Below are 115,343 nucleotides of genomic sequence, written 5' to 3'. Positions count from 1 at the left end.
AAGGTCACACCCCCACCGACTCCAACACCGATTAGCGCAACATCAGCCCCCGCGCTCAGCAACACTGCCGGCGCGACGCAGGAACGTCAGCTCAGGGACATAACAACGTAGTGGGCGGGCCCGGGTGTAACCGGGCCCGCCCACTACATGGTTGTCGATCAGTTGTTGCTCAACTGAACCTTGCTACCCTTCACAGTCGGTGCAATACAGCAGACCATTTTCTTCATAAGCCACCTGGGATCGATGTCGCACCAAAAAACAGGAGGCGCAGGTGAATTCATCAGATTGTGCCGGCAGCACAGTAACCTGCAGTTCTTCATTCGACAGGTCAGCGCCGGGCAGCTCAAACCCCTCAGCAGCTTCGGCCTCGTCTTCATCGACCGCGGCAGACTGCGTATCGGTCCGACGATTCTTCAACTCCTCAATGGAGTCTTCCCGGACCTCATCGTCGTTTTTGCGGGGCGCATCGTAATCAGTTGCCATATATTTGCTATCCACTCCACTAAGTCATCGACTGAACGCACAGGTGTCAGTGTCTGACAGGTTAATCTCGGTGATTGGTTCTTTTATTCCAGGCCCAAACCGATGGCTTACCGCGGTGCATGATCCCTGGAATGACCCTCGTGACAACGCGCTCACCGAGTATCATTTCGCAGAGAATCCTACTGTCCCCGACCAAAATTTCAAATCGCCAACAGTGAACACATCTTGAAGTGCCTTGAAGCGCCGTGTTGACCGCTTTATGGGATCGCTCACACTCGTCGATCCCCCTGCGATGTGTCGCCACACCGGGCGAGATTCTGGTGTAGTGGGGGCTGACGTGGCAGAGTTCAGCACAGAACTAGGACTATTCTGGAGGCAATTTATGGATTCACCGCAGTCACCAGACCATACCACCGCGTCCGGTGCACGTCGCGCCCAACCGTTGCGCCTCGTTGGTGTCGATGATGCCGGTGACCACCTGATTCTGTCCAATGATGCTGGCGAAGAGTTCTCCCTGCCGATCACCGATGCTTTACGTCATGCCACCACCCGCCCCATTGGCCGGCCCTCGGCGGCCGCAGCCGACGAGGCAGCAGCGGTGACGTTGTCTCCCCGAGATATTCAATCCAAGATCCGCGCCGGCTACTCTGTGGACGAGCTGGCTTCTCGGTACGACGTCAGCCTGGACCGGTTGAAGATCTACGAGGCCCCGGTGCTAGCCGAACGCCGCTGGATTGTTGATCAGGCCCGCGCGATCGAAGTCTCTTCTCCGCAATTAGGTCACGATATTTACCGGGCCGTTTTTGGTGAAGAACCGGCTCTGCTGGAACCCATGGTGCGACACCGGCTGGCGGCACTGGGCTTAGACACCTCCACCCTGGAATGGGACGCGTGGAAGGAAGAGGGCTCCAACCACTGGACCATCTCGGCCAGTTTCCAAGATAACGGCGCCCAAACCCAAATCGGCGACGAGCCGGTGGCCCGCTGGAGTTTCCGTCCCGCCGCCAAGCATGTCGATAATCTCAACCGGTGGGCCCAGGTGCTCTCCGAACTCGAACCACTCGATACTCCTACCGCGACACCCACCCGACGGCTGAGCGCAGTGTCATCAGCGGAACGTGTTTTTGACGTGGAATCCACCGAAAAGCCTGACCCGCGACCGCGACGGCATTTTGATTCCGATGCGCAAGAAGAGTTACTCGAGGTCCTGCACGCCCGACGCGGGCAACGGTTGGGCGTCGATGAAGACGCTGATGACGAGCTAGCGATGATGATCACTCGCGAGGAGCACCCCACCTCCTGGACTGGACCACGTCTGGTGGTCAGCGGGGAATCCGATTCCGCTAAACCTGCTGAGTCTGAGACAGCTGATCAGACCGATCCGGATACGGAACAACCGGGGCAGCAGGAGCCGGAGCCGTCCACGCGGGCAGGGGTCGAGGACGAGTCAAGCCAACCAGAGAAGTCTACATCATCACTGTCTTCTGTCTCATCCTCTGAATATGAGGGTCAAACCGATGCCTTTGACGGGATGGATGAGGCCTCTCGCGGTAACGCCTTGCACCAGCAATCCACCCAACACCACCAGGACGGCAAAGACGGGCGGAGCGGTAGCTCCGCGTCTAAGTCCACACGCAAGCGTCCCCGGGTGCCCAGCTGGGACGAGATTATGTTCGGCACCCGCAAAGACGACTGAGACGAAGCGCTACTCTACAGCCTCCGCTCGTTGTGAGATTTCTCAGTCGATCACCAGCAGTGGCACCAGGCGTTCATCGTCGGTGGTCGATCCGTGGTGGCCCCACATCTCCCAGGACATCGCTGAAGCCCGGAGTGAGTCGTAGAGTGCGATATCGCTCTGGGCTACCACCAGCAGGTCTCCAATACGGGGCACCACCCGGGGTTCTAAGGGCCCGAACCAGCCGTCGTGTTCTGCTCGGTCGCGACTAATGACGATGGCTACTTCGCCATAGATTTTCTCCCACCGTTGCTGGATCTCGCGCCGGTGACTGTCGTCGGCCTCGGGAGCGAAATACAACTGGAAAAAGCGAGGTTCCCCGGCCGTGTGCAGCACGCCGTCGTAGAGTTCGGAATGTTCTCGGGTGTCCAACCGGTCTGCCGGGGCAATGGTGACCATACCGTGGTCGGCCGTCAGGAGCACGTTCACCGGGTGGCCGATCGTCGATAGTTTTCTGCGTAGCCGACGCATGTGACTATCGATCGCTTCCAGTACCTCAATCCATTCGGCAGAACCGACCCCGTGACGGTGCCCTGCTTTATCCAGTTCCGGGATATACAGGTAGACAAGCGCGCCGGGTCGTTGCAACTCCGTCAACGCCTTATGAAAGCGGGCTCCCAGGGACCGTGCCCCCACAAAGCGCGGACCGCGCAAACCAGCCCGGGTCAGCCCGCTGTCAGCAAACTCCGGCAAGGAGACCGTGACGGCCTCCAGCGGTGCCTGCACACTCTCAAAAAGTGTGGGATGGGGTTGCCATTGTTCGGGATTAACCTCCGGGTCCCAGTTGCCCAGCTGGTTAATAACCTGGCCACGATCCGGGTCGAAACTGTCATAGCCCACTAGTCCGTGTCGGCCGGGTAACAACCCTGTGGCCATCGAAGTCAAAGCGCTCGCCGTGGTGGTGGGTAACACCGTAGAGATTTCGGTTGGGGCACCACCGGTAGCAGCAGCGTGATCTCCTTGGCGGGTGAGCATCTGGCGCAAGGTGGGAGCGTAGGAAGAGTAGGCCACCAGCTGGCGGATTCCTAGCCCGTCGACCAGAATCACCATGCCAGACCCAGCCTGGGGAAGCTGCAGGCTCGTCGTCGCGACCGGCTGGGCATCAGACGAGGGCCTCAGCGAATTCAGCAGGGCCGGAACAACGTCCCAGATCCCCGGAGACTGGGGGTAGTGCGTATGACGATCGATCATCAGCGATGCTGGTCCCGAGCGGTCAAAAAGGTGGTCCGCAGGGTGCGGGCAAAGGCCAGGGCCTGGTCCACAGCCTGTTGGCCCTCGGCTTCGGCAGCGACCCGCAGAGCAAGATCTTCTGGTGTACTGGTTCCGGTCACCCCGTGGTCGGCAGAACAGTCGGGATCCGGGCAGACTGCCGGGACCAGCTCCAGGCGCTGATTGCCACGCCACAACACGCTCAGGGTCACCTCAGCCACCGGCAGGTCCGGGGTCCACGTGGCCGGCTGGTCGTGGACGGTGGTGACCGAGACCGAGTCCAGCGCATCCAGCGGGACCATCTCGGTGGTCACTTGCGCCCGGGTGGCACCTGCGTATTCTTCGGCGACGAAGTCGGTCAGGTGCACGGCAGCCAGTGCGGTGTCGGTCAGTGCCAAGACCGTCAGGTGGCGGTGTAGGTCGTTGTAGTCCACGTGGGTCTCCACGTGGACTAGCGAAGCGAGGATCTCACGGGAATCGAGTTGATCGTACAGCGCACTGATCACCAGTTCGGGGTAGAACCCAGCGTGGTAAATGTCTGACCAGGGTGACAGCGAGGTATCGATGTCCGAGGAGAGGTCTGTCATGATCCCATCATAAAGCGTAACCGGTGGTCTGCTACTGGATATCTCATCATCCGCTCAAGGCCCGGCGGGCTGAGTCGGTCCGGCGAGCTGCGTTGGCCAGCTGGACTTCTGCTTGGAGCACGCTGACGTTGTCTTCGGAGGCCAATAGTGGCGAGAACCGCACCCGCACCACCTGGGGTAAGTCATGGGCCAAGATCGACAGCCGTCCGAGTACTTCTTTCACCCCGTGAATATCGGCCGGACGAAGCCCACCGTAGCCAAAGAGTTTGGCGGCCGCCCGCGGGGTGCGCACCATCCGTTCCAGATCTGCGCTGGTTAGCGGTGGCACCATATGCACCCAGTCGTGGAGGAGTTCTACGGCGTCACCGGAGATCCCGAAGGACACCACCGGTCCCAACAGCGGGTCTTCCACGGCCACAACCGTGCAACCTTGACCGGCCGGTGCCATCGATTGCACCTCGAGTTCAGGGCTACCGTAGCGGGTGAGCACCTCACGCATTTGGGCGACATTGCCTCGCAGTGATTCAGCATCGACAATATTCAGGCGCACCCCGCCAAGATCCAAGCGGTGGCGCAGATTGGCGTCCACGGCTTTTAGGGCGACCGGGAAGCCAAGTTCTTCAGCAGCGGCCACAGCTTCGTCTGCGGTACTAAATCCCCGGGATTCCAACACCGAGATCCCGTAGCACGCCAACAGCTCGGCGGTTTGGTGCTGATCCAGAGCCAGCAGGTCGGTGCCGACGGCTTCTTGGGCCCATTCGGTGACCAGATCAACGGCACGGTGCCGATCAAGATCAGAGTATTCGAGTTCTTTGCCCTGATCGGCGTCCCGCCAAGCCTGGTAGCGAGTCAGCTGGGCAATGACTTTCAGCGCGCTTTCCGGAGTACTGAAGACCGGTAGTCCGTGCTGGGCCGACAGTGTGATTTCTTCCGCGGCTTCAGCTTCGGTGCGTTCCCGGTAGGTGCCCGCACCGAAAACGCCGGTCGGGGTAAAGGCCTGGTCCAGCACCGCGGTAAAGCAGGCCAGCACGGTAACATCAGTGTCGGCAGCGATCTCACCGAGTTGATTGGCCAATTCTCGGGCATCGCCAGGCAACTGAGTCATGGCTGACTGCACGCAGACCAGTACGGTATCGACCTGTTGCGATTCCACGGCCTGTTCAATGGCCTCGGAGAAGGCACCGAAAGCCTGCTCGACGGTATGGTCTTCGGGCAGTCCCGACACCGCGTCCCGGCGAGTAACCTTCAGACCCTGCATTTCGGCCGATTCGGCAACTAGCTCATTGATAGCAACCGCATTGCCGATCACGCCGAGCCGGTCGCCACCAGGGACCGGCTGACAGGCCAGCACCTGGAGGACGTCCATCATGTGGGCGGTGGAGTTGGTCTGAATCACCCCGGCCTGGTCCAGCATCGATTCCACGGTGCCCAGCGGAGCCTGGGTGGTACGGGTGGAGTGACCGGGAGGCAACCGGCGTCCCATGGCCGGTGAACTGGCCAGCACCACCGGTTTCTTCCGCGAGAGACGCCGTCCGATACGGGAGAACTTCCGCGGATTACCGAAGGATTCCAGATAAATACCCACCGCTGAGGTGTAGGGATCGTCTTCGAAGTATTGCATCGCATCGTTACCGGACACATCGGCACGGTTCCCGGCCGAAATCACCGAGGAGACCCCGATGCCACGTCGGCTGGATTCGGTGTAGAGATTAGCGCTGAGCGCAGCCGATTGGGAGAACAGTCCGATGGAGCCACGTTTGGGCATCGCCGCAGCCACCGAGGCGTTGAGCGAAACCTCGGGGTCGGTGGAAATAATTCCGGCCGAGGCGGGCCCGATCAGACGCATCCCGTAGGAGCGAGCCAAGGAGACCAGCTGGCGCTGGCGGTCTAAGGCCGAAGTGTCCTGGGCACTCAGATCGGAGACCACCACCAGACCGCGCACACCTTTGGCCGCACAGTCACGAATGACCTTATCAAGCTGGTGATCCGGCACCGCGATCACCGCGACGTCCACATCGCCGGGAGCCTCAGCGATGGACCCCAACGAGATCATCCCGGCCAGCTCGAGTGCTTCGGGGTTGATGCCGTAGACCGGTCCGGTGAACTTGCCTTCAATGATATTTTCCATCAGCGCGTAACCGACCGACCCCCAGTCCCGCGAGGCACCGATCACCGCAATGGATTCGGCCCGTAGCAACTCACCCAAGGACTTAGCTTCGGCGCGGTGTTCGCGCGATTCCATGACCGCACGCGTTTTGGCGGTCTCGTCCAGCGGAAATTCCACAACAATGACACCGTCTTCAAAAGAGCGTTTGATATCGAAGCCGGCGGCCTGGAAAACGGAGAGCATCTTCTGGTTCTCCGGCAACACGTCGGCCACGAAACGTCGGATCCCGTTCTCGCGGGCGGCTTCGGCCAGGTGTTCCATCAGAATCGAGGCCAGTCCGCGACCGGAGTGCCGGTCGGCGATATTGAAGGCAACCTCGGCGTCATAGGAGTTGGGCAAGCGATCATATCGGCCAATGCCAAGCAGTTCGTCGCCGTGCAAGATCACGAACGCGACCCGGTCGCGATAGTCCACGACGGTAAAACGCTCGAGCTCTTTGGCTGACAGCGAGGACTTATACGTAAAATAGCGGAAGTAGATAGAGTCCTGGGACTGATGCTGGTGCATCTGTTGTAGCGCCTGCGCATCATGAGGTGACACCGGGCGCATCCGGGCAGTGGCACCATCGGCGAGTACGACATCTGCTTCCCAATGAGCTGGATATGCACGGTCTGTGGTGAGCTCTCCCATAGACTCAGCTTAGACTCTGGACCGATATCAGCGAAAGTATAGACCGAAGAGGACCATGGCGAAAAAGTCGACACCGCGTTCCACCGCTGACAGCAAGCTGGCGCCCCAAACCGTGCCGGACCAGGAACAGAAGATCATCGATATCGATGTGTCTGCCGAGATGGAACAGTCCTTTTTGGAATATGCCTATTCGGTTATTTATTCTCGCGCCCTGCCCGATGCCCGGGACGGACTAAAACCGGTGCAACGTCGCATCCTGTACATGATGAGCCAGATGGGGCTGACCCCAGAGAAAGGGCACGTGAAATCGGCGCGCGTGGTGGGCGAAGTGATGGGTAAGCTCCACCCGCACGGTGATGGGGCCATTTATGACGCAATGGTGCGGTTGGCTCAGGACTTTAATATGCGCCTGCCACTGGTGGATGGTCACGGGAACTTCGGCTCGGTCGATGACGGTCCAGCGGCCTCTCGGTACACCGAGGCGAAGATGACCCGGGCCGCGGTGGCGATGACCGCCGATATTGGTGAAGACACCGTAGAGTTTGAGCCCAACTACGATAATCAGATCTTCCAGCCCTCGGTGTTGCCAGCGGCCTTTCCGAACCTGTTGGTCAACGGCGCCTCCGGTATTGCGGTGGGGATGGCCACCAATATGCCACCCCACCACTTAGGTGAGGTTATTGCTGCCGCCCAACACCTGCTGGCCCACCCTGAGGCCGATACCGCCGCGTTGATGAAGTTTGTGCCCGGCCCGGACCTGCCCTCGGGTGGCAAGATCGTGGGGCTGGAGGGCATTAAAGAGGCCTATGAAACCGGCCGTGGCTCGTTCAAGATGCGGGCCAGCATCACCGTGGAGCAGGTCAGTGCTCGCCGGACCGGTTTGGTGATCACCGCCCTCCCCTACGGGGTGGGGCCGGAAAAGGTGATCGATAAGGTCAAGGACGCGGTCAATAACAAAAAAGTCACCGGCGTGGCCGACGTGGTGGATCTCACCGACCGGCATCACGGGCTACGGATGGTCATTGAGCTGAAGTCCGGGTTCAATCCGCAGGCAGTGTTGGCTCAGCTGTATAAGCACACTCCGTTGGAGGAATCCTTCGGGATCAATAACGTGGCCCTCGTCGATGGCCAGCCGCGCACGCTGGGACTAAAAGAACTGCTTCACGTCTATGTACACCACCGACTCACCGTGGTGCGTCGGCGCACCGAATACCGGTTAGGCAAACGCCGGGACCGGCTGCATTTGGTCCAGGGACTACTGTTGGCACTCGTCGATATTGACGAGGTTATTGAGATCATCCGCTCCTGCGATGACGCTGCAACGGCCCGGTCACGACTAATGATGGTCTTTGACCTCACCGAGGTACAAGCCGACCATATTCTGCAGTTGCGACTACGACAGCTGACAAAGTTCTCCCGGATCGAACTCGAATCTGAACAGGCAGAGCTTACGGCAGCGATCGCCGAACTGGAAGCGATTCTGGCTTCTGATGACAAGCTCCGCGAAACTGTCTCGGACGAGCTGGGGCAGATCGCAGAGAGTTTCTCCGACCCGCGCCGCACAACCTTGCTGAAGTCCGAGGAATTGGCGCCGGTCCCCTCGACCGCCCAGGCGAAGAAGTCCCCGGAGAAAGCTGCCTCGGCGATGATGATCGCCGATGACCCGTGCTGGGTAATTTTGTCGACCTCTGGTCAGCTGGTGCGCACTGTGGATCGAACCCCGCTCGTGGCCGCCGGGCGACGGAAACGCCATGATGTCTTCCAGTCGGTGGTCGCGACCACCGCCCGCGGCGAAGTGGGCGCGGTGACCTCCACGGGGCGGATTATTCGATTCAATACGGTCGATGTACCGGTGCTCAGTCAACCTACCGAATCGCCGACAATGACCGATGCGGTGAAGGTCTCGCAGTTCCTTCCCTTACCGGACCGAGAAGACCTCGTCGGCCTGGTGCCACTCAATAAGGTGCTGGCACTGGCGACCCGCCAGGGTGTCATCAAGCGGGTGCGGGATGAGTGGCCGTTGAACCAGGACGAATTTGATGCCATTAGCCTAAAGACCAACGATCAGGTGGTGGCAGTCGCCGTGGCCGACCGTGACGACGACACGATCGTGTTAATCACCGCCCAAGCACAGCTCTTGCGGTTTGAAGCCAGCAAGGTGCGCCCTCAAGGGCGCCACGCCGGTGGGGTGGCCGGCATCAAGCTCTCCGAGGAGGATGAGGTCATTGCCCTGGGCGTCATACCGGCTGTCGCAACCGAGCAGGCGGAGGTGGTGACCGTCACCGAGGCAGAGGAAGACCTGTTAGGCGCGGTGGGGTCAGCTAAGCGTAGCCTGCTCAGTCAGTTCCCGGCCAAAGGCCGGGCGACCAGGGGCGTGCGCGCTCACCGGATGCTACGTGGCGAGACCGGGCTGAAACTCGCCTGGGCCGGAAGCGATCCGCGCGGTAGTACCAGCGGTGGTACGGCTCGGAACCTGCCCACTGAGCACAGTGACCGGGATGCCTCCGGTGTGCTATTGGATTCGGCCGTAGAGACCGTGGGGACCGCCAGCTCACCGGTGACCGTAAACAGCGCGTCGGCACCGTCCGAACCATCCGACCAGCAACCGGAAGGATTGTTCTAGCCCCTGCCCACGCACCGGCTAACCCAGCGTCACCGCCTGGTTTCCAGCGGTGGCGAATCGGGAATCGTGGGTGACCATCACCACGGTTCGATCAGCCAAGGCCCTCTTGAGATCCGCTACGAGGTGCGCTGCTTCATCGGCACCTAGGTGTGCAGTGGGTTCATCCAAGAGCACGACGTCAGCACGAGCGATGAGAGCCCGGGCGACAGCGATGCGTTGACGTTGACCGCCGGAGACAAAATGTCCGGAGGGGCCCAGTCGAGTGTCGAGCCCGTTCGGGGCCACCTCGAGCCAGTCGGCCAGTCCCACGGTTTTCAGGGCACGGATGAGCTCGGCATCCTCGGGTCGGTCATCCGGGTCGCGGGCCAGAGCCAGGTTGGAGCGTAGCGTGGAGTCAAAAAGATACGCCTCCTGCGGGCACCAGGCGATCGCGCCCAGGGCAGATTCCGGGCCGATGATGCTGTCAGTACCGGACTCGGTGGCGTCTGTGCGCCGGGTGGCATGCAGGACCATGCGCCCGGATTGTGGTCGCAAGAAACCCAGCAGTACCGCCAACAGCGTGGACTTTCCAGACCCTGACGGTCCGGTAACCACACAAAAGTCACCGCGGGTGGCCTGCAAGCTCAAATCTGCCAGTACTAACGGTCCGTGTGGCGCATAAGCCACGTCAATCTGGTCAACCTCCACCGCGCTGACGACCACATCGCGATGGTGGGCGCGCTTCTGTTCAGCCACGTCGTCAGTCGCCGGTGGGGTGGGCACTGCCTCGACCTGCACCCAACCACCAGTGGCGGTCTGCGAGGTCTGCAGTAATGGACCGATCTTCTGCAGTTGCCGGCGGAGAATTGAGAACTCTTGAACCCCTTGGTTCAACAGTCCGAAGGGCTCGGCGAGGGCGAGCATCATCATCACCACCAGCGCGGTATGAGGGGCGTTGATGCCGTGTTGGACGCATTCCCACATGATCTGGATGGCGGCCCAGCCGGAGACCAATGAGGATAGCCCCTGGCCGAGGCCGGCAACCATCGAATGGCGTTTCAAGGGGCGCTGGTGGTGGAGATCCCAGCGGGCAAAGCGTTCCGAGGCCACCGTTGCGCCCCCATTGCCGGCCAAATCTGCGGCCGCTGTCAACAGTCGGGAGGTTTGCGACATCACCTGGGTGCGGTGATCGGCCAGGATCGCCGTCGACCGCGCATCGCTGAGAGCAACCAAGCCCGGGATGACGACGATGCCGAAAAGTCCGGCAACCAGGGCGGGCCACCAGGCTCCGGGGGCGAAGTACATGGTTATCCCCAGCGTCGCCAACCACGCGATCACAGCGGCAGGAATGGGGACGATAACGCGCGGAACTGCATCGCGCAGTTCGTCAACGTCAGAGATCAGCACCGACAGGGCGCCACCGGTGCGGGTCAGTCGGGTCCACTGTTGCGCCTGGGAGCCTAGAGCGTCCCAAATCTTCAGGCGCAAGTCATCAGCCCAGGACAGCACCGCGTCGTGGACCGCCAAGCGTTCGGCGTAACGAAACACGGCCCGGCCGATGCCAAAGAAGCGAACCGCGACAATGATGGCCAGCAAATAGAGGATCGGGGGCTGGTAAGAGGCCTGCACAATGAGCCATCCGGACAGGGCCGATAGGAGCGCGGCGGAAAGCACGGCAGCGGCCGACCAAAAGACTCCGGCCAGGAATTTTCCGCGGTTCAACGGCAAGAACCGGAACCACTGTCCCAGGTTGAGCCGGTGGTTCTCGGTGTCGTGTGGCTGGTGCGCCCTGTGGTGGTCTGGGGAAGACCTCTGGGGCGTGGTAGCGCTATGCTCCGCCTGGTCGGTGATTCGTGCACCGGCAGACACGGTATCTGCTACCGGTGTGGTCGCAGCGTGTGTCACGGTCTGAACGGTCGTGGCATCGGTCGTCACCCTGGCACCGTCCACCAAATGGTCGGCCAGGTGGTGCACTTCGGGATCGTGGGAGGCCACCACCATCGTGATCGGTGGAAGCAGTGGTGTCTCGCCGACGTGGTGCGTGCGATCGGTCGCTTTAGGGAGACGTCGTTGTCTCAGCGTGGCCAGCGTCTCCCGGACGGCGTCAGCGGAGGCTGGATCCAAGTGGGCGGTGGGCTCATCCAGTATCAGTAGCCAGCCACGGGCGTCGTCACCGGCGGCGAGTAACCGGATGACCACGCGGGCGAAGCCCAGGCGCCGGCGCTCCCCGGGGCTGAGATCGTTGACGATGCGGGATTGATAGTCGACCAGCCCGCTCGTAGCCAAGGCGTGAGCCACCAAGGACTCGACGGTATCGGCGGTGGCCTCAGGGCGGTCCAGTCGGACATAGAACTCCAATTCCTCGGCCACGGTGGGTTCACTGAAATTGGGGTGCTGGGCCAACCAGGCCACATGGAGCTCATCGAGGCCGCTCACCCTGCCACGGAATTCTGCTTCGGCCTCGGTGAGTACTCCGGCCAAGGCGTTGAGCACCGTAGATTTTCCGGTCCCCGAGGCCGAACCGAACACGGTGATTTCTCCCGGTGCCAAGCTCAAACTCAACCCGGTGACCACCGGGTCTAACACCTGCATCCGATGGGTCGGGCCCGCATGGTTCTTGTGGGCCAGCACTTTGGCCCGTCGTGGGTCATCGTGGTGGAGCGCCCGAATATCGGGGAGTTTTTCCGCTGTGATTTCGGTGAAGGAGCGGTAGGCAATGCTGAGGTTGTCGATGGAGACAGTGCCCGTTTCATAGGTTGACTCAGCCCGCAGGGATTCGGCGAGGGTTTTGGCTTCGGGCTGGTTGATCTGTTCGCGAGCGCGTCGCAGGGCGTCCACACCGTCTTCGGAAGAGTGGAAGGCAGAGCCAACATCACGGAAGGGCAAATATACTTCCGCGGCCAGGGTGAGCACCATCAGGCCCACGTTGAGTTCTAGTCCCCCGTAGACCAGACGCACCCCGATCAACACCGCGATCACCGCCACCGACAGGGTCGCGATGAGTTCCAGAGCCAGGCTGGACATAAACGCGGCTCGTAGGGTGGACATGGTGGTGCGTTGGTATTTTTCTGACACCGTCGCCAAGGACTTCCGCTGCACCCCAGCACGGCGCAACCCAACGAGCACGGGCAGACCGCGGGCGAGCTCTAATAAGTGATGCGAGAGCCGATTGAGCCCCGCGGTGGCGTCATCGACCCGGGATTCGGTATACCGACCGATCAGGATCATAAAGACCGGGATCAGGGGCACAGTGATGACCAAAATGAGTGCCGAAACCCAGTCGTGTAGCAGAATCCAGCCGCCAAGCAGAACGGGAATGACCAGGGCGGAAAGTAGGGCCGGCAGGAACTCGGTGTAGTACTTATCCAACCCATCGAGACCTTTGGAGGCCAGTACCGCGTCTTCGCCGGCTCGATCGGCGTGTTCGCCGGCGGCGTTGAGCCGATGAGTGACCAGCTGGGCGCGCAAATATTCTTTTTCGCCCAGCGCGGCCCGGGAGGCCAACACCTGTTGGCCCCAGACGGCGACACCGCGCAACACCGCTCCCCCGAAGCCAGTCACCACGGGAGCGAGGAATTCGGCTGTGAAGGCAGCTTGGGCTAGTGATTCGACGATGCCCGGTGAGGTGGCCGGAGGATTGAAGAAGAGGTCAATGAGTTGGGCTGCGTCCTGGGTGGGCAGTGAGGCAGCCAGCTGCGAGATGCCTCGGGCGATCCCGATGGCAATCAGGATCCATCCGAGAGCTTTCACCACGGCGAGGACGCCGAGCCCTATCAGAGCACGGCGTCCTGTCGCAGAGGTTGGTAGTTCTGGTTTCAGACCGGAGTCACGACCTTGGATTCAGGGATATGGGTTTCGGCGATCCGCTTGCGGAACACCCAGTAACTCCAGCTACTGTACGCCAAAACGATCGGCACGAAGATCGCTGCGACCACGGCCATCACGGTCAACGTGTAATCCGAGGAGGAGGCGTTGTTGACGGTAAGGTTCCACGCGTCGTTGAGCGTAGAGGGCAACACATTGGGGTACAGCGCCCAGAAGATCGCTGCCACACCGGCGGCAACGAAGACCGTCATCCCAAAGAAGGCCCAACCTTCACGTTCCTGGGCCGCAAAAACCAGTGCGGCAATCATGCCTGCCACGGCGACAACAAGCAGGATCCACGGCATCACCTTCGGGTAGAGGATCAGGACACCGACAGCCCAGCCGGCCATCGGTAACAGGTAGACCCACAGCCACCGGGACAGGTGGCGTTTGGCGGCTGCTCGTGGAGCGCCCATGGTCTTCAGGCCGAGGAAGGCCCATCCCTGAGCCAAGGCGAAACCAACCACGGCCAGTCCGCCGATCACAGCCCAAGAGTTCAGCCAGACGAAGGCGTGACCCACTCGGTCACCGTTCTCATTCAGTGGCAGACCGGTGGTGGTGATGGCCAGCATCGCCCCGACACAGAAGGCTGCCGTCAACGACCCGAGACACAGTGCCCAATCCCACAAGTTACGCACTCGTGTGGTGTGGGCTTTGCCCCGATACTCGATCGCGACCGCGCGGAAGATGAGCCCCAGCAGGGCCAGGGTCAGCGGGATGTAGAGGGTTGAGAACAACGAGGCGTACCACATTGGGAAAGCCGCGAAGGTGGCGCCACCGGCGGTGATCAACCACACTTCGTTGCCGTCCCACACGGGGCCAATCGTGTTCAGCAACACACGACGTTGGGACTCGTTGCGAGCCCAGAACTTCATGAGCATTCCGACACCGAGGTCGAAACCCTCAAGCACGAGGTATCCGGTCCAGAGCACTGCAATGAGGATGAACCACAGGGTGGGAAGAAATTCCATGATGGCGTGATTACCTTTCTCTACTGGGTTCTCTCATTTAGTACGCGAAGGACAGAACATCAGAGGAATCTTTGTTCTGGTCATCCCCGTCGTTTTCTTCATCTGCAGTCAGCTCCGGCATACCTGCCGGCACACCACCGCGGATGTAACGGACCAACAGAACCACTTCGACCACCAGCAACACCGCATAAACCAGAGTGAGGACGATCAGCGAGAACAAAATCTCACGCCCGTCGACTCCCGGTGACACCGCGGCAGCGGTAAACTGCCAGACCTGATCCACTCCGGTGGGGTCGGGGTTGGGGGCGACCGTGAAGGGTTGACGCCCCATTTCCGTGAAGATCCAACCGGCCGCGTTGGCGCCAAACGGTGCCAGGATCGACAGCCAGGCGGCGTGCATCAGCCACGGAGTTTGCGGCACGGTGCCCTTGCGCCCCAGGAAGAGTCCAATAGCGGCTGCCAAGGCCGCCAGACCACCAAAGGTGATCATCAGCCGGAAGCCCCAGTAGGTGACTTCCATGACCGGCAGGTACTCAATCTCTGACCCGGCACGTTCACCGTACATGGGGTCGTCGGGCAGGTGGGTACCGAAGTTTTCTTCATAAATCGGGATCAGGGTGTTCACACCGGGGACGTCGGTGTTGAAGTCGCCGTAGGCCAGGTAGGACAGCAGGCCCGGAATCTCAAAGACGCCCACCACGTCATCACAGGTGGTGGCTCCGTCGGTATTGGAAATATCTCCGACCGTCAGCACCGAGAAACCGGTCCCGTCGTGGCAGGCAGCTTCAGCGGCTGCCATTTTCATCGGTTGCTGTTCGATCATCATTTGAGCTTGAGCGTGACCGGTAAAGGCCGTGCCTAGGAAGGCACCCAGGGCGATCCAACCACCCCAGCGGAACGAGGTCCGCCACACGGTATGGTCAATACCGTCACGAGCTTTGGAGCCGGTGGCACCAATGATCACTTCGCCGTTGGTGTTGACGGAGTCGATACCGTCTTTGCGACGCTTCCACAGGTGGTACCAGGCCACACCGAAAAGCATGGAGCCGGCCACGGACAGGGCGCCGAAAATGGTATGGGGGAAGTGCACCAACAAGGTGGGGTTAGTTAGCACGGCCCAGATATCGATCATCTGAGCTCGACCATCGGCGTATTCAATGCCGACTGGGTGCTGCATGAAGGCGTTTGCGGCCAGAATGAAATAGGCCGACACCACCGAACCAATCACCGCGGCCCACAGAGTCGCTAAATGCAAACGAGGGGAAATTCTGCCCCAGCCGAAAATCCAGATACCGAGGAAGACCGATTCCAAGAAGAATGCGATCAGAGCTTCCATGGCCAGCGGGGCACCGAAAACGTCGCCAACGAACCGGGAGTATTCGCTCCAGGCCATTCCGAACTGGAACTCCTGGACAATACCGGTGGCTACACCCATGATGAAGTTGATCAAAAAGATCTTGCCCCAGAACTTCGTCATGCGTAAATAGTGTTCTTTACCGGTGCGATGCCACATGGTCTGCATTGACACCAGCACAATACCGAGGCCGATTGTCAATGGAACCATCAGGAAGTGGTAAACGGTCGTGATACCGAATTGCCACCGGGCTACCTCAAGTGGATCCATCAGGATTCCTTCCTCACGAGCGCCTAACGCGCCGACGAATGCAAGAGATGGGTCGAGTTCGGCTGTGGTCGACCTCGGTCAAAACCCTGTCGCCAAGGCCTCAAACTCGAGGCTCAAACGGTGATACGACACGATGCTCGCAGTGAGACTCACTCCGTACAACGCTTGATCGCCGGATAAGCTACCACCATCATAACCACTTTTCTACGCTGCGTAGAAAAGATTTCTACACGTTGTAGAAAATTCGCCTAGACTGAGGTCAACACACGGTGCCCCGGTAGCGTATGACGCAGATCAAGCAGGCGCGCCCCGTGAAAAGCACCCGAGAGCAACGGTCGTGGATATGGCATCAGGCCACTATGTCGTCATAGTGCACCGAAACTTCTACAATGCGTAGAATAAATCTACTACCGTGACCGTCAGCCCCAAGGAGTACAGAGTATGAACACTGGTTCATTAGGACAGCTGGAACAAGCCGTCATGAATCTGCTGTGGGATTCCTCTGCGCCGATGACCGCTAATGACTTACGCGAGCGATTAGAGCAGCGTACCGGCTCCACCAAGAATACTCCGGCGATCACCACGATCCTGACGGTGCTGACCCGGCTGACGAAAAAAGGTTTTGTGAATAAGGACCAGCAACAGCGTCCGCACACCTTCACCGCCCGAGCAACCCGGGAAGCCCACACCGCTGATGTTTTGCACGAGGTCCTCAACCAGGCGCCAGATCGTCAAGCGGTGCTTGCTCAATTTGTGGGCTCCATTAACTCTGAGGAACTCGCGACTCTTCGGAGCATCCTGAATGCTCGCGACGAATCACTCAGTCAGTAAACTAGAGGGGCTCAGTCCCTTAACCGCAACGCCGTCCGCCCATTCGTCGCATTCTCGACCCACGTTGTTATGGCCCCCATTCTTCTCGCCCTCGTGGCCGTGCTATTGGCCTGGCCCGTACCTGTGCTTCTGGGGCGCGCCCAGTGGCCTGCTCGCGCTCCCGTGGCAGCGATGATTTTATGGCAAGCGGTGGGGCTCGGTGGCGGTCTAGCCCTGATTTCAGCACCCTTGCTCTATGCAGTCCGCAAATTCGGCTCCGGGCTCATCCCTGCCGGGACAGAAATATTCGAGGCGATCACCAACCACGGTTTATTCGCTCTCCACCTCGACCCACGCTGGGGTGGGCTAGAGATCGTGGCTGGAACCCTGGCAGTCGCCATCGGCGTACATCTGGTGCTGAGCCTGGTGTACTCCGCATGGCGAACCACCCTGGAGCGTCGTCGCCACCGCGAGACGGTGCAGTTACTCTCCGAAGTCATCCACGACCCCACGGCCTCTGAGACCCTGACCCCATACCAACGCAATTCCGGTGGCGTCACCACTTTGTTGCTCCCCTCCGAGCACCCGCTGGCCTACTGCATTCCCGCACTGTCCGGCTCGTATACCGTGATCTCTCAGGGATTGATGGAGCGACTAACCGAGGCCGAATTGTCAGCGGTGATCGAACATGAAAAGGCCCATTTGCGTCAGCGTCACGACCTATTGCGGGTGGGGTTTGAGGCCTGGCACCGGGCGGCATCCTGGCTGGTCGCCACCGAGACCTCACGGATTGCGGTGACCACGCTCACCGAGATGCTTGCCGATGATGCAGCTCTGGCGCGCATCGATCGCGCGACCTTAATCCGGTCTATGGCCATGGTTGCCAGCCACGACTCCCCACATACCATCGCCAAACCCCTCTCCTCGGACCAGCCGGCCGACCGCACTACCTCGGTAACCGCGGTACGACTCAAACGGCTCCTCTCCAGCCGCCCCCCTCTACCCGGTTGGCAACAAGCCCTGATCATCACCCTGGCAGCCTGCCTGTTGATTGTCCCGGCAGCCCTGACGCTGTGCGGGGTGTAAGAAAACTAACAGGCTTTCATTAAGGCCAAATGCCGTCAACTTCTTCGTGACCGATAGAGTAAGAAGACATGGCTAGGCGAGCGGTCGTCGCGAACCCTATCATCGCGATTGCCCCAGACCTGGTTCCGCGAAACTGAAGTCTCCGCGTCATCGTGCCCTACCCCAGACCAGGTGGGGCTTTTGATCAACACCTCGGTCATCCGCACCCACCTGGAACCAGCGGTGTCCGTGGTGGTTCACGACAAAATGGGACTGCCGAGCTCGGCCATGAACTTTGACATCACCAACGCCTGCCTGGGATTTGTCAACGGGATGGGGTTGGCCGCGACCATGATTGATTCAGGACAAGTGGACTAGGTGGTGGTCGTTGCCGGAGAAGATGCTTCCAAGGTACACGAAGCCACCAACCGCGATGCCTTCCTCTCCCAATTCGCCACCCTGACCCTGGGATCAGGGGCCGCCGCTGCGGTTATTGGGCCGAGCGACCGTCACCCCGAGGGGCACCGCATCCTGCACAGCGTCACCCGGGCAGGTACCGAGTTCAACCATTTGTGCGCCGGAGACCATAAGGGCATGAGCACCGACTCCGCGGCTCTGCTAGCCAATGGTCTCGACCTGGTCATGGCTGCCTGGAACGACGCCGACCCGGCATGGAAGTGGTCCGAGGCCGACCGCTACATCACCCACCAGGTCTCCTCCCAGCACACCAACGCCATTATTCAGGCCGCCGGGATTGACCCAGACAAGATCCCGGTCACGTTCCCGGATTTGGGCAATATCGGACCCGCCGCGCTACCGGTGACCTTGGCCCGGGAAAAAGACATGCTGAGCCCCGGCGATTCTGTGTTGTGCATGGGTGTTGGCTCCGGACTCAACGTGGCCATGCTCGATCTGCAGTGGTAATAGCCCCACCCGGTCCACACCCTCGAGAAAGAAGAGTGTTGCTGTGATTGTGACTCGTGCCGCCCATCAACCCGACTCCGAGACCATGCAGACCGAGCTTCCCGGTTTCCGTCCAGAGTTTTCTCACCTGGTCACTCTCGCACGAGCAGAACATCCCGCCGGCTTCCACGTCATGGACACCGGCCCGGCTCTCGAAGCCCAGGGACTGACCCCCCACGCCACCATCGTGGCCGTACACGGCAACCCCACCTGGTCGTATCTGTGGCGCGCATTGCTCAACACCACCTACGACCGGGCCGTCTCCGACCCACAACGATACCCAGTCATCCGGGTGATCGCCCCCGACCAGCGGGACATGGGACTCTCCGACCGGTTAGCCCACCGGCGACTGCCTCGTCACAGCGGCAATGGTGGCGACTACCTGGCCCTGGAGGATCGGATCACCGATCTGCAGGAATTGCTCACAGTTCTCATCCCGGAAGCTGAGCACCCGGTCTTCACCCTCGGCCACGACTGGGGCGGGGTCATCTCCTTGGGCGCTGCTCTGCGAGCGCATCAGGCTGGATCCCATCACCTCGCCGGGCTGATGACACTGAACACGGCCGTGCACCAGTCCGAGGACGATCCCCTTCCTGCTCCCCTGCGGTGCGCGATCCACTGAACCTGCCTTACCGGCGCCAAGCCGACCGTGGCGGTGTGGGCGGGTTCGTCGCCGACATCCCCACTGATGCCACCCACCGCAGTGCTCCTGCGCTCCGCCGAGTGGCCACAGCACTCAGCGAGACCTCGTTACCGGCCCTGATCATCTGGGGTGCTACAGATCCGGTATTCCAGGATCGCTACCTCAACGATTTGCGCCAACGCCTGCCTCAAGCCGATGTGCACCGAGTGGAAACCGGCGGGCACCTGATCGTCGAAGACGTCGACTACGCCGCTATCGTCCTGGAATGGGTCTCCCAACAACTCTCCGCCGACGACAACTCTCCTACCGTCAACACCACCGCCACCATCACACACAGTGGTCACTCTGCCAACCAACCCCGCCCCGCCGGCTCAGCCCACGAGGTGCCCTACCAGCCACTGTGGGAGTTCCTGTACCGTGGCGAAGACTCCGCAGCTGCGGCCCTGGTGGATATGTCGGTCAGCGACCGCGGAAAACCCTTCACCGTTTCCTGGGCTCAGCTTTCCCAGCTCGTGGCCGCCATAGCCCAGGGGCTGTGGGATCTTGGACTGCGCCCCGGGGACCGGGTCTGCATCCTGGTTCCTCCCGGACGTGATCTGACCGCGGGACTTTACGCACTGTTGCGCATCGGCGGTGTCGCGGTAATTGCCGATCAAGGGCTGGGGATCACCGGTATGACCCGAGCTGTTCGTAGCGCCAACCCGGACTGGATTATTGGTGAAACCCCCGGACTGATCCTGGCTCGCGCCCAGGGATGGCCAGGCCGTCGCATCTCGGTGTCCACCCTGTCCACTCCGCTGGCTGGCGTACTGGGCGTCGAAGACTCGCTCTATGGTATGGCACTGCGCGAGAAAACCACTACCCGGCTTTCAGCCCTACAGGCTCCCACCCCGGACCCCGAGAGTCTGGCCGCCATCCTGTTCACCTCCGGCTCCACCGGGCCGGCCAAGGGTGTGCGCTACACCCACACCGGGCTCTCCCACCTCACCCAGCTGTTGCGCGATACCTTCGGCGTCACTCCCGGCGCCTCGCTTTTGGCTGGGTTCGCGCCCTTCGCGCTGCTGGGCCCGGCCATTGGTGCGACCTCGGTCACCCCGCGCATGTCGGTCACCAAACCGGCAACCCTGACCGCCTCTGCTCTGGCCGATGCGGCCATTGCCGGTCAGTCCACGATCGCCTTTGGTTCCCCGGCGGCATTGCGCAATGTGGCAGCAACCGCCCGGGAACTCTCCCGTGCCCAGCGCGAAGCACTGGCCGGGATTACCATGATGCTCTCGGCCGGGGCTCCGGTGTCCCAGGACCTAGTCAGAGATATTCAGGTGTTGATGCCACAAGCCGAGATCCACTCCCCGTATGGCATGACCGAGCCGCTGGCAACCCCGGTGTACTGGTGGGCACCCCGGCCGGTGAAGTCCGCCTTACCATGGCCCCGCTGGATGACCATGGTATCCCGGCCGAAACACTGTATAACCCCGAGGATTCGGTGGACCAGCTGGGCGAAATCGTGGTGTCGGCCTCCCATATGCGCCAAGGCTATGACGCACTGTGGTACATCACCGCTCAAGCCTCCCACGATCAGCTCGACGGGTTACGCTGGCACCGCACCGGCGATATCGGGCACCTGGATGCGCACGGCCGACTCTGGATCGAAGGACGCACCCACCACGTCATCTCCACCCCGGCTGGACCCCTGGGTCCGGTGCACATCGAAGAAAACGTCGCCGCATTACCAGAGGTATACCGGGCTGCAGCTGTCGGACACGGACCGGCCGGCACCCAAGCGCTGGTGGTCATTATCGAACCCGAGCGTGAGGTCACTGGCCCAATCAAGCCTGGACTGGCTCCCACCCAACTGACGGCAACCGTGCGCAGCGCGGTCACCACACCGGGAGATGTTCCGGTCGCCGCCGTATTGGTAGTCGACAGCATCCCGGTGGATACCCGCCATAACTCCAAGATTGACCGCTCCCGGTTGGCCCGCTGGGCCGATCGAGTCCTCACCGGAGGAAAGGTTGGCAAGCCATGAATCGTTTCGCCGTTGCTCTGCCCAATCTCAGCACGCGTCATGTCCTGGTCACCGGAGCCTCGGGACTGCTGGGTTCCGGTGTCGCATCCGCGCTGGTCGCTGCCGGCGCACAGCTAACCACGTTGCAGCGTCGCCGAAGCGGGATCGCCGGCGCTTACGACGTGCTGGGATCGATCACCGACCCGGAACTGGTTGCCCGCGCGGTCCAGGGTGTAGACACCATCATCCACGTAGCCGCCAAGGTTTCTGTTTCGGGTCCGGCCGAAGCGTACCGTAACGTCAACATTCAGGGCACGGGCAACCTGCTAGATGCTGCACACCGGGCGGGAACGGTGAACCGCTGGATTCACATATCCTCTCCCTCGGTCGCTCACGCCGGTCGCTCTCTGGTGGGTACCACCGCCCAACCGGCCGACCCCGACCAGGCACGCGGGCACTACGCCGCAACCAAAGCAGCCGGTGAGCGCCTGGTCCTTGCAGCTGACCGCGAAGACTTCCGTGTGCTGGTGCTTCGCCCCCATCTGATGTGGGGCCCTGGTGATACCCAGCTGACCGAACGCATCACCGATCGCGCCCGCAGCCACCGTATGCCCATCCTGGGTTCCGGTGCCCCACCGATCGACACGCTGTTTATCGACAACGCTATCTCGGCGGTGCTCGCAGCCGTGTCAGCTATCGAAAACCACCACGGTGAAGCCCTGGTCGTCACCAACGGGGAACCCCGTCCGGTCGGTGAACTGATTCGTCAGATTGCCATCGCCGGTGGCGCTGTAGAACCCACCTTGCGATTACCGGCCGGGCTGGCCACCGTCGCTGGAGCCGTGATTGAAAAGATCTGGGACCTCACCGGAGAACATGACGATGAGCCCCCACTGACCCGGTTTCTCGCCGAACAGCTCTCCACCGCCCACTGGTTCGACCAGCGTCGTACCCGTGAGGTTTTGGCCTGGAAACCCGAGATCAGCATTGACCGCGGGCTAGAACTCACCGCCGAGTATTACGGTAACCGCTAGGCATCAATCTGTTCCCGGTTGAGCTCTTGTGCCCCAGAGATAATGAAATCCTTGCGCGGGGCCACATGGGACCCCATCAGTAGCTCAAAGATCTCTTCGGCCGCCTCAAATTCGGAAATATTCACCCGCCGCAGCGTGCGGTAGCGCGGATCCATCGTGGTTTCTGAGAGCTGGTCGGCATCCATCTCGCCCAGACCCTTATACCGCTGAATTGGCTCCTTATACTTCCGGCCATCGGCTTCCAGCGAGCCCAGCAGGTTTTTGAGCTCTTGTTCGGAATAGGTGTACATGACCTCGTTCTCCTTCGAGCCAGAGTTGATAATTTCAACCCGGTGCAACGGTGGAACAGCGGCGTAAATCCGGCCGGCTTCCACCATCGGGCGCATGTAGCGGAAGAATAAGGTCAACAGCAAGGTGCGAATATGAGCCCCGTCCACGTCAGCATCGGTCATCAAAATCACCTTGCCGTAGCGGGCCGCGTTCAAATCAAAGGACCGCCCCGAGCCACCGCCGACCACTTGAATCAGCGCTGAACACTCAGCATTGGAGAGCATATCCCCCACTGAGGCCTTTTGAACATTGAGAATTTTGCCACGAATCGGAAACAGGGCCTGGAACTCCGAGGAACGAGCCATTTTCGCCGTCCCCAGCGCTGAGTCACCCTCAACAATGAACAATTCTGACCCGATGGCGTCATTGGTGCGGCAGTCGGCCAGCTTGGCCGGCATGGTCGAGGTTTCTAGTGCGTTCTTGCGCCGCTGATTTTCTTTATGAGTTCGGGCAGATACGCGAGATTTCATCTCCGCGACGATCTTTTCCAACAGCTGGGTGGTCTGTTGTTTGTCCTGGCGTTTCGTGGACTTCAGAATGGCACCCAGTTGCTCGGTGACCACCTTATTGACGATTTGTTTGGCAGCCGGAGTACCCAGCACCTCTTTGGTTTGACCTTCGAATTGCGGTTCGGCCAGACGCACGGTGAGCACCGCGGTGAGTCCCGCCAGGATATCGTCGCGCTCGATTTTGTCCTGACCGGGCTTCAGTTTCCGGGAATTGGCCTGAATCGCTTTCCGGAACACCTTCGTCATAGCTTGTTCAAAACCGGAGAGGTGAGTACCGCCCTTCGGGGTAGCAATGATATTCACGAAAGTTTTCACCCGAGTGTCGTACCCAATGTCCCAACGCAGAGCGACATCCACATCGCAATCACGGTCCACATCCTGCATTTGGGCATGTCCCTCCTCGTCGAGAACCGGCACGCGTTCGGTAAAGGACCCTGATCCCTGCAACCGCCAAATATCGGTAACCGGATTCAGTGTAGAGAGGTGGTCGACGAATTCCGAGATACCCCCGTCGTATTGGAAGACCTGTTCGTGGGGCCCCTCGGCTCCGGCAGTACCCGGCAACCGACGCAAATCTCGGATCGTAATCCTCAGGCCGGGCACCAGATATGCGGTCTGACGGGCACGGTCTTCAAGTTCTTGGTACTGGAAGGTGGCATCCGGGGTGAAAATCTGTTCATCGGCCCAATAGCGCACCTTCGTACCGGTGTGTCCGCGCTTCGCCTTGCCCACCACGGGGATATCTCCGGCTTCTGTTTTCGGACTAAACGGCGCCTCGGGGCTGGGAACCCGATGATCTTCAAAGGTCCCTGGCTTCCCGCGCTGGAACGACATCTGGTAAGTCTTGCCACCACGAAAAACGTGCACGTCCAGACGAGAGCTCAGCGCGTTAACGACTGACGCGCCCACACCGTGGAGGCCACCGGCGGCGTTATAGGAACCACTACCAAATTTTCCGCCGGCGTGGAGCTTTGTAAACACCACTTCGACACCAGACAAGCCGGTACGGGGCTCGAGGTCGACAGGAATACCGCGTCCGTGGTCTTCAACCTCCACACTGCCATCGGCATCCAACGTGATGGTGATGGACTGCCCGTAGCCGGCCAGAGCTTCGTCCACGGAGTTATCGATGATCTCCCAGAGACAGTGCATCAGCCCCCGGGAATCGGTAGAGCCAATATACATGCCCGGCCGCTTACGAACCGCCTCAAGTCCTTCGAGTACGGAAAGCTGATGGGCATTGTATTCACTGTTTCGAGACACGGAATCCGCTGACCTTTCATCTGCTGAGTGATGGGCGCTTAAGAGCTTGGATTTTCTCTCCTGTTGACACTAGCCGTTTTTTGTCTCGCCGGAAGTATTTTGGCGTTCCAGCACATGTTCTTGGTTCGCCTTTCGCTTAAGCTCTGACAGAAACGCGACCATGTCCGGAAATCAATGCAATCATTGGTCAGGTCCAGCACCCGTTCGATGGCGTTTCGCCCACGGCGTTGTCCACTCAGGGGTGTGCCGGGACTAAAAGGCGAGATGCTTGTGTTGAACTTGTCAAAGACAGCATGTACCTGCGAGGGTGGTACCAACCGCCCAACTTCGCTTGGACCACACAGAGGAGGCCCAATGTCCACAGCAACAACAGTTGAGTCACCGACCTTGACCGGTGCCGATCGTTGCGATCGGTGCGGCGCACAGGCCTACGTTCGGGCAGTTCTCGCCTCCGGTGGCGTGTTGTTGTTCTGCGCTCACCATGCGCGCCAGGTCGAGGACCAGTTGCGTCCTCAAACCAGCACCTGGCACGATGAGACCCAGCGTCTGCACGAAGGTGCCAGTAGCGAATAAGACTCCAACGCACAAACAGCAACAGCGGGGCGGTTCTCCCCAGATCATGAGAACCGCCCCGCTGTTATCTGCTCAGACCTGCTGTCTCAGGCGACGGCAGAGTTCTTACTCGAGATAATCGCGCAGAACCTGCGACCGAGATGGGTGGCGCAATTTCGACATCGTCTTGGATTCAATCTGGCGGATGCGTTCGCGGGTCACGCTGTAGACCCGACCGATCTCGTCCAACGTCTTGGGCTGTCCATCGGTGAGACCAAAGCGCATCGCCACCACGCCAGCTTCTCGCTCAGACAGGGTGTCCAACACCGAGTGCAGTTGTTCTTGCAACAACGTGAAAGACACCGCGTCAGAAGGAACAACTGCTTCGGAGTCCTCAATCAAGTCACCAAACTCAGAGTCTCCATCTTCGCCCAGTGGAGTGTGCAAGGAGATCGGTTCGCGACCGTACTTTTGAACCTCGACCACCTTTTCGGGCGTCATATCGAGCTCGGCGGCCAATTCTTCCGGTGTGGGCTCCCGACCCAGGTCCTGGAGCATCTGGCGCTGTACGCGAGCCAACTTGTTGATGACTTCGACCATGTGCACCGGAATACGAATCGTGCGGGCTTGATCTGCCATCGCGCGAGTGATCGCCTGGCGGATCCACCAGGTGGCGTATGTCGAGAACTTGAAGCCCTTGGTGTAGTCGAACTTCTCGACCGCACGGATCAGACCGAGGTTGCCTTCCTGAATCAGGTCCAGGAACAACATGCCACGACCGGTGTAGCGCTTAGCCAGCGACACCACCAAACGCAGGTTTGCTTCTAGCAGGTGGTTCTTCGCCCGACGTCCATCAGCGATCACCAATTGCATGTCTCGGCGCATGCGCGGGTCATCGTAGGTCTCTTTCTGCATCTTGTGCTCAGCGTAGAGACCTGCCTCGACACGCAACGCAAGGTCTACCTCCTGTTCTGCATTCAACAGCGCGACCTTACCGATTTGCTTCAGATAGTCCTTGACCGGATCGGCGGTGGCACCAGTGACGTTTACGCGCTGAGCCGGGGCATCATCTTCCGCATCAGACACCACGAAGCCGGAGGACGAACTATCATTGTCGTCTTTGCTCGGCGAGACCTTCTGCCCCTTAAACGCATCCACGACTCCCCGGTCGTTCTTGGTCTCCGGCTCTTGGTCTTCAACCAGATCATCGAGATCTACCGGAGTATCGTCTTCACCTTCGACCTCGATATCATCGGCCTCATCCTCGGCGAAGTCATCGGTGTCCTCATCCAATAAGGTATCGTCAACCTCTTCGTCGTCGACCACCGGCTCGGTCTCGGCCTGAGTTGCCTTCTTACCGGAAGCCTTCTTCGCGGTGGTTTTCTTCCCCGCAGTCGACTTCTTGCTCGTCGATTTGGCCGTTGATTTAGCACCAGACTTACCGGTGGACGAAGTACCCGTCGTCTTCTTCTTGGACGAGCTCTTCTTCGTCCGAGTCGTCGAGGCCTTGGCCGTGGAGGCCTTCGTTGTCGAGGCCTTCGTCGTGGTCTTCTTTCGTGTCGAAGACTTCGATGCCGCGCTTTCTGGGTCGACAGCGTCGATCTTTACGGTACTGTCAGTCACTCGATACCTTTCCTACGGGTCAATCCCGTTCAACAGACAGTGGTCTACACACCTATGACCCTGTCAAGTCTGCGTTGCAATGGACAGAATCTCGCTGTTCTTTCGCATCGGAAAGCCAACCGGTTCTGTCCCGCAGAAACAGGGTCCATAGCAGGTGCAACGATCACAGTCGAGGTCTTATTCCCTAAACCGGGCAAAAAGTTCTTCGCTTTTCACCCAGCAGACGTCATCGTCGAACTAGGCACTCATTATTACATGTTTTTCGCTGGTCTTTTGCACCATGACAGCGAACACAGTCCTGCCCAGAAGATGAACATCAGGTACGACCGCTGGAAGACCATGCCCGCTGGGCATCTTTGGCCCAATCACAGACCATTCCACGGTCCAGAGTCTTGCCCAGTAGGTTCAACAGTTCATATCCGTCTCCCCCGGCATGTTGTAGCTGGCGGTGGTAATTGGCTGCAATGCTCCCTCGGCCTCTCACCCACTCGATATAGACAAGGTAAATCCCTAAAACAAGGACTTCCGGACCGTCGTAGATACTCATTGCATACCGTGCACAATCTTCAAACCGCTGGATCCGGGTCCAGTCTGCCACGGTGTCCGAAGCACCGATAAATGCTTGACTGAACTGTGTGCCACTGGTTGCTGTGGGGATCACGTCGAACTCATCGGCATAGCCTTGAGGGATCAGGCCCAGGTGGATGGCTCCCGCCAAGGCAGGCTCAAGACCAAAACAGGCGATATTGAGCACCATGTCACGGTAACGGTCTTCGCCCAGCCCACGGACGAGATCACACCATTCAGTAGATTCCAGCGACTGCGGTAGGGTCTCGCCAGACAGCAGGCGGTCCCACGCCTGAAGGTCCGCGTATAAGGCACGAATTTGCTCGGGCGTGTTTGCCTCAGCGACCTGATGGCGCTGTGTGGGGTCCATTGCTGGCCACGTTTCAAGTTGTTCGGCCAGTCGTTGGGTATTAAACGGCAACACCAAATCGTTCGGGCCTCGGGGTGTGTCAACACCGTCGGCGCGCATTGAGAGGTCTAAGAAACTGTTTTCGGTCGCGTCCAACGTCGCACCCTGGACGGGGCATTCGGCTCCGTGCGCGCAGTCCAGGTGCCATACTCGGTGTGGGCTGAGCACCCAAACTTCTTGAGCCGGTAATTGGTGGTGGCGCAAATGCTCTTGCAGGTTTGCAGCAAAGCGTCGGTATCCAGCTAGCCGGTCGACCGGACCGGGATCGCCCACCGTGTCATCTTCGGATTGCAAGAGCATAAAGCAACCGTCGGCCTTTGGATCGGTGCGCAGGGTTGTCGCCACGCGATCGAAGAATCCGGTGGAAATAGGGAATTCGTCCTCACCGACGGGGTCATCTAGCGCTGGCAGATCGACACGCAGTACGGCGCGGAAGCTGGACCCGCAGGTGCTAATTAACACGCAACTTCGTTGGGGGACGAATCCCAACGTATTCTGCACGAAGGCCAGGACATCTTCTTCAGTTCTGGCGAGAAACTGTCGTGGTCCTTGCGACCGGACTGGTGGTGTTGAGTCGGTGGTTCCAAGGGCTACTGAATGCTGATTATTTTCTGTCATGTACCCAGCATCAGCCCATCATCGGAGACGACACTATCCAGCGAGATGAACTGTGGACGGTTCCAGCGCAGGACCGACATTGTGGAGAACCAGCCCGACTTAGTGCTTGGGGATCTAGCGCCCGTCCGAGTCCTGAGGGTTGTCTCCGTCAGTTTCCGAACCCGACTCCGCGCCATTGGATTCTTCGGCCGACTCGTCCTCGTCGTGTGCAGTTGAGCTCAACCCGAGTCGCTCGGCGTTATGCTGCGACTGGGTATTAAGGAAGTCCTCGGCTTGAGCACCAATCTCTTCGCCGTCGGGAATGTGCTGGTTCGGCGGCAGAAGCAAAGAACGCGGCTGTTCCTGGTCTTCGGTATACCGGTCGAACTGAGCTTCCAGGGCCGCAACCATGTGTGAAATCTGGGGGGAGTTCTCGGTTTGTTGGGCCAGTTGCCGATCAACCTGACGTCCTGCTTCACGCAACTCATCGGTGGGCACCACGATGCCCATCGCCGCTGAAAGGTATTCCAGTCCGGCCACGGCCGCCTGCGGGTAGGTTGCATCGGCCAGATAATGTGGCACGTGCAGGGTGAACCCGGTGACCTTTCGGCCGTTCTCGGTGAGCTTGACCTCGAGTAATTGCGACATACCGGCCAACATCTGGGCCTGAGGAGACCAGGTGGACAGTCCTTCGAGTAATTCCTCCCGGCTACCGTGCGTGGTCACGCCCAAGGGACGAGTGTGTGGAACCGGAAGCGGAATAGCGTCCACTATCGCGACCTGTGACAGGTCCAGTTCGCGCACGATGGACATGACCGCATCGGAGAAACGTTCCCACTGGTAGTCCGGCTCAGGGCCGGACAGTACCAAAAACGGCTGGTCCATTTCATCGGTAAAGACATCCAGTGAGATTTCTGGACGCTGATAGTCGGTGAATTTTTCCCCGTCAAAGGTAATATGGGGGCGTTGAGCCCGGTAATCAATGAGCTGATCAGTATCAAAGGTGATCAGTTGCTCGTGATTGAGCCGGTTGAACAAAAGGTACCGGATCTGTTCGGTAAGGTGCCCGGCATCCAGATGACCACCGAAAAGCAGTAGTAGCTTGGTTCCTCGCAACGGTGAGGGATCGTCCTCGGACCCGGTCATGAGGTCACGACCGGCGGGACTGAACTGGATTAGGTGATGCGGATCCTGCATCCAGAAGCCTCCTCACGTCCTGGAATATCAAGTGTTCTGTCGATTCTATCGATCTTGTGCACTATAACTGTGTTCCCTACCCGATCTATTCCAACCTCCCTTTAATTCCATCCTCCCTTGACCGGGTCAGGCAGCTCTTTACTCGTCTGCGCTCTGAGAGGAACCCTTCACGTTACGCCCCTGTGACGGGCGACAAGATAGCGGTGACTGTCTAGGATTAACTGCGTTGTCATTGTAAAGATGTATGAATCACCGGGAAGTGATGTCGTTGACTGAAATCACCGAACTCATGAGCAAGTTCTGCGCCGAACCGCACCTGCGTTATGCCACCGTTGCACCGGAAGCCGATCTGGTGATCTACGGGGTCGCCGTCGGAGAAGAATCCGGAACATTGGTGGCCTCCGACGCCCCGGAGAGTCTCCATCGCCTGCTGAGTGATTTCCACGTCACCGGTGCTGCCGAGAAGGTTCTGGTCTTCCCCGCTCCAGAAGATGTTGCCGCCCGCAAGATCGCCTTCGTTGGCTTAGGCTCGGCCAAACCAGCCCCGCAGGGCACGCCGGTCCCCGATCAGCGCACACCGGATACTCTGGGACCCGAAAGCTACCGTCGCGCCGCCGGTGCTGCGGTTCGCCACCTGTTGGACCAGCACCCGGTGTCCACCGTGGTGTTTGAGATGGGCGCTGATTCGCCCGAGCTGCTCCAGGCCGTTGCCGAAGGTGCTGCCATTGCAAGCTACCGGTTCACCGCCTTTTCAACGCGTACCAGCAACGACGAGACTCCGCACGATGCGACCGGGCAGCGACAGGATCGCTTGGTCGCTGACGAATTCGTGATCCGCACCGCAGTGGAGGAAGAACAAGCCGAACGTATTGTGACTGAGGCGTCTCAGATCAGTCGTGGTGTGCACACCGTGATGAACCTGGTCAATACTCCAGCCTCGGTGCTCTACCCCGAGTCTTTCGCCGAGTTCGTCACCCAGCTGGTCTCCGATCAGCCACAGATCAGGTGCGAGATCTGGGATGAACAACAACTCCACGCCGAAGGGTGCGGTGGCATTCTGGGTATCGGTCAGGGATCGGCCCACCCGCCCCGGCTAGTCAGGCTCTCCTATCAGCCCGCCACGGACTCGCACGTCCAGCCGACTCACGTTGCCCTGGTGGGCAAAGGCATCACCTTCGACACCGGAGGGATTTCGCTCAAGCCCGCCAATTCTATGCTGACCATGAAAACCGATATGACCGGAGCTGCCACCGTGGCCGCGGTGATCAACACGGTGGCGGCACTGAACCTGCCGATCAAGGTCACCGGCTGGCTGGCCATGGCCGAAAACATGCCCTCCAGCACGGCCGTCAAGCCCTCCGATATCGTGACCATCCGTAACGGAAAGACCGTGGAAATCATGAACACCGACGCCGAAGGTCGCGTCGTGATGGCCGATGCGCTGGTAGCCGCCACCGAAGAAGCCCCCGCTGCTGTAATTGACATTGCCACTCTCACCGGCGCTCAAATGGTGGCCTTGGGGCAACGAACCACCGGCGTCATGGGGCACGACCAGGTCCGCACCCAGCTGGTCGAGGCCGCCCAACGGGCCGGAGAGCTGATCTGGCCGATGCCGATACCAGAGAACCAGCGGGAGTCCTTGGATTCACGCGTGGCTGATATCTCTAATATGGGCTCGAAGTTTGGCGGAATGCTCACCGCCGCGGCGTTCCTTCGAGACTTCGTCGGCGAGACCCCCTGGGCACACCTGGATATCGCCGGCCCCAGTTTCAACGAAGAGGCACCCTTTGGCTACACGCCCAAAGATGCCACCGGAGTCATGCTTCGAACCCTGGTGGAATACCTGCGCCAGAACGCTCAGCAGAGCTAAACATTCGAAGACAGCCCCGAAAACAGCGCTCCAAGATCAGCTGTGACGAGTTTTACACCGCAGTCGTTAATACCGCAGACAATGTGTGGCAACAGCCTGGTTGTCAGCGATAAGCTGGTTATCAAAGGCATCGAGGATCAGTGTGCGGTCCTGCACGGTGCACCGCTGACGAAAAGTCGATATTTGTCGAGCCAAACAGGCTTGACCTAGATGAGGAGAACTCAACGTGACCGAAAACGCCACAGAATTCGACGTCCTAATCCTCGGCGGTGGCTCCGCCGGTTATGGTGCCGCTCTACGAGCAGTGCAGCACGGATTCAGCGTAGGTCTGATCGAAAAAGAGAAACTCGGTGGGACGTGCTTGCACTTTGGTTGCATCCCGACCAAGGCATACCTGCACGCTGCAGAGGTAGCCGATGAAGCACGCGGCGGTTCCAAGATCGGTGTCAACTCCAACCTGGAGTCCATCGACATGTCCAAGGTCCGTGACTACAAGGACAAAATCGTCTCCGGCAAGTTCAAGGGTCTACAGGGCCTGATGAAGATGCGCAAGATCACGGTGATTGAGGGCGAAGGCAAGCTGGTGTCCGAGTCCGAAATTGAGGTCGATGGTACCCGCTACCGGGGCGAGAACATCATCCTGGCATCCGGTTCCTACTCCAAGACCATGGGCCTGCCGATCGGCAACAAGATTATGACCAGCTTCGAGGCCTTACAGCTGGACTATTTGCCCAAGTCAGCGATCGTGCTCGGTGGCGGTGTCATCGGTTCTGAGTTCGCCTCCGCCTGGAATTCCTTCGGCATTGAGGTGACCATCATCGAAGGCCTGGACCACTTGGTCCCCAACGAGGATCCGGCCATCATCAAGGTCCTAGAGCGTGAGTTCAAGTCCAAGGGCATCAAGTCCAACCTGGGGACCTTCTTCGACAAGGTCGAAGAAACTGACAACGGTGTCAAGGTCACCCTGGTGGACGGTAAAGAATTTGAAGCCGAAGTCTGCTTGGTCGCGGTGGGCCGTGGACCCAACACTGAAGGTTTGGGCTATGAAGAGGTCGGTATCCCGATGGACCGTGGCTTCGTGACCCCCAATGAACGTTTGCACACCGGCGTGGGCAACATCTACGCCATCGGTGACATCGTCCCGGGCAAGCAACTGGCCCACCGTGGTTACCAGCAGGGTATTTTCGTGGCCGAAGAAATCGCTGGCAACAACCCGATGGTCGTTCCCGATGAACGGATCCCTGCAGTGACCTTCACCAACCCCGAGATCGTCTCGGTTGGTTTGACCCAGCCCAAGGCTGAAGAGCGCTTCGGTAAAGACAACGTGGAAGTCGCCGAGTACAACCTGGCCGGTAACGGTAAGTCCTCGATCCTGGGTACGAAGGGTTTGATTAAGCTGGTGCGCCAGAAGCACGGCCCGATTGTTGGAGTCTTCGGCGTTGGTGCCCGCATTTCCGAGCAGGTCGGTGAAGCCCAGTTGATCGTCAACTGGGAAGCCTACCCTGAGGATGTGGCTTCGCTGGTGCACGCTCACCCGACGCAGAACGAATCGCTGGGTGAAGCAGCCATGATGCTGTTCGGTCACCCCCTGCACGCCTAATCATCCACCCCACCGGGTGGCTGGCAGGCACCGACCGTCGTCCACCCTTGAACCACCGACAACTACTGATCTGCAGCGAAGACATCAGCACATCATTGGCCCAAGATCAGTGGGAAATTGAGAGAGGAAACGGGACACCATGTCAGAAACCGTGAACCTGCCCGAGCTGGGCGAGTCCGTGACCGAAGGAACGGTAACGCGTTGGCTCAAAGAAATTGGCGACACCGTCGAAGTCGACGAACCCATTGTGGAAGTCTCCACCGATAAGGTCGACACCGAAATTCCCTCCCCAGTGGCCGGAACCCTGGTCGAGATTTTGGTTGACGAGGACGAGACCGTTGAGGTTGGTCAGGCTTTAGCCCAGATTGGCGATGCCGATGAAGCCAGCGGTTCTTCCTCCAACGACGAGGGCGCCGCAGACGAAACTGAAGAGAAACCTGAAGATCAACAGCAGGAAGAGCAACCGGAGGAGTCCGGTGACGACTCCGCTGACCAGCAGGCTCCGGCTGCTTCCTCCGGCGGTTCCGGCGAGGGCGAAGAGGTAACCCTGCCAGAACTCGGCGAATCGGTCACCGAAGGTACCGTGACTCGCTGGCTGAAAGACATCGGCGACACCGTCGAGGTGGACGAAGCTCTGTTGGAGATCTCCACCGATAAGGTCGACACGGAGATCCCCTCCCCAGTCGCCGGTACTCTATTAGAGATCAAGGTCAACGAAGACGATATTGCCGAGGTCGGTGATGTCCTGGCTATCGTGGGCTCCGGCGATGCCACCGAGTCCCCCTCCGAGACGCCGTCAGACGACTCGTCCACCCACGAGACCGCAGACGAACAAGCTGATGAGGAGCCGGCACCGGCCGAGCCACAGGATCAGGGCGAAGCCGAGGCCAAGACCGAAGACACCCAGAGCGCAGAACCCGCTGAACAACCGGCTACACCGGCTTCTGATGCGGAATCCGACACTGCGACTCAGAGTAGCGGTGGCTACGTCACCCCGCTGGTACGTCGTCTGGCCCGTGAGTCCGGTGTGAACCTCAATGATGTGACCGGTACCGGTGTGGGTGGTCGGATCCGTCGTCAAGACGTGCTCACTGCCGCTGAAGCTCAGAAGTACGAAGAGAAGCAGGCTCAGAAGTCTTCCTCGGCAACGACACCATCTCAGGCTCCTGCACAATCCTCTCCTCCGGAGCCGAAGTCCTCGGTCGATCCGTCCAAGCGTGGTTCCACCGAGAAGGCTTCGCGCACCCGCCAGGTGATTGCCCAGCGCATGACGGATTCCCTGCACACCACTGCCCAGCTCACCCAGGTTCACGAGGTCGATTTGACCCGTATCGTCGCCCTGCGCAATGCCGCCAAGGAACAGTTCCAGGCCCAGCACGGTGTCAAGCTGACCTACCTGGCCTTCATTACTCTGGCAACTGCGGAGGCACTGCGTGCTCACCCGGTCATCAACGCCGAGTACAACTCCGAGTCCAAGGAAATCACCTACCACGATTCCGAGGACATCGGCATCGCCGTTGATACCGAAAAGGGTCTGCTGGTGCCGGTTATCAAGGGCGCTGGCAACCTGAACCTCTCCGGCATCGCCTCCCAGATCGCTGAGCTGGCTGAGAAGTCCCGGACCGGCAAGATCTCGCCAGATCTACTCTCAGGTGGTACCTTCTCGATCACCAATTTAGGGTCCTTCGGCGCCCTGTTCGACACCCCGGTGCTCAACGCGCCGCAGTCGGCCATCTTGGGTCCGGGGAACATCGTCAAGCGACCAATGATCGTTCCGGATGCTGAAGGTAACGACAGCATTGCGATCCGCGACATGATGTATCTGTCCTTGACCTACGACCACCAGATCATCGATGGTGCCGACGCAGGTCGTTTCATGACCACGTTGAAGAACCGCCTTGAAAATGCGGAATTCGGCGCTGAGCTTGGTCTGAACTAAAGGAGCTTGACCCCACCATTATGGAAATTGTTCGTCTCATTTTTCTTGCAATTCACTTGCTCGGTTTCGCAGCGGTGGTCGGTGGATGGTTCGCGCATTTCAAGCGACCGACGGTAACCAAGTCGCAGTTCTGGGGCGCCATCGTGATTGTGCTGTCCGGACTAGTACTCTTTGGATTGGCCGAAATGATGGGCGAACCAAACCGCATCAAGCTCACTATCAAGTTGGTGCTGGGCATTACGGTGCTGGTGGTTGCCTGGGTGGGCCAACGCAAGGTCAATAAGGGTGAGCTGGTCCCCACTGGCATTGCCCACGCGACCGGCGGGACCGCGCTCATTACCGCTTTAGTAGCTGTGCTATGGCAGTAATACCCTAAGCAGATCATCCCCAACGTTTCGGGGCCACCGTCAATTCCTGCCAGGAGGATCCTGACGGTGGCCCCGAAGCCTGTGTGCGCCGTTAGTGCTCATGGACCCGGCTTATTTTCCATTCCTGGTCATACTGCAACGTGACCACGAGATCAGCGTGTGACTCTTGTACCGACGCCCTGACCACGCCGTGAGCACCTTCGTCCGTCACCTCCTGTTGCGGCCACCCCCACTGGACGGGAATACGCACTGTCGTATCATCCAGGATCTCAACCTCGCCAGTGCGTTGTCCGCGCATTGAAAAGTCCTCCAAGTTCAATCCCTGCTCCGCCAAGCCCTCAATCATTTCTCGATCGTGAACCGCCACCTCAGATTCCCCGACCGCATAACGATCCACCATGTCCGGATCGGTGGTACGAAACGCCGCTGAGCGTTGTTGCACAATCTGTTCCAACCGCTCATCCAAACGTTCCGGATCCATGTGGTCGGTGACCGAGACAGTGTCCTGTGTGGCCCTGGCTGGTTCTTGAGACTCTGCCGTCAACGACGGCGACCCGCTAATCAGCGCTAAACCAACCGCCATGGCACCCGCTCCAGCGATGAATCGTCGTTGGGCCCGTTGCCGAAGGCCACGACGCGTTTTCGGTAACCTTCTTCGGGCGGGGCGTCGGGGGCGGTTTTTCTTCTCCGACGGTGGTTCCGACAATTTGGTGGGAAGTAAGATCCTCAAGTCTGCAGCCACAATCGAATGCAACTCCAGCGCCCTGGGCTCGCCCCAATGCACGGCAGCTTCCAGACAATGACGCATAGTGGGGCGTTGTGTCGGATCATCGTCCAGACACGCCTCCAGAACATCTACCACGTGTTCATCAATGTTGGGCACCAAGGACGGGAGCGGAGCGCGCACGTATGTTTTGCCCGGCACTCGTCCGGTCAGAAGATACCAGCACAGCGCCGCCCAGCTATACACGTCCGTCGCCGATGTCACGGCTGACGCCTTAGCGTGCTGTTCTGGTGCTGCAAAACCGTGCACCGGTTGGCCCGGTCCTGCATCCGTGAGATAGGGCGCCCCGTTGAGGTCAAAAACCACCTCGGCCGGGCCCAACCCGCCATGACTGAGCCCTTGTCGGTGTAGTTCAGATAAAGCCTGAGCAACCGGGATGACAATGGTCAAACATTGCTCGAGTTCCAGCGGACCCATGGTGTTGACGAGTTTAGCGGCATGAGAACCTCGCATCAGTTGCCAGCATCCCACCTGTGGCGCCGAATCGTCGCGGAGCTCGACGGCGCCAATCAGTGGCACCACGTGCGGATGGCTAAACCGTTGGGCCCGGTCGATAATCTGTGAGTGTCTCTCCTCCCCTACCTGCCCGAGGTCTGGAATTTTTAGCACGGCGGGCGCATCTCGTGAGCTAAATCCCGGGGGACGAAACCGCCAGAGGTTAAAGCGTTCGCCGGTGCAATACAGCTCGCCGACCTCACCCGAGAGCGGCTGTGGAGGCTGAGGTAGTGCGTCGGAGGTGTGCGATGAGGGATAGGTCATCAAATAATCCTGGGCTCGTAACAACGCGGTGTGCGATGCGGGTGTGCGAGGACAAAGGTGACAATGTCTGCCCCTGATTCTGCCGGAATCGCTCCCCTCACGGGGTGAGTTATCCACAGATAACTTTCGGTAGTATAGGTGTCATTATGGCCTCAGATAATTCTTCTCCCACTAAAGATCTCAAGACTGTCAAAGCCGAGCAGAAAGAGCGTCGGCGACAGCAGAGAGCCGAAGCGAAGGCGAACAAGAAGAGCCGCAAAAAGAACCAGGACGGTTTTTTCAAACGTATTGGGCGAGTCTTTAAAGACACCAAAGAATACGATCCCGCCGTGGTGTGGTGGATGCTACTTGGTTTTGCGGTGCCGATTCTGATCGGTGTCATCCTTGCCGGTCTCACCGGCAACTGGGTGACGTGGATCTTGATTGCTATCCCGTTCGGTTTGCTGACCGCCTTGATTATCATGAACCGGCGGGCTGAACGCGCGGCTTTTGCGCGCATCGACGGACGTCCTGGTGCTACGGGCGCGGCTTTGTCAACGTTAGGCCGCGGCTGGGTGGTACCCCAGGAGCCGGTCGCCATGAACGCTAAGTCTCAGGAAGCGGTGTACCGTGCCACCGGGAAAGCTGGTGTGGTCCTGGTGGCTGAGGGCTCGTATAACAAGGCCCGTCAGCTGGCTGAAAAAGAGCGTCGCCACATGAGCCGTTATTTGCCTAATGTCGAGATCCGTATTCTGCAGGTCGGTCATGGAAAGAATGAAGTGTCACTACACCAGCTGAGAAAGACCATCAAACGGATGAAAAAAACCCTCAATAAGCACGAAGTTCGGGCCATTGAGAACCGTCTGGCGTCCTTGCCTAGTAATAAGCTCCCGATTCCTAAGGGTGTGGATCCTTTCAAATCCCGTCCAGATCGTCGGGCGATGCGAGGGCGCTAAAGCCCCGGAGCTCGAGCGTGGATACACTAACTAGGCGGTGATCACGACCGTTTTGGCGAGCAGATCGTGGACTCCACGCTGGTCCTTGTCCATCACGATCGCCGGGATAAACAGGCCCAGGAGTAGCGCACGAATTGCTGCCTGCCATAGTCCCACGGAGGCCCCGCCAACGCGAACCACCTGAATGCGGAATAGGGCTTTGCCGATGGTAGCTCCCAACAGTCCTACCAACAGCCAGTGCATCATCACGAAAAACAGCAGGGGAAGCCAGGGCTGATCACTGCCAACAAGCCAAGCCAATCCTACGGAGATAAACCAGTCGCTAAACAGTGCTCCGACACGGCGTCCCAGCGAGGCAACCGAGCTCGGCCCGGTTCTGGGGAGCCCTAATCGTTCACCGGGGTAGGTATCTTGCTCTCCCGGGGGACCTTCCACCCAGGAAGCAAGATCTTTCCGGGTGATCAACGGGTCCTCGGCGTTGTCTTCGCGACGGTGTTCTGCGGACATAAGACAACTCTATCGGTTCGGTCTTGTCATCCTCAGTGTGTGGCAGGCACGGCTCCGCCTGACCAAGACCCTTTCTCCGTTGCGCTATTGCAGAAATTCCCGACGGCTTTCCCCCGATCAAAGCGCGCTTTCTGTAGGGTTAATGCCATCGCGGAAAGTCTGCATCGCGGAAACTATGACAGGAGTAAGAATGTTCTCCACCTCAGAAGAAATTCTCGCCTATCTCAAAGACGAGGATGTGGCCTTTGTTGATGTGCGGTTCACCGACCTCTTCGGTGGAATGCACCACTTCAACCTGCCGGCCAAGGCTGTCGACAACGACTTTTTTGAAAGTGGCCAGCTCTTCGACGGCTCGTCGATTCCCGGCTTCGCCACCATCGCAGAGTCCGATATGCAACTGATTCCCGATGTGACCACCGCGTTTATCGATCCCTTCCGGGAGCAGAAGACTCTGGCGATGTTCTTCTCTATCATTAATCCCCGCACCGGGGAGCCCTACCACCGGGATCCCCGCGGTGTGGCCACGCGAGCAGAGGATTATTTAGCCTCCACCGGTATCGCCGACACTGCCAGTTTCGCCTCTGAAGCCGAGTTCTACCTGCTGGATGGCGTCCGTTACGAGAATCAGGCACATAAATCGTTCTTCGAAATTGATGCTGAAGAAGCCTGGTGGAACACCGGTCGTGAAGAGCCCGGTGGCAACCTAGGACACAAGACTCCGTCCGGTGGTGGCTACTTCCCGGTCTCCCCGATTGACCAAATCGCCGATGTGCGTGATGAAATCTGCTTACTTTTGGAACAGGTTGGGCTCGAAGTCGAGCGCTCTCATCACGAGGTGGGCTCGCCCGGGCAGGCCGAGATCAATTTCCGCTTCGATTCTTTGTTGCACTCGGCCGATAAGGCTCAGGTGTTCAAGTATGTCGTGAAAAACACCGCCTTGTTGTTCGGCAAAACCGCGACCTTTATGCCCAAGCCGGTCTACGGTGATGGCGGTTCAGGCATGCACTGCCACCAGTCCCTGTGGCAGGACGGAGAACCGCTGTTCTACGACGAAAAGGGCTACGCTTCACTGTCTGATCTGGCCCGCTGGTACATCGGCGGACTGCTGGAGCACTCCTCAGCCATTATGGCCTTCACCAACCCGACGGTGAACTCCTATAAGCGTCTGGTCAAAGGTCACGAAGCACCGATCAACATGCTCTACTCGCAGGGCAATCGCTCGGCAGCTATCCGCATTCCGATTACCGGGACCAACCCCAAAGCCAAGCGACTGGAGTTCCGTGCGCCGGATCCCTCCCAGAACCCCTATCTCGCTTTTGCAGCTCAGCTGATGGCCGGTCTGGACGGAATTCGTAATCGCATCGAGCCACCGGAGCCGGTGGATAAGGACCTCTACGAGTTGCCTCCGGAGGAAGCCGCCGATGTGAAGCAGGCGCCACGCACTCTGGAAGAAGCGATCGACGCTCTGGAAGAGGACCACGAATTCCTCCTGGCCGGTGATGTGTTCAGCGAAGACCTGATCAGCACCTGGATTGACTATAAGCGTGAGTACGAAATCAATGTGTTGCGCGCCTACGTTTCGCCGAAGGAATTCGAGCTCTACTACTCGATCTAGCACCTACGCCATCAAGGACGGCTTCGACCTTCTACCTGGCGACTCAGGTAAGTGCAACGGTGCTGGTGGGGATCACAGTGATCCCCACCAGCACCGTCGGTTAATACCGTGGTGAATCTGACACGCGTCGTAGCACCGCCAAGGAATATTTGTCTCTCGGTTGGAGCTATACGCGACAGAAACACAGATCCTGCTCACTGAAAGAAGGTTTCGAATGCCTGAAGCTGGCGCTTCAACGAACTACCGGGTTTCCATTCTCGACTTAGCCACCGTCCGCCATGGGCAGTCGATTGGTGACGCGGTCGGTGAATCGCTGACTTTGGCCCAGCGGGCCGAAGAACGAGGTTTCCACCGTATTTGGTTCGCTGAGCACCACAACATGCCCTCGATCGCTTCGTCGGCAACCTCCGTGTTGCTATCTCACATCGGCGCCCACACCTGCACGATCCGCTTGGGCTCTGGTGGCGTGATGTTGCCCAACCACGCTCCGTTGCTGATTGCCGAACAGTTCGGGATGTTGCAGGAACTCTACGGCCCCCGCATCGACCTCGGCTTGGGCCGTGCACCAGGAACCGACCAGAAGACCCTGTGGGCACTGCGTCGCGATCCTCAGTCCGCTGACCGGTTCCCCCAAGACGTTGTGGAGCTGCAGGGCTACTTAAGTGGGGACTCCCAGATTCCCGGGGTGGAAGCCTACCCGGGTAAGGACACCAACTTGCCCATCTTCATTCTCGGCTCCTCACATTTCGGCGCGCAGCTAGCTGCCAAACTGGGCCTGCCCTACACCTTCGCATCTCATTTCGCTCCGCAGATGCTGGAATCGGCTGCCAGCTTGTACCGGGAGCACTACGAGCCCTCTGAACAGCACCCGGAGCCCTACTTCATTGCGGCCCTGAACGTCATTGCCGATGAGACCGAAGAGGGCGCCCAGGCCAGCTTGGAGGCCGCTCAGCGCTCCCGGATTCGGTCCTTCCTGGGTCGCGGTAAGAACCTCAGCGACGATGAGGTGTCCTTGCTGATCCACTCTCCGGCCGGCGAACAGGTGTTGAGCATGTTGAAGTACACTGCGGTGGGCACCGCCTCAGTGGTACGCGAGTACATGGATCAGTTTGCCGAACGGGTCTCAGCCGATGAGCTGATCATGACTAATCTGGCCCCGTCGTTGCAGAGTCGCTTGACCACCTTGGACCTGGTCGGCTCCTCGGTCATCAACCGATAAACTCCAGTCACCCCGATGGGTTGAGGCTAGTTCATCCCATAGAACCGATGTTCGAACACCTGCCGAGCATGGCGGGTGATGCGCAAGTAGTCCTCTTCGAAAACACCCGCATTGCCCGACTCATACCCGCACCACTGGGCGACCGCTTCTAGGTCATCTCGGTTGGTGGGCAACGTGTCGGAGGCACGGGCCGACCAGATCATATTCGCCGAGCGGATCCTAGAGCACAGTCTCCAGGAGTTTTCCAAGGCTTGGGCCTCGTGGGCATCAAGGTGCCCGAGCTCGTGCAATGCCTCCAACGCTTCCACGGTGGAGGTGGTGCGCAATGACTCTGCTTGACCGGCGTAGCGCAACTGGAAGGTCTGCACCAGCCACTCCACATCCGACAGCGACCCACGCCCGAGCTTCACATGCCGGTTAGGATCAGCCCCGCGGGGTAGTCGCTCGGATTCCACCCGAGCTTTCATTCGACGGATCGCCCGTAACCGTTGCGGGGTCAGCTCGGTGTGATAGCGCACCGAGTCTGCCCAGTTCGTGAATTCATCCTGCAGAGCCTGTTCTCCAGCTAGCGTCCGGGCCCGCAACAGCGCCTGGATTTCCCAAATCTCAGCCCATTGCTGGTAGTAGTTCCGATAGGACTCCATCGAGCGCACCAAGGGACCCTGTTTACCTTCGGGGCGCAGGTCCGCGTCAATCATCAGTACCGGTTCCAACGGGATGGCCGGTTTCAGCGGCATCTTCAGGTAGTGGGTGAGTTTCTTGGCTTGGCTGACGGCCTGTTGGTGGGCCTCACGCTCGTCGGTGGCTGCCTCGGTGGGTTGGTGAACGAACATCACGTCCAAATCCGAGCCATAGCCGCATTCCTGTCCGCCTTGGCGCCCCATGGCCACCACCACCAGGTTCGCCAGTCGTTTCTCACCACTGTCGGCAAGTTCGCGTTCCACCAAATCTAGTCCGGCCATCGCGCTGGCTTGGTCGGCCCGGCATAGCGCGTGAGAGATCTCATCTTGGTCGATCAGTTCCAAGGCGTCAGCCATTGCGGTACGCAGAATTTCGCGTCGACGAATCAGCCGGATGTGGCGCATCGCTTCGTTGACTTCAGGGTGACGCGACAGCACCGAGCGCATCTCGGTCAGGATGGCGTCCAGGCTCAAGGGCACCAGGTCCTGGTCACGGTCTAGCCAGGCGGTGGCCTCCGGAGAGTGTTCCAGCAAGTCGCAGACATACCGGGAACTGGACAACACGGTGCAGAGTCGCTCGGCAGCATCGGAGGAGTCCCGCAACATACGCAGGTACCATCCTGAGCGACTGATCGATTCCGACAGACGCCGGAAACTCAGCAGACCACCATCGGGGTCCGGACCGGCAGCCAGCCAGCCCAACATGGCCGGTAGGAGCTGACGTTGCAACGCCGCCGAGCGAGACACGCCCTCGGTAAGGAACCCAATATGGCGGATCGCGCCCTTGGGGTCTCGGTACCCCAGGGCGACCAGCCGCTGTTGGGCAGCTTCAGAGGAGAGTCTGACCTGGTCGGCCGGCAGGGCCGCGGTGGCAGGAAGGAGCGGCCGGTAGAACAACCGCTCAAAGACCTCGGCGACGGCTCGAGCCGTCTTCTTCCAGCTGCTCAGCAACTCATCAGCGTTATGCGGATGTTCCTGCGCACCTGAGCCGACGGCCCGGGCTAGCACCCGGAGATGTTGTTCTTTTTCGGGTAGCAGGTGGGTGCGACGCATCTGGGCAAGTTGTAACCGGTGCTCCATCACGCGTAAGAACCGGTAGTAGTCCGTCATCGAGCGCGCGTCGGCCCGTCCCACGTATCCGCCGGCTTCCAAAGCCTGGATAGCTTCTTCGGTGGAGCGCACATGCAGGCTCGAATCCGTTTTTCCGTGCACCAGTTGCAACAGCTGGACCGGAAATTCAATGTCACGCAGTCCCCCACTGCCGAGCTTGATGTCACGGTGACGCTGTTTCGCCGGAATATTCTTTACCACCCGGCGTCGCATCGATTGGACCTGAGAGACGAAGCCTGGCCGGGTGGAGACCTGCCAGACCAGGGGGTAGATGGCGTTGAGATATTCCTCAGCCAAGCGGTGGTTACCGGCCAGTCGACGACACTTCAGCAAGGCCTGGAACTCCCAGGTATGGGCCCACCGGTTGTAGTACGTGCGGTGTGACGCTACCGTGCGCGACAGTTCTCCATCTTTGCCTTCGGGGCGCAGGTTGGCGTCGACCTCCCACAGCCCGGGCTCTGGGGCGGGAGACTGGATGGTGTGTGAAATCCCGGTGGCCAGTTCTCGGGCCACCGCGGTCATGGTTTCCTCCGACAAAGACTCCACATGCTCCGAGGCTGCCGGTCCGTGCACAAAAATCACGTCGACATCCGAAAGGTAGTTCAGCTCTCGGGCACCGCATTTGCCCATCCCCATCACGGTCAGGCTCGTGCCATCGATTTCTTCGCGACTAAACTTCGACTCAGCATCGAATCTCGCCACCGCCAGAGCGGCCTCCAGGGCCGCAGCAGCCAGGTCAGCCAACCACCGGGAAATAATCGGCTGGGCACCCATGGGATCGGGGGCATTGAGGTCTTGGACGGTAATGCTGAGAATTTGTCGCCGATACATAACCCGTAGCGCCACCGCCGCCTCTTTACCACCCTGGGTGGCCACCGGTTCTTCCTGCTGTGGATCAGCTCCCACAGCCTCCAGTAACAGGCAACGCAAAGCCTCGGGAGCATAGCGTGCTTCTCCGTGCGCGTCAGGCTCGTAGATCCCAGCAACTGCGGGTGCGCTGGCCACAGCGTCCTCGGACCCGGTGACGACGTCCAGGTGCTCAGGGTAGCGGATCAGAAATTCACCAAGGGCTTCCGAGGTGCCCAACAGCCGAATCAGCGAGCGGATCTGGTGTTGCTCAGCTTGGTTGAAGAGCTCTTGGACACTGGCTTCGGCCTCCACGAGTCGGATTAGCAGGATTAGCGCTTGGTCAGGATTGGCAGCCACCGAGATGACATCGAGCAACTGGTCTCGATCCAGCTCAGCGAGCTCGGGCGCTTGTAGCCGGCTTTCCGCTCGCGACAGGTCGGTGAACCCCGCTCCGGCCAGGGTGCGCCCGCGTGAGGACCGGGATCGTGAACCGGATGCGGAGGTGGGGGTACGTTTGGTCAAGGAGCTACACCGCCCCGAGGTAACGGGAGAGCTCGAACGGGGACACATTGACCCGGTATTGTTCCCATTCTTCGCGTTTATTGCGCAGAAAGGACTCAAAGACCTGTTCGCCGAGCACCTCGGCAACGAATTCAGATTCTTCCATCACCCCCAAGGCATCGTGGAGGGTGGATGGCAACGGTGAGTGCCCCAAGAGTCGGCGTTCGTGTGAGGTCAACTGTGAGATGTCCTCTTGGGCAGCCTCAGGTAGGTCATATTCTTCCTGAATACCCCTCAGACCGGCAGAGAGTAGCAACGCATAGGTCAGATAGGGGTTGGCCGCGGCATCAATACCGCGGTATTCCACCCGAGCGGATCCGGCCTTATCCGGCTTATATAAGGGAACACGGACCAGGGCGGAGCGGTTGTTGTGGCCCCAGGAGACATAAGGTGGTGCTTCTCCCCCGCCCCAGAGCCGTTTATAGGAGTTGACGAACTGGTGGGTTACCGCGGTGATCTCCGCGGAGTGTTTTAGCAGTCCGGCGATAAAACGACGGGCGGTGGTCGACAGCTGGTACTCGGCTCCGGGGGCATAGAAGGCGTTGACGTCCCCTTCGAATAACGAAAAGTGTGTGTGCATCGCTGAGCCGGGGTGTTCGCCAAAGGGCTTGGGCATGAAGGTCGCGTAGTAACCCTGCAAAGTGGCGACTTCTTTGACCACGGTGCGGAATGTCATGATGTTATCCGCGGTAGCCATCGCATCCATGGCACGTAGATCAATCTCGTTCTGGCCCGGGCCCCCTTCGTGGTGGGAGAACTCCACGGAAATTCCGACCTGCTCCAGCATGGACACCGCATGACGGCGGAAGTCTTGGGCGACCCCACCGGGCACGTGGTCAAAGTACCCGGCAGCATCCACCGGTTCGGGGTTGTGCATCATCCGCTTCGGGTCCGAGCGTTCTTCCAGATCTGCCTTGAGCAGATAAAACTCGATTTCCGGGTGCAGGTAGCACGTGAATCCCAAATCCGCGGCCTTGTCGATACTGCGTTGGAGCACGTAGCGGGGGTCAACGGCCGCCGGTTCCCCATCGGGCATCTTCACGTCGCAGAACATGCGTGAGGTTTGTTCATCTTCACCCCGCCAGGGCAAAACCTGGAAGGTCGAGGGATCCGGTTGTAAGAGCATGTCGGATTCGAAAATCCGGGTGAACCCATCGATCGAGGAGCCATCGAACCCCAGGCCCTCAGTGAAGGCGTACTCCACTTCAGCCGGGGCCAGAGCCACTGATTTCAGGGCACCGACCACATCGGTGAACCACAGTCGCACAAAGCGGACGTCTCGATCCTCAAGGGTGCGCAACACGAATTCTTGCTGCCGGTCCAATCGTTCCACGGTCGCTCTCCTGCATCAGCGTCGTGAGGTGGTGGGGCTCGCCGGTGACGAGCTACCTCGGCAAGTCTACGTCACCGCTTACTCGGTGTCGTCTAGTTCCACCGGGTCACTAGTGACCACGATCCCGTCGGCATCGGAGTAAACGTACTCTCCCGGAATGAACTCAATCCCACCGATCACCAGGTTAACATTCGTGACACCCAGTCCTTCTTTGCGGGATTTTTGGGAGTTGGTGCCCAAGGCTTTAACACCGATCGCCATCTCGGCGATCTCGGCCGAGTCGCGGATGGCGCCATGGACGATCACCCCGGCCCAGTTGTTGTCGATGGCCAGTTGAGCAATATTGTCTCCGAGCAACGCCCGGTTCAGGCTTCCGCCCCCATCGACAACAAGTACCCGCCCCTCTCCTGGCGTGGACAGCGTAGCCCGGACTTCGGTGTTGTCTTCGAAGCAACGCACCGTGGCGATCTGGCCGGCGAATTTCTGCACTCCGCCGAAGTTCCGTAGTTGAATCGGACAGCTCCGGACCGACTCTCCAAGGTGATCTGCAAGGTCTGTGGTGTTCAGTGGTGTTGTCATGCCTCGATCTTAGAACATCCTCTGTGATCTAGATCCCCTAGACTGTGAGCATGTCGAGTTCAGAGAATATCAGCTACGCCACCGAGAGCCCGAACCCGAAACGTGTTCGCACCCACCACCTCCAGCAGCTCAAAGACGCCGGCCACCGGTTTGCGATGCTCACGAGCTATGACGCCCTGACCGCCCGGATTTTCGACCAGGCCGGTATCGAGGTGTTGCTCGTTGGTGATTCCGTGGGGAACACGGTGCTCGGCTATGACACGACCATCCCGGTCACCTTAGATCAAATGGTGCTGTTCTCCCAGGCGGTCGCTCGTAGCGTCGGACGGTCCCTGGTGGTCGCGGATATGCCATTTGGTAGCTATGAGTCCTCGGTGCAGCAGGCCGTGGACAGCGGGGTTCGGCTGGTTAAAGAATCTCAGGTCGCGGCGGTCAAGCTCGAGGGTAGCGCCCGGTATGCCGAACACGTGGCTGCGATGACCTCAGCGGGCGTGGCGGTCATGGGCCATATCGGGTTCACACCGCAGTCAGAACATGTGCTCGGTGGGTTTCGGGTCCAAGGGCGTGGCCAGGACGCCACCCAACAGATGATCCAGGACGCACTAGCACTTCAAGAAGCTGGGGCGTTTACCGTGTTGATGGAAATGGTGCCCACTGAGGTGGCCGCCGCAGTCGACGAGGCCTTGCAGGTACCGACCATCGGGATTGGCGCCGGCAATGCCACCACCGGTCAGGTCTTAGTCTGGCAGGACGCTTTCGGACTTAGTACGGGGCGTCTGCCTCGGTTCGTCAAGCAATACGCCACCCTTGCGGAACAGCTCTCCCAGGCGGCCAAGACCTATGCCGATGAGGTGCGCTCGGGGGCATTCCCGGACGAGGACTACTCCTTCGCCCGTTAGGTCCGTGATGGATCAGCGTGCAACGGGGAGCACGTAGCGCGGTCGAGCGCGCGCCAGCAGGCGGGGCGAGACGGCTAGTCCTCGGCTTCGTCCTCGGCCTCCCACCGCTCATTATTCTCCTGGACCTTCTCCAAGGCCCGACGAGCCTGTTCCGCCGTCTCGAAGGGGCCCAACAATTTGCGCCAGTTCGATTGGGGACCCTTTTCAACCTCGTGAGTCTCAACATTGAACCAGTACTGTGTCGCGCTGTCAGTCATGGCTCCATCCTCTCATATGGTCCCGAGCTGAGCGTCGGGGGCGAACTACCCCGCACATGCTATTCAGCGTTAGGATCAAGGTATGCCCAGCAATTCAGTGACACTTCATCCTGCCCCAGAACCCGGTACCGAGGGTTCCCATAATCTTCCGGTCGATGGTCCGGCACGGCCTGGGCCCGGCTCGCTGGCGCCGGTGGGACGACTCGCCCCGGGGTATGTTGCCCCACGCTTGCACGTACCCGCCGAAATTCCCCGGCCCGATTATGTCGGCAAAAAAGACCCGAATGAGGGTCAGCACGGCGATGTTTATGATGAGGTAGCTATCGAGAAAATCCGCGCTGCCGGACGGCTGGCCGCGGAGGCGATGAACGCGGTCGAAGCTGCGATTCAACCCGGTGTCACCACTGCCGAGTTGGACCGCATCGGCCACCAGTACATGATCGATCACGGGGCTTACCCCTCATGTTTGGACTACCGGGGTTTCCCAAAATCACTGTGTACCTCGCTGAACGAGGTCATCTGCCACGGGATCCCCGATGACACCGTGCTTGAAGACGGTGACATCATCAATATCGATATCACCGCCTACCTGGATGGTTACCACGGCGACCATAATAAGACCTTTACCGTCGGTGACACCGACGAGCAGTCCCGGTTGCTCATCCAGCGCACCCACGAAGCCATGATGCGCGGCATCAAGGCGGTCAAGCCCGGACGCGAAATCAACGTGATTGGTCGTGTGATTGAAAAATATGCCAACCGGTTTGGCTACGGTGTCGTCCGCGACTTTGTCGGCCACGGCGTGGGCCGGGAGTTCCACTCCGGGCTGATTGTGCCCCACTACGACACCGCCCCTGACCATAACACCGTGATGGTTCCGGGCATGGTGTTCACCATCGAACCGATGATCACACTGGGCGATATTTCCTGGGAGATGTGGGATGACGACTGGACGGTCACGACCAAGGACCGTCAACGCACCGCTCAGTTCGAGCACACACTCGTGGTACGCGAAGATGGCGCCGAAATTTTGACCCTAGCCGAGTAGACACGATCGGAAGACGAGTACAAGGGAACCGTGGTAGCGATGTCTGGTAACAACACCCCAACCTATATCGGCGTGGATATTGGCGGCACCGGGATGAAGGGTGGCATCGTCGCAATCTCAGCCTCCGGCCAGCAGGCCGGTGAACTCTCCGGTGAGCGGTTCCGGATTCCCACCCCGCAACCAGCGACTCCCCAGGCGGTCGCCCGCACCGTCGCTGAGATCATCGATGAACTTGACAGCCGTGAAATGGCCCCGGCCCGGGATCGCCCGGTGGGAATTTGTTTTCCGTCAGTGATTCACCACGGGCTGGCGCTGTCTGCCAACAACATCGACCCGTCCTGGATTGAGACGAATGCTCACGAGCTGTTCTCCGATCACCTGCACCGCGATGTGCGAGTCATCAACGACGCAGATGCTGCCGGGCTGGCTGAAGCCCGTTTCGGTGCTGCCCGCGGGGTGTCTGGTTCGGTGCTGGTGGTTACACTGGGCACCGGCATCGGTTCGGCCATGATCCATAACGGAGTGTTGGTGCCCAATTTCGAACTGGGTTCACTCGAGTTCCGGGGAAATATGGCCGAGCGCGATGCCTCTGCGTCGGCGCGGGAGCGTGCTGAGCTAAGTTTCCAGGAGTATGCCGAGCAACGGTTACAGCCCTATTTCTCCTACCTGGAACGACTATTTTCCCCGGAACTGTTCGTGATCGGCGGTGGCATATCGCAACGTGCCGAAGAGTTCCTGCCCTATGTGAAGCTCCGCGCACGAACTATCCCGGCACAGATGGTCAATAACGCTGGCATTATTGGCGCAGCGTTGTTCGCCTCGATCGCCGACACATCGATGTAGTCGAGGCCGGTTTCACACCGCAGTCTGCACCGCGACGACGCAGTGCCGCGGTCCATTGAGTTGAAAACCGGTGGGATCGCGGCTTCCCCTCCGCAATCCCACCGGAAAACTATTTTATCGAGTAAAGAGTTTCGCTTGTAGGGGTTCTACCGCGAAAGGATGCTCTCTCAGCTCGCTAATGGCTTTCTCGAAATCGTCCAAAGAATCAAAGTCCTGGTACACCGAGGCAAATCGCAGATACGCCACCTGGTCCAATCGGCGCAATGGTCCCAGAATGGCCAACCCGACTTCGTGGGCATCGACCTCCGAATTACCGGTCGATCGAATGGCCTCTTCAACCTCTTGCGCCAAGACAGCCAAGTCGTCTTTTGATACCGGGCGACCCTGGCAAGCTTTCGAGACACCGTTGATGACCTTATTGCGGTCAAAGGGCTCAGCGACTCCGGAACGTTTCACCACCATCAATGACGTGGTTTCTAACGTGGTGAAACGTTTACCACACGCTTGGCACTGCCGACGGCGACGAATTGCAGAGCCGTCGTCGAGGGAACGAGAATCGACCACCCGGGACTCCTCGTGTCGACAGAAAGGACAGTGCATCTTCGCTCCGATTTTCTCACCGTGTCACGGTATCGACGTTAGACATCCCCCACAATACTCCCACATATAGGCGTGTTTCAAATACACAGCTACTACATGTAGTAACCGAAGGGTTTGTGGCGCTTAGTCCAGACAGGAGGCTCCCAGCAGCACCTTGAGGTCACCAAATAGGGCTGGATTAGGTGACACGCGGAAATCTGGGCCAAGCTGCATCACGTCAATGCCGAGATTGCCCATCAGTTTCACCCGCACGTCGGTCGACCCGGAATGGTTCTTCAGGGTTTCGCCAAGCTCCCGCATCAGACTTTCGGTGGCCTTGAAATGCGGGATGCTGAGGTTCACCGGTCCCCCATGGCCTACACTGGCTTCCTGTGCGTCGATCAGCGTCATCTCTTGGGCCGAGAGCGAGACCGACCCGTCGTCACGTCGTTGGACTCTGCCTTTGACCGAGACGATGAGATCTTCGGCCAGTACGGTGGCAATCGGTGCATAGACCTGTCCGAAAAACATCACATCCATCGACCCGTTGAGATCTTCGACTTCGGTACGGGCATAGGCATTACCCGAGTTCTTCGCGATCCTGCGCTCCAGGGTGTTGATCAGGCCAGCAATGGTGACTTGGGCCCCGTCAGCAGGGCCATCTTCATCCAGGATCTGGGTGATGGTGTGGTCAGCGTATTGCGACAGCACCGATTCTAGGCCTTGCAACGGGTGATCCGAGACGTAGAGTCCCAGCATGCCACGTTCAAAGCTGAGCTTGGTCTTACGATCCCATTCCGGCACGTCCGGCACAGAGATACCCAGGCCCACGTCAGCGGCTGAGGTGTCGCTGTCGTCAAGCAGGGAGAAGAAGTCGAATTGGTTATTGGCCTCTTGCCGTTTCTGCACCACCGAGGCGTCTACGGCTTCTTCATGCACCGCCAACAACGCGCGCCGGGGGTGACGCATCGAATCGAAGCCCCCGGCTTTAATCAAGGATTCGATGGTGCGCTTATTGCACACCACCTGCGGGACCTTTTTAAAGAAGTCCTGGAAGCTGGTGAACTGACCTTGCTCTTCACGGGCGTTCACGATCCCGTGCACGACATTGTCGCCCACGTTGCGCACCGCCCCCAGGCCGAAACGAATATCGTTACCAACCGGTGTGAACTGCAAAGCTGATTCATTGACGTCGGGCGGAAGCACTGTGATACCCATGCGACGGCACTCGTTGAGATACATTGCCATCTTGTCTTTATCCGAGCCCACCGAGGTCAACAGGGCTGCCATGTATTCAGCCGGATAGTGAGCCTTCAGGTACGCGGTCCAATACGAGACGAGTCCGTAGGCAGCCGAGTGGGCCTTATTGAACGCGTAGTCAGAGAATGGAAGCAGAATGTCCCAGAGCGCAGTCACCGCCTCTTCCGAATAGCCACGGTCCAGCATGCCTTGGTGGAAGTCCACGTACTGTCGGTCCAGCTCGGCTTTCTTTTTCTTACCCATTGCGCGACGGAGAATATCCGCTTGACCCAGCGAGTAGCCGGCGACCTTCTGGGCGATGGCCATCACCTGCTCCTGGTAAACAATCAGACCGTAGGTGGTGTCCAAAATGTCTGCCAGTGGTTCTGCTAGCTCCGGGTGGATCGCGGTAATCTCTTGTTGGTTGTTCTTGCGCAACGCGTAGTTGATGTGCGAGTTGGCACCCATCGGGCCCGGGCGATATAGCGCGATGGTCGCGGAAATATCTTCGAAGTTATCCGGGCGCATCATCTTTAGTAGCTGGCGCATAGGGCCACCGTCGAGCTGGAAGACTCCGAGGGTTTCTCCACGCGCCAGCAACTCATAGGATTCGGTGTCGTCTAAGGTGAGAGCTTCCAGATCCAGTGGGGTTCCCTGGTTGGCCTCAATGTTGTCCAGGGCATCCGAGATGATGGTTAGGTTGCGCAAACCCAAGAAGTCCATTTTGATCAGCCCCAGGCCTTCACAGGTGGGGTAATCAAACTGGGTGATGACCTGGCCGTCTTGGAGTCGGCGCATAATGGGGACTACATCAATCACCGGCGCCGAGGACATGATCACCCCGGCGGCGTGCACACCCCACTGCCGCTTCAAACCTTCTAGGCCCTTCGCCGTTTCGAAGACATCTACCATCTCCGGGTCGGTCTGGAGCAATTCGCGGAACTCTGCAGCCTCGTTGTACCGAGGCGCCTCGGGGTTCTCAATGTCTTTGAGCGGAATGTCCTTAGCCATCACTGCCGGTGGGAGTGCTTTGGTGAGCTGCTCCCCCATCGAGAACGGTTTGCCCTTCACACGGGCAGAGTCTTTCAACGCCATCTTGGTCTTGATGGTGCCGTAGGTGACAATCATTGCCACCCGCTCGTCCCCGTATTTTTCGGTCACATAGTCAATAACCTCAGGACGACGGCGATCGTCGAAGTCGACGTCGAAGTCAGGCATCGAGACACGGTCCGGGTTCAAGAACCGCTCGAAGATCAGCCCGTGCTTGATGGGATCCAGCTCGGTAATCCGCATCGCGTAAGCGACCATCGAGCCTGCACCAGACCCACGGCCTGGGCCGACGCGGATGCCGTTATTCTTTGCCCAGTTGATGAAGTCTGCCACGACCAGGAAGTAACCGGGGAAACCCATGGAGATGATCACGTCAAGCTCATAGTCGGCTTGCTTCTGGGCGTAGTCGGGGACTCCATGGGGATAACGATTGCGCAGGCCTTTATTGACCTCTTTGATCAACCAGCTGGTCTCGTCTTCCCCCTCGGGCGTGGGGAAGGCCGGCATGTAGTTGGCATCGGTGTTGAAGCTGACATCGCACTGTTCGGCAATGAGCAAGGTGTTATCGCAGGCTTCGGGGAACTCTTTGAACAGAGTGCGCATTTCACGCGATGACTTCAAATAATACTCGTTGCCTGAAAAGGCGAAACGGGAACCGCCCTGATCGTAGGTGGGCTCATCCAGTCGGGACCCCGATTGCAAGGCTAAGAGGGCTTCATGGTGACCGGCGTCGTGTTCGTGGGTGTAATGCAGGTCGTTCGTAGCGACCATGGGTAGATTGAGTTTTTTGCCGATCTCAAGCAGATCGGTAAACACCCGGCGCTCAATATCGAGGCCGTGTTGCATGATTTCCAGGTAGAAATTCTCCTTACCGAAGATATCGCGGAATTCCGCAGCGGCCTCCAGCGCCTCTTGTTTCTGGCCCAGTCGCAATCGAGTCTGCACTTCCCCGGACGGGCACCCGGTGGTGGCAATAATGCCCTCCGAGTATTGGCTCAACAGATCTCGGTCGATGCGCGGCCATTTAGAGTAGACCGAATCCAGTGATGCGATCGAGGCAGCTTTGAATAAGTTGTGCATGCCGGTGTTGTTCTTCGACAACATGGTCATGTGCGTATAGGCGCCACCGCCCGAAACATCGTCACCACGCTGGCCCTGTTCGCCCCACCGCACCCTCGTTTTGTCGTGGCGGGACTGCTGGCCGGGGGCCAAATACGCTTCTAACCCGATAATGGGTTTGATGCCGGCGTTTTTGGCTTTGGACCAGAAGTCGAAGGCGCCGAAGAGATACCCGTGGTCGGTAATGGCCATGGATTCCATACCCAACCTGTTGGCCTCGGCGAATAACTCGTCCAGTTTCGCCGCTCCATCCAACATCGAGTACTCGGTGTGGGTGTGCAGGTGAACGAAACCTCGATCCTCAGAGGCAGTTGAGGTCATAGGAATTGATCATCTCCTCGACGACGGCCAGGGTCACCAGACCCCAGTCTAGTCCTTTCACACCTGCTGTGTGGCAGCTCCTCACTCGCTTCTGTACGGGGCGACTACCGATTGCGGAGCACCGAGAGAGCAAACTGCAAATCGTGAGGGTACAGGCTGGTGTAGGTGACCCATTCGCCGGTGGTGGGGTGTTGAAAACCCAGTTGGTGGGCATGCAACCACTGTCGGGTCAGCCCCAGGTTCGCGGCCAGCTTTGGATCAGCACCGTAGGTGAGGTCTCCGGCCAGCGGATGACGCATCGCGGAGAAATGGACACGGATTTGGTGGGTGCGACCGGTCTCCAACCCCACACGGATCAGCGTGGCAGTACCGAAGGATTCCAAGGTCTCGTAGTGCGTGACTGCATGTCGACCACCGTCCAGGACAGCAAACTTCCAGTCGTGTCCTGGGTCGCGACCGATCGGGGCGTCGATAGTGCCGTCGACGGGATCCGGTAGCCCCTGGACCAGAGCGTGATACGTTTTGGCCGGCACCCGGTCACGGAACTGGTCTTTCAGGTGGGTATAAGCGGTTTCACTGGTGGCCACCACCATCAGTCCACTGGTTCCCACGTCCAAGCGCTGCACGATGCCTTGTCGCTCAGCGGCCCCCGAGGTAGAGATCCGGTACCCGAGTCCGGCGAGGCCGCCGACCACGGTGGGGCCGACCCATCCCGGAGAGGGGTGTGCAGCCACGCCGACGGGTTTGTCGACGACCAGATAATCGGGATCTTCGGCGATAATCGTCAGGTCTTGCACAACCTCCACTTTAACCTCTAGCGGGTCGGGGTCTTGCGCGTCGGTGACCACCACTCTGGTACCCGGTGTAACCTTGGTGGATTTCAGTACCGGATCTCCGCTGTCAGCCTCGGTCACCAGGCCACGAGAGATCCAATCGGCTGCTTGAGAGCGCGAGACCCCTAACGCTCGCGAGAGCACCGCATCGGCGCGTCCGGATTCGGTCAGCTCAATCTGCTGCTCTGCGGGGCGCTCGGGATTAGTCTGAGACATTCTCTGGACTTTCCGCCCGGGCAGGCTCGACGGAAGCTTCGTCCTCGGCGGCATGATCGTTCATAGGTAGCCCCGTAAAGATCAGGATTACGACCGCGATCATCGAACACACAATCAGTGAGTCGGCAATGTTGAAGATCGCAAAATTGGGCAACGAGATGAAGTCAACGACGTGCCCGACGCCGAAGCCCGGTTCACGAAAGAGCCGGTCGGTGAGGTTGCCGGCAATGCCGGCGGCCAGACACCCCAGCGTGATCAACCACGGAAGGGTTCGGGCCCGGCTGATGATCAGATACATAACGACCCCCAGAGCAAGGGTTTGGATGATCGTGAAGATCCAGGTGTAGTCAGTACCGATGGAAAAAGCTGCCCCGGGGTTGCGGATAAAGTACCAGTGCAATAAGGGCGGAATGACCGGGATGGATTGTCCTTCGGACATATTTTCCACCACGACGTATTTGGTGATTTGATCGATCAGATAGCCGATGACAAGAGGGATCATGGCCATCCACCAGGGAAAAGTGCGGCGGCGTGATTGGGCATCGCTCACGGTGGTGCTCCAAGGTCGGGCGGGTTTCATCTCCAGGCTACGTACCAGCTGGTCGCAGTCCTTGACACAATTCAGCCGACCACGCTGAAAAGAACGTGGTCGGCTGAGTCGATAGTGGTATCGAGACGGTCACCCGCGCTGATTACTCAGCAATACGAGACTGGGAGTCCAGGTCCTGCAACTGACCTTCGATGAAGGCACGAAGCCGGGAGCGGTAGTCGCGCTCGAAGCCACGTAGTTCTTCCACTTCGCGTTCCAGAACCGACTTCTTCTGTTCGAACTCGTTGAGGGTCTTGCGCGACTGTTCCTGTGCGTCGCTGACCAGCTTGTCAGCTTCTGCCTGCGCGTCGGAGATGATGCGGTCGCGGGTCTGCTGACCTTCGGCAACGTATTCATCGTGCAGACGCTGAGCCATCGCCAGGACGCCGGCGGCGGAGTTCGCATCGGCGTTGGTCTGGACGTTGGCTTGTTGCGGGACAGCGCCGGTACCGTACTGGTCATTGTTGGCGAAACCAGCGGCACTCTGCGGGCCGGCAACGGGTGCGGCCTGCTCGGTCGCGGGTGTTTCGCTTTGTCCTGAAGCCTCAGCTTGAGGCTGGTGGTCTTCAGGTGCCTCGGGCTGGGTGGCGGGCTCTTCAGCCGGGGTCTCAGCGGACTGACCATCAGCAGAAACGGGGGCAGGTACGGCAGCCTGGGAACTCTCGGAGCCGGCTCCACCCTGGAGCTCGGAGACCTGACGACGTAGTTCGTCGTTCTCTTGGTTCAGCCGACGTAACTCGACGACGATCTCGTCGAGGAAATCATCTACCTCGTCCTGGTCATAGCCTTCACGGAACTTTGTGGTCTGGAACCGTTTGTTGACTACATCTTCCGGCGTGAGAGCCATGTGGTCTCCTCAATAAGTGTCGTGTCCTACCCAGCTGGGTAAAACCTAGGGTTAGGTGCTATCGGTGATCTTCACAGACCACTATTGGTCACAATGTCATCCCTGGTAACTAGATTACCACCAGCAACACCGTATCAGAGATCAAGCTGACATTGCTTCGAATGATGATATTGATTTTTTACCAGATATTGCGCGGACATCTCAACCTTTTAGTGCTGTGGGAAACAATCGACCACTGGGATTTATCTGCACGAGAAGCTGGTTACAGTTGAGGAACTTTGTGGCACGAAGTGTCAAAAACTTTACTGCAAAGGAACAAGAGCCCGCAGAAGAATAACCACAATGAATACCACGAGGAAGGCCACGTCAAGGCCGATTCCGCCCAGATTCAGCGGTGGGATCTTGGAACGTAACCAACGGATCGGTGGGTCAGTAACGGTATAGACCGCGCTAGCCAAGATGAGTGAAATCCCCCGAGGTCGCCACTGTCTGGCAAAGGACTGCACCACGTCATAAACGACTCGAACGAGCAGGCTGTACCAGTACAGCGTCAACACGAGGTGCAAGAGCGCGAAGACGATATTCACTCTCAGAGTTCCTTCTGCAACGTTGTACGGGAGACTTTAATTCTACCGGACTCGGCTGAACCTGGTGGAAAGCTCACCCGAGTCCGGCCAAAACGCAAGCTGTAGTGGCCTGATCTTAAGCCTGGTTGAAGAAGGAGACTTCTTCTTCGTTGGTCTGTGAGCCTTCGGTGATGACTTCTACGGTGTTGGGGGTCAGCAGGAAGACCTTATTGGTCACTCGCTCGATGGAGCCGTAAAGACCGAACACCAGCCCCGCCGAGAAGTCGACCAAGCGCTTGGCTTCAGCCTCGGACATGTCGGTGACGTTCATGATGACAGGAACGCCGGACCGGAACGATTCACCGATCAGTTTGGCGTCGTTATAGGAACGTGGGTGAATGGTGTTAAGCTGGTGCACTTCCGAGGCTTCCTCTCTGGTCTGAGTGGCACGCTTGATCGGGGTCACCGGTGCACGGTACCCGTTGTCGTCTCCGTCCTCGGAGCTATTGTCTGGGGAAGGCACGGCGCGTACCGGGCTGAACTCCCGCCGAAGAGTCGGCATCTGGTTGACCGGCTCAGCGACCTTTGCCTGCTGTTCGTCTGCCTCGGCCTGATTCTTCGACCGCGACGTGCCACGGTCCTGGGAACGTGACTCAGAGCGCGATGCCGTGGCCTCAGCCTTTTGTTGTTGCTCTTGCTCGTAGTGTTCGTCACCGTCGGCAAGACCCAAATAGATCATTGCCTTCTTCATTCCACCAACCATAAGTTCCTCAATCTTTCAGCTAGCGTGGACTCTATAGCTCACATTAATTCACGGGGCTAAAAATCTCGGGACCAACGGCGGTGTTTTGCCGCGTGTCACTGACTAATTCTGGTTGTCGTTGACAGGTTAGTCGGCAAAGACCATGCCTGCGCACCGCCCCACGGGGTGGCCTCCCCGGTGTGAAAAAACGCGCGAGTCTTCCAATGTGCAAATTTGGGTGCGGTGAACGGTCACGCCCAGGTCTTCCATGAGCTGCTGGCCGGCGGCAGGCAGGTCCAGCGCAGGGGTCTGCCAGCTGGTGGTGGAATACATTACCGGCATCACCGCCGAGGCTTCCGAGCGCATCTGTTCTGGCACTTCATAACATCTCCCACAGATGGATGGGCCGATCCACGCGGTGATCTCGGCCTCTGGCTCGTGTTCGCGCAAGGTGGCGATAGTGTTTTGCAAAACTCCGCTGAGCAAACCGACGCGCCCGGCGTGGGCTACCGCGGTGGCTTTCCCGGAGGTCGTGAATACCACAGGCATGCAGTCTGCGACCAGAATGGCCAACGGTGTGGCGCCGGTAGCCGAGATACTTGCATCGGCGACCACGGAATCGGTGGTCTGAGACCAGCCCGGGAGTGAATCGGCCTCAACCACGGTGGCCGAGTGTACCTGGTGCAGGAACACGGTGGTTCCTTCAGCAATCCCGGCCTGCTTTTCAACAGCACGCCGGTGAGCATAAATCTCGTCGATGCTCTCCCCTGGTTCGCGGGCCAGCAACCCGAGGTTTCCCATGTTGGCATGAGAGAAACCTACCGTGTGTCCACTGGGGCTACGGTAGGTTTCTACAAAGGCAGACCCAGTCACGAATAGTTCCGTCCGCTACGGCTTGAGGCAATACCAGAGCCTGTATGAGGCGCTGGGTGTATGGCAGAGTTTATTTCAGGAAGTCCGGAACGTCGAGGTCGTCGCGGCGATCTTCTTGGTTCTCCACCACAGTGGGGACATCTTCTGATTCCTCGTTTGTGGCATTGCCGTCTTCGTCCAGGGATTCTGGGACAGCCGGATCTGCGTCATCGGCGACCGGAGCCAACGGAGTCGCCGTCGGCACGGAACCGGTCTGTTGCTGGCCAGGAACCGACTCGCTCCGTGTATGACCAGCGGAGTTGCTGGGCAGGCTCGGTGACTGGGTAGCGCTCTGCTGCTGGTCATCGTCGTTGTCATCGAACCCGGCAGCAATAACGGTGACCCGCACTTCATCGCCAAGATTATCGGAGATGACCGCACCGAAGATGATGTTGGCTTCGGGGTGAGCCACTTCTTGCACCATGCGTGCTGCTTCGTTGATTTCGAACAATCCAAGGTCGGAACCGCCCTGGACTGAGAGCAACACGCCGTGGGCGCCGTCGATCGAGGCTTCCAGCAAAGGAGAGGCGATGGCGGCTTCAGTGGCTTTCACAGCGCGTTCTTCGCCTTGGGCGGCACCAATACCCATCAACGCCGAGCCGGCGCCCTGCATCACCGATTTCACGTCGGCGAAGTCGAGGTTGATCAAACCGGCGGTGGTGATCAGATCGGTGATGCCCTGGACACCGGAGAGTAGCACCTGGTCGGCCAGTTCAAAAGCTTCCATGACCGAGATGGAGGGGTCAGATACGGTCAGTAACCGGTCGTTGGGGATCACGATCAGCGTGTCGACTTCATCGCGTAGTGCCTCAATGCCGTTCTCTGCGCTGGTCGCGCGACGGCGACCTTCGAAAGTAAACGGGCGGGTGACAACACCGATGGTGAGTGCTCCCAGCGACCGGGCCACGCGGGCCACCACCGGAGCGGCCCCGGTACCGGTTCCGCCACCTTCACCGGCGGTCACAAACACCATGTCAGCACCTTGGAGGGCTTCTTCGATCTCTTGGACGTGATCCTCAGCAGCCTGTGCTCCGACCTCAGGGTTGGCACCGGCTCCCAGTCCACGGGTCAGTTCCCGACCCACGTCGAGCTTCACATCAGCCGAAGACATCAACAGAGCCTGTGCATCGGTGTTGACCGCAATGAATTCAACGCCGCGCAGTCCAACTTCGATCATGCGGTTGACGGCGTTCACGCCGCCTCCGCCGACGCCGACGACCTTAATGACGGCTAGATAATTCTGAGGTGATGCCACGATGTGATTCCCTTATCTGATGTCGGGTATGTCAGGCCGGCCACGGCTCGGGATCATCCCGAGTCCATTAAGCCTAAAAGTTCTACCCATGACGTTAGAGTGCCACGGCGGTCACGGCAATGACCGCCGTCGCGTGTCGTGTCGATATTTTCAGCGAATTATCGCGTCACCGGGTGGTCAGGTGCAGAGACGTCGTATTCGGAGATCTGGGCAGATTCCTCGTCAGGTAACGCCAACAACGCTTGTACCACACGTCCTTTCTTTTCGGCGTCTTGGGCATTACCCCACACCACGGTTTTGTCATTGGCCAGGGTGAGCTCAATCGAATCGATGGACTCTCCGGAGGCCTGAGTGACCTCCTGTCGCAGATCGTCGGGCAAGGAACCCAAGACTTCGGTGATGGTATTGAACAGCACCGGATCTTCGACGTCTTCGGCTGAGGACACGACCGGTAAGGTCTGGTCCTGTGCTTGGGCTGCGGTGATCGTTGCGATCTCTTCGGCTGCGTCGTTGAACACGGCGTATCCATCGCCCTTGGGGGCCATGGCTACCGGGGTGAATTCGTGCACTTCGACGAACAGGGTGTCTGGTGGTTCTGCGCGAGTGCTGACCGAGGCCACCGCTGGTGAAAAGGAGAGTAGCTCCATCACTTCGTCGTCGCCAACTTGCGGCAAGGGGCGCTCTTTGAGCGGTCCTAATAGTTCGGTAGCGCGCTGTTCGCTGAGTATCGAGGTTCCGGAGATCTCAATATTCTTGATCGCCAAAATGGGCGAATAGAACAGCACGGCAATGGCAACCAGAGCGAGTACGAGGACCCCGGCCAAAGAGATCCCCATTAGTTTCAGTCGTTTTTTCGTCAGCTGTGTGGCAGTGGGGGGAAGTTCCACCACGGTCTGATCAGCCAAGGTGCGGTCAGTTTTCTCGGTCTTGTCTTTGGTAGGACGGGAGAATCTGAGCCGAGGTTTTTTCGCTGGTTTATCCCGTTGTTCATCCCGTTGCGCAACCGGCCCTCCTGCCGGTTTTGCCGTCGGTGTTAGCTTCTGCTGGGTCGGGTCGCGTTCAGCACTGAAACTCCGCGACGTTGTCGTGGACTCAGACTCTTCGGTCTGTTCGGTATCCCGCAGATGCTCAGGCAGGGGCTTCGAGGCGCTCAGCGAGTCGTCTTCCGAGCGCTGAGCCAGCCCCGGGTATTTCTGTACTACGTCCGCGTCAGTGCTGGTGGCGGTGCGTGCGTTGGTGTCGTGAGTCTTGTTGTTCATACCGGACTGTCCGTGCTCACTGTTGTGAGGACTGTGCCCTGGCGGCCAGCTGGTCGAGGATCGTCTGGGTGGAGGCGTTAATATCTCCGGCTCCAAGCGTCAGGACCAGATCCCCGGGCTGAGCGCGGTCCACGATGGTCTCGATGGCCTCGGCAGGTGTGATGGCAACCTGGCCAGCGGCGGGAAAACCGGACCGTAGCGTCTCGGACAGCTCCTTGGTGATCAGCGAGGCGTCCACTCCGGGGATCGGTTCTTCTCGGGCGGGATAGATTTCCAAAACCCGCACGCTATCAGCTGTAGACAGTGCATTGGCAAACTCGGCGGCAAAATCCCGGGTACGAGAAAACAGGTGCGGTTGGAAAATGGCATGAACCTTTCCGCAACCGCTCAAGGTCTGGGCGGCATGGATTGCTGCCCAGACCTCAGTGGGGTGATGCGCGTAGTCATCGTAGACCTTCACCCCGGCGACTTCGCCGTGGAACTCAAAACGACGAGCCGAGCCGTGGAAGCGACGAAGACCGCGAGTACTCTCATCAGGTGAGATGCCGATCAGGTGTCCGGCTAAGACCACCGCCGCGGCGTTGAGTGCATTGTGGGTGCCCGGCTGGGCCAATGCGACACTGAGTTCCCCGGCATCGGCCAGTCGACCGGCGAAACGGTAGCTCACCCGTTGTCCGCTACCTGCTGGTTCAGAGTCGCACATCTCGAGATCCACCGGGTGGTCGCCACGACCATGTCCATAGAAATACACCTCGGGCACCGACGGGTTGTCAGCGCGAGTAGCCCTCAGCTGGTCTGCCAGGTGTCGGCAGCCGGGGTCATCTGCACACAGGATGAGCGCCCCGTCAGAGCTGACCAGGTGAGAGAAGTCTTCAAAGACCTGGTGGACGGCTTCTTCGGTGCCGTAGAAGTCGAGGTGATCGGCCTCGATGTTGGTGATGATAGCCATATCGGGACGGTAATTGAGTAGGGTTCCATCGGATTCATCGGCTTCGGCTACGAACCACTCGCCGGCTCCAGAATGGGCATTCGGGCCCAGCCCAGCCACCGCTGCTCCCACCGCGTAGGTGGGGTCCAGTCCGGCTTCGGTCAACACGGTGGCAGCCATTGACGACGTGGTGGTTTTACCGTGGGTTCCGGCCACGGTCAGGACCTTGTGGCCCTGCATGGCCATGGCTAAACCTTCCGAGCGGTGTAGCACCGGAATCCCGGCTGCCTCAGCGGCTTGGCGTTCGGGGTTTTCGGCGGTGGCTACCGAGGAGGCAATAACTAGCTCGATGGGTCCCAGTTCAGAGTCATGGTGAGCAGCGGCGAAGTTCTCGGCCCGGTAGCCTATGAAGACTCGGGCACCTTGCTCCGCCAATTCGTCAATCACGGGCAGGTGTTTGGCATCGCTACCGGAGACTTTATAACCCTGGGAGAGCATGATCCGGGCAATGCCGGAGACGCCCACTCCGCCCAGTCCGAGGAAGTGCACGTGTGTCACGGTATCGAAACGGTGGTCGGTCATCACGGGGCTCCTGGGGTTGGCACATCGGTTGTGGTCAGTGTACGGGAGGTGTTGGTCGGTGCTGGTTGGGTGCGAGCTGGTTGGCTACGAGCTGGAGCGAGACGTTAGTCGCCGGCGTGCTGGGTGACCACTTCGGTGACGATCTGGGCCATCACCTCATCGGCATCGGTCACCCCTTGCGCGGCGGCGGCCTCCGCCATGGTGGCCAGCCGTTGCGGATCGTTGAGCAACGCCGGTAAGTGGGTCCGGACCCACTCGTCGGTGAAGTCCTGGTCGTCTACCATCACTGCGGCCCCAGCATCGACGAGCCCGGCGCCGTTGAGGCGTTGCTCGCCGTTGCCGATCGGTAGCGGCACGAGGACAGCGGGTTTGCCCACGGCTGCCAACTCGCATACGGTGCCGGCTCCGGAGCGGGCTACCACCAGATCGGCGGCTTGAAAAACGGTTTCGAGCCCGTCGATATATTCGACTTGCCGGTACCCGTCCTGGCGGATCGGTGCGCCGTTCTCGTCCAATATGGTCTTGCCTTTTCCGGTCAGGTGCAGGATTTGGGCACCCGTGGCAGTCATCGCCTCACGGCTGGCAGCAATGGTCTCATTGAGGTGCTGGGCCCCGGAGGACCCACCGGTGACCACCACGGTGGTGCGGTCGGGGTCTAATCCAAGACTCTGACGTGCCCGGCGTTGTGCTGCGACGGAGGTGTCCAGGGTGGTGATTTCACGTCGCAGGGGCATGCCCACATGACGGGCACCAGGTAGCGGAGTACCTTCAAAGGCGGTGGCGACCGCGGCGGCCCGACGGGCACCGACCTTATTCGCCAGTCCGGGGCGAATATTGCCTTCGTGGACCACCACCGGGATCCGCTCGCGTTGTGCTGCCAAGTAGACGGGGGTCGCCGCGTATCCCCCCACGCCAACGACCACCTGCGCGCGCCTATCACGCAGGATCTCACGGGAGGCTTTGATCGCTGCACGCAACCGGAAAGGCATGGAGAACAGGTCCTTATTCACTGTTCGTGGCATCGGGACTTTGGGGATGGTTACTAACCGGAAGCCAGCTGCAGGCACCAGGTCGGCTTCGAGTCCTTCACGGGTACCGACCATGGTGATCTCAGCCTGTGGGTGGGCGCGCTGGATGGCCCGGGCGATTTGAATCATCGGTGACACATGGCCTGCGGTGCCACCGCCAGCCAAGACCACCCGGAGCACGGGTGGGGTGGCTGTTGAGGCGGTCGAAGTCGTGCCGGATCGTGGGCTCATCAGGAATTGACCTGCTTTCTACCAGGACGCCGCAGGGGCGAGGGTTTCTTCGGTGTGGTGCCAGGCACCGGGGCCGTCATCGACATGTCCTCGGTACCGGTGACTTCAGAGTGGTTGGCGTGGTGCTGTGTGCTGGGTCTTTCCGCATCGGCCGGCGGTGGCCCCAGCGGGGTGGTATCGTGGCTTGGCTCGTGCTCGGCCAGCTGGTCCCGGCGTTCTTGTCTGGTGAAGCTCAGCACTACCCCGACCGCCAACATGGCCATCATCATTGCCGAGCCACCGCGGGAGATAAACGGTAGTGGCACTCCGATGACCGGAAGCAGGCCGGTCACCATTGCGATATTCAAGAAGGCTTGGCCGATCAGCCAGGCGATAATGGCACCGGTGGTGATGCGCACGAAAGCGTGCTGGGTGCGAATAGCGACCCGAAACATCCCGATGGCCAGCACGATAAATAATGCCAGGGTAGCCAGTGCCCCCAGTAGCCCGAGTTCTTCACCGAGGATCGTGAAGATAAAGTCGTTTTCGGCTTCGGGGATATAGGACCATTTTTGACGCGATTGGCCCAATCCGACCCCCCACCAGCCTCCCGAGGCGAGGGCGTAGAAGCCGTGGTCGGACTGGTAGCACGGGTCCGAGGGATGATCGCAGTTACCGAACCAGGCGCCGATGCGCAACATGCGGTTATCGGACTGCATGGTGACCACCGCAACCCCGATTAGCCCGATTATTCCGGCCAGCGCGAGCCAACGGAACTTAATCCCTGCCATAAACAACAGCACGGCCAGCACCAGTAGCAAAACCAGCCCGGTGCCGAGATCTCGTCCCACCAGCACCAGGAGGATGATCATCCCGCCAACCGGCACCACCGGAAGCACCAGGTGTAACGGGTGGGTCGCATAGCGACCTTTGAGGGCGAGCACGTGGCCACCCCAGAGCGCCAGACCCAGCTTGGCTGCTTCAGCCGGCTGGAAAGAGAACCCGCCAATGCGCAACCAGTTACGATTCCCGTTAACTTCATGGCCCAGCGGGGTGAACACCAGGACCAACAGCAAGATGGAAGCGAGCACGATCCCCCAGGCCAAACGTCGCAGGGTTTCGGGTTTCAGTCGGGCGACCACCACCATCAGGATTACCCCGGCCAGGGCGTAAACCCCGTGGCTGAGCAGTGAGTCGTAGGACCCCACGGTGCCAATGTTTTCAACCGAGGAAGCCGAAAGCACCATCAACACTCCGAGAGCCGACAGCGCCAAGGTGGATCCCAGGATCAGCCAGTAGGAGGTTTTAGGCGATGACCCTTCAAGCCAGCGCCACACTCGTGAGTCCGAGGAGGAGTCAGCTGTGCTCATAACCTCGGTCTCCTGTCTGCGCTGGTGGTGGCTGAATGTCTACGACTCGTCGTCAGGTGCGTCGGTCGGCGGTGGGGCGATCCCCAGGTGTTGTCTCACGGCGTGCTGGAAGGCGTCGCCACGGTCTCCGTAGGAGCTGAACTGGTCGAAAGAGGCCGCAGCCGGAGAAAGCAACACCGTGTCTTCGTCGTCTGCCAGTTGCGCGGCCAACTCGACCACGTGCGTCATCACCGACCAGCCATCGGTGGGGTCACTGTTAGTGTCTCGCAGATACTGGGTGTAGACGGGGACCTCGGGTGCGTGTCGTGTGAGTGCCTCGGTCACAGGTGCTGGATCAAGACCGATCACGATAACAGCTTTCAGTCGCGAGGCGTGATCTTTCACCAGTTGGTCGTAGCTGAGTCCCTTGGGTAGGCCACCGGCCACCCAGATCACCGAGTTGAAGGCTTTCAGCGCCGCGTCGGTGGCATGCGGGTTGGTGGCCTTCGTATCGTCAATCCACAGGGTTTGCAGGGTCTCCCCCTGAGGCCCCCCAGCAATGAGTTCCACCCGGTGCGGTTCGGGAGCGTAGTTGCGTAGTCCCTGTTTCACCGCTTGGGGTGGGACGTCAATAGCCCGGACCAGCGCGGCGGCAGCCAGGGCGTTGGCGACCTGGTGCTCGGGGACGATCACGCCAATATCGGTAATGGCCGCCAGTTCCAAAGCGGAGTGGTGGCGGTCTTCCAAAAAGGCCCGGTCAACCAGCAACCCGTCGACCACGCCAAACATGGACCGAGCTGGTACGTCGGTGGTGAAGGAGATCGCGCGACAGCCTTCCTGCACATCGGCGTTTTCAACCATTCGCATCGTGGCCGGCTGGTTCTCGTTGAAAATACAGGCCACCCGGGTGTTCTCGTAAATCTTGGCTTTATCAGCGGCATAGTTATCGAAACCGCCGTGCCAGTCCAGGTGGTCTTCAGCTATGTTGAGCACCGCTGAGGCAGCTGGTTCGAAGTGGTGAGTCCAATGCAACTGGAAACTCGACAGCTCGATGATGAGCACATCGAAGCCTTCGGGACGGCGGATGGCATCCAGAATTGGGGTGCCGACATTGCCGACAGCAATGGCGTCGAGGCCGGCTGCTTGGGCCATGGACTCGGCCATGGTCACCACGGTGGTTTTTCCATTTGTTCCGGTCAGGGCCAGCCATTCAGCGGTGCGCCGACCCTCACGGATACGCACCCGCCAGGCCAAATCAATTTCTGACCAGATCGGTACCCCGGCGGTGGCTGCGGCAGCTAGGACGGGTTGAGCGGGGTTCCAGCCCGGCGAGGTGACCACCAACTCCAGGGGCCCGTCCCAGAGGTTCTCATCGGGTAGACCGGATACCGCCTGGTGACCGAGCAGTACCTCGCGCACGCCGACAATTTTCAGCGTGTCGGCGGCGTGACGGCGCTTGTCGTCGTCCTGGCCGTCAACCACCACGACCTCAGCGCCAAGTTCGGCCAGCGTGTCGGCCACCGAAAACCCGGTCACACCGAGCCCGGTGACCAGCACGCGAAGCCCGGCCCAGTCGGAGTCCCAGGTGGTCAGGGCCGATAGATCATGATGCACTGTCACCGCACGATCACCCATTCTGCGTAGAACATGGCCAGACCGGCCAGCGCGCACACCAATCCGACCAGCCAGAACCGAACGACCACGGTGACTTCGGCCCAGCCTTTGAGCTCAAAGTGGTGTTGTAACGGGGCCATCAGGAACACCCGCTTACCACCGGAGAGCTTGAAGTATCCGACCTGAATAATCACCGACAGCGCAATGGCCACCATCAACCCGGCCAAGACCACCAGCAACAATTCGGTGCGAGACAGAATTGCGAAGCCAGCCAGGGCACCACCCAGGGCCAACGAGCCGGTGTCTCCCATGAAAATTTTGGCAGGATTCGTGTTCCACCACAGGAATCCGATCAGACATCCGGTCAGGATAGCGGCCAGCAGGGCTAGGTCCATGGGATCGCGGGTCTGATAACACCCCGGCAGGTCTTCTGGCCCGCTACCGCAGGCCTGGTTGAGCTGGAAGACTGTGATAGCCCCGTAGGCCATGGTCACCAGCGCCACCGCGCCAGTGGCCAGACCGTCGAGCCCGTCGGTCAGGTTAACCGCGTTGGTGGTGGCGGTGGTGATCAAATTAGACCAGATCACAAACAGCACTACACCCACCACAGGTCCGGCAAAGGCCAGGTCGATACTGGTGTCGCGGAAGACAGAGATCGCAGTGGAGCCGGGAGTTAGTCCTCGGTCGTCGGGGAAGTTGAGCACCAGGATTGCAAAAGCAATACCAACCACGCCCTGCAGGATGATCTTGGCCCAGGCAGTCAGTCCCAACGAGCGTTGATTAGAGATCTTCGCGAAGTCGTCAAAGAAGCCGACCAGCCCCATTCCGGCGGTCAAAAACAGCAAGAGGAGCCCGGAGGCGGTGACTCCGGCATTGCCCAGCCCCATCAGGGACATGATGCCGTGGGTCAGGAAGTAAACGATCACCAGGTTCCCGACAATCACTGCCCCACCCATCGTGGGCGTACCGCGTTTGGTCTGGTGGCTGGTGGGCCCATCTTCACGGATGAATTGGCCGTAGTGTTTTTTCACCAAGACTTTGACCAGTAGCGGGGTGCCAATCAATGTCAGCACTAGCCCGAGCGCCAGCCCGATCAGGAGTCCGATCACTGCAGGTCACCTTGCCTTGGGGTTGTTGGGTCAGCGGTGAGCCGGTCTGCAAGTTTCCACAGGCCGGTCGAGTTCGATCCTTTAATAAATACAATGTCGCCGGGCTGAAGGCGCTGGTTGAGTAACTGTTCGGCCTCGTCGATGTCAGCCACATGGTCCACTTCGTCGCCCCAGGAGCCTTCCATAACCGCTCCAGTATAGAGCGGTCTGGCTTGTTGTCCGACCACCACCAGCTGCGAAATATTCAACCGGACCACGGCTTCACCGATGTGGATATGCTCTTTGATGCTGTTGGAACCCAGCTCGAGCATCTCCCCGAGCACCGCCCAGGTCCGCCGGCCGGTGCTACGTCCGGTGAGGGCCAATGTTTTCAGTCCGGCCCGCATGGATTCGGGATTGGCGTTATACGAGTCGTCGATGATGGTAATGCCGTCTGCTCGGTCGGTGCGGGCCATCCGGTGCTTCGAGACTGGCCCGCGTCCGTGCAGGAGGCCCCCGACCGTCTCCGGGTCGAGACCTGCCGTCACAGCCACGGCAGCGGTTGCAGCCAGATTCGTGGCGTGGTGGATACCGGTCAGTCCGCTGGTGACATAAGCTGTCGTCAGTTGTAGATCCGCCGGCTGCCCGGTGGGATTATATCCCAGGTAGAAGTGGGGGCGTTCGTTGTCGTCGGTGCTCAACTCGGCGGTGTAGACAATGGGTGCGTAGGCACTGTCATGGCGGTTGGCGGTGGAAAACCACAGCACCTCAGCCCCCTCGGGGACACGCTCTGCCATGGAGGCCACGCGCGGGTCATCAGCGTTGAGCACAGCGACCCCACCCTGGCTGAGACCTTCAACAATTTCGCCCTTCGTTTTGACAATATTCTCCACCGACCCGAAGGAGGCGGTGTGCGCGGAGCCAACGGTCAGTGCCACGGAGATATCCGGGCGCACCATCCGGCACAGGTCGGCAATATTGCCCACATGGTCGGCTCCCATTTCGACCACTAGATACCGGGTGGTGAGGCTGGCGCGGAAGATGGTCAACGGCACGCCCACTTCACCGTTATAGGAGTTTTGTGGGGCGATAACCGCGTCCGGGTCATCGGAGGCGACCGCCTCGGACAACAGCCCAGCGAGGAGATCCTTGGTGGTGGTTTTTCCGACCGAGCCGGTAATGCCAATCACCGTAGTGGGTGAATGTTCACGAATCCGGGCCACAATGTATTCGGCGAGATCACCCATGGCGACCACCGTGTCAGCGACGATAATGCCGGGAACCGGGGTCCCGTTGTCATCGGAGACTTCGCGTTGCCCCAGCATCAGTTTCGCCCCGCGCTCCCGTGCGCTGAGCACAAAGTCGTGACCGTCGGCAAATTCTCCCGGTTTGGCCACAAACAGGCCACCGGCGGTGATCTCGCGGGAGTCGGTGGTAGCTGAGTTAACGCTCGTGTCCGGATCGGTGCCAGCAACGAGCTGACCACCGGTCGCATCGGCAATCTGAGCAGCGGTGAGTTCAATCATAACGAGATGAGTTTATCCGTTACGGCTTTCGACCTGCTCACGACGCGACGAGTCGTCTCGTATTGTGACATATCCGTAATCCATCAGAGCCTGTTCTAAGGCCACTCGGTCGTCGAGCTCTACCGAGTGGGTGCCAAAGTCCTGGGAGGTCTCGTGCCCGCGACCGGCGGCCAGGATGATGTCGTGTTCTCCCGCCAGCTCTACGGCGTACGCCAGGGCCTTGTTGCGCGGGGCGATTTCGTGCAATGCGGTATCCAGCCCGTGTTCCTCGATGCTTTGGCGGGCCCCGGCCATTACGTCCAAGCGGATGGCAGTCGGGTCCTCGGAGTGCGGATCGTCATCGGAGACAATGACAATGTCGGCTCCGCGCACCGCAATGTCTCCCATCACCGCACGTTTAGTGGTATCGCGTTCGCCGGTGGCACCGAAGACCAGGATGGTTTTGCCCGGGTGCTCTGCAATCTGGTGTGCTTGGTTGACCGCTTCCAGGGCCTGGTAGAGCCCGTCAGGGTTATGGGCAAAGTCGACAATGGTGGTAGGAGCATTGGCGACAATTTCCATCCGCCCGGGCACCCGCACCGCACGGAAGGCACCGGGCTGGTCTTGGGTGGTTTCAGTCAACACGTTGGTGATCTCATCCCAGCGTTCGGTGGGATATCCGGTGAACAGCATCACGGCGGCCAGGGCGGCGTTGGCGACATTGAATTCACCGGGTAGGCCCACAGCGAGGTCGAGACAGAACCCGTCCCGGTGTTGCAACGTAAACACCGATCCTAGCCGGCGTGGCTGCAGATCGGTCACCTGCCAGATGGCGGGAATCTCTGCTTTGGTCAGCGCCGGATCAGCGATCTCGTGGGAGACGGCCGCTGGGCCGAGATCCAAGGTAATCACATGGTCGCCAAATGTATCGTCGCCATAGGCGGCCAACGCATGCTGGGCCATGTGGTAGCCGTAGTCGATCTGTGGGCCACCGTTGAGAGTGATCACCGAGGTCTGGGAATATTCGGGGGTGAACAGTTGCGCTTTGGCCAGGAAGTACTCCTGCATGCTCCCGTGCAGGTCCAGGTGATCCTGGGTGAGGTTGGTGAATCCGGACACAGCGAACTGCACGCCAGCCACCCGGCGATAAGACAGCGAATGGGAAGAGACTTCCATGGCGGTGGCTTGAATCTCACGCTCGCGCATGCTGGCTAATAACGCGTGCAGGTCGGGTGCTTCCGGGGTGGTGAATTTAGCCGGCACGTTGGCCCCACCGACCTGGATCTCGATCGTGCCGACTAGCCCGGTGGTCAACCCCATACCAGATAGCCCGGATTCCAGCAGGTAGGTCGTCGTCGTCTTGCCGTTGGTGCCGGTGACCGCATAGATCTGCGGGGCCCCGGGCGTGGCGACGGTGCCGTAGATCAGTGCCGAGACCGCACCGATCACCTCGCGGACCTGCTTGACCACAATGACCGGCAGTTGCTGACCCGAGGGATATTCGCGCAGGATTTCCAAGCCTTCCGCATCGGTCAGGATGGCGACAGCGGGGGCGGCCACTGCGGTTTCGATAAACCGTGCGCCATGGACTTTCGCGCCGGGGACCCCAATGTAGAGGTCTCCGGATTGCACGTCGCGCGAATCCAACGCCACACCGGTAATTTCCGGGGTGTCCGTGCTGTGGGTTTGGGATGACTCGTCCTGGCCCGGGGGCACCACAATGGCCGGGGAGCCGGCCTGCTCGAGCACCGCAAGTACCTCGTCGATGCTATAGGCAGGCTGGTGCTCTGGTCGGAAGGAGGGGTTGTGTTGAGTCAAAGGATCTACCATGGGCGCTTCTGTGGGTCGTCGACAAATACGTCGTAGGCTTGCGAATCGGTTGTGGAGTGAGGCACCGAGTTCTTATTCAGAACGTAGGACATTACATCTGCTGCAGTATCGGTGACCTGCCAGGATTTCCAATTCCCCTCGGGGCGATACACCGTAACGGACACCACGTACTCGGGGTCTTCCAGCGGTGCCACCATCGCGTAGGTGGTGACGTGGCTATCATAGCCACCCGATTCACCGGCGACCTGACCGGTACCTGTTTTACCGCCAACCCGGTAACCGGGAATCTTGGAGGCACCACCGCTGCCGTTTTCGACCACGCCCTCCATGAGTTTCAGCATCTCGTCGGCGGTTTCTTCGCTGATCACCCGCTGGTCTTCACCGCCATCGTAGGCGTGCTCGGTACCGTCGGGGTCCACGTAGGCGTCAATGAGTCGCGGATTCTTGCGCACTCCCCCGTTGGCCACGGTCTGGAAGATTTGGGCAGTGTGCAGGGCGGTCACGGAGTAGCCCTGACCGAACGTGGTGGTGAACTGTTGACGGCGGTCCCAGTCTTGCCAGTTGGCAAACTGCCCGGAAGAGGAATAGGGCAATCCGAGATCGATCGGATCTCCGATACCGAATTTTTTCATGTAGTCGTACCGCTGTTCTTTACTCAGCGTTTCGGCCACCTGCACCGTGCCGGTGTTATAGGACCGGGCGAAGATCCCGGCGGTGGTCATGTCATAGGTATCGTGCGGCATCGAGTCATTAATGACCTCGTGATCGAACTCCTGCTTATTCGGCACGGTATGGGGAGTAGTCGGGCCGACACCCCCTTCGTTCAGCGCGGCCGCAAAAATCGAGACTTTTCCGGTCGAGCCGGGTTCATAGGCCTGAGTCACCGAGGTAGGGCGCCAAAACAGTGAATCCGTTTTCGATGGATCGGAAGGATCAACCGTGGTGGAATCCGCGAGAGCGAGAATATTGCCGGTCTTGACTTCCTGGACCACAATATTGCCCCATTCGGCGTTGTACTCATCGACCTTTTCTGCGATCGCTTCCTGGGCGTACCACGAAACATCCTGGTCAATGGTCAACCGCAGGTCTTGGCCGTCGACCGGCTCGGTTTCTTCAAACGTGGCATGAGGGATCCGTACCCCGTTGGCGGCGATTTCAAACGTTCGCTCCCCGGGGGTACCTTCCAGAGAGGCTTCCTGGGATTGTTCCAATCCCTCCAGCCCGTGGCCTTCTTGGCCCAAGAAGCCCAAAATATTACCGGCCACGGCGCCATTGGGGTAACTACGCTCGGCGACAGGTTCAGCAATCAGACCGGGAATGTCCAGATCCAAAGCTTCATCACGGACCTCGGGGGTGACCCCGCGGGTGATGATTTGGTAGGGGCTATCACCCATCATTAATGCCCGCAGATCATCTGGGTCCATGTCCAGAATGGTGGCCAGTTCATCGATCCGATCATCGATGTCGTATTCTTGATACGAGCGACTTTCTTCGTCCCAGACGCGATAATCCTCGTTCAAGCGTTGATCGGCCACCAAGTTATAGCGGGACACTGATTCGGCGAGCACGTTGCCGTTCTTATCCAGGATCGAACCGCGTTCGGCCGGCAACGGAACCGACCGCAGCCGTTCATTCATGGCTTCATCGGCAAAACCTGCCGCATCGACCCCCTGAACCCAGAGCAGACGAGTGGCGAGGACCCCTAGCAACACCAGAGCGACGGCAATGATCCACCGAATCCGCAGACGCGTGGTCATCGCGGGGTGCTGATGTTGTGATGTCATGCCACACTCATCCTTTAACGTTCTAGCCTGTTCGTCATCACTGCTGTGACTGGTTGGCCCTTGTTGGCCATGGCACCTCGTGGAAGGCATCAGGGGATGCTGATCTGAGGCGACGACATCCTCGTCTCATCCAATTCTGCATCACCGTTGGCCGATGACTCGGACCTTTGGCTCGTGTCGGAGGGACGACCAATCTCAGGGCCGTCCACCTTGCGGTCAATCTCGAGAGTTTTCGGGACCGGTTTGGCATCCACAGCCACCGGCTCTTCGCGTGCTTGGCGTTGGGATTCCGCGACCTCGACCTGGCGTCCTTCCGAGGCCGCAACCGTAGGTGATCCCACGAACTCCGTCGGGACGTTGTCGTCAGACGCCGCTTCGGTGGTACCCGAGATTTTCCCGCTGTCGAGATTGATGGAGGCGGAGGCTCCTGGCAACACCATTCCCATGTCGACGGCCTTCTGTGCCAGATTCTGAGGAGCTGCCAGATGAGCGACTTGCTGTTCGAGGTCCTCATTCTTTTCGCGTAACTCCGAGGTCTGAGAGTTCAAATCCAACAGCTCGTACTGTTTATTGGAGACCGAAATATTGATGACCAACACGACAATCAATGCCGCCAGTAGCACAGCAACGGAAAAGATGACTGTCCCCATGGGAGTGGCTCGCAACGGAGCCGTGACCACAGCAAGGTGGGGACGACGTCGCGTGGCTGTCTCGTGTTTTGGCTGGGTCGTCGGTAGTGGGGCCTTGACGGCACTCGAACCGTTGACCACAGGAAGCTTATCGGCCGTTACCGACGAGGCTGTCTGGCGGATGCTCTGGGGGGAAGCGCTCATCCGTTACTCCTGGTGGGTCTAATTTTTTCAATGACCCGGACGCGGGCGGCTGCAGCCCGGGGATTCTGCTCGATCTCAGTCGGTGTGGGTTTTTCCGTCCCTTTGCTGAGAATTTTCACCACCGGCGCGTACTCTTCGACTTCCACGGGGAACCCAGCAGGAGTCAGTGATTGCGCCTGGTGTTGAATAGCTTTTTTGACGATTTTGTCCTCTAGGGATTGGTAGCTCATGACCACCATGCGTGCGCCGATCGTCAGGACCGCCATGGCAGCGGGTATAGCGCGGGTGAGGACCTCGAGTTCGTGATTGACTTCCACGCGTAGGGCTTGGAAGGTTCGTTTGGCCGGATGACTGCCTCGGTGCGCCGCGGCAGCTGGGATAGCGCGGATAATCGTCTCAACTAGTTCTTGACTGCCACGATACGGGCGCTGTCGTCGCGTTTTGACGATCTCTGTGGCAATTCGTCGGGCGAATTTTTCATCGCCGTAGTTGCGCAACACTCGTTCCAGGTCGGCTTCCGAGTACGTGTTAACCACGTCGGCGGCGGTGAGCTGATCGGTGGGGTCCATGCGCATATCCAGCGGAGCGTCATAGGAGTAGGCAAAGCCACGGGATGGTTCATCGAGCTGATAGGACGAGACACCTAGATCAAACAGGATTCCGTCAACGCCGTCCAACCGGGTCTGCAGTTGCGTCTCGGCGGCCTGGATCGCAGCAGAGATTTCATCGTAGGTGCCGTGAAAACTCACCAGCCGGTCGGAAAACTCCCCAAGCCGTTGTTGTGCCATCTGCAGAGCCTGAGTGTCACGGTCAATGCCGATTATTCTCAGATCGGGATTATCGGAGAGCAAACGGTGAGTGTGCCCGCCCATACCCAGCGTGGCATCGATGACCACTGGGCGACGCTTCTCAGACCGCGCAACCGCCAGCCCCTCATTCAGATAGGACACCACGCGATCGATCATCACAGGAGTGTGGCGACGTGCAGCGTTTTCGTCCGGTGATACGGAATGATGCACGGTCGCCTCCTTCACTGATCCGATGCGCGTTACTCCTCTAGACGGTTCTTGATCCAGATCCCCAGCCGGATACCCTGGCCCAGGGGAAGACAGGCCAGCGAATCCTTCGGCTGGAGGTCTGAATCAAGACACCACGTTCGAGATGTCCCCATCTCGTCTGTTCAGTTATGGTCGGACCGTTTTAGAAGATTCCGGGAAGAACTTCCTCATCGGTTTCCGAGAAGGCAGTTTCTTGTTCCTCGAGGTAGTTGTTCCAGGACTCAAGATCCCAAATCTCAGCGCGTGTACCAGCACCGATGACCGCGACATCCCGGTCGAGACCGGCATATTCGCGCAGTGACACCGGAATAGTGATCCGTCCCTGCTTATCCGGTACTTCGTCCGAAGCACCCGAGAGGAAGACACGGATGTAGTCGCGTGCTTGGCGTGATGACAGTGGCGCTGAACGCATCTGTTCATGCACTCGTTCAAACTCCCGAGCCGAGAACACATAAACGCAATGCTCTTGACCGCGAGTGAGAACGAGCCCATTGGCCAATTCCTCCCGGAATTTCGCCGGAAGAATCAGTCGTGACTTCTCATCAAGGCGAGGAGTGTAGGTGCCCAAAAACATGACCCCACCACCTCTTCCTTGTTGAGTGTCTCAGAGCGTCCTCTGAGCCACCGCCCTCTACCTGCCTCCACTTTACCCCACTTCGCTCCCCCCGCAACCAAATCCGGGCGTTTTCAACTCAAAAAATGCTGAGAATTCTCGAGAGCACGGACGATGCAGCCACCGAAATTTCCCCAAAATCGGCATGATTCTGCGGTTAAACGGACGGTAGAGCACAGTGGGGATGACCTTGGGAGCAAAGTGGAGGGATTCTTCGCACAGGCCGTCAAGCGTCGTTAAAAAAACCGTCGACGCCAGCACCACCGGCTGCCAACAGCAAGGTGGAAGGCCGCTGCTGGCGACGACAGTCAACCCCATCGAGATCGGCCAAATGCGCGTGATCATGCGGATCCAGCGCAAACATCGAGGTTTTGTCCACCGAGTTCTTGAACGCCCGGTCAGCTCTTGCCCCCATGGGCAGACAGACCTCGCTGCCCGAGTGGAGGAAGGTGGAGGGGAGAATGCGGAGGGCGGTGGGGTGGGGTGTGGAGCACTATAAGCAGACCAGTTAAGCGCATGAAAAAACCGTGTCGCCGATGCGTGATCCGCACTGCGGACACATCAGGCGACACGGCCTTTTGTCTGAAGTTTTTGCCGCGTCGTTGAGACGCGGTTAGGGCTGTTGGTTACGACGCTGTTCCCAACGCTCTTCAAGACCGCTCATGAAACCCGACGATTGCTTAGACGAGGACTTCTTGGACTGACCTGTTGAGTCTGACGCGTTGGCCTTTTCGGTTTTGCCACGCAGCGTCGTGAAAAAGACACCACCGGCCATCATGACGAACCCGAGAACACCAACCCAGATCTGGTTAATGGTCACCCCGGTAAGGAGCACGACCAAACCGACCACGGCAATCAGCACGCCCAAGACGATATTTCGAGTGGAGAGCTTCCGGGCGGAGGAACCCTCTTGTATCTCCATCTGTGACGCAAACTGAGGGTCGTCACTGAGTTGCTGCTCAAGTTGGGCAAGAACCTCTTGTTCACGCTCTGATAACGCCACGATAGCCTCCTCGTCCAGCACATCAACCCGGAAAATGCGCTTCGACCACTGTCCTTGTACCTATAGTAAGTCTTATAGCTGGAAGAACGCCAAAAAAGCAGAAATACTTCCCGAGGCCTTGATCACTCGGAATCTTCACCGATTCGTTCTTGTCGGTGATGTTTAAGTAACGTAGCTGGTTTCAGCCCAGCATCAGGGAATTTGGTGTGGATTTCGTCCATCACAGCATCGGTTCTAGCCAGAGACTCCCCGGAGTTTCTGCGGTCAGACGGCTGTGAGTCTTCACTGACGTGCCAGGAAAACAAAGCCTCCTGTGCGGTGGCGGTTTCGTCGCTTGTCTCAAGGGAATCGGCATCGATCAGGCGTTCCCCACGCACCCCTAGGAGGCGCAATGGGTGCCACCGTTGTTGCATCAGCTCAGCCAAGAGCTCCTCGGCGACCGTAACGATCTGTGCACCCGAGGCGGTGGGGTGCCTCAGTCCCCGGGACTTATTGCGAGTGGCGCGGTGGTCATCTTTGACCTTCACCACAATACCTCGAGCCTGGGCGCCTTCGCTCCGTAGCCGGCGAGCGCATTCATAACTGAGATCGAGCAGATATCGGTGCACTTGCTCAGCGGAGACCAGGTCCTGATCAAAGGTATGCTCGACGCCGACTGATTTCGAGTCGCGTTGTGGCACCACCGGTCGCGGATCAATACCACGGGCCAACTGGACGAGATCGGGACCGACCACCCCCAGCCACCGACGCATTCGTTGCGGGTCCTGAGTTGCCAGATCACCAACCGTGAGGATATTGGCACTCTGGAACCGTTCGAAGAGTTTCGGCCCAACGCCCCAAATGACATTCACCGGCAGAGGGGCGAGGTATTCGGCTGTTTGTATTGCCGGGACCACACCTAACCCATCGGGTTTTGACCGGGTGGACGCAATCTTGGCCACGGATTTGTTCATCGCGACCCCGACGGTAGCTGCCAAACCTGTTCTCTCACGCACTGCCTCCTTGACCTGCACTGCGATCTCTGCCGGAGGACCGAGGCGTCTACGCGCTCCTGAAATATCGAGGAAAGCTTCATCAATAGAGAGTCGTTCCACCAACGGGGTGAAAGAGGTCCAGATCTCAGTTAGTTGAGCCGAAATGGCCGTGTACTTCTCCCGGTGTGGTTCCAGGACCTCCACCTGAGGGTACAGAGCTTGAGCGTGTGCGAGGGGCATCGCTGATTTGATGCCATATGCACGAGCCTCATAGGAAGCCGAGGTCACCACCGATCGAGGGCCATGGTGCGCCACCACAGCGGGTTTGCCTGCCAATTCGGGGCGTTGCAATAACTCCACTGACAAAAAGAACGCGTCCATATCAATATGCAAAATGGTGGAATCCCAGCTGGGGTCTTGCTGTTGATTCCTGTCTGTCTGCGCGCCCATGTCTCCACTGTAGTCACATGGCAGGTAGCGTGGGAGCAGAGCGCCGCCGACCACGTTGGCATCAAGGTAGGAGTATCGTGTCGTCCCAAGCATCCTCATCCGCCGGCAGAACTGCCGAACAGTTTCGTACCAAGCTTGCCTCCTATCTGGACACGTTTCTTCAGCAGTACCGTGACCGGGCTGAGCAGATGTCCGAACAAGCGGTTGACCTGGTCGATGAAATCTCCCGTTTGTGCTCCGGCGGTAAACGCGTTCGCGGTTTGCTCGCTTGGTATGGCTGGCGAGCTGCTGGGGGCTCAGCAACAGATCACCGCATCGTTGAAGCAGCGGCAGCATTGGAACTTTTTCAGGCTGCTGCCCTGATTCACGATGACATTGTGGACCGCTCCGATACCCGTCGCGGTGGCCCCTCGGTCCATAAATCCTTTGAGGCCTTGCACAGCATCAAAGGTTGGACTCAGGATGGCTCTCACTTTGGCGTAGCCGCCGCGGTTCTGGCCGGAGATCTGGCCCTGTCGGCCAGTGAAGAGTGCTTTAGCGCCGTGGCGGATGCCACCCCGTATGCAGCAACCGCCACCTCGGCATTTCAAATGATGCGCTTCGAAGTGATGACCGGGCAGTATCTGGATCTCGTCTCGGAAGTAGATGTATCCGCTATTTCTGCTGAAGCAATGTTGCAAAGGGCTCGCACTGTGCTACGCCATAAATCAGCCCACTACACCACCGTGTGGCCGTTTGAAATCGGTGCTATTCTCGCTGGGGCCGATGAAAATACCCTGAAAAAACTACGACGTTTTTCCACCCCCCTTGGCATTGCCTTCCAGCTTCAGGACGATATTCTCGGCGTCTTTGGCGATCCCGAACTGACCGGAAAACCCGCGGGAGATGATCTTCGGGAAGGCAAGCGGACCGAGTTGGTCGCTCACGCGCTGTTATCCCTGGACGCCGCCGGCCGAGAAACGTTGACCTCAGCTTTAGGGACCGAGGACCTCAATGATGTCTCGGTGGCTGAGATTCAAGATCTTCTCAAAGACTCAGGTGCCCTGCAACGTGTGACAACGGAGGTCTCACAGCTCGGTTCGGAAGCGCTAACCAACCTGAATAATCTCAACCTCGATGATCGCACCCGATCCGAGATCATCGATCTGACCCAACGGCTCCTGCACCGCAAGAGCTGACCTGTCAGCGTTACTGTCCTGTGAGCCAGTTACCAGGCCAACGCCTGTGCGCGACGCCGGATTTCAGCCTTCTGACCAGCGCGCAACGCATCAATAGGACGACCCGGAAGCGACTCGTCCTCGGTAAACAACCAGCGCACGATGCCTTCGTCATCAAACCCTGAATCCGACAGCACGATAATGGTCCCTTTGAGCGAGCCTAATAAACCTCGGTCGTCGAAGAACTGCGCCGGCACGCTCCGCACGTTATTCTCTCCGCGACGCAGAGCGATCAGACGGCGGTCACGAATCATGTTGTGAACCTTGGTGACCACCACGCCCAAACGCTCTGCGACCTCTGGCAGGGTTAACCATTCCCCGACCAGGTGATCGAGATCTGATGTTTCTGCTTCTTGAGTCATGCCTTAAAACTATCGGATAACCATCAATTCACAATGCCCCATGTCACCCGGGAATCACGCATTCTCCGGATTTCGCGAACATTGCACGGCGTGTCGCTAAAAAAGTGTCTCCCTCACTTCACATTAGCCCCATCAGTGTTGTAACTTTACATAGGTAACATTTTCATCAACAACACCTTGTTGCTACTCCTGTCACATTGATCTCGGGAGAACTTCCCCTGGCTACAGGTGCCTGACGCAAGAGGATATATCTATGTCTCAGCGCGCATCCGGTGCCTCCCGGCTCTATACGACCGCCATCGCAGGGACCACGTTGCCCCTGGTCACTCTGGGGTCCGTGGCCGCAGCACATGCTGACGTTCCCGCGGTCCAATTCGAACCAAAGACCGCGTCGCCAGCCAATATTGCCTCCGCACAGCAGATCATCACCAAGCGGGTCAGCGCTTCCCGAGGCACTGTGACCGAGCTCCCGGCCTCTCTGAGTTCAGCTAAAATCCCGGCCGGGCGTCAGTCTGAAAAGATTTACACCGTGAAACCTGGTGACACTCTTTCTCACATTGCCGCCCGGAACAACGTTTCGTTGTCTCAGCTGCTACGCTGGAACCCGGACCTGAGCACGCGTTCTGTGATCTACCCGGGACAGAAAATCAAGCTCTCCGGCACCAGCACCGGCTCAAAGACCCCCTCACGTCCAGCAACGAACACAAAAACCACCTCCGGCAACGCAGGCTCATCACAGTCCTCGACCTATACCGTCAAACGAGGAGACACCCTCTCCGGCATCGCCGCCCGCCACGGAGTCTCACTCTCGACACTGCTCAACGCCAACGGACTGAAGACCAGCTCGATCATTTACCCGGGACAGAAGATCAAGCTCTCTGGCACCAGCACCGGCTCAAAGAAACCCTCACGTCCAGCAACCAACACAAAAACCACCTCCGGCAACGCAGGCTCATCACAGTCCTCGACCTATACCGTCAAACGAGGAGACACCCTCTCCGGGATCGCCGCCCGCCACGGAGTCTCACTCTCGACACTGCTCAACGCCAACGGACTGAAGACCAGCTCGATCATTTACCCGGGACAGAAGATCAAGCTCTCTGGCACCAACACCGGCTCAAAGAAACCCTCACGTCCAGCAACCAACACAAAAACCACCTCCGGCAACGCAGGCTCATCGAAGTCCTCGACCTATACCGTCAAACGAGGAGACACCCTCTCCGGCATCGCCGCCCGCCACGGAGTCTCACTCTCGACACTGCTCAACGCCAACAGACTAAAAGTCAGCTCCCCCATCTATCCGGGTCAGCAACTCAAGCTCTCCGGGTCATCAAAAGCAACCACCGGATCCGTCGGAACCGCAAGCGGGTCCACCAACTCGGGCTCCGGCCAGCCGAAGCAGTTGGTGGGTAATACGTTCTTGCACTACACCTACCCGGATCACGTGGTAGCGAATGCGAATGCGAATAAGCAGGCTCTACTCAATGCTCCAACCCCTTCCCGGGCGGAGGTGCAAGCGATGGTGCGTGACACCGCCATCCGCATGGGCGTCGATCCGAAACTCGCGTTGGCTCACGCCATGGCAGAGTCGAGTTTCGATGCCACCGCGGTCTCCCCGGCCAACGCTATTGGTGTGATGCAGGTGATTCCGTCCTCCGGTGAATGGGCATCCCAGATGGTTGGTCGGAAACTGAACTTATTAAATCCTCAGGACAATATCACTGCGGGGATCGCCATCATCCGCCACTTGCAACGGACTTCCAGTTCCCTGGACTTTGGCATTGCCTCCTACTATCAGGGACAGGCCGGGGTGCGGAAGAACGGTATGTACCCCGACACCAAGGACTATGTGAAGAAGGTCCGCGGTTACATGCAACGGTTCTAAACCGGCTGAAAGCCACCCCGCTCGGCGCTGTCTCATCAACCATTAAGACTCAGCCATTATCCTGGTGGGGTGACGTCCTCAGCTCAAGACACTCTGATCGGGGTACTGGTCGACGACCGGTACCGGATTCTCGATCGACTAGCTCGTGGCGGGATGTCGACGGTCTACCGGGCCCTCGACACCCGCCTCGATCGCGAAGTTGCGCTGAAAGTCCTGTATCCGCACCTAGCCGAAGACCGTGCGTTAGTGGCTCGATTCGAACAAGAAGCCAAGACAGCTGCGAAACTTTCCCACCCCAACGTCGTCAACGTCTATGACCAAGGCGAGGGGCACACTCCCACAGGAACTGTGGTCTACTTGGCCATGGAGTATGTCAGTGGTTTTACCCTGCGTACCGTAGCGACCCGTCAGGGCGCGCTGAAACCGGATACCGCGATGACATACCTCACCGCGATGGTCCGCGGTATTGCCGCTGCGCATCAAGCGGGACTGATTCACCGCGATATTAAGCCAGAGAACGTTTTGGTGTGTCCTGAAGATGGTCGCATCAAGGTGGCAGACTTTGGCCTGGCGCGCGCCGCCACACAACACACCGGCACCGGGGCCACGTTGATGGGTACGGTGGCCTATATTTCGCCCGAACTAGTTTCGGGGAAGAAAGCCGACCAGCGTTCCGATGTTTATGCCACCGGTATCGTTGCCTACGAGCTACTGACCGGGCGTCAGCCTTTCGTCGGCGATACCGCCGTACAGGTAGCGTTCCAGCACGTCAATGCGCGAGTGCCATCGCCCGCCAATCTGGTCCCGGAGTTACCCGAATTGCTCGTCGACTTCGTGTTGGCATGTACGGAGCCAACCCCGGAAGACCGACCCCACGATGCCCTAGAAATGCTCACCATGCTCGATGCCGCCCAACAGTCGCTAGACGCTCTGGGTCATCCCGCGTTGAGTCCCCGACAGGTGGTGCAAGACTCGGCTGGAATTGTCCTGCCCACCCCACCGACAAGCCCGCCTTCACAACAGCAACCGACACCAGCTCATCCCACCAGGATGAGCCCGGAGGATGACGCTACCGCTGTGGTGGCCCCCGAAACCGACGCAACGGTTCCGGTAACCTCAGCACCGGTTTCAGCACACGACGACGATGCAACACAGCAACCACAGCATCCAAGTGCCACCACGCAACGGTGGGTTGCTGATTCTCCGGAGGTAATGCCTCCAGCAGACCGCACCACTATTTACGCCCAAGCCACTCCTCGACCGCCAGAGACGACCCCCTCGGCTTCCGCACCCCAATCGTCCTCCATGGCCACGCCACGGCAACCCCGGCTCAAAGGACGGGCACTGACACCCACACACCGACTGTCTCAGCCCGAACCACTGCGCGGGCTGATGATCAGCATTGTGATCGTGATGCTCGCAGCCGTTGCTTTACTCGTCGGCTGGATGCTGGCCGGACATTTATTCCTCAGCACTAATCTTGGTATTCCTGCCCTTTCAGCACAGGCCGAGGTTCCCGTACGGGCCGAGATGGACAGCATACCCCCGGAAACCTGGTGCAAGTTCTCGACGGTTTCCGAGGGCGATAACTGATTGATGGTGACTTAGTGGCGTGCGTCGTTTCGCGGGTGGGACAGAGCCTCGGAAACTAAAAACGCTAATTCCAGCGACTGCTGATGGTTCAGGCGCGGGTCACACAGGGTCTCATATCGATCAGCGAAGGCCGATTCGTCAATCGCGCCGGCACCGCCCAAGCATTCGGCGACATCGTCACCGGTCATTTCCACGTGCATACCGCCGGGGTGGGTGCCTAAGGCGTGGTGGACTTCGAAGAAGCCCCGCAACTCATCGACAACATCGTCAAAGCGACGGGTCTTGTATCCATTGGCTGCGGTCACCGTGTTGCCGTGCATCGGGTCGGTCACCCACAGCGGGGTGGCTCCCGAGTCACGAACGGCTTCGACCAACGGCGGGAGGTTCTCCCGAATCTTGGATGCGCCCATCCGGGAGATGAAGGTGATGCGTCCCGGCTCGCGCTCTGGGTCGAGCTTATCAAGTAGCTGTAGTGCGTCCTCAGGTGTGGTGTTCGGGCCTAGCTTGACCCCAATCGGGTTGCGCACCTTGGACAGGAACTCCACGTGAGCCCCGTCAATGTCGCGGGTGCGCTCCCCGACCCACAGGAAGTGTCCGGAGGTGGCGTAGGGCAGACCAGTACGTGAGTCCAACCTGGTCAGGGCACGTTCGTAATCCAGCAACAACGCTTCATGGGCAGCGAAGAATTCGGTGGTGCGTAGCGCCGTGAAATCCGCCCCGGCTGCGGCCATGAACCGCACGGCACGGTCGATTTCTCCGGCGAGTTCGTCGTAGCGAGCGTAGGCCGGGTTGGACATAAAACCTTTATTCCAGGCGTGCACAGCCCGTAGGTCGGCAAAACCTCCCTGGGTGAAAGCACGAATAAGGTTCAGGGTCGATGCCGAGGTGTGGTAGGCCTTGAGCATCCGTTCCGGATCATGGCGGCGGGCTTCTTCGGTGAATTCGAAGCCGTTGACGATCTCGCCGCGGAAACTGGGCAAGGTCACTCCATCACGGGTTTCGGTGTCCGAGGAACGGGGCTTAGCGAACTGGCCTGCCATCCGGCCCATTTTCACCACTGGCATGGACGCGCCGTAAGTCAGCACCACCGCCATCTGCAGTAGGGTTTTGACGCGATCGGAAATTTTATTCGCGGTGGCTCCGGCAAAGGTTTCGGCGCAGTCACCGCCTTGGAGCACGAAGGCGTCTCCGGCTGCGGCGGTGGCCAACCGCGAGCGCAATACGTCAACCTCGCCGGCGAAAACGAGCGGAGGCACCACGGATAGTTCATCAATCACGTGCTGTGCGAGCTCAGGGTCATACCACTCAGGAGCCTGTTTGATGGGCTTGGCCTGATAGTCGTCCAATCCTGGATACTGTGCGGCACCTTCAGAGAAGGTGGTTCCGAACGGTTGCACTCCTGCTGTGGCGTCAAAACTCATAGAATGAGTCTACGAAGTTGAGGACCGGTTGTCAGGTGCATGAATCTAAAAGACAAACCTCCCGAGAAGACCCCGGGGAGAAGGAGAACAACCGTGACGAGTAACCCGCAGCAACAGCCCCTGGACCTGGTGGGCCGTCCTTCAGGGATGCTGGCCGAAACGAGCACCGGTGTCTCGATGACGGCGGTAATTTTCCACGGTTTTACGTCTGGCCCGGCCTCCATCGCTCCGTGGGCTTATGACTTGGCCGAACATGGCGTCAACGTGGTCGCTCCCTTACTTCCCGGACACGGGACGCAGTGGCAAGATCTTGCCCGCACCAGCGCCGACGAGATTCGTGCCGCAGCGGCAACCACCGTCTTAGCGGTTCTCGACCGCCAGGGCCAGCAACGCCATGCCGGACACACCACCCGGCTAGTGGTGGGCGGACTATCCATGGGAGGCCTCCTGGCTCTAGATGCGGCCGCGCATCTGCCTGAAATTGACCGAGTATTTCTGGTCAATCCCGCGCTTGAACTTCACAGATGGACCAGCATCGCCGCATGGTTCACGCCGTTGCTGGCCCCTCTGGTACCCAACATTGGATCCATCGCTGACGATATAGCCGATCCATACGCGCTGTCTTCTGACACCGAGACACCGCTGTCAGAACATGCCTATCCGCGGACCCCGCTGGCTGCGGTCGAGCAACTCGCCCGTTTGATGCGCACCATACGTGGCGAGCTCTCAAAGATTTCCACCCCGGTGACCGTCTACCGTTCTACCGAAGATCAGCTGGTCTCAGATCGGTCCCTGTCGACCTTGCGTCGGCACATGGCAACAGAGCTTTTGGAGATCGTTCCACTACCCCATTCTCGTCACGTGGCGACACTGGACGCCGATGCTACGCTGATACACCAACACAGTCGCGCAACGCTATTACACGAATTCAGTCTGACCAGAGCCGGGAGAGCAGATGCCTGATCGTTCACCTGATGAGCCACACAGCGAGGAGCAACGGTGGCGGGACATCGTCTTAGAGCTCGGTGGGAGCGACACGCAGGCCACAGCGCCGGCTCCCGTCGACAGGACAGCTCACCAACACGGCGAAACCTCCACCACAACAACGCCCCGCGGACCAAGGGATTACACTCTGGCCGAGGAACCCGATGACGATTTCGTCCCGGCGACACCCCGGCCGATTTTTTCTGGTTCTCCCCGTGCTGTGCTGTCCTGGGTCACCGTCATCGGTATCCCCCTGATCTTTTTCGTGCTCTGGGTACTACCCGGCGTGCAGCTATCGTGGTGGTTCACGACAGGACTGTGGTTCGCCTGGTTCGGGGCCGCGGTCAGTTTATTTTATCTGTTACCGCGAGATCGATATAGTCGCCGAGACAGTGATGATGACTATGGGAGTGGGGCCAGGGTTTAAGTTACCGGCTTGTTTTTGGCTCCCTGACTTGCAGTGTAGGCGGAATCCGCTCCGTGCTAAGAGGTTACCCGTCTTTCGTAAATCCTGGCCATACGGACTAATATTGTGAGTTGATACACATCTCTCTAGCCACATTTTGGACAGCGCCAGGAGGATTTTTATGAAAGAAATCGTCACCGAATCAGCCAGGACCGTTGATCGGACGGAAAATATCACCGATTTGCTCGAGCACCAAGTGGTAGCGGATCGCAACCGCGCTCTTTTTGCTCGGCAAACTTCTCCTGGCGAATGGACCGACATTTCCTCTGCGACCTTCCAGGCCGAGGTGAAAGAACTCGCTCGGGCTCTGGCCGGCATCGGCATTGCACCTGGTGACCGAGTGGGCATCATGTCCGCCACCCGCTACGAATGGACGCTGGCCGATTTCGCCATCTGGTACGCCGGAGCGGTGACTGTCCCGATTTACGAAACCTCATCGCCGTCGCAGGTGGCCTGGATTCTGGAAGACTCCGGTATTAAAGCTGTGCTGGCAGAAAACCCCACTCACCAGCAGGTCGTCGAGCGAGCAGTGCGCCAAGAAAATCTCGACCCTCTAGTGGGCATCTGGCTCTTCGACGAAAACCTCGACGAACTGCGTGCTCACAGCCAAGAAGGCCCCGACGCCGAGGAAATGGAACGGCGTCGCACTATTGCCACACTGGAAGACCTAGCGACGGTAATTTACACTTCGGGCACCACCGGCAAACCGAAGGGGTGTGAACTCACGCACGGCAACTTCTCCGAACTCTCCCAGCAAGTCCTGTCCACAGAACTGGGCGACGTGGTGCGTCCGGGACACTCCACGGTGCTATTTATCCCCCTAGCTCACGTCTTCGCCCGTTTTATCGCGGTAATCGCTGTAGCCGGGGGCGCCCGGGTGGGACACACCGCCAATATCAAACAGCTGGTCCCAGATTTGCAGAGTTTCAAACCAGACTTCCTGTTGGCCGTGCCCCGGGTATTTGAGAAGGTCTACAACGCTGCGAAAATGAAGGCCGATGACTCCGGCCGTGGCAAGATCTTCGAAGCCGGCGCCCAGACCGCGGTGGATTATTCGACCGCTCTACAAGATGGCAAGGTACCCCTCGGCCTCAAGCTCAAGCACGCTCTGTTCGATAAACTTCTCTACAACAAGATCAAAGACGCCATGGGCGGTCGAGTGACCCACGCGGTCTCCGGAGGTGGCCCGCTCGGTGCCCGATTGGGGCACTTCTTCCGGGGTGTGGGGGTCACCATTCTAGAAGGCTACGGACTCACCGAGACCACTGCTCCGATCACCGTCAGCATGCCCTCGGAACTGCGCATCGGTAGTGTGGGACGCCCCATCCCGGGTAACGCCATCAAGATTGCCGACGACGGTGAAGTACTGGCCAAGGGTGTCTCCGTGATGCGTGGCTACCGCAACCGTCCTGACCTGGCCGACAGCACCTTCACCGACGGCTGGTTTGCCACCGGTGATCTCGGCGAGCTAGATGAGGACGGGTACCTGTCCATCACCGGCCGGAAGAAAGAACTGATTGTCACCGCCGGTGGTAAGAACGTTTCGCCCTCACAGCTGGAAGACGTGTTACGTTCCGACGTGTTGGTCTCTCAGGCCATCGTGATTGGTGATCAGCGTCCCTTCGTGGCCGCCCTCGTTACCATCGATGAAGAAACCGCCCCGGACTGGTTGCGTCAGCAGAAGCTGGACCCGGAGATGTCAATCAAGGAGATGTCCCAGCATCCCGACATCATTGCCCACGTCCAGACACTGGTGGACAAGGCCAATGACACCGTGTCTCGGGCCGAATCAATCCGTGAGTTCCGCATTACCACCGAGGACTTCACCGTGGAGTCCGGACAGATGACCCCGTCGTTGAAGATCAAACGTGAGGTCGTCACCCGCGACTACGAGGACCTGATCGAAGAGATCTATGCCAAGCCCAAGCCGAAAACCTCCTAAGCTGGGGTCAGACCAGCCCGGAATCCGGGACCTCCAAACCCAGCAGTGCGTTTTCGACAACTTCCGCCAAAGCCGGGTGAATCCAATACTGGCCGCGTGCCATCGTGTGGGCGTCGATGCCGAGGCTCATTGCTTGAACCAACGGCTGAATCAGGTTTGAGGAGTCCTCACCGATCAGGTGGGCACCTAACAGGGTTCCGGTACTGCGTTGGGCAATGAGTTTTACGAAGCCGAAGGCATCTCCCATCGCCCAACCATAGGCAACATCGGCGTACTGCTGGACCTTGATCGTGAGATCATCGTCGCCGTATTGGGCGCGGGCCTGTGCCTCGGTGAGTCCAGCACTGGCTATTTGGGGCCGGGAGAACACTGCGGCCGGAACCGGGTCCAGCCGGGCGGGCTTAAGCTGGTCCGGGTGGTCCATATTGTGATTGACCACCCGCTGTTCGTGATTGGCCACGTGCTTGAGCTGGTGGTCATTGGTGATATCGCCCAGCGCCCAGACCCCGGGCAATACCTCACCGTTGGAGAGCACCCGTAAATACGGGTCGGTGGAAATGCGGTGGTGTTCGTTGGTATCAATGCCGGCGGCGGTCAGGTTCAGTCGGTCGGTATTCGGCACCCGGCCGGTGGCGATCAGCACCACATCGGTTTGCACACTGAGATCCGCGCTCTGGGACTGATCGGCAGAGTTCTCTTCGGTGTTGACTGCAGTAAAATCAGCAACCACCTGATCCCCGTCAGTTTGGCGGATACCGTTGAGTGTATACCCGGTGGTGAGCTGCCATTGTTCCTGGGCTCGTTGGGTAAAGGCCGCCGAGATCTCCTCATCCTGGTGACGTAAAAGCCGGGGACTGCGGTTGACCTGGTGCACGGTCGAACCGAGACCGGAAAAAATGGCGGCAAATTCGGCGGCGATATATCCCCCACCAATGATCAGGATGTGCTCAGGCAATTGTTCGAGACGCATCACCGTATCGGAGGTGTGGACCTGTGGCAGATCCACACCGGGCACGTCAGGAATCCGCGGACGCGACCCGGCGGCAATCACGATCTGTTCGGCTTCGATCACCCGACCCGATGCGCTGGTGAGCTGGCGTGGTCCGGTGAAATGGACTTCTTCAGCAATCAGAGTCGTGTGTTCGAGTTCTTCATCGCGGTAGGCACGCCCTGAGTCAGAGATCGCGTCAATGCGGGAGAATACTCTGTCTCGCAGTCCCGACCAGTCAGCCCCATTGAAACTGACATCGACGTTAACCTCCGCGGCAGGTTCTGGGGTGGAGGCCACGGTGGAAGGATAGACATACATTTTGGTGGGGATACACCCTTTATTCAGACAGGTCCCACCAAATACCCCGGAATCGATCATGGCGACCTTCTTGTCATCCCAGCTCTCGGTGATCACCGAGTTTCCAGAACCAGACCCGATAATCGCTAAATCGTAATGTTCAACGCTCATACCCCCATCCTAGTGGGTGCCTGTCAGGGTGAAGAGGCCGCTGAAACATCACCACCTTTCGGTGCGCTTCACATCGTTAAGCCTGAGCCGCACAGATGATCACGGCGCCCGCCGACCCGGGGATACCGGCCGACAGGCGCCGTTGGTATGGTTCGTCGGTGATTGGCCGGTGCTGGCCTAGTTCTCCGGGTCGATGACCAGGACCAGATCGCCACCGTCGACCGGGGTGGGCTCGGTGAGAACCACGCGCTTCACGGTGCCTGCCACCTGGGTGGTAATCGCAGCTTCCATCTTCATCGCCTCGATGGTGGCCACAGTGTCACCGGCGTCAACGGTGTCGCCTTCTTCGACCTGGACGGTCACCGCACCGGCGAACGGGGCAGCGATGTGTCCGGGTTGGTCGCGGTCTGCCTTTTCGGCCGATCGGACGGTGGACTCCACGGAATTGTCGCGGACCTCAAGCTGGCGGGCCTGGCCGTTGAGAGTAACCATCACGGTGCGCATACCCTTTTCGTCAGGCTCAGAGATCGACTGCAGGGTGGCCAGCAAACGCACACCGGTGCCCAACGAAATCACGTGTTCCATGCCCTTGGTCATACCGTAGAGGAAGTCGCGGGTATGCAATACAGAGGTGTCACCGTAACGACGAGTATGCTCCTCATACTCGCGGGTGGGCCCGGGAAACAGCAACCGGTTCAGCGTTTCTTGACGTTCCCGACCGGATCGCTTGAGCGCCGCGGAGTCCTCGGCCGAGACCGTCTCATCCTGTTGCGGGGAAGTCTCCCGACCCTGCAGGGCCTTAGCACGGAAGGGCTCAGGCCATCCTCCGGGAGGATCGCCCAACTGACCGGAGAGGAAGTCGATAACCGAGGAAGGAATGTCGTAGTTCTGCGGGTTTTCTTCGAAATCGGCCGGGTCGGCCTGTGCCGAAACCAGAGCCAGGGCCAGGTCGCCAACGACCTTCGAGGACGGGGTGACCTTCACTAAGTTGCCCAGGATCTTATTGGCGGCACCATACATATCCTCGATCTGTTCGAAACGATCGGCTAGACCTAGCGAAATGGCCTGCTGACGCAGGTTGGACAGTTGTCCGCCGGGGACCTCATGCTGGTACACACGACCGGTCGATGCCGGGATGCCGGATTCGAACGGCGCGTAGATACTACGCACGGTCTCCCAGTAGGGTTCCAGACTGGCAACGTCGTCCAAACCCAGACCGGTCTCGCGGTCGGTGAAATTGGTGGCGGCCACCAATGCCGACATCGACACCTGCGACGTGGTACCCGACATGGACGCGACCGCCACATCCACGGCATCCACTCCAGCTTCGGAGGCAGCCAACAGGGTAGCCAGCTGACCACCGGCAGTGTCGTGGGTGTGCAGGTGTACCGGTACATCGAACCGGCTACGTAGCTCGGTGACCAACCGGCGGGCGGCCTCCGGACGCAACAATCCGGCCATGTCTTTAATACCGAGCACGTGTGCACCGGCGTCCACCATGCGTTCGGCCAGATTGAGGTAGTAGTCCAGCGTGTACAGCTTCTCATCTGGGTCCAGCAGGTTACCCGTATAGCACAGGGCCGCTTCTGCGACCGCACTGGTGCGCTCCCGGACCGCGGTGATGGCGGGGATGATCTGTTCGACGTCATTCAGCGCATCGAAGATCCGAAAAATATCGATCCCGGTTTCAGCAGCCTCAGCCACGAAGGCTTCGGTCACTTCTTGCGGGTACGGCGTGTACCCTACGGTATTGCGTCCACGCAACAGCATCTGTAGCGGGATATTCGGCATGGCTTCACGCAAACGAGCCAATCGGTCCCAGGGGTCCTCAGCCAAGAAGCGCAGCGCCACGTCGTAGGTGGCCCCGCCCCAGATTTCAGCCGAGAACAGTTGCGACAGACGGTGCGAGACCGCAGGGGCTGCGGCCAGCAGGTCGCGAGTACGGATACGGGTGGCCAAAAGCGACTGATGGGCATCACGGAACGTGGTGTCGGTCACGGCTAGCCCCTGGTGCTCACGCAGGGCTGTGGCAAAACCTTCGGGGCCCTTGTGTAGCAAGACCTTCCGCCAGCCAGCAGGTGGTTCGACCTTATGGGAGACACCGTCAAAGGGAGAACGCTCCGGCTCCTCACGCTTATCCCCGGGGAAGCTGGGCAACTTATCGCGAGGGTCAATGCCTTCGACACGAGGGCCATGTGGCTGATTGACGGTAACATCGGCCAAATACTGTAAGGCCCGGGAACCACGGTTCTTGGAACGATTAATCTGGGTCAGCTCGGGGTGCTGGTCAATGAAGTCCGTGGCAACATCACCGGCGATGAACTGAGGGTCATCCAGCACGTTAAGCAAGAACGGGATATTGGTGGCCACCCCACGAATTCGGAATTCAGCCAAGGCCCGGCGTACACGGCGACGGGCGGCGGCGAAATCGCGACCGCGACCGGTGAGCTTGACCAGCATGGAGTCAAAGTGCGGGGAAATCTCGGCACCGGTGTAGATGGTGCCACCGTCGAGGCGAATACCTGAACCCCCCGCAGAACGGTAAGCCGACACGGTTCCCGTGTCCGGGCGAAAGTCATTGGCCGGGTCTTCGGTGGTGATACGGCATTGGATGGCCGCACCGCGCAAACGCAGGTTCTCCTGGGTGATGCCGAGATCCTCCAGGGACTCACCGGTGGCGATGCGTAACTGCGAGGACACCAGATCGATATCGGTGACCTCTTCGGTCACGGTGTGCTCGACTTGAATGCGGGGGTTCATCTCAATGAAGAAGTGCTCGCCGGCACGCTCACCGGCGGTATCAACCAGGAATTCCACGGTACCGGCGTTGACGTAGTTCATGGACTTTGCGAATTTCACCGCGTCCCGGTAGAGCGCCTGCCGGATGGAGTCATCCAGGTTCGGGGCCGGCGCCATCTCCACTACTTTCTGGTGGCGACGTTGCATGGAGCAGTCACGTTCAAAAATATGGACCACATTGCCCTGGGAATCGGCCAGCACCTGGACCTCGATGTGACGAGGACGCACCACGGCCTGCTCAAGGAACACGGTGGGATCTCCGAAAGCAGTGTCGGCCTCCCGCATCGCCGCCGACAGCGCATCAGGAAGATCTTTGGCATGCTCGACACGGCGCATCCCCCGACCGCCACCGCCAGCAACTGCCTTGACGAACAGCGGGTAGCCAATGTCGTCAGCCTGAGCAATCAAGGCCTCGGCGTCATCGGTCGGATCAGTCGACTGCAACGTCGGGATACCAGCCTGACGGGCAGCCCGGAGTGAGGCCACCTTATTACCGGTGACTTCCAGAACATCGGCCGGCGGACCCACAAAGGTCAAACCAGCTTCGGCAGTCTTGCGTGCCAGTTCCGGGTTCTCGGAGAGGAAACCATATCCGGGATAGATCGCTTCGGCGTCAGCTTGCTGGGCCACGCGAATGATCTCGTCCACATCCAGATAGGCGCGAACCGGGTGTCCCTCTTCACCAATGAGGTAGGCTTCATCGGCTTTCTGCCGGTGAATGGAGTTGCGGTCTTCATACGGGAAAACCCCGACCGTCTTTGCCCCCAGCTCATAGCAGGCACGAAAGGCACGCACCGCGATTTCTCCGCGGTTAGCCACCAGTACTTTCGAAAAACCGGTCGGCTGATCGGACTGTGCCGGTCGGTTCGGCTGGACTGAGTCTTTACTCGCCACGAGACCTCCAAGGTTGCGCCGTTTCCACGCCCGGGTCGCACCACGGCTCACCCAAGCTAGCGTGGTTGATTCGTCACCGGCTCAAACCCGGCAGGGCACGAGACGGTGGGTTCTCCCATAGTTTAGCGACTCGCCTGATCAATCTCTCGTATGAGGCGTTCATGACCAGCGATAACAGCTGGTGGCGTATCTTTTTGTCCATGGCCCGCTGTGAAAACTGTTCATCATCATGGTGGTAAGCACGCTAGACTATGGTGTTGTTTCGTAACGTCTACGTGAGGATCCCTAACGGTGCAGGTCATTTCCATCTCGAGCCTCAAGGGTGGAGTCGGTAAAACCTCGGTCACCCTCGGGCTGGCGTCAGCAGCTCGAACCGCCGGCATGTCGACGCTGGTGATCGACCTCGACCCACACGCCGATGCCACCACCGGGTTGGGAATGAAGCAGGGCTTGAACACCCAGGATATCGGGACGTTATTGCGTAAGCCGAAGAAAGCCGATCTGAACACCAATGCCGAACCGGCCGGTTGGACTGAGTCTGAGGCCGAACCTTCCTCGCCCATCAACGGTAGCCGGTTGGATGTGGTCCGTGGGTCGTCCACGACCTCCATATTCGAGCGTATCTCGACTCGTTCTCGCGATGTGAACCGTCTGGCTGTGGCCCTCGATCGGGTGCGCGGTTATGATCTGGTGCTGATCGACTGCCCGCCGGCATTGAACGGAGTGACCAGGATTGCCTGGGCTGCTTCCACCGATGTGGTCCTGGTCGCTGAACCGTCGCTGTTTTCCGTAGCGGGTACTGAACGTACCTTGCGAGCTTTGGATCAGTTCCGCCGCGAGTTTGCCCCCTCTATTAAGAGTATTCGTGTGCTGGCAAATCGTGTGCGCACTGCCTCAACCGAGCACAAGTACCGGCTTACCGAAATGGAGCGGATGTACGGTGACCGCTTATTGCCACTGAGCATTCCCGAAATCTCCAACTGGCAACAGATCCAGGGCGCAGCATGGCCGATTCATCTCTGGCCGGGTGAGACCGCAGCGAGAACGGCCCGACAGTTCGACCAGCTCCTGCAGGAAATAACCCAGCAACAGGAGTCCTCCCGTCGCTCTCGACGAGCCCAGTAATCCGCGGTGTCGAGAGTGCTGACAACCTCGCCCGTCGTCATTTCCTGCGGGTAGCGCCCGGACCGCGGAAACAACAGTCCACCTAAATCAAGCGGGCTGTTTGCATATCGTGTGTGTCTTTCGGCTTCTCAGCACCCCGGGCTGGAAAGCCACGCAACGAGTGGCTTTAAGAGGCCGACTGACGGCGGGCTTCCCGGCGTGCCGACAGCTCGTCGCCAGGGAACGACTGCACGCCACGAGGATGCTGGGCGTCTTCGACCAAATATTCTGCTGGCAACTCGGCCAACGTGCCTTCGACCTCGCGCCATACCCGTCCGACAGCAATACCATAGACACCCTGTCCGCCCTGCACCAGGTCGATCACTTCATCTGCGGAGGTGCACTCGTACACCGAGGCACCATCAGACATCAGGGTAATTTGAGCGAGGTCTTCGACACCGCGCTCACGCAGGTGCTCAACAGCGCTACGAATCTGTTGCAGAGAAACGCCGGTATCCAACAGACGCTTAACCACCTTGAGGACCAAGATGTCACGGAAAGAATAGAGGCGCTGTGACCCTGAGCCCTTAGCACCGCGCAGGCTCGGCACGACCAACCCGGTGCGAGCCCAATAGTCCAGCTGGCGATAGGTGATGCCCGCAGCGTTAGAGGCAGTGGGGCCCCGATAACCGATCTCTTCAGCAAGCCAGGGCGCGTCATCACTGAAAAGTACGCCTTGAGCCTGGCGCTCGGCGTCTGTCTGTCCCGCGTCATGGATACCTGACACGATTCCTCCTGTTTCCGCGCTCCATTGTGGGGAAGTTTCTGAGTCGCGTAGACGGGCTGAAACTACCCTTGAGACTATGGTAGCCCTCGACCCGACAGAACTCATGAGGTGAGTGATCTGGAACGTCTAAGATAACGCTATGCGGTGAGCTGTCCCGGGTCAAAGACCCTGCCCATTTTTCTCCAGCGTGTCGCTCGAGTTTACATTTGTCACAACAGTATCAGTAGCGCGGGAGACTCGCAGTCGGCACTTCCCTGGGACCAGTGGTGGCATTATTCGTCAGTGGCCTCGGCGATTTCTGCACCGATCACCGCCGCATGTAGTTCAAGACAGGCCTGAGAGATATCGCGGGCAATTTCTTCACGCTGCGATGCCGCCGTAGTCTGGGCGGAGTTTTTCAGCCCGGCGGTGGCTTGTTCGATGAGCCCCAATTCTCGATCAGCCATCATCCGGAACGGGCGGAGGTGGCGGGCCTCAAACCCATGAGTGGACAAAACCATAGCCGCCCGCACTACTTTCAGAGCGTGCTCCGTGTAGCGACCGGAGTCAGTGGGCCAGATCAGTTTATTGGCTTCAAGTCCGGCGATCAGTTGTTCATCGGCACCAGTGGTTCCGATAAGCTCCGAACGGGTTAGGGGGCGGGCATGACCGGCAATTTCTTGGGCGAGCTGTTCGGAGACGCTACGAGGTTCAAACCGTAGCCCCCCGGGCAAAGATTCAGGGTGTTGTCCAGCATCCACAGCGTCCAGATAATCTTTGATCACCCGCAGGGGAAGGTACTGGTCACGTTGGACCGAGAGAATGAACCGCAACCGCTCGATATCGGTATGGGAGTATTTGCGATATCCTGCCGGTGTCCGTCGTGGGGTGATGAGTCCCTTTTCTTCCAAGAACCGAATTTTTGAGGCCCGCACCTCGGGGAACTCATCATTGATTTCAGCCAGAACCTCGCCGATGGTCAGCAGTCCTGCCACTCCACGCGAGGAACCGGAGGGATAGGAATTCAGAGCAGAAACGGGATTCACAACACGACCTTCAGAACGTCAGTCACGGGTACAACAGATCACCACTCGGTTCCCGCACAGCGAGCCGATCGCTCTAGCACATCACGGGAGTCACCCTCGAGCTACGCTAGCCGAGGTGGCGCTACTGAACCGGTTGAATACCTTCGTAGTAGGTCAACCGGAATTTGCCGATTTGAACTTCCATACCGGACCGAAGCTTGACTGAATCAACGCGGTCTTGGTTGACATAGGTGCCGTTAAGCGATCCGGTGTCGTAAAGGACGAAACCGTCTTCGACGCGCTGGAACTTCGCGTGCTGGCGGGAGACAGTGACGTCATCGAGGAAGATGTCAGCCTTGGGGTGCCGTCCGGCGACGACTTCATCACGGTCGAGCAGGAATCTGGACCCTTGGTGTGGACCTTCGTGGGCGACCAAAAGAGCCGAGCCGACGGGCAGAGCATTAATTGCTGCCCGATCTTCTGCGTTCAGAGAGCGTTCACTGATTGGCTCAAATCGAGGCAAACCGACCGTGGTCGTCTCGATTGATTCGTCCTGGGGCTCTCCTCCAGGGACCGCACCCTCATGTGCCATACCGCTCGCATGTCCTTCCTCAACGTGACGCACACGATGTGATCGCGTGTGACCTCTGAAGTCCCTATTCTATCGGTTTCACAGCCGTGATGCACTGAGAAATTTTGACGATATTTTGTCAACGAGAACCGGTTACACCGCCGGCAACAGCACATCAGAAAAGCCCAGCTCAGACATCGTGCCTGAGCTGGGCTTGTTGCTGATCTATTCGGTCGGGCTGACAGGATTTGAACCTGCGACCCCATCACCCCCAGTGATGTGCGCTACCAAGCTGCGCCACAGCCCGAATCGTGTGGTCTCCGAAGAGCACCTGGAATATACTACACCAGGTTAACCCGGAATGACGAAACGGGAGGTCGACGCGGAGATGACCGGCACGGACGTGGTGCGAACACCGTAGACTGGAGACCATGCAACACTCCCCGGTTTCCACCGCAGAACTTGATCGTGCGCTGTCCTTGATTCGTTCGGTACCGGACTATCCAGAACCGGGGGTGACATTCCGCGATATTACTCCACTCTTGGCCGACCGGCGGGCCTTCACCTCTTGCATGGCAGCCTTGATCGAACCATATGCTGGTGAGTTCGATGTCGTCGCCGGAATCGAGGCTCGGGGGTTTATCTTGGCTGGTGCCTTAGCGGTCGAGGCCAACCGTGGCTTCATCCCGTTGCGCAAAAAGGGCAAGCTCCCCCAGCCGGTTGCCTCAGTGAACTACAACTTGGAATACGGCACGGAAACCATGGAGGTTTCGGCCGACCTGGCCCCGGGGATGAAGGTGTTGCTCGTTGACGATATTTTAGCTACCGGCGGGTCGTTGCGGGCCGGAATGGATCTGATCCAGGCCCGCGGTGCCGAACTGGTCGGTATCACGGTGTTGCTAGAACTGGCAGGTCTCGGCGGTCGCGAGATTATCCCCGATGCCAAGGCCCTGTTTAGGCTCTAATCCTGGCCACTGTGTGGCGTGTGTGTTAACGCTTGCGCTTTTCGCGGATCCGCATGGTGATCTCAATCGGCGTCCCGGTAAAGTCAAACGTCTCCCGAAGCCGACGCTGAATGAACCGACGGTACCCGGGGTCCAAGAACCCGGTGGTGAACAACACAAATTTTGGAGGCCGGGCTGAGGCCTGGGTGGCAAACAGGATGCGAGGCTGTTTGCCCCCACGCACCGGGTGCGGATGGGCCGCGACCAGTTCCCCAATAAAGGAGTTGAGCTGACCGGTGGGGATGCGCTGATCCCAGGACGTCAGCGCAGTATCAAGGGCCGGCACCAGCCGGTTGTTGTGCCAGCCGGTTTTGGCGGAAATATTGATGCGTGGCGCCCAGGACACGTGGCTGAGGTCCAGATCGATTTCGCGTTCCAGATCATCCCGGCGCTCCTCATCCATCAGGTCCCATTTATTGAAGGCCAACACCATGGCTCGCCCGGACTCCAACACCATCTGGATAATCCGCACGTCTTGTTCGGAGACCACTTCGGGGGCTTCCATCAGCACCACGGCTACCTCAGCGCGGTCCAGGGCAGATTTGGTGCGCAGTGAGGCGTAGTAGTCGGACCCAGAAGCCATGTGTTGCCGTCGCCGGATGCCGGCGGTGTCAACGAATTTCCAGGTGCGACCATCCAGGGTGATCAGCTCATCGACCGGGTCGCGGGTTGTTCCCGCGGTATTGTCGACGACCACACGTTCAGCATTGGCCAGCGTGTTCAGCAACGAGGATTTACCCACGTTGGGTCGCCCCACCAGCGCCACTCGGCGCGGCCCGGTGAGATCTGGAGCCTGACCGTAGGCGGATTCTTCCGGCAGGGTGGCCACCACCGCATCGAGCAGGTCACCGGTGCCTCGACCATGGATGCCCGAGACCGGGAACGGGTAGCCGAAGCCCAGGCCCCACAGCATCGCCGCGTCAGCTTCCTGGTTCATCCCATCGACCTTATTGGCCGCCAGGATCACCGGCTTGCCGGATTTACGCAACATGGTGACCACTGCTTCGTCGGTGGCGGTGATCCCCACGGTGGCATCGACGACGAACATCACCGCATCGGCGCGTTCCACCGCGCGTTCGGCTTGTTCAGCAACGCGAGCGGCCATACCTTTGACCCCGTACTCCCAGCCACCAGTGTCAACCAGGGTAAAGTCCACGCCGTTCCATTCGGCCTGATACTGCACCCGGTCGCGGGTGACACCGGGAACATCTTCCACGACGGCTTCCCGACGGCCGATGATGCGGTTGACCAGGGTGGATTTACCCACGTTGGGGCAACCGACCACGGCCAACACGGGAGGAACATGGTTCGGTTGGAATCGGAGCGGATCCTCATCCTCGCCAGCTGCTAACAGGGCGGTGTCCTCGTCATCGAGGTCATACTGTTCCAGTCCAGCCCGATACGCAGCTTCACGGTTGCGGTAGTCCTCATCGGTCAGCGCCGCAAAGGACTCGTCGACGGTGTCGGGACCCGAGGGGGTGAACTCAGTGTCGTCGTGGTCGTCACGCTCGGTCATGATCGGTATGTCCTCTCCGCCAATTGAGTCTGCACTGCCTGCAGTGCACTGGCAATCGTCTCGTCCAGATCCAGCTCGGTGGAATCCACCAGGGCCACCCCGTCGGCCGGTGTCATGAAATCCACCACCGAGAGGTCTCGTTGGTCCCGCTCGGTAATTTCGGCGCTTAATGCTTGGGTTGATTCTTGCTGTTGTTGCAGTCCCCGTCGGGCCATCCGAGAGGTCTCGGAGGCGGTCAACAACAGTCGCGCATCAGCCTGCGGGGCGACCACGGTGGTGATATCTCGACCTTCAGCCACAATGCGCGGGCTACCAGCGATGAGCTGACGTTGCCGGGCAATCAGAATCTCGCGTACCTGGGGAATGGTGGACACCGCCGAGACCATCGACGAGACGTTTGGGTCCCGGATGGCCTCGGTGACATCGGAGCCATCCAGCAGGATGAGTTGGGCATCAGGGTCGAGGTCCTGGTGCACCGGGATGGTTTGGACCAGCTCGATGATTCGTTCGGTCCGCTCCGGGCTGGGCGCAGTAGCCAGGTCCACTCCCTGGTGGTGGCACCACAGCGCGGCGGTGCGATACATCGCCCCGGTGTCCAGGTAGCGAGCCTGGAAATGTCGTGCGAGAGCTTTCGCCACGGTGGATTTGCCCGACCCTGACGGCCCGTCGATGGCAATAACCAACGGCGCCTGAGCGGTGTGGTCAGCACGGGGTGAAGTCATCAGCTAGAGCACCTTCCATCCTCGAGAGGTCAACTCCTGCACCAGGAGATCCTTTTGGCCCGGCAACACCGAAATCTCTAACATTCCGACCTGGTACCCAGCGGAGTGGTCCATGCGCAAATCCTCGACGTTGGTACCGACCTCGGCGACATCCTGCAAGGCCGCGAGGATCTGGCCGGGCGAGTCGTCCACCAGCACGGTGATAACCGCAAAGGATTGCGCAGGGTTGCCGTGTTTACCCGGAATTCTGGCCTGTCCACGGTTGCCTTCATCGATCAGCTGGGCCACGTCCAGGCGCGCCCCGAGAGCGGTGGGGTCCTCCAGGGTGGAAATCAGGCGGTCGAGATCAGCTTTCATCCCGTAGAGGTGTGGCAGGATTTCGGTGGAGTTAGCTGCCAGAATCTGGACCCACAGCCTGGGGTCACTCCCAGCAATTCTGACCGTATCGCGCAACCCGTTGCCAGCCAGTTCCAGCGCCTGAGACGGAATATTCTGCAACCGGCTGGCCAGCAGACTCGCGGTGATCTGGGGCATGTGTGAGACCAGGGCCACCGCACGGTCGTGATCAACCGGGTCGAGGCGGTAGACGGTCGCACCTAGCACCCGAGCGAGATCTTCGGCAACGGCCAGGGCGGTAGCAGCGGTGTCTGGCCGGGCGCATACCACCCAGGGGGCAGCAGTGAATAGTTGGCCACGGGCAGCGACCGGACCAGATTTTTCGCGTCCGGCCATCGGGTGGGTACCAATATACCGGGTGGCGTCCTGACCCGCGATCACACCGGTCTGGACTGCTTGATGCACCTGATCGGCGATGGCGACTTTCACCGAGGCGATGTCAAGGACCACCGCATGCGGGTAGTGCTGGAGTGAGTCAACCACTGTCTGGCCGGTGACGTCCGGGGGTGCTGCGATCACCACGGTACCCGGCTGAGCTTGCGCGGGGTCACAGACCGCTCCCGCGCCAATATCGGCGGCCACTGCCAGGGCGGAGGGCGATGGGTCGGACAAGAGCACCTCGACTCCGGCGGCGCGCAGGCCCAGACCGATGCTGGTCCCGAGCAGTCCGGTGCCACGAATCAACACGGGTTCGGCAATGGCATGCCGCTGGGAGACTTCTTCGGTTGCCTCGGCCAGCGCTTGGGTATCGACCCGCTGAGTGCGGGAAAAACGTGGCTGGCTCACAGTCCCACCTCGGCCATCAGGTGCCCGATTTCTTGCTGGTTAAGCACCCGGAGGGTGCCTTGACGCTGGTCACCAAGCACAATGGGGCCGTGCGCGACCCGGACCAAGCGTTCCACGGGATAGCCGACGGCTTTCATCATCCGGCGCACAATTCGGTTTTGTCCCGAGTGCAAGGTGATTTCACACAGCACATGTCCGGGAGTCGAATCCACCACCCGGAAGGAGTCCACCGAGACTATGCCGTCCTCTTCGACCTCAACGCCGGCGCGCAGTTGGGCGCCCACCCCTTTAGCCAACGGCCCGCGAACCTGTACCAGGTAGGTTTTGGCAATCTCGTAGGAGGGATGCGACATCCGGTTGGCCAGTTCTCCATCGTTGGTCAGTAGCAACAGGCCTTCGGTCTCATTATCTAGCCGGCCAATGTGGAACAGGCGCTGATCGGTGGTTTCGACGTAGTCAGCCACACAGCGTCGACCCTCGGGATCGTGCATGGTAGAAATCACGCCACGGGGTTTATTGAACGCATAATAGACGGTTTCGGGGTTGGTGTGGACGCGGATTCCGTCGACGACGATCTCGGCGGTTGTCGGATCCACGCGGGTGCCCAGCTCGGTGACGAGCACGCCGTTGACTTCCACCCGGCCTTCGGTGATCAGGTCCTCACAGACGCGGCGGGAGGCTACACCGGCCGCGGCCATGACTTTCTGCAGGCGTTGTCCATCCGGGGTGTGCTGAGCGCGCGCTGAACCGCGTCGGGCGGAAGCCGACGCGGAGCGCTGGGACTTTTGGACGGATTTCACCGGGCCAAGGGTGCGGTCGTAGTCTGCTCCGGAGAAGGGCCCGCCTTTCTGCCCTGCTTTCGGGGTACGACGGGACGAGGAATGTCCGGAGCCTCGCGGCTTGCGGGTTGCCATACAGAGTTATCCTTCGGTGTCGTTGGGAATGTCCAGATCGGTAAGATCAGCCAACCCAGGAAGTAAGGGAGAAAGTTTCGGCAGGTCTGCGACAGAATCGAGACCTAGTAATTCTAAGAAATATCCGGTGGTTGTGTACAACACAGCCTGGGTGAGCGGGTCTTGACCCGAATCTTGGATCAAGCCTCGGGTTTGCAGGCTCCGAATCACCGAGTCGGAGTTCACGCCCCGAATTTGGGCAACTCGTGAACGCGTAGTCGGTTGCAAATAGGCTATCACTGCCAGGGCCTCGGAGGCAGCAGGTGACAGTTTAGCGGTGGCACCTCTGACCATGAATCGTTCCACAGTCTGCTCATACTCACCACGAGAGTAGATCCGCCAGCCTCCAGCGACATCGCGCAGTTCGAACCCCCGCCGGGGTCCGGTAGCTTCACCGTCGTAGTCGGCGCGTAACCGTTCGAGGGCCTGGAGTACCTCCGTTGGGGTGGCTTCGGTGGCTTGGACCAGCTGATCGATAGTCACCGGCTCTTCGATGACCATCAGCACCGCTTCGAGGCTGGCCCGTAGCTCGGCCAGAGACTCAGTCATGCTCCCCCTCCGTGACAGACGGCTCGGGGCGGAGCCGGGCATCACGTTCGGGGTGCCATTGCACCTGGATGTCATCTAGCGGATGGTCTTGTTCCAAGAAGATCAGCCGGTCCCGGTAGAGCTCCAAGAGACCCAGGAACCGTGCCACCACGGTCATGGTGTTGTCGGCATCGGCGACCAGCTCGGTAAAACTCATCCGTCCAGCCTGGGCTAACCGGGAGGAGAGGATACTGACTTGTTCCCAGACGGAGACCACCGGTGAGTGCAAGTGATCGGTACCGACCTGGTCAGGGCCATCCTCGACGGGAGTTCGGGAAAAGACTTGCTGCGCCAGTTGCGCGAATTCTTCGACGGTGGTGTTGAGCACCAGTGGTGGGAGAAAGTGGCTGTGGGCCGGTTCAGGACCGGGCCGTCGTGGCACCGCGCTGGCATTTTCGGCCATGCGCTGGGTCATCAGCGCAGCAGCCTGTTTGAAGGCTTTGTACTGCAACAGACGGGCAAACAACAGATCTCGTTCTTCCAGTAGCGCCAGTTCTTCGTCTGGATCCGAGATCCCAGCCGGCAATAGCCGGGCGGTTTTGAGATCTAACAGGGTCGCTGCCACCACCATGAACGAGCTGGTTTCATCCAGTGCATCAACCGTGGACTCAATGGTGCGCACATAGGCCAGGAACTCGTCGGTGACCTCCGCCAGGGCGACTTCGGTCACCTCCAGGCGTTTGCGGGCGATCAGTGACAACAACAGATCAAAGGGTCCCTCAAAATTTTTCAGGCGAAGCTGAAAACCGCCATGGTCGGTCTCCTCGAAGTCTTCGGGGTGCGCTGTAGTGGTGAGGGCATCGCCGGAGAGTTCGGCGAGGCTCACGGTGCACCACCACGACAGATCAGCTCCCGGGCCAGTTGCCGATAGGCCTGAGCACCCGGGTGGTTGTGGGCGAAAGTGGTGATCGGTTCTGCTGCCACCGTGGCGTCGGCAAATTTAATCGTCCGGGAGATGACGGTTTCGAAAACCTTATCGTCAAAGGCTTCAACGAGTCGACCGACTACTTCTTTGGAGTGCAGAGTACGCGCATCGAACATGGTGGCCAACACACCGTCGATTTCGAGGTCGGGGTTGATGCGGTCTTGAACCTTCTCAATCGTTTCTACCAGCAGAGCCACCGCGCGCAGTGCGAAGAATTCTGCGGTCAACGGGATGATGACACCGTGGGAGGCGGCCAGCGCGTTGACGGTCAGCAATCCGAGCGAGGGCTGACAGTCAATGATGATCACATCGTAGTCATCGCGTACCTGGCGCAGTGCCCGTTCGAGCACTTGTTCACGAGCCACCTCGTTGACCAGTTGCACTTCAGCAGCCGACAAGTCAATATTGGCCGGCAAGAGGTCAATATTCTCGTGTCGGGTGGGGATGATGGCATCGCGAGCAGTGATGTCTCGCTCCATCATCACGTTGTACACGGTCAGATCCATCTCGTGGGGATTGGTCCCGAAGCCTGCCGAAAGCGCACCTTGCGGGTCAAAGTCGACCATCAGCACCTTTCGCCCGTATTCAGCCAACGCTGCTCCAAGGTTGATCGACGAGGTAGTTTTGCCGACCCCACCTTTTTGGTTGACCATCGCAATGATACGTGCCGGACCGTGGGTTTCGAGTGCCGGGGGGTTGGGGAAGTCGTGTTTAGGGCGGCCGGTGGGCCCCATCACCGGTTCTCCGGTGACCATCATGACGGGTAACGGTTGCTGTTGGTCGTTCACGGTCTAGACAGCTCCTGCAAAACTTCTGGTGTATGATCTCCCCGGGGTTAGTGACCCTCGAAAATTCTTCTAACACTACCCTAATGGGAAAGTCGCAGTTTAGCCGTTGTTCACTCTCTTTCTCGGCGAGCCTTGAGGTTAAAGTGCAACCTGAAGGTATACACTTTAGGACCTCATCGCCCGCGGGTGCGCGGTCGCATATACCTCGCGCAAACTCTCAGCGGTGACCAACGTATATACCTGTGTGGTGGTCACGGAAGCGTGTCCCAACAGTTCCTGGACCACCCGCACATCAGCTCCCCCAGATAATAAGTGGGTCGCAAACGAGTGTCGCAACGTGTGTGGCGACACCTCGTCGGTGAGCTGGACCCGTTGGGCGGCTTTTTTCAAAATGGTCCACCCAGATTGGCGAGAGAGCCGGGAACCGCGCAGATTGACAAACAGTGCCGCTGTGCCCCTCCCCCGGGAGACGATGCCCGGGCGTCCCCGACGCAACCAAGCGTCTAATGCCCGGTAGGCGTAGGATCCCAGCGGCACGATGCGTTCTTTGGATCCTTTGCCGAACAGTCGCACCACCGGTTGGGAGGTGCCATCCAGAGCCTGGACAATATCGTCAACATCCAGGGCCACCGCTTCAGAAATCCGGGCTCCGGTCGCGTAGAGAAATTCCAGCAGCGCCCGGTCCCGTAGCCCAGCCGGGGTATCCGGTGAGGGTGCTTCCAACAGACGGGCAACCTCGTCGATGCTCAGAGCTTTCGGCAGGCTCTGTTCCAGGCTGGGTGGCGAAACCTCCCGAGCCGGATCGTGGTCCACCAACCCTTCGACCGCCCAGAATTCGTGTGCCCCGCGCACGGCGGCGAGCATCCGCGCTGCCGAACGGGCCACCACTGCGGTCTCGCCATCGGCCCCGGTGCGGATGGTTTGTAAGAACCCGGTGACGTGATGGGTGGTGACCTGGCTGATGTCGTTCAGCCCCTGGGAGACCAGATAGTTCACGTAGCGAGTCAAGTCATGTTCGTATGCTTTCAGAGTGTTCTCCGATAGGCCCCGTTCAATACTCACCGCATCGAGGTACCGCTGGGCTGGGGTGCTTAAACCTGCCGGGTACTCGCGCGGATCAAGCACCGCTACGACCCAACCACTTATCATCCAGCTCGCGCACCGGCCAGGATGGCTGGGTTGAACCCACGGTGTAACTCATCACCGCCATGATGGTGTTGGCATTGTGAATCTCGCCGGCCAGTACTGCCTGAATGACCCGGTCACGGTCCACCCAGTGCAGTTGCATCCCCACCTCTTCGGCGTGTAGCTCCGCCCGGTTCTCTTCGGGAATCTGGGCCACTTCGCGCGCCAGAAAGATTCGGGTCCCTTCGGTCGAGGCCCCGGAGGTGGAGAAATGATCCACCAGAATCTGCCAGTCTTTGGCTTCCAGGCCAGCCTCTTCGGCCAGTTCCCGTTGGGCTGCGGCTACCAGCGATTCGCCGCAGACGTCCAAGAGCCCGGCCGGGATTTCCCAGCAGAACGTGGACACCGGGTGACGGTATTGGCGCACCATCGCCACCTGATCCCGGTCGTTGAGCGCCAGGACCGCCACTGCCCCGGGATGGGCCATATATTCTCGGGTCAGTTCCTGGCGTTTGCCGCCGGCGTCCAGCTCGAAAGTATCGCGTCGGATATCCCAGACCACCCCGTGGAAAGCAGTTTCCCGGTGCCTCACCGGCGCCCGGTAGCTCTGATCCACACAGTCCTGGGTCTGGTTGGCGCGCTGATCTTCGTCACGGTTCTTCACGATTTCTCGAATCCTCTCTAGCACCGGGGCCTGACGGAGCGCCCGGGGTTCACTGAGTGAGTTAGTCGCAAAGTTGCGACTGGTCTAGTAGCTCGCGGGCGTGTTCCTGCGCCGAGGAGGAGTCAGCATGCCCGGCAAGCATGCGGGCCAGTTCTTCAACTCGTTCCCGACGGGTCAGTTCCTGTACATCCGAGGTCGTCACCCCGGCCGCGGTATCGGGATTCTTCGTGACTTTCAGGTGGTGATCTGCCCAAGCTGCCACCTGTGGCAGGTGAGTCACCACAATGACTTGAACCCGACGAGCCAGGGCGGCCAGACGTTGTCCAATCTGTACGGCGGCCTCTCCCCCGACCCCGGCATCAATCTCGTCAAAAACGAAGGTCGGGACCGGGTCGGTATCGGCCAGTACCAGCTCGAGTGCCAGCATGACGCGGGAGAGCTCGCCTCCGGAAGCACCTTTGCCCAGTGGCACCGGGTCGGAGCCGGGGTGGGGCCGTAGCAGAATGGCTACATCATCTGCTCCAGAGGGCCCGAAGGTCTCTAACGGGCTGACCCGGACCGTCAGTTCGGCGGTGGGCATCAACAACCCGTGCAGTTCGTCCGTAACTTTCTCCGATAGCATCTCACCGGCACCCAGGCGCAGGGAGCGGAGCTGTTCTGCTCCCTGCGTGACGGCCTGGTGGAGCTGTTGTTCTTCGGTCTCAAGCTCTTCAATGCGACCGGTATCGCCCTGTAGCTCATCGAGTCGGGACCGGTGGTCCTGGGCCCAGGCCAGCACGTCTGTCAACTCGGGACCGTAGAGACGTTTCAGCCGATCCAGTTCAGCTCGACGCTCTTGGGCCTGGTCCAACGCGTGCGGGCCTTCATCATCGAGCCCGGCCAGATAGCTGGCCAATTCGGTAGAAATATCGGCAAGCTGGATCCCCACTTCGCTCAGCCGTTGTGCGAGTTGCTGAAGCACCGGATCATCTCCCGGTGAACTCGCCAAGGACTGTCGAGCAGCCTCCACTAACACTTCTGCGCTGGGCGCATTCAGATCGGTGTCGTCTTCACCGGCCAGCCCGCCACGGGCGGTAGTTGCTGCGGACCTGAGGTCTTCAATATTTTCCAGTCGCGCAATGGTGGAAGCCAACTCTTGGTCTTCTGCCTCGGTGATCTCGGCCTCGTCGATCTCCTCCAGCGAGCGTTGCAGGTTCTCGGCCTCTAGTGCCCTGTCTTGGGCTTGGGCGCGTAGCGCCTGGAGTTCTTCTCGAACTGCGTTCCAGCGAGAGAAATTCTTCCGATAAGTCTCCAGCGTGTCTTTCAGCTCGGCTCCAGCAAAGGAATCCAGAGCTTGGCGTTGAGCGGTCGCAGAACGCAAGCGCAATTGTTCGGACTGCCCATGAATGGCGATGCAGTGTTCGCCCACGGCTACCAACAAGCTCACCGGCACACTCCGGCCACCGGCGGTGGCCCGGGAGCGAGTGGATCCGGAGGATTCGGTCACTGTCCGGGAGACCAGCACCTGGACGTTGTCCTCCAACGGGTCTACAGAGCCACCAGCTTCTTCAACCAGCCCGGCCACGGGGTGATTCTCGGGCAGAATGAATTCAGCTTCCACCGCGGCCTTGCGGTCTCCGCGACGAATCAGCGACGCATCAGCCCGGCCTCCGAGCAACAGGTTCAACGCGGTGACAATCATCGTTTTCCCGGCCCCGGTTTCACCGGTCAGGGCAGTGAAACCCGGCCCGAGGTCGAGACCCCCGGATTCGATCACGCCCAGCGACGAAATGCCTAGGTGCTCTATCACGGTACTGGCCTCCCCTTTAGTCCTCGGACCGGTTTGACGTCCGGTCTGCTCGTAATTGCGCCCTGGTCACCAGCGGATTCTTCTCATCAGCTTTCGTCACCACCGGCAACTCGGTGGTGCGCGGCTCGGTGACTTCGACTTTGGGTGCCAAGTGGTGTGGCTCCACGACTTCAACCCCGGATGAGCCGGTGGAGGCTGCGGACTGACGACGCGCCAGGGATCGGGCGGCTATTTCTGCCCGATCGGCTTCTGAGATCGACCCACGCCATCCCTTGGTGGGAAGCTTGAACTTGCGGACCAGTCGTTCGGAGAAGGGCGTGTGCGACAGCCGTGCCAGGCGCACTGGCTGATCCGAGCGGGTGACTTCCACCCGAGCTGCCTGGGGTAGATCCACGGTTCGACGGCCATCGCACCACAGCACCCCGGCCTCATTGGTGCGTTGCAACACGTCCACGGACATGACCGAGCGCGGCGAAACGACCAGGGGCCGGGCAAAGAGCGCGTGGGCAGACAGTGGCACCATCAGCATCGTTTCGACTTCGGGCCAGACGACCGGTCCTCCGGCTGAGAAAGCATAGGCAGTCGAACCGGTCGGGGTAGCCATCACGACCCCGTCACATCCGAAGGTGGAGATCGGGCGATCATCGACCCCGATGACGACCTCGAGAGTGCGTTCGCGGTTGGATTTTTCGACCGAGGCTTCATTCAATGCCCACGTTCGGGCCACCAGCTGATCGTCAACTAAAACTCTGACATCGATGGTCATGCGCTCTTCAACGTCGTAAGCCTCTTCAGCCACCGCAGCCACGGTGGAGGGAATATCGGTGCGTTCAGATTCGGCCAAGAAGCCGATGTGGCCGAGGTTGACCGCCAGCAACGGCAGTTCGGTACCGCGCACCAGCTCAGCAGCCCGCAACACCGAACCGTCTCCGCCCAGCACCACGCACAGATCAATATCACCAAGCTGACCGGCATCTTCGAGAACGTCGGCCACCATGGTGCGACGGGGCACGGCCCCGGTGATAATGGCCTGATTGATCGCTTCGGCATCATCACGCATCATGACCGGTTGTAGCCCGTACGTTAACAGTTCGTCAGCAACATCGAGTCCGGATTGAATGGCATCTTCACGACCGGTGTGGGTCAGGATCAGAATCCTGCGTGGCGCCATTCCAATACCTCCAAGCTCGCGCGTCTCGCTTCAGATCACTGTACCGTCTCACGGGATCAGCGTGTACTTTTCGGCCAGCACTCTGTGGAGAAAACATCGGCACTGACCCGGTCAGTCAACCGTTACTCTCCCCAGTCTACGTTTTGGCGTCGTACCCAGTCGGCAAGCGCGTCGGCCGAGACGGCGGAGGGCCTTTTCACGGCGTGACAGAAGAATTCCCGGTTGCCATCCTGTCCTGGCAAAGTGGATGCGCTGAGCCCGACCGGGTCGAGCCCATGCCGGGCAGCAGTATGCACCACGCGAGTCACCGCTTGCAATCGGGCCTGGGGGTCGGTCACCACTCCGGATTTGGGGAGTGCTTTCTTGCCGACCTCAAATTGTGGTTTGACCATCAGCATCACATCGGCGCCGTCGGCACACACTCCACCCAGCGGTTCCAGCACCAAGGTCAGTGAGATGAATGATAGGTCGGAAACCACCACCTCCACGGGCTCCCCGAGCGTTTCGAGGCTCAGCGCGCGAATGTTCAGGCCTTCATACACGCTCACCCGGGGGTCAACTCGCAGCCGTGGCACCAGCTGGTCATGGCCCACGTCCACCGCGTGCACGTGTCCAGCTCCATGGTGCAATAACACGTCGGTAAATCCTCCCGTGGAAGCTCCGGCATCCAGGCAGGTAGCGCCCTTGACGTCTATTCCGCGGAAAATGTCCAAAGCACCGGCCAGTTTATGCCCGGCCCGAGATGCCCACTGCTGCTGGTCGGCCTGGGATTCCACCGTATCGTCGGAGGCAACTTTTTTCCCGGGTTTATGTACCACCTGGCCGTTGACGGTGATCACCCCCTGCTGAATCAAGCCTGCCGCCTGGCTTCGGGTGGGTGCCAGCCCGGCACTAACCAAATAGTGGTCCAACCGTTGCCCAGGTGTCGAGGTCACAGCGTGGGCCCTGCCGCATTCGGGTCGTTGAGATGATCCTGGAGCTGATTCAGCACCTGCTCGTATCGCTGACGCTCGGTGGCGATGTCTTGGTCCTGGATCCCGTCGAGAGTTTGGAGAATCTCGAGTAACCTGGCATCCGTGAGTTCAACGTCGTCATTCATGGGCGCCCTCGACCAATTGTCCCAAATGATCAATGATCACGTCAGGTTGTTCTGTTCTGTCACGACCGGCTACGTCGGCTGGCTGGTGGATTCCGGTGGTTACCAGGGCCGCAGTAAATCCCGCCGCATGTGCACCTTTAATATCGGTATCGAGCCGGTCACCGACCATCAGCGGGCGGTTCATTCCCTGAGCTTGGGCGGCCAGCTGGAATAATTGCGGTTCCGGCTTGCCAGCCACCACATCGGGGCCTCTGCCCACGGCCTGGGTGACCGCTCCAATCAGCGATCCGTTGCCGGGAGCGATGCCTTGTTCTTGAGGGATCGTCAGGTCCAAATTGGTAGCCACCCAGAAGGCGCCCCGGTGGATTGCGAAGCTCGCTTCGGCGAGATTCTTCCACCCGATTCCGGGGTCGAAACCTTGAATGACCGCCTCAGGCTGCTGGCTCGCGTGGTCCACCATCTGAAATCCGGCCTGTTCTACCGCTTGTCGCAGACTGTCCGAACCGACGACGAGGACCGTTGCTCCGGGCTGTTGTTCAGCGCGCAGTATTTCAACACCGGCTTGAGCTGAGGAGTACACGTGAGCTGGCGCGGCGTGGACGCCGAGCTTCTGGAGTTTCGCTGCCACGGCCTCGGTAGATTTCGAGGCGTTATTGGTTACGAAGCCCACGGCCACACCGTGATCGATGAGGTCATTGAGGATCTCGGCTCCGGAAATCAACTGGTCCCCGGCATAGACCACCCCGTCGAGATCACAGAGGAGCCCATCGTGTCCGTCACGAAGTTTCATCGGCGTAGGTTTCCTTGTCCCGAGTGTTTTTTCTGGGTGCGGGGACTTTTATCTGGCGCTGGCTCAAAATCTTCACCGAGGTCGATGATCGCTGGATCATCATCAGTCACCGAGAACCCGAGTGCTGATTCCGCTCGAGCGGTGCGTTGGCGCCACAGACGCGCTTCGCGCTCTTGTCCTGCGTTCTCTAATGCGTCCGCGTAAGCCGTAAATAGTCGCGGACTATAGCTAAAGGCCTTGTGCCGATCTAGTTCCGGAATCTGGAGCGCTGCAACGGCTTCCTGAGCGCGACCGAGGTCCTGCAAGATCCCGGAGACCACGATAGCAAGTTCGACCCGGACACGTTTGGTTAGTTTTTCTCGGTTGACTTCCGCGGCGGTTTGGAGTGCTTTTTCGCCACGCCCCAGGGCACGCTCACAGTCCACGATCTCCGGAATATGGGTATCGTCTCCCGAAATACGTCGATACGTCCGGAACTCGCGTAGCGCATCCTGATATTTCTCTGCTTCGTAGGCGGTGATCCCGACCGCTTCCCTGACCACCCCGATGCGACCGCCACGGCTGGAGGCGGCGCGTGCGTGGTCAAAGGCGAGCTCGGGGTCTGCTTCTAAGTACCGGGCGGCCATCACCAAGTGCTTGGCGACCTTGACGCGGTTGTGCTCTTCTAAAGCCGCTAGTTCGCGGGTGACAGCCACGTCCAGTTCCCGTCCGGTGACATCTCCGTCAATCTGTGGCTCCCGTGGGCGGTCCTTGCGCGGGCCCCGAACAGATCGCTGCCCGTGATGCCCACGCCCACGGTTTGGGTGTGACCGACCACCGTGGTTGTTGTGACGGTGCGGGCGCTGGCCTCCGTGGTCACGTCGTGGGGAGGACTGCTGTTCTGAATGTTCTGTCACTAACGAGCCGTTCTAACGATCGAAAATACCTTGCTACACGTCGGAGTTAGTCTACTAGAAAGCCACCGGTGTTGTTCGGTCAGACGAGGCCGGCTGAGCCACTGATCGGTTGAGAAACATCCTCAGGAACTGAAATCACTGTGCTCGCCACTCGCGCTTCTTCAACAGCGTGCACAGCAGACGTTAAAGCACACATTTCACGGTCGCTGTCGCCGTACCGAAGGACCAACGACCGTGAAATGTCAGCGTGGAGACTCGCTACAGTAGCTTGTTCGGTTGCCCCAGAAGGTCAACCACCTCGGCAAGGAACAACGCCGCAGGATACCCATCGTTCAACCGGTGATCCACCGTCAAACTCAAGGGCAACTCGTGGCGCCACACGAAGCCTGACCCAAACCGTGTCGGCACTTCACGAACCCGACCAATTCCCAAAATCGCTGACTGTGGCGGGTTAATGATGGGGGTGAAGAAATCAATTCCTTGCCCACCAAGTGCAGTGATGGAAAAAGTTCCTCCATCAAAGTCATCAGCGCCCAGGTCCTGGTCACGCGCACGTGTGGCCAGTTCCCGCGTGGTCTCTGCCATCTCGGCCAGCCCGAGGCGTTCGGCGTTGTGGATCACCGGAACAACGAGCCCGTCCTCGAGTGCCACCGCAAAACCTAGGTTGATCACGCCCGGATCGACGATGGAGTCGTCTTCCAGTCGGGAATTCAACAACGGATGGTGTCCGAGAGCGGCCGCTACCGCCCGCAGAACGGCGTCCATGTAGGACGGTTTCTTCACTCCGCCACCGACATCACCCCGGAAGGTTTCAAAGTCCGTGATATCCGCTGTGGTCGTCAGCGTATATTGTGCGGTGTCGGACAGGCTGGCGTGCATCCGATCGGCAATGACTTTACGTAGCCGTGGGATTTTCTCCCGCGTTTCGCCTTCTGCTGAGACGCCACCGGCTTCGGCCGTACTTGGTTGCTCCTGGGCTTGGTCATCGGCAGGTGCAGCGTCGCGACCTTCGATAACGTCTCGGACGTCTTGGGCCACAATCCGGCCTGAGGTTCCGCTGCCGTCGATCTGAGCAAGGTCGATGTCGTGTTCTTTGGCCAGTTTGCGAGCCAAAGGAACCACCCCGGTGATGCGACCGGATTTCATGCGAGCTTCTTCAATCCCTCGCGGTGCACCCGCATCATGCGAGGTGTTCTCGCTGGTGCGCCGCTCAGATTCGGTCGGTGATGTCGAAGTGGTCTCAGACGGTGACTCATCCCCGTCCTGAGGCGCTGCCTGTTGCTGCATCGCACCATCACCCACGACGCACAGCACAGTGTTAACCTCAACGGTGTCGTCTACGTCAACCAAAATTTCCTGAACGGTTCCCGCTGTTGGAGAGCTGACATCGTCGGTGACTTTGGCAGCTTCTATTTCAACGAGAGGTTGGCCAGCTTCTACTTCGTCGCCAACACTGACATACCACTGCGTGACGGTACCTTCACCCATTGACATGCCCCACTGTGGGAGCTTGATTTCAGTCGTCACAACGGCCCCTCTCATTCCATGGTTTGGTGTACGGCCGCAACGATGCGGTCGGCGTTCGGATATAGCGGTTTTTCCATCGACTGCGCGTATGGAATGTGAGTGTGCGGAGTGGTCACTCGCTGGATCGGTGCTTCCAGGTCCCAGAAACCTTCTTGGACAACTTCGGCCGAGATCTGTGAAGCAATCGAGGAAAAGTCATGACATGGGTCGGCCACAACAAGCTTTCCTGTCTTGGCGACAGAGGTCAGAATCGCTTCCAGGTCCAGAGGCAAAATCGATCGCGGGTCCAAGATCTCGGCGTCAATTCCTTCGTCGGCTAGTTGATTTGCTGCAGCCTCGGCAGCACCCAGTGCCCCGGCAACCGTCACGATGGTGACGTCTGAGCCTTCCCGTTTGATATCGGCCCGGCCCAAGGGAATCGTGAATTCCTCGTCGGCATCCGGAACTTCGCCACGTACACCGGTACGGGTGAAATCTTCCAGGACCACCACCGGATCGTCGGTTTGGATTGCTTGACGCAACAGCCCGTACATGTCTCTGGGCGTGGACGGCGCAATAATCTTCAGCCCGGGAATGGTTGCAAGGGTAGAAATCGGACGATCCGAGTGCTGGGCTGCGTTGCCCACGTTATAAATCATGGGCATCCGGATTGTTATGGGTAGCGATGCTTGACCACCGTAGATATATGTGGATTTCGAAATAATGGACACCAGTTGGTCCATGGCAACGTAGATGAACGGTGCAATTTCAATTTCGACGATGGGTCGCATCCCAACCATCGCAGCGCCCGCTCCAGTGCCAACGTAGCCATTCTCTGAAATGGGAGCGTCCCGAACACGTTCTAACCCGAACTGCTCTGAGAGTTTGCCATTCTTGTTCCCCGTTGTTCCGGTAATGTTCCAAGACACGTCCAAGCCCATGAGGAACACGTTCTCATCACGGGCCATCTCGTCACGTTGTGCTTCGACGATAGCGTCGAGATATGTCAAAGTACGCATTGCCTGTATCCTCTTCTCACACAGCTAGTGTCGAATCTCGACGGGTTCGGTGAATAGGTGGGTGAACGCCTCATCCGCCGATGGCTCCGGCGAGGCTTTGGCAAATTCAACCGCTTCATTGACTTCATCGATAATCGCTTCATCAATGCTGTCTAAATCAGCAATATTCAGACCGAATTCCTCAGCCTTATCACGGAACAGGACCAGGGGATCACGGTTCTCTCGCCACTCGTCGATCTCTTCGTCGTCCCGATATTCCTCAACGGGCAACCCAATCGCATGGTTCTCGAAACGGTAGGTGCGAGTCTCCACCAGCGAGGGTCCTTCACCGGACCGTGCCCGATCAACCGCTGTCTTGACCGCCTCATACACAGCCATGAACTCTTGTCCGTCAACAACAACGCCCGGCATATCGTAAGCCACGGAGCGGGCAGCGATTGATTCCGATGCCACTACCTTTCCCCAGGAGGTAAACTCACCATAACCGTTATTCTCACAGACGTACACGACGGGCAGATCCCAGATCGAGGCGATGTTGAGAGCCTCATGAAATGCACCTTCATTGGAAGCACCATCACCAAAGAAACATAAGGTGACCTGGTCTTTCCCCTGCAATTTCGTGCCCAACCCGGCGCCGGTAGCGACAGGCAGTCCGGACCCAACGATCGAGGTCTCCCCGAGCGACCCAACGGAGAAATCAGACAGGTGCATCGACCCGCCCTTACCTTCGTTAACACCGTCCACGCGGCCGAATAATTCAGCCATCAGCCCCTTGATATCGGCGCCTTTGCCGATAGGGTGCCCGTGTGACCGGTGTGTACCAACCATATAATCGGTCTCTTCAAGAGCTAAACACGACCCGACAATAGAGGCCTCTTGCCCCGCCGAAGTGTGAAACGCTCCATAAAGCTGACCATCAAGTAATAAATCTTTTGTTACTTCTTCAAACTGCCGAATTCGACTCATCCGCCGATAGGCTTCGATGAGCCGGTCCTCCTCGAGTTTCATGTTCCCGCCCCTCAACGTTTCCGCCTGAGGAAAGTCACCACGGAAACGTTCCGATGTGCAACTTGGACATTCAACTTTATCAGTAAATCGTTATCTAAACGCTCTACCGATATATTTAATATTACCAGGGCCACGCCCTCTGGGCCGACAGTTGAGGTGCTGATGCCCACAGCAACAACACGTCAAGAGCACTCAGGGAACGCGTTGCATTACCAAGAAACGCGCGGAAGTGATCGCCGTAGCATGAAGTCGGATAGAAACGACTGGACACTAGCTCATTGCGCCCGGGTAGCGGTCAGTGACAAACAATGATTGGAAGAGACTACAACAGATACACATAAAATAGCACAGTCCGAAGCACTGGCACTTTTTTAGCGCTGAATACGTACCTGCGTACCTGAACACCTCGATCAGGTGTTTGGTGGGTTAAATGGTGGTCGGGGACGAACAGAGCCTGGGCGGTGGTGGCGTCGTTGTCACCGGTGTGGTCTGTTCGTCCCCGACCGTGTAATGATTGTCCGGCGGTGTCCTACTCTCCCA

General features: G+C 59.3%; 94 protein-coding genes, 1 tRNA gene and 1 pseudogene (1 of these 96 running past the window's edge). 29 read left to right on the top strand and 67 right to left on the bottom strand.

Features of this window, described 5'->3' with window-relative positions:
* Window positions 1-35: the final stretch of a DUF3093 domain-containing protein gene (locus DYI20_RS03780; RefSeq protein ID WP_110099699.1), read on the top strand. Its footprint begins 577 nt before the window's first position; only the last 35 of its 612 coding nucleotides appear in the window; its start codon lies beyond the left edge, outside the window; its stop codon occupies window positions 33-35.
* Between the two features lie 148 nt (window positions 36-183).
* On the opposite strand, the gene DYI20_RS03775 is transcribed toward DYI20_RS03780, so the two are convergent.
* Entirely contained in the window at window positions 184-483 is a 300-nt protein-coding gene (locus DYI20_RS03775; protein ID WP_110099700.1) for a DUF4193 domain-containing protein, read from the bottom strand.
* Window positions 484-865: 382 nt separating this feature from the next.
* Here DYI20_RS03775 and sepH point away from each other — a divergent pair, with 382 nt between their 5' ends.
* Complete coding sequence (gene sepH, locus DYI20_RS03770) at window positions 866-2,179, top strand: septation protein SepH (protein WP_158278477.1); 1,314 nt, start codon at window positions 866-868, stop codon at window positions 2,177-2,179.
* 42 nt (window positions 2,180-2,221) lie between these two features.
* Here sepH and DYI20_RS03765 read toward each other — a convergent pair whose 3' ends face one another.
* Genes DYI20_RS03765 through DYI20_RS03755 form a run of 3 tightly spaced genes read right to left on the bottom strand, consistent with a single transcriptional unit; the run spans window position 2,222 to window position 6,811 of the window.
* The gene (locus DYI20_RS03765) at window positions 2,222-3,409 is read right to left on the bottom strand and encodes an alkaline phosphatase family protein (protein WP_110100472.1); all 1,188 of its coding nucleotides are present in this window, start codon (window positions 3,407-3,409) and stop codon (window positions 2,222-2,224) included.
* A complete protein-coding gene (locus DYI20_RS03760) occupies window positions 3,409-4,014 on the bottom strand; it encodes a DUF5998 family protein (RefSeq protein WP_110100471.1) in 606 nt (201 codons plus the stop codon). The genes DYI20_RS03765 and DYI20_RS03760 overlap by 1 nt, the downstream gene beginning before the upstream one ends.
* A 46-nt stretch (window positions 4,015-4,060) precedes the next feature.
* Complete coding sequence (locus DYI20_RS03755; protein WP_122548888.1) at window positions 4,061-6,811, bottom strand: bifunctional acetate--CoA ligase family protein/GNAT family N-acetyltransferase; 2,751 nt, start codon at window positions 6,809-6,811, stop codon at window positions 4,061-4,063.
* A gap of 55 nt (window positions 6,812-6,866) precedes the next feature.
* Between DYI20_RS03755 and DYI20_RS03750 the strand changes: the two genes are divergently transcribed.
* Window positions 6,867-9,434, top strand: a complete 2,568-nt coding sequence (locus tag DYI20_RS03750; protein WP_110100469.1) for a DNA gyrase/topoisomerase IV subunit A — start codon at window positions 6,867-6,869, stop codon at window positions 9,432-9,434.
* A gap of 18 nt (window positions 9,435-9,452) precedes the next feature.
* On the opposite strand, the gene cydC is transcribed toward DYI20_RS03750, so the two are convergent.
* From cydC to DYI20_RS03735, 3 genes are all read right to left on the bottom strand, one after another.
* Window positions 9,453-13,166, bottom strand: a complete 3,714-nt coding sequence (gene cydC / locus DYI20_RS03745; RefSeq protein ID WP_122548887.1) for a thiol reductant ABC exporter subunit CydC — start codon at window positions 13,164-13,166, stop codon at window positions 9,453-9,455.
* Between the two features lie 62 nt (window positions 13,167-13,228).
* A complete protein-coding gene (cydB, locus tag DYI20_RS03740; protein WP_110100467.1) occupies window positions 13,229-14,248 on the bottom strand; it encodes a cytochrome d ubiquinol oxidase subunit II in 1,020 nt (339 codons plus the stop codon).
* Between the two features lie 37 nt (window positions 14,249-14,285).
* Entirely contained in the window at window positions 14,286-15,872 is a 1,587-nt protein-coding gene (locus tag DYI20_RS03735) for a cytochrome ubiquinol oxidase subunit I (protein WP_110100466.1), read from the bottom strand.
* A 441-nt stretch (window positions 15,873-16,313) separates the two neighbouring features.
* Between DYI20_RS03735 and DYI20_RS03730 the strand changes: the two genes are divergently transcribed.
* The 7 genes and pseudogenes from DYI20_RS03730 to DYI20_RS03710 all read left to right on the top strand — a co-directional run bounded on the left by DYI20_RS03730 (window position 16,314) and on the right by DYI20_RS03710 (window position 22,392).
* Window positions 16,314-16,703, top strand: coding sequence for a BlaI/MecI/CopY family transcriptional regulator (locus DYI20_RS03730; protein ID WP_110100465.1), 390 nt, complete (start codon window positions 16,314-16,316; stop codon window positions 16,701-16,703).
* A 69-nt stretch (window positions 16,704-16,772) separates the two neighbouring features.
* Window positions 16,773-17,768, top strand: a complete 996-nt coding sequence (locus DYI20_RS03725; RefSeq protein ID WP_110100464.1) for a M56 family metallopeptidase — start codon at window positions 16,773-16,775, stop codon at window positions 17,766-17,768.
* 165 nt (window positions 17,769-17,933) lie between these two features.
* A pseudogene (locus DYI20_RS03720) lies at window positions 17,934-18,671 on the top strand (3-oxoacyl-ACP synthase III); the annotation flags it as partial.
* Between the two features lie 43 nt (window positions 18,672-18,714).
* Window positions 18,715-19,332, top strand: coding sequence for an alpha/beta fold hydrolase (locus DYI20_RS12845; protein WP_334228380.1), 618 nt, complete (start codon window positions 18,715-18,717; stop codon window positions 19,330-19,332).
* Window positions 19,317-21,209, top strand: a complete 1,893-nt coding sequence (locus tag DYI20_RS03715; RefSeq protein ID WP_334228381.1) for an alpha/beta fold hydrolase — start codon at window positions 19,317-19,319, stop codon at window positions 21,207-21,209. The genes DYI20_RS12845 and DYI20_RS03715 overlap by 16 nt, the downstream gene beginning before the upstream one ends.
* Window positions 21,210-21,217: 8 nt before the next feature.
* Window positions 21,218-21,379 (top strand): hypothetical protein, encoded by a 162-nt coding sequence (locus tag DYI20_RS12840; protein WP_334228382.1) that lies wholly within the window; start codon window positions 21,218-21,220, stop codon window positions 21,377-21,379.
* Window positions 21,376-22,392, top strand: a complete 1,017-nt coding sequence (locus DYI20_RS03710) for an NAD-dependent epimerase/dehydratase family protein (RefSeq protein ID WP_110100463.1) — start codon at window positions 21,376-21,378, stop codon at window positions 22,390-22,392. The genes DYI20_RS12840 and DYI20_RS03710 overlap by 4 nt, the downstream gene beginning before the upstream one ends.
* On the opposite strand, the gene DYI20_RS03705 is transcribed toward DYI20_RS03710, so the two are convergent.
* A complete protein-coding gene (locus DYI20_RS03705; protein ID WP_122548886.1) occupies window positions 22,389-24,494 on the bottom strand; it encodes a DNA gyrase/topoisomerase IV subunit B in 2,106 nt (701 codons plus the stop codon). The two genes, DYI20_RS03710 and DYI20_RS03705, sit on opposite strands and share 4 nt — an antisense overlap.
* Before the next feature lie 354 nt (window positions 24,495-24,848).
* On the opposite strand from DYI20_RS03705, the gene DYI20_RS03700 reads away from it, so the two are divergent.
* Window positions 24,849-25,067: a DUF7455 domain-containing protein gene (locus DYI20_RS03700; protein ID WP_110099352.1), complete on the top strand. Its 219-nt coding sequence runs from the start codon at window positions 24,849-24,851 to the stop codon at window positions 25,065-25,067.
* Between the two features lie 105 nt (window positions 25,068-25,172).
* Here DYI20_RS03700 and DYI20_RS03695 read toward each other — a convergent pair whose 3' ends face one another.
* From DYI20_RS03695 to DYI20_RS03685, 3 genes are all read right to left on the bottom strand, one after another.
* Window positions 25,173-26,669, bottom strand: a complete 1,497-nt coding sequence (locus DYI20_RS03695; protein WP_110099351.1) for an RNA polymerase sigma factor — start codon at window positions 26,667-26,669, stop codon at window positions 25,173-25,175.
* 316 nt (window positions 26,670-26,985) lie between these two features.
* Window positions 26,986-28,263, bottom strand: coding sequence for a DUF4192 family protein (locus DYI20_RS03690; RefSeq protein WP_122548885.1), 1,278 nt, complete (start codon window positions 28,261-28,263; stop codon window positions 26,986-26,988).
* A gap of 114 nt (window positions 28,264-28,377) precedes the next feature.
* Window positions 28,378-29,439: a proteasome assembly chaperone family protein gene (locus tag DYI20_RS03685; protein ID WP_110100460.1), complete on the bottom strand. Its 1,062-nt coding sequence runs from the start codon at window positions 29,437-29,439 to the stop codon at window positions 28,378-28,380.
* A gap of 244 nt (window positions 29,440-29,683) precedes the next feature.
* Between DYI20_RS03685 and DYI20_RS03680 the strand changes: the two genes are divergently transcribed.
* The 4 genes from DYI20_RS03680 to DYI20_RS03665 all read left to right on the top strand — a co-directional run bounded on the left by DYI20_RS03680 (window position 29,684) and on the right by DYI20_RS03665 (window position 35,216).
* Window positions 29,684-31,309, top strand: a complete 1,626-nt coding sequence (locus DYI20_RS03680) for a leucyl aminopeptidase (RefSeq protein ID WP_243857323.1) — start codon at window positions 29,684-29,686, stop codon at window positions 31,307-31,309.
* A 226-nt stretch (window positions 31,310-31,535) separates the two neighbouring features.
* Complete coding sequence (lpdA, locus tag DYI20_RS03675) at window positions 31,536-32,909, top strand: dihydrolipoyl dehydrogenase (RefSeq protein WP_110100459.1); 1,374 nt, start codon at window positions 31,536-31,538, stop codon at window positions 32,907-32,909.
* Between the two features lie 139 nt (window positions 32,910-33,048).
* Window positions 33,049-34,848 (top strand): 2-oxoglutarate dehydrogenase, E2 component, dihydrolipoamide succinyltransferase, encoded by a 1,800-nt coding sequence (gene sucB / locus DYI20_RS03670; RefSeq protein WP_110100458.1) that lies wholly within the window; start codon window positions 33,049-33,051, stop codon window positions 34,846-34,848.
* A gap of 20 nt (window positions 34,849-34,868) precedes the next feature.
* Complete coding sequence (locus tag DYI20_RS03665; RefSeq protein ID WP_110099346.1) at window positions 34,869-35,216, top strand: hypothetical protein; 348 nt, start codon at window positions 34,869-34,871, stop codon at window positions 35,214-35,216.
* Window positions 35,217-35,307: 91 nt separating this feature from the next.
* On the opposite strand, the gene DYI20_RS03660 is transcribed toward DYI20_RS03665, so the two are convergent.
* Entirely contained in the window at window positions 35,308-36,759 is a 1,452-nt protein-coding gene (locus DYI20_RS03660; protein WP_110100457.1) for a serine/threonine protein kinase, read from the bottom strand.
* A gap of 146 nt (window positions 36,760-36,905) precedes the next feature.
* Between DYI20_RS03660 and DYI20_RS03655 the strand changes: the two genes are divergently transcribed.
* Window positions 36,906-37,694: a DUF4191 domain-containing protein gene (locus DYI20_RS03655; protein ID WP_110099344.1), complete on the top strand. Its 789-nt coding sequence runs from the start codon at window positions 36,906-36,908 to the stop codon at window positions 37,692-37,694.
* Window positions 37,695-37,724: 30 nt separating this feature from the next.
* Here DYI20_RS03655 and DYI20_RS03650 read toward each other — a convergent pair whose 3' ends face one another.
* Window positions 37,725-38,201: an RDD family protein gene (locus DYI20_RS03650; RefSeq protein WP_110100456.1), complete on the bottom strand. Its 477-nt coding sequence runs from the start codon at window positions 38,199-38,201 to the stop codon at window positions 37,725-37,727.
* Window positions 38,202-38,391: 190 nt separating this feature from the next.
* Here DYI20_RS03650 and glnA (DYI20_RS03645) point away from each other — a divergent pair, with 190 nt between their 5' ends.
* Entirely contained in the window at window positions 38,392-39,816 is a 1,425-nt protein-coding gene (gene glnA, locus DYI20_RS03645; RefSeq protein WP_110100455.1) for a type I glutamate--ammonia ligase, read from the top strand.
* 214 nt (window positions 39,817-40,030) lie between these two features.
* Window positions 40,031-41,035 (top strand): LLM class flavin-dependent oxidoreductase, encoded by a 1,005-nt coding sequence (locus DYI20_RS03640; protein WP_110100454.1) that lies wholly within the window; start codon window positions 40,031-40,033, stop codon window positions 41,033-41,035.
* 26 nt (window positions 41,036-41,061) lie between these two features.
* On the opposite strand, the gene DYI20_RS03635 is transcribed toward DYI20_RS03640, so the two are convergent.
* The 3 genes from DYI20_RS03635 to rraA form a co-directional block, all read right to left on the bottom strand.
* Window positions 41,062-44,244, bottom strand: coding sequence for a bifunctional [glutamine synthetase] adenylyltransferase/[glutamine synthetase]-adenylyl-L-tyrosine phosphorylase (locus DYI20_RS03635; protein WP_110100453.1), 3,183 nt, complete (start codon window positions 44,242-44,244; stop codon window positions 41,062-41,064).
* Window positions 44,201-45,559, bottom strand: coding sequence for a type I glutamate--ammonia ligase (gene glnA / locus DYI20_RS03630; RefSeq protein WP_110100592.1), 1,359 nt, complete (start codon window positions 45,557-45,559; stop codon window positions 44,201-44,203). Before glnA (DYI20_RS03630) ends, DYI20_RS03635 begins: the two co-directional genes overlap by 44 nt.
* An 87-nt stretch (window positions 45,560-45,646) precedes the next feature.
* Window positions 45,647-46,147, bottom strand: coding sequence for a ribonuclease E activity regulator RraA (rraA, locus tag DYI20_RS03625; RefSeq protein WP_110099339.1), 501 nt, complete (start codon window positions 46,145-46,147; stop codon window positions 45,647-45,649).
* 50 nt (window positions 46,148-46,197) lie between these two features.
* Here rraA and panB point away from each other — a divergent pair, with 50 nt between their 5' ends.
* Complete coding sequence (gene panB / locus DYI20_RS03620) at window positions 46,198-47,046, top strand: 3-methyl-2-oxobutanoate hydroxymethyltransferase (protein WP_122548884.1); 849 nt, start codon at window positions 46,198-46,200, stop codon at window positions 47,044-47,046.
* A 74-nt stretch (window positions 47,047-47,120) separates the two neighbouring features.
* Here panB and DYI20_RS03615 read toward each other — a convergent pair whose 3' ends face one another.
* Window positions 47,121-47,303 (bottom strand): SPOR domain-containing protein, encoded by a 183-nt coding sequence (locus DYI20_RS03615; RefSeq protein ID WP_110100451.1) that lies wholly within the window; start codon window positions 47,301-47,303, stop codon window positions 47,121-47,123.
* A gap of 82 nt (window positions 47,304-47,385) precedes the next feature.
* On the opposite strand from DYI20_RS03615, the gene map reads away from it, so the two are divergent.
* Both map and ppgK read left to right on the top strand, forming a co-directional pair.
* Window positions 47,386-48,351 (top strand): type I methionyl aminopeptidase, encoded by a 966-nt coding sequence (gene map, locus DYI20_RS03610; RefSeq protein ID WP_110099336.1) that lies wholly within the window; start codon window positions 47,386-47,388, stop codon window positions 48,349-48,351.
* Window positions 48,352-48,390: 39 nt separating this feature from the next.
* On the top strand, window positions 48,391-49,194 hold the full coding sequence (gene ppgK / locus DYI20_RS03605) for a polyphosphate--glucose phosphotransferase (protein WP_110100450.1): 804 nt from the start codon (window positions 48,391-48,393) through the stop codon (window positions 49,192-49,194).
* 114 nt (window positions 49,195-49,308) lie between these two features.
* Here the strand turns inward: ppgK and nrdR are convergent, their stop codons facing one another.
* The 24 genes from nrdR to dinB form a co-directional block, all read right to left on the bottom strand.
* On the bottom strand, window positions 49,309-49,794 hold the full coding sequence (gene nrdR, locus DYI20_RS03600; RefSeq protein ID WP_110099334.1) for a transcriptional regulator NrdR: 486 nt from the start codon (window positions 49,792-49,794) through the stop codon (window positions 49,309-49,311).
* Between the two features lie 123 nt (window positions 49,795-49,917).
* Window positions 49,918-53,502 carry a DNA polymerase III subunit alpha gene (gene dnaE, locus DYI20_RS03595; protein WP_110100449.1) on the bottom strand — a complete coding sequence of 1,195 codons (3,585 nt, stop codon included), beginning with the start codon at window positions 53,500-53,502 and terminating at the stop codon, window positions 49,918-49,920.
* A 104-nt stretch (window positions 53,503-53,606) separates the two neighbouring features.
* Entirely contained in the window at window positions 53,607-54,551 is a 945-nt protein-coding gene (locus tag DYI20_RS03590) for an RluA family pseudouridine synthase (RefSeq protein WP_110100448.1), read from the bottom strand.
* Window positions 54,538-55,101 carry a signal peptidase II gene (lspA, locus tag DYI20_RS03585; RefSeq protein WP_233242901.1) on the bottom strand — a complete coding sequence of 188 codons (564 nt, stop codon included), beginning with the start codon at window positions 55,099-55,101 and terminating at the stop codon, window positions 54,538-54,540. The genes DYI20_RS03590 and lspA overlap by 14 nt, the downstream gene beginning before the upstream one ends.
* 142 nt (window positions 55,102-55,243) lie before the next feature.
* Entirely contained in the window at window positions 55,244-55,987 is a 744-nt protein-coding gene (locus DYI20_RS03580) for a DivIVA domain-containing protein (RefSeq protein WP_110100447.1), read from the bottom strand.
* Between the two features lie 302 nt (window positions 55,988-56,289).
* Window positions 56,290-56,574 carry a YggT family protein gene (locus DYI20_RS03575; protein ID WP_110099330.1) on the bottom strand — a complete coding sequence of 95 codons (285 nt, stop codon included), beginning with the start codon at window positions 56,572-56,574 and terminating at the stop codon, window positions 56,290-56,292.
* A 115-nt stretch (window positions 56,575-56,689) separates the two neighbouring features.
* Window positions 56,690-57,316, bottom strand: a complete 627-nt coding sequence (locus DYI20_RS03570) for a cell division protein SepF (RefSeq protein ID WP_110099329.1) — start codon at window positions 57,314-57,316, stop codon at window positions 56,690-56,692.
* A 126-nt stretch (window positions 57,317-57,442) separates the two neighbouring features.
* Entirely contained in the window at window positions 57,443-58,168 is a 726-nt protein-coding gene (locus DYI20_RS03565) for a purine nucleoside phosphorylase YfiH/LACC1 family protein (RefSeq protein ID WP_146206397.1), read from the bottom strand.
* 70 nt (window positions 58,169-58,238) lie between these two features.
* Window positions 58,239-59,462 (bottom strand): cell division protein FtsZ, encoded by a 1,224-nt coding sequence (gene ftsZ / locus DYI20_RS03560; protein WP_110099327.1) that lies wholly within the window; start codon window positions 59,460-59,462, stop codon window positions 58,239-58,241.
* A gap of 158 nt (window positions 59,463-59,620) precedes the next feature.
* Entirely contained in the window at window positions 59,621-60,721 is a 1,101-nt protein-coding gene (locus DYI20_RS03555) for a cell division protein FtsQ/DivIB (RefSeq protein WP_122548883.1), read from the bottom strand.
* 16 nt (window positions 60,722-60,737) lie between these two features.
* Entirely contained in the window at window positions 60,738-62,231 is a 1,494-nt protein-coding gene (gene murC, locus DYI20_RS03550; RefSeq protein WP_122548882.1) for a UDP-N-acetylmuramate--L-alanine ligase, read from the bottom strand.
* A 104-nt stretch (window positions 62,232-62,335) separates the two neighbouring features.
* Window positions 62,336-63,490: an undecaprenyldiphospho-muramoylpentapeptide beta-N-acetylglucosaminyltransferase gene (gene murG, locus DYI20_RS03545; protein WP_110100443.1), complete on the bottom strand. Its 1,155-nt coding sequence runs from the start codon at window positions 63,488-63,490 to the stop codon at window positions 62,336-62,338.
* Window positions 63,490-64,839: a putative lipid II flippase FtsW gene (gene ftsW, locus DYI20_RS03540; RefSeq protein ID WP_208392065.1), complete on the bottom strand. Its 1,350-nt coding sequence runs from the start codon at window positions 64,837-64,839 to the stop codon at window positions 63,490-63,492. Before ftsW ends, murG begins: the two co-directional genes overlap by 1 nt.
* Window positions 64,840-64,878: 39 nt before the next feature.
* Window positions 64,879-66,453, bottom strand: coding sequence for a UDP-N-acetylmuramoyl-L-alanine--D-glutamate ligase (gene murD, locus DYI20_RS03535; RefSeq protein WP_110099323.1), 1,575 nt, complete (start codon window positions 66,451-66,453; stop codon window positions 64,879-64,881).
* The gene (mraY, locus tag DYI20_RS03530) at window positions 66,435-67,541 is read right to left on the bottom strand and encodes a phospho-N-acetylmuramoyl-pentapeptide-transferase (RefSeq protein ID WP_110099367.1); all 1,107 of its coding nucleotides are present in this window, start codon (window positions 67,539-67,541) and stop codon (window positions 66,435-66,437) included. Before mraY ends, murD begins: the two co-directional genes overlap by 19 nt.
* The gene (locus tag DYI20_RS03525) at window positions 67,538-69,046 is read right to left on the bottom strand and encodes a UDP-N-acetylmuramoyl-tripeptide--D-alanyl-D-alanine ligase (RefSeq protein ID WP_110099322.1); all 1,509 of its coding nucleotides are present in this window, start codon (window positions 69,044-69,046) and stop codon (window positions 67,538-67,540) included. The genes mraY and DYI20_RS03525 overlap by 4 nt, the downstream gene beginning before the upstream one ends.
* A 12-nt stretch (window positions 69,047-69,058) precedes the next feature.
* Window positions 69,059-70,843, bottom strand: a complete 1,785-nt coding sequence (locus DYI20_RS03520) for a Mur ligase family protein (protein WP_233487852.1) — start codon at window positions 70,841-70,843, stop codon at window positions 69,059-69,061.
* A gap of 5 nt (window positions 70,844-70,848) precedes the next feature.
* On the bottom strand, window positions 70,849-72,639 hold the full coding sequence (locus DYI20_RS03515) for a peptidoglycan D,D-transpeptidase FtsI family protein (RefSeq protein WP_122548881.1): 1,791 nt from the start codon (window positions 72,637-72,639) through the stop codon (window positions 70,849-70,851).
* 89 nt (window positions 72,640-72,728) lie between these two features.
* Window positions 72,729-73,472 (bottom strand): cell division protein FtsL, encoded by a 744-nt coding sequence (gene ftsL / locus DYI20_RS03510; protein WP_110100440.1) that lies wholly within the window; start codon window positions 73,470-73,472, stop codon window positions 72,729-72,731.
* Window positions 73,469-74,491 (bottom strand): 16S rRNA (cytosine(1402)-N(4))-methyltransferase RsmH, encoded by a 1,023-nt coding sequence (rsmH, locus tag DYI20_RS03505; protein ID WP_255410739.1) that lies wholly within the window; start codon window positions 74,489-74,491, stop codon window positions 73,469-73,471. The genes ftsL and rsmH overlap by 4 nt, the downstream gene beginning before the upstream one ends.
* Before the next feature lie 181 nt (window positions 74,492-74,672).
* Window positions 74,673-75,104, bottom strand: coding sequence for a division/cell wall cluster transcriptional repressor MraZ (gene mraZ, locus DYI20_RS03500; protein WP_110099318.1), 432 nt, complete (start codon window positions 75,102-75,104; stop codon window positions 74,673-74,675).
* Between the two features lie 265 nt (window positions 75,105-75,369).
* A complete protein-coding gene (locus DYI20_RS03495) occupies window positions 75,370-75,558 on the bottom strand; it encodes a hypothetical protein (protein ID WP_110099317.1) in 189 nt (62 codons plus the stop codon).
* Between the two features lie 198 nt (window positions 75,559-75,756).
* Window positions 75,757-76,146: an SCO2097 family morphological protein gene (locus DYI20_RS03490; RefSeq protein WP_110099365.1), complete on the bottom strand. Its 390-nt coding sequence runs from the start codon at window positions 76,144-76,146 to the stop codon at window positions 75,757-75,759.
* Window positions 76,147-76,268: 122 nt separating this feature from the next.
* Window positions 76,269-77,663: a DNA polymerase IV gene (gene dinB / locus DYI20_RS03485; protein WP_233242845.1), complete on the bottom strand. Its 1,395-nt coding sequence runs from the start codon at window positions 77,661-77,663 to the stop codon at window positions 76,269-76,271.
* On the opposite strand from dinB, the gene DYI20_RS03480 reads away from it, so the two are divergent.
* Window positions 77,648-78,748 (top strand): polyprenyl synthetase family protein, encoded by a 1,101-nt coding sequence (locus DYI20_RS03480; RefSeq protein ID WP_233242844.1) that lies wholly within the window; start codon window positions 77,648-77,650, stop codon window positions 78,746-78,748. The two genes, dinB and DYI20_RS03480, sit on opposite strands and share 16 nt — an antisense overlap.
* A 29-nt stretch (window positions 78,749-78,777) precedes the next feature.
* Here DYI20_RS03480 and DYI20_RS03475 read toward each other — a convergent pair whose 3' ends face one another.
* On the bottom strand, window positions 78,778-79,149 hold the full coding sequence (locus DYI20_RS03475) for an Rv2175c family DNA-binding protein (protein ID WP_110099316.1): 372 nt from the start codon (window positions 79,147-79,149) through the stop codon (window positions 78,778-78,780).
* 253 nt (window positions 79,150-79,402) lie between these two features.
* Here DYI20_RS03475 and DYI20_RS03470 point away from each other — a divergent pair, with 253 nt between their 5' ends.
* Together DYI20_RS03470 and DYI20_RS03465 are read left to right on the top strand one after the other, a co-directional pair.
* Window positions 79,403-81,034 carry a lytic transglycosylase domain-containing protein gene (locus tag DYI20_RS03470; protein ID WP_110110334.1) on the top strand — a complete coding sequence of 544 codons (1,632 nt, stop codon included), beginning with the start codon at window positions 79,403-79,405 and terminating at the stop codon, window positions 81,032-81,034.
* A 69-nt stretch (window positions 81,035-81,103) separates the two neighbouring features.
* Entirely contained in the window at window positions 81,104-82,627 is a 1,524-nt protein-coding gene (locus DYI20_RS03465; protein WP_233487850.1) for a protein kinase domain-containing protein, read from the top strand.
* An 11-nt stretch (window positions 82,628-82,638) separates the two neighbouring features.
* Here DYI20_RS03465 and DYI20_RS03460 read toward each other — a convergent pair whose 3' ends face one another.
* Window positions 82,639-84,048, bottom strand: coding sequence for a class II 3-deoxy-7-phosphoheptulonate synthase (locus DYI20_RS03460; protein WP_110099314.1), 1,410 nt, complete (start codon window positions 84,046-84,048; stop codon window positions 82,639-82,641).
* Window positions 84,049-84,141: 93 nt separating this feature from the next.
* On the opposite strand from DYI20_RS03460, the gene DYI20_RS03455 reads away from it, so the two are divergent.
* From DYI20_RS03455 to DYI20_RS03445, 3 genes are all read left to right on the top strand, one after another.
* Window positions 84,142-85,011 (top strand): alpha/beta hydrolase, encoded by an 870-nt coding sequence (locus DYI20_RS03455; RefSeq protein ID WP_158524702.1) that lies wholly within the window; start codon window positions 84,142-84,144, stop codon window positions 85,009-85,011.
* Complete coding sequence (locus tag DYI20_RS03450) at window positions 85,004-85,459, top strand: UbiA prenyltransferase family protein (RefSeq protein ID WP_110100436.1); 456 nt, start codon at window positions 85,004-85,006, stop codon at window positions 85,457-85,459. Before DYI20_RS03455 ends, DYI20_RS03450 begins: the two co-directional genes overlap by 8 nt.
* 160 nt (window positions 85,460-85,619) lie before the next feature.
* On the top strand, window positions 85,620-87,440 hold the full coding sequence (locus tag DYI20_RS03445; RefSeq protein ID WP_110099311.1) for an AMP-dependent synthetase/ligase: 1,821 nt from the start codon (window positions 85,620-85,622) through the stop codon (window positions 87,438-87,440).
* Window positions 87,441-87,447: 7 nt separating this feature from the next.
* Here DYI20_RS03445 and DYI20_RS03440 read toward each other — a convergent pair whose 3' ends face one another.
* Together DYI20_RS03440 and DYI20_RS03435 are read right to left on the bottom strand one after the other, a co-directional pair.
* On the bottom strand, window positions 87,448-88,899 hold the full coding sequence (locus tag DYI20_RS03440; protein WP_110100435.1) for a mycothione reductase: 1,452 nt from the start codon (window positions 88,897-88,899) through the stop codon (window positions 87,448-87,450).
* A gap of 177 nt (window positions 88,900-89,076) precedes the next feature.
* Window positions 89,077-92,592, bottom strand: a complete 3,516-nt coding sequence (locus tag DYI20_RS03435) for a pyruvate carboxylase (RefSeq protein WP_122548880.1) — start codon at window positions 92,590-92,592, stop codon at window positions 89,077-89,079.
* Window positions 92,593-92,883: 291 nt separating this feature from the next.
* Between DYI20_RS03435 and DYI20_RS03430 the strand changes: the two genes are divergently transcribed.
* Window positions 92,884-93,717 (top strand): ParA family protein, encoded by an 834-nt coding sequence (locus DYI20_RS03430; RefSeq protein WP_110100433.1) that lies wholly within the window; start codon window positions 92,884-92,886, stop codon window positions 93,715-93,717.
* Window positions 93,718-93,883: 166 nt separating this feature from the next.
* Here DYI20_RS03430 and DYI20_RS03425 read toward each other — a convergent pair whose 3' ends face one another.
* The 4 genes from DYI20_RS03425 to DYI20_RS03410 form a co-directional block, all read right to left on the bottom strand.
* Window positions 93,884-94,483: a MerR family transcriptional regulator gene (locus DYI20_RS03425; protein WP_233242807.1), complete on the bottom strand. Its 600-nt coding sequence runs from the start codon at window positions 94,481-94,483 to the stop codon at window positions 93,884-93,886.
* 272 nt (window positions 94,484-94,755) lie between these two features.
* Entirely contained in the window at window positions 94,756-95,508 is a 753-nt protein-coding gene (ftsR, locus tag DYI20_RS03420; RefSeq protein WP_233487848.1) for a transcriptional regulator FtsR, read from the bottom strand.
* A 121-nt stretch (window positions 95,509-95,629) separates the two neighbouring features.
* The gene (locus DYI20_RS03415; protein ID WP_110100432.1) at window positions 95,630-96,079 is read right to left on the bottom strand and encodes an FHA domain-containing protein; all 450 of its coding nucleotides are present in this window, start codon (window positions 96,077-96,079) and stop codon (window positions 95,630-95,632) included.
* 212 nt (window positions 96,080-96,291) lie between these two features.
* Window positions 96,292-96,365, bottom strand: a tRNA-Pro gene (locus tag DYI20_RS03410).
* Window positions 96,366-96,489: 124 nt separating this feature from the next.
* Between DYI20_RS03410 and DYI20_RS03405 the strand changes: the two genes are divergently transcribed.
* The gene (locus tag DYI20_RS03405) at window positions 96,490-97,023 is read left to right on the top strand and encodes an adenine phosphoribosyltransferase (protein ID WP_110100431.1); all 534 of its coding nucleotides are present in this window, start codon (window positions 96,490-96,492) and stop codon (window positions 97,021-97,023) included.
* A 25-nt stretch (window positions 97,024-97,048) separates the two neighbouring features.
* Here the strand turns inward: DYI20_RS03405 and der are convergent, their stop codons facing one another.
* The 18 genes from der to DYI20_RS03320 all read right to left on the bottom strand — a co-directional run bounded on the left by der (window position 97,049) and on the right by DYI20_RS03320 (window position 114,803).
* Entirely contained in the window at window positions 97,049-98,578 is a 1,530-nt protein-coding gene (gene der / locus DYI20_RS03400; protein WP_122548879.1) for a ribosome biogenesis GTPase Der, read from the bottom strand.
* The gene (cmk, locus tag DYI20_RS03395; RefSeq protein ID WP_110099303.1) at window positions 98,575-99,300 is read right to left on the bottom strand and encodes a (d)CMP kinase; all 726 of its coding nucleotides are present in this window, start codon (window positions 99,298-99,300) and stop codon (window positions 98,575-98,577) included. Before cmk ends, der begins: the two co-directional genes overlap by 4 nt.
* Before the next feature lie 3 nt (window positions 99,301-99,303).
* On the bottom strand, window positions 99,304-100,434 hold the full coding sequence (locus DYI20_RS03390; RefSeq protein WP_110100588.1) for a prephenate dehydrogenase: 1,131 nt from the start codon (window positions 100,432-100,434) through the stop codon (window positions 99,304-99,306).
* Window positions 100,435-100,478: 44 nt separating this feature from the next.
* Complete coding sequence (locus DYI20_RS03385) at window positions 100,479-101,396, bottom strand: pseudouridine synthase (protein ID WP_110099302.1); 918 nt, start codon at window positions 101,394-101,396, stop codon at window positions 100,479-100,481.
* Between the two features lie 6 nt (window positions 101,397-101,402).
* Entirely contained in the window at window positions 101,403-101,984 is a 582-nt protein-coding gene (gene scpB, locus DYI20_RS03380; protein ID WP_233487846.1) for an SMC-Scp complex subunit ScpB, read from the bottom strand.
* A complete protein-coding gene (locus tag DYI20_RS03375; protein ID WP_158524701.1) occupies window positions 101,977-102,849 on the bottom strand; it encodes a segregation and condensation protein A in 873 nt (290 codons plus the stop codon). The genes scpB and DYI20_RS03375 overlap by 8 nt, the downstream gene beginning before the upstream one ends.
* Window positions 102,846-103,706: a ParA family protein gene (locus DYI20_RS03370; RefSeq protein WP_110099358.1), complete on the bottom strand. Its 861-nt coding sequence runs from the start codon at window positions 103,704-103,706 to the stop codon at window positions 102,846-102,848. Before DYI20_RS03370 ends, DYI20_RS03375 begins: the two co-directional genes overlap by 4 nt.
* Window positions 103,707-103,901: 195 nt before the next feature.
* A complete protein-coding gene (gene xerD, locus DYI20_RS03365; protein ID WP_110100429.1) occupies window positions 103,902-104,885 on the bottom strand; it encodes a site-specific tyrosine recombinase XerD in 984 nt (327 codons plus the stop codon).
* Window positions 104,854-105,525: an NUDIX domain-containing protein gene (locus DYI20_RS03360; RefSeq protein ID WP_110100428.1), complete on the bottom strand. Its 672-nt coding sequence runs from the start codon at window positions 105,523-105,525 to the stop codon at window positions 104,854-104,856. Before DYI20_RS03360 ends, xerD begins: the two co-directional genes overlap by 32 nt.
* Before the next feature lie 61 nt (window positions 105,526-105,586).
* Window positions 105,587-107,314: a DNA repair protein RecN gene (gene recN, locus DYI20_RS03355; RefSeq protein ID WP_110100427.1), complete on the bottom strand. Its 1,728-nt coding sequence runs from the start codon at window positions 107,312-107,314 to the stop codon at window positions 105,587-105,589.
* Between the two features lie 16 nt (window positions 107,315-107,330).
* Window positions 107,331-108,485 (bottom strand): NAD kinase, encoded by a 1,155-nt coding sequence (locus tag DYI20_RS03350; RefSeq protein ID WP_110099297.1) that lies wholly within the window; start codon window positions 108,483-108,485, stop codon window positions 107,331-107,333.
* Between the two features lie 122 nt (window positions 108,486-108,607).
* Window positions 108,608-109,420 carry a TlyA family RNA methyltransferase gene (locus tag DYI20_RS03345; RefSeq protein WP_110100426.1) on the bottom strand — a complete coding sequence of 271 codons (813 nt, stop codon included), beginning with the start codon at window positions 109,418-109,420 and terminating at the stop codon, window positions 108,608-108,610.
* Window positions 109,417-109,584, bottom strand: coding sequence for a hypothetical protein (locus DYI20_RS12275; protein ID WP_158524631.1), 168 nt, complete (start codon window positions 109,582-109,584; stop codon window positions 109,417-109,419). The genes DYI20_RS03345 and DYI20_RS12275 overlap by 4 nt, the downstream gene beginning before the upstream one ends.
* Window positions 109,577-110,374, bottom strand: coding sequence for an HAD-IIA family hydrolase (locus DYI20_RS03340; protein ID WP_110100425.1), 798 nt, complete (start codon window positions 110,372-110,374; stop codon window positions 109,577-109,579). Before DYI20_RS03340 ends, DYI20_RS12275 begins: the two co-directional genes overlap by 8 nt.
* Window positions 110,371-111,270 (bottom strand): tetratricopeptide repeat protein, encoded by a 900-nt coding sequence (locus tag DYI20_RS03335; protein WP_110100424.1) that lies wholly within the window; start codon window positions 111,268-111,270, stop codon window positions 110,371-110,373. Before DYI20_RS03335 ends, DYI20_RS03340 begins: the two co-directional genes overlap by 4 nt.
* A gap of 258 nt (window positions 111,271-111,528) precedes the next feature.
* Window positions 111,529-112,797 carry a dihydrolipoamide acetyltransferase family protein gene (locus DYI20_RS03330; protein WP_158524700.1) on the bottom strand — a complete coding sequence of 423 codons (1,269 nt, stop codon included), beginning with the start codon at window positions 112,795-112,797 and terminating at the stop codon, window positions 111,529-111,531.
* An 11-nt stretch (window positions 112,798-112,808) separates the two neighbouring features.
* Entirely contained in the window at window positions 112,809-113,795 is a 987-nt protein-coding gene (locus DYI20_RS03325; protein ID WP_110099293.1) for an alpha-ketoacid dehydrogenase subunit beta, read from the bottom strand.
* Window positions 113,796-113,819: 24 nt separating this feature from the next.
* Window positions 113,820-114,803 carry a thiamine pyrophosphate-dependent dehydrogenase E1 component subunit alpha gene (locus tag DYI20_RS03320; protein WP_110100421.1) on the bottom strand — a complete coding sequence of 328 codons (984 nt, stop codon included), beginning with the start codon at window positions 114,801-114,803 and terminating at the stop codon, window positions 113,820-113,822.
* Between the last annotated feature and the right edge of the window lie 540 nt (window positions 114,804-115,343).

Source organism: Auritidibacter ignavus, assembly GCF_003703835.1.
GTDB lineage: Bacteria > Actinomycetota > Actinomycetes > Actinomycetales > Micrococcaceae > Auritidibacter > Auritidibacter ignavus.
The sequence above is the reverse complement of the archived record's forward strand: the minus strand, read 5'-3'. Positions and strand labels throughout refer to the sequence as shown.

What these genes read in the sequence shown, in the direction of transcription:
- DYI20_RS03775 (WP_110099700.1), bottom strand. Translation starts at nt 483, where the DNA reads ATGGCAACTGATTACGATGCGCCCCGCAAAAACGACGATGAGGTCCGG.
- sepH (WP_158278477.1), top strand. Translation starts at nt 866, where the DNA reads ATGGATTCACCGCAGTCACCAGACCATACCACCGCGTCCGGTGCACGT.
- DYI20_RS03765 (WP_110100472.1), bottom strand. Translation starts at nt 3,409, where the DNA reads ATGATCGATCGTCATACGCACTACCCCCAGTCTCCGGGGATCTGGGAC.
- DYI20_RS03760 (WP_110100471.1), bottom strand. Translation starts at nt 4,014, where the DNA reads ATGACAGACCTCTCCTCGGACATCGATACCTCGCTGTCACCCTGGTCA.
- DYI20_RS03755 (WP_122548888.1), bottom strand. Translation starts at nt 6,811, where the DNA reads ATGGGAGAGCTCACCACAGACCGTGCATATCCAGCTCATTGGGAAGCA.
- DYI20_RS03750 (WP_110100469.1), top strand. Translation starts at nt 6,867, where the DNA reads ATGGCGAAAAAGTCGACACCGCGTTCCACCGCTGACAGCAAGCTGGCG.
- cydB (WP_110100467.1), bottom strand. Translation starts at nt 14,248, where the DNA reads ATGGAATTTCTTCCCACCCTGTGGTTCATCCTCATTGCAGTGCTCTGG.
- DYI20_RS03735 (WP_110100466.1), bottom strand. Translation starts at nt 15,872, where the DNA reads ATGGATCCACTTGAGGTAGCCCGGTGGCAATTCGGTATCACGACCGTT.
- DYI20_RS03730 (WP_110100465.1), top strand. Translation starts at nt 16,314, where the DNA reads ATGAACACTGGTTCATTAGGACAGCTGGAACAAGCCGTCATGAATCTG.
- DYI20_RS03725 (WP_110100464.1), top strand. Translation starts at nt 16,773, where the DNA reads ATGGCCCCCATTCTTCTCGCCCTCGTGGCCGTGCTATTGGCCTGGCCC.
- DYI20_RS03710 (WP_110100463.1), top strand. Translation starts at nt 21,376, where the DNA reads ATGAATCGTTTCGCCGTTGCTCTGCCCAATCTCAGCACGCGTCATGTC.
- DYI20_RS03700 (WP_110099352.1), top strand. Translation starts at nt 24,849, where the DNA reads ATGTCCACAGCAACAACAGTTGAGTCACCGACCTTGACCGGTGCCGAT.
- DYI20_RS03690 (WP_122548885.1), bottom strand. Translation starts at nt 28,263, where the DNA reads ATGACAGAAAATAATCAGCATTCAGTAGCCCTTGGAACCACCGACTCA.
- DYI20_RS03685 (WP_110100460.1), bottom strand. Translation starts at nt 29,439, where the DNA reads ATGCAGGATCCGCATCACCTAATCCAGTTCAGTCCCGCCGGTCGTGAC.
- DYI20_RS03680 (WP_243857323.1), top strand. Translation starts at nt 29,684, where the DNA reads ATGAATCACCGGGAAGTGATGTCGTTGACTGAAATCACCGAACTCATG.
- sucB (WP_110100458.1), top strand. Translation starts at nt 33,049, where the DNA reads ATGTCAGAAACCGTGAACCTGCCCGAGCTGGGCGAGTCCGTGACCGAA.
- DYI20_RS03665 (WP_110099346.1), top strand. Translation starts at nt 34,869, where the DNA reads ATGGAAATTGTTCGTCTCATTTTTCTTGCAATTCACTTGCTCGGTTTC.
- DYI20_RS03660 (WP_110100457.1), bottom strand. Translation starts at nt 36,759, where the DNA reads ATGACCTATCCCTCATCGCACACCTCCGACGCACTACCTCAGCCTCCA.
- DYI20_RS03655 (WP_110099344.1), top strand. Translation starts at nt 36,906, where the DNA reads ATGGCCTCAGATAATTCTTCTCCCACTAAAGATCTCAAGACTGTCAAA.
- DYI20_RS03650 (WP_110100456.1), bottom strand. Translation starts at nt 38,201, where the DNA reads ATGTCCGCAGAACACCGTCGCGAAGACAACGCCGAGGACCCGTTGATC.
- glnA (WP_110100455.1), top strand. Translation starts at nt 38,392, where the DNA reads ATGTTCTCCACCTCAGAAGAAATTCTCGCCTATCTCAAAGACGAGGAT.
- DYI20_RS03640 (WP_110100454.1), top strand. Translation starts at nt 40,031, where the DNA reads ATGCCTGAAGCTGGCGCTTCAACGAACTACCGGGTTTCCATTCTCGAC.
- DYI20_RS03635 (WP_110100453.1), bottom strand. Translation starts at nt 44,244, where the DNA reads ATGTGTCCCCGTTCGAGCTCTCCCGTTACCTCGGGGCGGTGTAGCTCC.
- rraA (WP_110099339.1), bottom strand. Translation starts at nt 46,147, where the DNA reads ATGACAACACCACTGAACACCACAGACCTTGCAGATCACCTTGGAGAG.
- panB (WP_122548884.1), top strand. Translation starts at nt 46,198, where the DNA reads ATGTCGAGTTCAGAGAATATCAGCTACGCCACCGAGAGCCCGAACCCG.
- DYI20_RS03615 (WP_110100451.1), bottom strand. Translation starts at nt 47,303, where the DNA reads ATGACTGACAGCGCGACACAGTACTGGTTCAATGTTGAGACTCACGAG.
- map (WP_110099336.1), top strand. Translation starts at nt 47,386, where the DNA reads ATGCCCAGCAATTCAGTGACACTTCATCCTGCCCCAGAACCCGGTACC.
- ppgK (WP_110100450.1), top strand. Translation starts at nt 48,391, where the DNA reads ATGTCTGGTAACAACACCCCAACCTATATCGGCGTGGATATTGGCGGC.
- nrdR (WP_110099334.1), bottom strand. Translation starts at nt 49,794, where the DNA reads ATGCACTGTCCTTTCTGTCGACACGAGGAGTCCCGGGTGGTCGATTCT.
- dnaE (WP_110100449.1), bottom strand. Translation starts at nt 53,502, where the DNA reads ATGACCTCAACTGCCTCTGAGGATCGAGGTTTCGTTCACCTGCACACC.
- DYI20_RS03590 (WP_110100448.1), bottom strand. Translation starts at nt 54,551, where the DNA reads ATGTCTCAGACTAATCCCGAGCGCCCCGCAGAGCAGCAGATTGAGCTG.
- DYI20_RS03580 (WP_110100447.1), bottom strand. Translation starts at nt 55,987, where the DNA reads ATGGCTCTCACGCCGGAAGATGTAGTCAACAAACGGTTCCAGACCACA.
- DYI20_RS03570 (WP_110099329.1), bottom strand. Translation starts at nt 57,316, where the DNA reads ATGGTTGGTGGAATGAAGAAGGCAATGATCTATTTGGGTCTTGCCGAC.
- DYI20_RS03555 (WP_122548883.1), bottom strand. Translation starts at nt 60,721, where the DNA reads ATGAACAACAAGACTCACGACACCAACGCACGCACCGCCACCAGCACT.
- murC (WP_122548882.1), bottom strand. Translation starts at nt 62,231, where the DNA reads ATGACCGACCACCGTTTCGATACCGTGACACACGTGCACTTCCTCGGA.
- murG (WP_110100443.1), bottom strand. Translation starts at nt 63,490, where the DNA reads ATGAGCCCACGATCCGGCACGACTTCGACCGCCTCAACAGCCACCCCA.
- ftsW (WP_208392065.1), bottom strand. Translation starts at nt 64,839, where the DNA reads ATGAGCACAGCTGACTCCTCCTCGGACTCACGAGTGTGGCGCTGGCTT.
- murD (WP_110099323.1), bottom strand. Translation starts at nt 66,453, where the DNA reads ATGGGTGATCGTGCGGTGACAGTGCATCATGATCTATCGGCCCTGACC.
- DYI20_RS03525 (WP_110099322.1), bottom strand. Translation starts at nt 69,046, where the DNA reads ATGATTGAACTCACCGCTGCTCAGATTGCCGATGCGACCGGTGGTCAG.
- DYI20_RS03515 (WP_122548881.1), bottom strand. Translation starts at nt 72,639, where the DNA reads ATGACATCACAACATCAGCACCCCGCGATGACCACGCGTCTGCGGATT.
- ftsL (WP_110100440.1), bottom strand. Translation starts at nt 73,472, where the DNA reads ATGAGCGCTTCCCCCCAGAGCATCCGCCAGACAGCCTCGTCGGTAACG.
- mraZ (WP_110099318.1), bottom strand. Translation starts at nt 75,104, where the DNA reads ATGTTTTTGGGCACCTACACTCCTCGCCTTGATGAGAAGTCACGACTG.
- DYI20_RS03495 (WP_110099317.1), bottom strand. Translation starts at nt 75,558, where the DNA reads ATGGGGGCAAGAGCTGACCGGGCGTTCAAGAACTCGGTGGACAAAACC.
- dinB (WP_233242845.1), bottom strand. Translation starts at nt 77,663, where the DNA reads ATGCTTGGGACGACACGATACTCCTACCTTGATGCCAACGTGGTCGGC.
- DYI20_RS03475 (WP_110099316.1), bottom strand. Translation starts at nt 79,149, where the DNA reads ATGACTCAAGAAGCAGAAACATCAGATCTCGATCACCTGGTCGGGGAA.
- DYI20_RS03470 (WP_110110334.1), top strand. Translation starts at nt 79,403, where the DNA reads ATGTCTCAGCGCGCATCCGGTGCCTCCCGGCTCTATACGACCGCCATC.
- DYI20_RS03460 (WP_110099314.1), bottom strand. Translation starts at nt 84,048, where the DNA reads ATGAGTTTTGACGCCACAGCAGGAGTGCAACCGTTCGGAACCACCTTC.
- DYI20_RS03450 (WP_110100436.1), top strand. Translation starts at nt 85,004, where the DNA reads ATGCCTGATCGTTCACCTGATGAGCCACACAGCGAGGAGCAACGGTGG.
- DYI20_RS03445 (WP_110099311.1), top strand. Translation starts at nt 85,620, where the DNA reads ATGAAAGAAATCGTCACCGAATCAGCCAGGACCGTTGATCGGACGGAA.
- DYI20_RS03440 (WP_110100435.1), bottom strand. Translation starts at nt 88,899, where the DNA reads ATGAGCGTTGAACATTACGATTTAGCGATTATCGGGTCTGGTTCTGGA.
- DYI20_RS03415 (WP_110100432.1), bottom strand. Translation starts at nt 96,079, where the DNA reads ATGGCACATGAGGGTGCGGTCCCTGGAGGAGAGCCCCAGGACGAATCA.
- DYI20_RS03405 (WP_110100431.1), top strand. Translation starts at nt 96,490, where the DNA reads ATGCAACACTCCCCGGTTTCCACCGCAGAACTTGATCGTGCGCTGTCC.
- der (WP_122548879.1), bottom strand. Translation starts at nt 98,578, where the DNA reads ATGACCGAGCGTGACGACCACGACGACACTGAGTTCACCCCCTCGGGT.
- cmk (WP_110099303.1), bottom strand. Translation starts at nt 99,300, where the DNA reads ATGACTTCACCCCGTGCTGACCACACCGCTCAGGCGCCGTTGGTTATT.
- DYI20_RS03385 (WP_110099302.1), bottom strand. Translation starts at nt 101,396, where the DNA reads ATGGCAACCCGCAAGCCGCGAGGCTCCGGACATTCCTCGTCCCGTCGT.
- scpB (WP_233487846.1), bottom strand. Translation starts at nt 101,984, where the DNA reads ATGACTGAGTCTCTGGCCGAGCTACGGGCCAGCCTCGAAGCGGTGCTG.
- DYI20_RS03370 (WP_110099358.1), bottom strand. Translation starts at nt 103,706, where the DNA reads ATGATGGTCACCGGAGAACCGGTGATGGGGCCCACCGGCCGCCCTAAA.
- xerD (WP_110100429.1), bottom strand. Translation starts at nt 104,885, where the DNA reads ATGATAAGTGGTTGGGTCGTAGCGGTGCTTGATCCGCGCGAGTACCCG.
- DYI20_RS03350 (WP_110099297.1), bottom strand. Translation starts at nt 108,485, where the DNA reads ATGGCGCCACGCAGGATTCTGATCCTGACCCACACCGGTCGTGAAGAT.
- DYI20_RS12275 (WP_158524631.1), bottom strand. Translation starts at nt 109,584, where the DNA reads ATGAATGACGACGTTGAACTCACGGATGCCAGGTTACTCGAGATTCTC.
- DYI20_RS03340 (WP_110100425.1), bottom strand. Translation starts at nt 110,374, where the DNA reads ATGAAACTTCGTGACGGACACGATGGGCTCCTCTGTGATCTCGACGGG.
- DYI20_RS03325 (WP_110099293.1), bottom strand. Translation starts at nt 113,795, where the DNA reads ATGCGTACTTTGACATATCTCGACGCTATCGTCGAAGCACAACGTGAC.
- DYI20_RS03320 (WP_110100421.1), bottom strand. Translation starts at nt 114,803, where the DNA reads ATGAAACTCGAGGAGGACCGGCTCATCGAAGCCTATCGGCGGATGAGT.